Origin of the sequence: Dokdonella sp., assembly GCF_017744955.1 — a bacterium.
Lineage (GTDB): Bacteria > Pseudomonadota > Gammaproteobacteria > Xanthomonadales > Rhodanobacteraceae > Dokdonella_A.
In genome coordinates, this window is the sequence record NZ_JAGIAG010000001.1 from 976,932 (window position 1) to 1,092,274 (window position 115,343).

Consider the following 115,343-nt stretch of genomic DNA (forward strand, 5'->3'; position numbering starts at 1 on the left):
TTCGGGTCGTCTTCGGTCTGGTACAGGCTGAGTAGGCCGTCGAGGTCGATCGTGGCGCCCGGATAGGAAACGCGCACGGCGTCGGCGTCGTCCTCGTGCAGGAACGGCGGGCGGAATTCCTTCGGCGCGTAGTTCATCACCGAATCCCACCACACGTTCTCCGTTTCCCACGGATGCGCCAGCCCCCAGGCGTGTCCGAGTTCGTGCAGCGTGCTCTGGTCGATGCCCCAGCAGGTGTCGCTGCCGTTCGCGCTGCGCGACTCGTCCAGCGTCCAGCAGTAGGCCGGGTTGAGCGCGATGTCCGATTCCAGGATCACGCCGGAGCCGTTCCAGCGCGACCAGGTGATCGCCAGAGTGGTCGCGCCCCAGCCCGCGCCGAACTGCGCGACCATGTCGGCGTTGCTCGGGAAGCCGACCATCTCGAAGCGGTCGTTGCCCCAGGCCCAGGTGGTCAGGTCGGTGCCGCTGACCCGGTTCAGGTTGTCGGCGACGTGGTTCCAGTCGGACATCCGGTACTGGTCGTGCGGCGACACCCACCAGTCGTGCGGCCATTCGTCCCAGACGATCGGGCGGTTGGCGATGGCGAAGCGGTGCCAGTTCGGCGTCGTCGGTGCGTGCGCGGCCTGCGGCTCGGGCTGCGGGTCGACCACCGGCTCGGCCAGCGCGTCGCCCGGCTCCGGATCGGCGGACGCCTGCTGCTGCAGCGGAGCGAGACTGCTGCTCGCAGCAGGGGGCGCGAACGGCGCGCGGAACGGAACGGCGGTCTTGGACGGATACGTCACGCCGGCCGCGGGACCCGCGTGGCGGAAATGCGGCGGCGCGTTGCCGCGCTTCTGCACGCGCGTGTCGATCTGCGCGATCAGCGAATCGAGCGGAAGGCTTTGCCGGCCCGACAGCGCGCTGGCGAGGTTGTCGTCGGTGACGCGATAGACGCCCTGGTCGCCGCCCATGAACGGGCAGAACACGTGGTTCGCCTCCGGGTCGAGGAACGCCACGTAGCGCTCGCCGACGAACAGTTCGGGATTGGAACTCAGCTTGTGCGTCTCGCCGTCGAGCGTACCGCCGGCCTGGGTGACGACGAATTCGGTGTGGCCGACGCCGCCGTCGATCAGCACGCGCCCGATGCGGAAGCGGTAGTCGGTGAGGATCAGGTTGTGCTGGTTGTTCCAGCGCGGCTGCGCGGAGACCAGCGTGCCTTCCACGATCGACGCCGAGCCGTCGACGAGTTCGTCCAGCGTGACCGGTACGTGGTGCTGCGCGAAGGACAGGCTGCTGCCCGCGGCGGCGCACAGGGCCACGACCAAGCCGAGCGCTCGGCGCGCGAGGCGGTCGAGACGTCCGGGCCAGTGCGTGGGCGGATGGTTGCGCCGGGAGGCGTCGGTGCGTCGAAGCGAGGAAAGCGGAATCGGATCGCGTGCGTTCATGTGGAATCTCCCCGTTGGATACCGGCCGAGCGACCGGTTCACCAGGGAATACGCCGAATTCCCTCGCGCGCTGACGAGGGTGGAGGCAGGCCCGCTCCGATCGGCGTGCACGGACAGGCATTCCGGCTCGACTGCGTCACCCCGCGCGTGGCCCGCGTTTGCTACGCTTGCGCGTCTTTCGTCGCAGGGGGCGCAGCGCATGGCGCGGCGCGGGTTCGCCATCGATCGTGGTCGCTATGCCGAAGCGGCGGCATGGGCCAGCTGCGCCGTGCTCGGCGCGCTGGCGCTGTGGCTGCTCGCGCGCCTGGTGTGGCAGCTGCTGCCGCACGGCGATGCGACGTCGAGCGGCGATCGCGCGCAGCTTGCCGGCGCGGTGGCGGTCAGCGCGCCGGCGCGTTCGATCGCCAGCTGGCATCTGTTCGGCGAGACGCCGCAGCGTCCCGGCAGCGGCGGCGCGGCGTCGACGCTGTCGCTGATCCTGCGCGGCACCGTCGCCGACGGCGATCCGAAGGCCGGATTGGCGGTCCTCGCCGGCGCCGACGGCGTCGAGCGCGCGTTCCGCGTCGGCGAGGAAGTCGTCTCCGGCGCACGTCTCGCCGCGGTCTATCCGGATCGCATTGTGCTGTCGCGCGCAGGTGCCGAGGAAACCCTGCGTCTGCCGCGCGAACGCACGCTCGCCCCGGCCGACGTCGTGCGTTCCCCGCCCGCCGGCGCGAGTGCCCGCGCGCCGCGCAATGCGGCCGGTGCGACGCCGGCGGCGCCGGCCGCCGCCACCACAGCGGTGATCAAGCCGTCGGCCGAAGCGCAGCAGACGCTCACGCAGCTTCGCCAGAACCCGGACGAGTTGATGAAGCGGGTGCCGATGGTGCCGGTGCTCGACGGCGGCCGCCTGACCGGCGTGCGCGTCGCCGCCGGCGCCGACGCGGCCCTGCTCGGCCAGTTCGGCCTGCGCGCGGGCGACGTCGTCACCGCCGTCGACGGGCAGGCGGTCGATTCGTTCGCGCGCGGCCAGCAGATCCTGTCCAACCTCGCCGGCGCGAATTCCGCGCGCGTGACCGTGCTGCGCGACGGCAAGCCGGTCGAGCTGCGCGTCGGGCTGCAATGATGATTTCCAGAGGATTTCCCGCAATGCGTGTTCTGCCGCTCGCTTTCGCTCTTTTCGCCGCGCTACAGGGAGCGGCGTTCGCGCAAGGAGCGCCGGAGCCGCAACCGGGCCATGCGCGCACGGCCGACGGTCGCCACACGCTGAACCTGAAGGACGCCGACATCCAGGCGCTGATCGCGACGGTCAGCGAGATCACCGGCAAGAACTTCATCGTCGGGCCGACCGTGCAGGGCAAGGTCACCGTGGTCTCGGCGCAGCCGATGCGGCCGGACGAGATCTACGACGTGTTCCTGTCGGTGCTGCGCGTGCACGGCCTCGCCGCGGTGCCGTCCGGCAGCATGATCAAGATCGTGCCGGAATCCGCCGCGCAGGCCGACGGCGGCGCGGGCGTGAGCGCCGCGCGCGCGGAGTCTTCCGACGAGGTCGTCACCCAGATCGTGCCGGTCAAGCACGTCTCGGCGGCCGAGCTGGTGGCGATCCTGCGCCCGTTGATGCCGCAGGGCAGCCAGCTGCTGGCGCATTCCACGTCCAATTCGCTGGTCGTATCGGATCGCGCCGGCAACGTGAAGCGGCTGATCGACATCGTTCAGCGCATCGACACGGTGTCGGACGCGCAGGTGGAAGTCGTGCCGCTGCGCCACGCGAACGCGGCCGAGCTCGCGCGCACGCTGACCTCGCTCGCCGACGACAAGACCGCACAGGCGAACGGCGAGGCATCGCGCGTGTTCGCCGACACGCGCACGAACTCGATCCTGCTCGCCGGTTCGAAGAACGGCCGCCTGAAGCTGCGCGCGTTGATCGCGCATCTGGACACGCCGGTCATCGACGGCGGCGACACGCAGGTCGTCTACCTGCGCTACGCCAGCGCCAAGGACCTGGTGCCGATCCTGCAGGGCGTCGCCGCGACGCTCAGCGGCAGCGCGCCGCCGACTGCGGCGAAGGCGACCGACACGGCGAGCGGCGCGGCCTCGGTGGCGACGATCCAGGCGCACGAGGAAACCAACGCGCTGATCATCAGCGCGCCGCCGGCGATCTTCCGCTCGCTGTCGGCGGTGGTGCGCCAGCTCGACATCCGCCGCAGCCAGGTGCTGATCGAGGCGGTGATCGCCGAGGTCGCCGACCAGACCGCGAGCGAACTCGGCGTGCAATGGCAGGTGGCCGGCAACAAGCACATCGTCGGCGGCACCAATTTCACCGGCGCCACGCCGGGCAACAACATTCTTTCGGCGTCGATCAATCCGTTCGGCATCGGCAACGGCTTCAACCTCGGCTACGTCGCCGGCACGATTCCGGGGCCGGACGGCAAACCGATCGCCCAGCTCGGCGCGCTGATCAGCGCGCTGCGCGGCGACGGCAAGTCCAACATCCTGTCGACGCCGTCGGTGCTGACGCTGGACAACCAGGAAGCGCAGATCAAGGTCGCGCAAGAGGTGCCGTTCCTCACCGGCCAGTACACCACCAACGCCTCGAGCACGGTCGGCGGCACCACGCCGACCAACGGCATCACCAATCCGTTCCAGACGATCGAGCGCAAGGACGTCGGCCTGGTGCTGAAGGTCAAGCCGCAGATCAACGAGGGCGAGTCGGTGCGGCTGGACATCCACCAGGAAGTCTCGAACCTGCTGCCGCCGGTGCAGGGCGCGGTCGACCTGGTCACCAACAAGCGCGAGCTCACCACCAGCGTGCTGGTCAAGGACGACGCGCTGCTCGTGCTCGGCGGCCTGATCGACAACCAGCTCAAGGACAACGCGCAGAAGGTGCCGGTGCTCGGCGACGTGCCGCTGCTCGGCAACCTGTTCCGCTACCGCACCAACGATCATCAGAAGCGCGATCTGATGGTGTTCCTGCATCCGAAGATCCTGCGCGACGAGGCGACCGAGGCGTCGGTGTCGAGCGAAAAGTACAACTACATGCGCACCGAGCAGCTGCAGATGCGCCAGCAGGACTGGCCGATCACGCCGCGCTCGCAGCGCCCGCTGCTGCCGGACGTGCACGACTTCCTCGCCAGCCCGTCGCTCGACGGCCAGCCGAATCTCGCGCAGCCGCCGGCGCGCACGCCGACCGGCGCGTCGCCGCGCCGATGAGCGAGGCAAGGTCTCCCGTCGACTCGTCCGCCGCGCAGCGGCCGTCGCGGCCGAGCTTCGGCTTCGCGCGCCGTCACGGCGTCGCGCTGACCGGCTGGCGCGGCGAGATCGCCGAGATCGCCTGCCGCGCCGACGCGCGCGCCGAGGTACTGGCCGAGCTGCGCCGCCATCTCGGCGCGCCGCTCGCGTTCACGACGCTGGCGCCGCCGGAGTTCGAGCGCCTGCTGCGCGAGCTGTACGAGCAGGGCGACGACGCACGCACGATGGTCTCCGACCTCGACGAGCGCATGGACCTCAAGGCCGTCGCCGACGAACTGCCCGAGCCGGAAGACCTGCTCGAGAGCGAGGACGACGCGCCGATCATCCGCCTGATCAACGCGCTGCTGACCGAGGCGGTGAAGGAAGGCGCCTCGGACATCCACATCGAGCCGTACGAGAACCGCCTCGTCGTGCGCTTCCGCATCGACGGCGTGCTGCGCGAGGTGCTGGCGCCGCAGAAGGCGATCGCCAGCGCCGTGGTCAGCCGCATCAAGGTCATGGCCAAGCTCGACATCGCCGAGCGGCGCCTGCCGCAGGACGGCCGCATCGGCCTGCGCGTCGCCGGTCGCCCGGTCGACGTGCGCGTGTCGACCATCCCCGCCGGTCGCGGCGAGCGCGTCGTGCTGCGTCTGCTCGACAAGCAGGCCGGCAAGCTCGACCTCGCCCAGCTCGGCATGGACGAGGCGATGCGCGCGCGGTTGGAGGACCTGATCGCGCGCCCGCACGGCATCCTCTTGGTGACCGGTCCGACCGGATCGGGCAAGTCGACCACGTTGTACGGCTCGCTGCTCAAGCTCAACGACTCCTCGCGCAACATCATGACGGTCGAGGATCCGATCGAGTATTACCTCGACGGCGTCGGCCAGACCCAGGTCAACCCGCGTGTCGACATGACCTTCGCGCGCGGGCTGCGCGCGATCCTGCGCCAGGATCCGGACGTGGTCATGGTCGGCGAGATCCGCGACCTCGAAACCGCCGAGATCGCCGTGCAGGCCTCGCTGACCGGTCACCTGGTGCTGTCGACGCTGCACACCAACTCCGCGGTCGGCGCCGTCACGCGCCTGCGCGACATGGGCGTCGAGCCGTTCCTGCTGTCCTCGAGCCTGATCGGCGTGCTGGCGCAGCGCCTGGTGCGCGTGCTCGATCCCGCGGTGCGCGAGGCGTACGCCGCGAGCCCGGCCGAACTCGCCGCGTTCGGCCAGCCGGCCGACGCGAAGGTCACGCTGTATCGCCCGCGCGGCGATCTCGCCGCGAACGCGCGCCATGCGGGCTACCGCGGCCGCACCGGCCTGTACGAGCTCGTGGCCGTAGACGACGCGATGCGCCGGCTGATCCACGAAGGCGCATCCGAGGCCGAACTCGAACGCCACGCGCGCGCGCGCTCCGCGTCGATCCTCGAGGACGGTTGGCGCAAGTGCGTGGCCGGCATCACCTCGACTGAAGAAGTGTTGCGGGTGACACGCGAGGAGTGAGCGACGTATCGGGCGAAGGCTGCATGCCGCGGAAGCGCGCGAATCGCCTTCCGTGGCTTCTGCTGCCGGGGCTGGACGGCAGTGCGGAACTATTCGACGAATTCGTGCAGTGCCGGCCGCGAGCGGAGGTGCATCTCGTACGGTATCCGCTCGACTCGACTTGGCAACTCGACGACTACGTCGCGCATGCGGAGACGGCCGCTCGCGCGATCGGGCCTTGCATGGTCCTCGCTGAATCGTTTTCCGGGCCGATTGCGCTGAGATTGGCACGCCGCTGCGAGAGCGTTGCCGCTATCGTGTGGGTGGCGAGCTTTCTCCGATGCCCGAACCCGCTGCTGAGATCCGTCCCGCTCGACGTCGTCGGAGCACGTGTGCAGCGCTGGATCACTTCGACGCCACTCGTCCGGCTGATGTGTCTGGATTTCGATGTCACGCCCACCTGTGTCCGCACAGTCCAGCAGGTCGTCCGGGCGCTGCCGATCGAGGTCCTGCGCTCGCGTTTGCGGTTGCTGCGCGATCTCGATCCGAATGGAGCGTTGGACGGGTTGGACAAGCCATGGTTCGCCTTGACGGCAAGTCGTGATCGCCTGGTCGTCACGAGCTCCTTTCCTTCGGAATCGGCAGGAGCAAGCAACCGTCAGCGTCGATGGGCCGCACTTTCTGCTGCAAGCTCGTCCGGAGGCATGTTGGCGACGAATCGGGACCTGGCTGGCGTCTCGATGCATCTGATGGAGTTGCAATTTCAAGGCCGGCGTCATACGTTTATGACGTTGCTGGAGGCAATGTCATGACCTCTTCCGAACTCCGCATCAACGCCCGCCTGACCGGCGAGGACGCGCGCCGTTTCCGCGAACTGCAGAAGCGCGAAGGTCTGTCCGCGTCGGATCTGCTGCGCGACGCTTTGCGCGCCTATCACGCGGAGCGCACGCGACCGCGCGCCTCTCCCGCCAAGCTGCTCGCGGGCAGCGGTTTCGTCGGCGGCGGCGAAGGCCCGGCCGACTTGTCCGAGCGCTACAAGGACTACCTGACCGAAGCGTTCGAAAGCAAGCTTCCGATGCGCGTGCACGACCGATGATCCTGGCCGATTCGGGCTTCTGGATCGCGCTCGGCAACCGCCGCGACCGACACCACGCATCGGCGTGCGACGCGTTGGAACGTTTCGGCGAAGAAGGCTTCGTCAGCACCTGGCCGGTGCTGACCGAGGTGGCGCATCTGCTGGCGGCGCGGGTCAGCGCGAACCAGGCCGTCGCTTTCGTCGACGGCATCGCGCGCGGCGCGTGCGAGATTCCCGAACTGCCGGCGGATGCGCTGATGCGCGCGCACGTGCTGATGCGCCGCTATCGGGATCTGCCGATGGATCTCGCCGACGCCTCGCTGGTGATTCTCGCCGAGGATCTCGACGAAGGTCGCATTCTGTCGACCGATCAGCGCGACTTCGAAGGGTATCGCTGGAAGAATACGCGTCCGTTCCAGAACCTCCTCTTGTACTGATGCCCGCATTCGCCTACCAGGCACTGGACACCAGCGGCAGAACCCAGCGGGGTGTGCTGCAGGGCGACACCGCGCGCGCGGTGCGCGGATCGTTGCGCGAGCGCGGACTGAATCCGCTCAGTGTCGAAGAGGTGCGCGAAGGCGCCCGGCGCACGCGCGGCGCATTCGCGCGCGGCGGCTTGAGCGCCGTCCAGCTGGCCTTGCTGACACGCCAGCTGGCGACCCTGATCGGCGCCGGCCTGCCGATCGACGAGGCGCTGGCGGCCTTGTCCGAACAAGCCGAGAGCGAACGGCAGCGCGGTCTGACTATGAGTCTGCGCGCGCGCGTGATGGAAGGCGCGAGCCTGGCGCAGGCGCTCGGCGACTTCCCGGAGAGCTTCCCCGAGATCTTCCGCGCGACGGTGGCGGCCGGCGAGCAGTCCGGCCGGCTCGAATCCGTGCTCGACAAGCTCGCCGACTACGCCGAAGCGCGCGATGCGTTGAAGCAGAAGATGCTCGCCGCCCTGGCGTATCCGTTGCTGCTGACGCTGGTCGCCGTCGCGGTGGTCGCCGGGCTTCTCACCTGGGTCGTGCCACAGATCGTCGGCGTGTTCCAGAACCTGCATCAGACGCTGCCGCTGGCGACGCGCGCGTTGATCGCGCTGTCGGCGTTCCTGCGCGGCTGGGGCTGGTTGATCCTGCTCGCGGCGATCGCGGCGCTGGTCGCCGCGCGCTTCGCCTTGCGCAGCGAAGCGGTGCGTCATCGCTGGCACGAACTGCTGCTGCGCCTGCCGCTGGTCGGTCGTCTGATCCGCGCCGCGAACACCGCGCGCGCGACGCGCACGCTGGCCCTGCTCGCCGGCAGCGCGGTGCCATTGCTCGACGCGCTCGGCATTGCCGCCCAGGTGGTGCCGAATCTGCCGATGCGCGAAGCGCTCAAGCGCGCCGCGTTCAAGGTGCGCGAGGGCGCTGCGTTCTCGCGAGCCTTGGGTGAAAGCGGTCAGTTTCCGCCGGTCGCATTGCGTCTGATCGCGAGCGGTGAGCGCTCGGGCGAGCTGCCGCGAATGCTCGAGGAAGCGGCGCAGCAGCAACAGCGCGAACTCGATCGCTGGCTGACCGCGCTGACCGCGGTGCTCGGCCCGGCCGTGATTCTCGCCGTCGGCGCGATGGTGCTGTTCATCGTGCTGGCGATCCTGCTGCCGATCTTCAATCTGAACCAGATGGTGAAGTAGGTGTGCGGTCTCGCCGGCTGCTGGGAGCCGCACGCAGGTCACGATGCGGCCACGCTCGCATCGCGCGCGCGACGCATGGGCGAATCGCTGCGGCATCGCGGACCGGACGACGACGGCGTCTTCGTCGACGCGGCCGCCGGTCTGGCCCTGGCGCACCGGCGACTGGCTATCCTCGACTTGAGTCCGCTCGGGCATCAGCCGATGCAATCGGCCGACGCGCGCTGGGTGATCGTCTACAACGGGGAAATCTACAACTTCGCGGCGGTGCGCGAGATCCTGGTCGGGCGCGGGCACACTTTCCGCGGTCACTCCGATACCGAAGTCCTGCTCGCCTCGATCGTCGAATGGGGCCTGGAAGGCGCGCTCGCGCGCTGCGACGGCATGTTCGCGTTCGCGCTGTGGGACCGGAGCGAACGCCGGCTCTGGCTGGCGCGCGACCGGGTCGGCAAGAAGCCGCTCTACTACGGTCGATCGTCGCGCGGCCTGCTGTTCGGTTCCGAGCTGAAGGCGCTGCTCAGCCATCCCGATTTCGAACCGGAGATCGACGCCGACGCGCTCACGTCGCTGCTGCGCTACGACTACATCCCCGCGCCGCGCTCGATCTACCGCGAGGTGCGCAAGCTTTCCGCCGGCCACTGCGTGTGCTTCGACGAGGCGGCGCTGCGCGCGTCGGACTGGCCGGTTCCGCACGCGTTCTGGGATGCGCAGGCGCACATCCGCACGGCATCCGCGCAGCGGTTCCGCGGTGGCGAAAGCGAGGCGCTGGAGCAACTGGACGCGCATCTGCGCGACGCCGTGCGCCTGCGCCTGCACGCGGACGTGCCGGTCGGCCTGTTCCTGTCCGGAGGAACCGATTCCTCCCTCGTCGCCGCGCTCGCGCAGCGCGAAAGCGCGCAGGCGGTGCGCAGCTTCACCATCGTGTTCACCGATCGCTACGACGTCGACGGCGTCTATGCACGCAAGATCGCGGCTCATCTCGGCACGGCGCACACCGAGTTTCCGGTCGGCGGCGCCGACGCGCTCGCCGTGGTACCGCGGCTGCCGGAGATCTATGACGAGCCGTTCGCCGACGTGTCGATGATTCCGAGCGTGCTGGTCGCCGAACTGGCGCGCACGCAGGTCACCGTTGCGCTGTCCGGCGACGGCGGCGACGAGCTGTTCTTCGGCTACGCGCGCTATCTGCGCGCGTTGCGCAACTGGCGCTGGCACGCGTGGCTGCCGGCCGCGCCGCGACGGGCGCTCGGGCGCTGGCTGATGCGCGGCGATCTGGAGACGGCGCGCACCGGCGGCTCGCGCACGATCGGCATGGAATTGGCGGCGGAAGGCATCGACGGCATCTATCTCAATCGCATCAGCCGCTGGCGCGCGCCGCTGCGCGTCGTGCGCGGCGCAAAGGAGCCGACCACCGCGTACACCGCGTATCCGCTCGCCGATACCGATCTCTCCCCGGCCGAACGCATGATGAGTCTGGATTTTCTCTGCTACCTGCCGGAAGACATCCTGGTCAAACTCGACCGCAGCGGCATGTCGGCGGGTCTCGAGGCGCGTTCGCCACTGCTCGATTCGCGCGTCGCGGAATTCGCCTGGTCGTTGCCGGATGCGCTGCGCGTGCGCGAGAGCGAACCGAAGCATCTGCTGAAGGCGTTGCTGCGCCGCTACCTGCCGGAGGAGCTGGTCGATCGCCCGAAGGCCGGCTTCGGCGCGCCGGTGGGGTCGTGGTTGAGCGGACCGTTGCGCGAATGGGCCGACGACCTGCTGTCGGAAGATCGCCTGCGCCGCGATAATCTGCTGGATGCGTCGTCGGTATCGCGGCGCTGGAACGCGTTCAAGCACGGCGAGCGCAAATGGCATACGCATCTGTGGAGCATCGTGATGTTGCAGAGCTGGCTGGGTTGGCAGCGCGATTTCCGCGCCGCACGGAGGCAGGCGTGATCTTCCCGCGTACGACGGCGGGGCTGCGCGCGTGATCCGCTTCGATCAGGTCGCCAAGCGCTACGCATCGGGCCAGGACGCGCTGGCCGATCTCAGCTTCGAGATCGGCGCCGGCGAAATGGTCTTCGTGACCGGACATTCGGGTGCCGGCAAGAGCACGTTGTTGAAGCTGATCGGCCTGGTCGAGCGGCCGACGCGCGGGCAGATCGTGGTCAACCACGCCGATCTCGCGCGCGTGCGGCGCGGCGGCATCGCGCAGGCGCGGCGCGGCATCGGCATGGTGTTCCAGGATCACCGGCTGCTGATGGACCGCACCGTGTTCGACAACGTCGCCCTGCCGCTGCTGATCGCCGGCACGGCGCGCGAGGAGATCGGCAAGCGCGTGCGCGCGGCGCTGGACAAGGTGGGCCTGCTGGCGAAGGAGAAGGCGGCGCCGGTGACGTTGTCCTCGGGCGAGCAGCAGCGCGTCGGCATCGCGCGCGCGATCGTCGCCAAGCCGCCGGTGATCATCGCCGACGAGCCGACCGGCAACCTCGATCCGCAGTTGTCGGCGGAGATCATGGGCCTGTTCGCCGAGTTCGGCCAGGTGGGCACGACGGTGCTGATCGCCAGCCACGACCTGATGCTCGTGCGCCGGCTCGGCAAGCGCGTCCTGGTGCTCGATCACGGCCGCCTGATCGACGACTTCCGGCCCGAGTCGAGCCGGACCGGCGCGAGCCGCGTCGAGTCGAGTCGCCCTGAATCGGGCCGGCCAGGGCAGGACGCATGAGCCGCCAGGCCGAACGCAACGTGCGGCGCCAGGCGCCGGCGCCGAAGGTCGCGGCGGAGCCGCGGCGTGCGCGCGTGCCTTGGCGCGCGCGCCTCGCCGCCTGGCGCGACCAGCACCTCTACAGCTTCTTCTCCAGTCTCGGCCGGCTCGCCGCGCGGCCGTGGGCGAACGCGCTGACCGTGCTCGTGCTCGGCTTCGCGCTGGCGTTGCCGCTGATGTTCTATCTGTTGTTCGACAACGCGCGCGATCTCGCCGGCGGACTGCGCGAGGCGCGTGAAGTCACGGTGTTCCTGCAGCCGGCGATCGACGGCAAGGGCGCGGTCGCGCTCGCCGCGGAATTGCGTGCGCGCGCCGACGTCGCCGACGTGCTGATCCGCACGCCCGAGGAAGGCTTGGCCGAGTTCCGGCAGCTGTCCGGGTTCGGCGAGGCGCTCGACGCGCTGCATGCCAATCCGCTGCCGACCGTGCTGGTCGTCACGCCGGGCGCGCAGTCGGATCTCGACGCGCCCCCCCTGCTGGCGGACCTGAAGGCCGATCGGCGCGTCGATCTGGTGCAGTACGATGCGACCTGGCGTCGTAAACTTTCCGACATTCTCCACTTCGGCGAACGCATCGTCGCGGTGATCGCGGCGCTGCTGGCGCTGGCGACTCTGCTGGTGATCGGCAACACGGTGCGCATGGACATCCAGGCTCGAACCGCCGAGATTTCGGTGATGCAATTGATCGGCGCCAGCGACGGCTTCGTACGGCGCCCGTTCCTGTACGCCGGCTTCTGGTACGGCCTGTTCGGCGGCATCTGCGCGCTGGCGATCGTGATCGCGATGGAGCTCGCGCTCGTCGCGCCGGCGCAGCGGGTGATCGAAAGCTACGGCGGCCGCTTCGCGCTGCACGGCGTCGGCGTGCTCGTCGCGCTGGCCGTGATCGGTGCCAGCGCGCTGCTCGGCTGGCTCGGCGCTTTCGTCGCGACGGCGCGCCATCTCGCCGCGGGGCAGCCGCAGGCATGAGCGAGCCGATCCGCCTGACGCGCCACATCAGCAGCGATGCGCCGCGCGTGCTCGTCGTCGACGGCTCACGTGTCGTGCGCCAGTTGATCGAGCGCGTGCTGAAGACCGAATTGCCGAACGCGGTCGTGCTCGGCTGCGGCAGCGGCGAGGAGGCGCGCCGCGTGCTCGAGGACGGAGTCGTCGATCTGGTCACGACGGCGCTGCGCCTGCCGGACATGGACGGCCTGGAACTCGCGCGCCGTGTGCGTGCCGGCGCGACGCAGGCCTACATTCCGATCGTGGTCGTTTCCGGCGACGTGCAGGAGCGTCTGGTCGCGCGCAAGCTGTCCGACGACGTCACCGACTACTTCGACAAGTCGCTCGGCTTCGAGGCGCTGGCCGCCTTCATCCACGGCTACGTGCGCCCGACCGCGACGGTCGACGGCGAGGTGCTGTACGTCGAGGACAGCCGAGTGGTCGCGTTGGCGACGACGCGCATGCTGGAGAAGTCCGGCTTCACGGTCGTGCACGTGCTCAGCGTCGAGGCCGCGCTCGAGCGCCTCGAAGGCGCCGCGGCGCTGCCCGATCTGGTCCTGACCGACGTCAACCTGAAGGGCGAACTCGGTGGCGGCGATCTGCTCGAGCGCATCCGCAACGGCTTCGGTCACGCCAAGGGCGAGCTGCCGGTGCTGGTGATGACCGGCGACGACAACCCGGCGAACCAGGCCGCGCTGCTGCGCGCCGGCGCGAACGACCTGGTGCACAAGCCGATCGAGGAGCGCCTGCTGGTGACCAAGCTGCAGTTCCAGCTGCGCGTGTCGCGCCGTCTGCGCGAGCGCGCGAGGGCGCCGGCATGAGCGAGGACCGGGTCAAGCTCGAGGCTTCGTGGAAGACGCGCGTCGGCGACTATTTCGAACGGCCGGAAATGCTCGCGCTGGCGGAATTCCTGCGCGCGCAGAAACGCGCCGGCAAGGTCATCTATCCACCCGGGCCGAAGATCTTCGCCGCGCTCGACACGACGCCGTTCGAGGCGGTCAAGGTCGTCATCCTCGGCCAGGATCCGTATCACGGACCCGGCCAGGCGCACGGCCTGAGCTTCTCCGTGCCGCCCGGCGTGCCGCCGCCGCCGTCGCTGCTGAACATCTTCGCCGAGCTGCAGCGCGAACCCGGCATACCGCGGCCGGACCATGGCTGCCTGATTTCCTGGGCACGCCAGGGCGTACTCCTGCTGAATGCCGTGCTCACGGTCGAACGCGGTCAGGCCGGCTCGCATGCCGGCAAGGGCTGGGAAGGCTTCACCGATGCCTGCATCGACGCGCTGAACCGCGAGCGGGAGGGCCTGGTGTTCCTGCTCTGGGGCAGCTATGCCCAGCAGAAGGGCAAGCTGATCGATTCCCATCGCCATCGCGTGCTGAAGGCACCGCACCCGTCGCCGCTGTCGGCGCACCGCGGCTTCATCGGCTGCGGTCATTTCGCCCGCGCCAACGAGTACCTGCGCGCACAGGGGAAGGCGCCGATCGACTGGGCGCTGCCGCCGCGGAGCGAGCTGGAATTCGGCTGAGACGCCGCCCCTTTCTTGCGGAAAATCCTTTTCCTGCAAAGGGTTGGACTTTGGATTCGAACCGTGAACGCTGCGTCGCCGCGGCTCACCGAAAAAACACGTGCAATTAACGAACTTTCGGGTACTATAACTGTCAGTACAGTTATCCCCGAGCGCCGCAGCGCGCCGGAACTCTGTAGGCGTTTAGCACTCCAAGGACCCGAGTGCTAGCATGCCCAACCAGTCGGGAGTTCACTATGAGTAATGCCCTGGTCGCCAACAATTTCCCGGTTCCGAGCGCTTTGGGTAGCCTCGAAGCCTATGTAAGTGCGGTTCACCAGATTCCAATGCTGACCCAAGAGGAAGAGCAGAATCTCGCACGCCGCTACACCGACGACTCCGACCTCGACGCCGCCAAGCAGATGGTGCTGGCGCACCTGCGTTTCGTGGTGCACGTCGCGCGTGGTTATTCCGGCTACGGGCTGCAGGTCGGCGATCTGATCCAGGAAGGCAACATCGGCCTGATGAAGGCGGTCAAGCGCTTCGATCCGAACCAGGGCGTGCGCCTGGTCTCGTTCGCCGTGCACTGGATTCGCGCTGAAATGCACGAGTTCATCCTGCGCAACTGGCGCATCGTCAAGGTCGCCACGACCAAGGCGCAGCGCAAGCTGTTCTTCAATCTGCGCAAGTCGAAGAAGCGCCTCGGTTGGATGAACGCGGAAGAGGTCAACACCGTCGCGCGCGAGCTCGGCGTTCCGGCCGCCACCGTGCTCGAGATGGAGGCCCGCTTGAACGGCCGCGACGTCGCCTTCGACTCGCCGGTCGACGCCGAGGAAGACGAGCGGCCGGCACCGTCGGCGTTCCTGATCGACCATGGCGCCGATCCGTACTACGCAGCGGAGACCGAGTCGGAGGAGGAATCCAGCCTCGACACGCTGCAGCGCGGTCTGGTCAGGCTGGACGAACGCTCGCGCGACATCATCCAGCGCCGCTGGCTGCGCGACGGTGAGAAGGCCACGTTGCAGGAACTCGCCGACGAGTACGGCGTCTCCGCCGAGCGCATCCGCCAGATCGAGGCGAATGCGATGAAGAAGATGCGCGCGCTCTTCGTCGCCTGAGGCCCACGGGGTTCGCAAGGGCCGCTGGCCTGCCGAACTCCTGGATCTTTGTACTTTTGGACACGGAAACGGCCCCGATCGGGGCCGTTTCCGTGTCCGGTTGTCTGCTTCCAGGCAACCCGACCGCGCCCTCGCGGGACTCATGATCAACGGCCGTTCACCCAAATGGCCGTTTATACCGCCGCGCTGCGTCTATGAGTCTCGACCGCTGCGGCGGTTTGCGGGAGGGGTTGCCTGGCGTTCTCTCGATCGTTCGACTCCCCACGGGCGGGCGAGAGCTCCGAAGCATCAGGCGTCCCGAGAAAGGCCGCCTCCGGCACGAGCGAGCCGGAGGCGGCCCGACTCGCCAGTGCGCGAGGCGCGCGCTAACCTCGCCGGATGACCGGTGAGGTTTACGAATTCGCAGCGTTCCGCTTCAACCCGTCCACGCGCGAGCTGTGGCGCGGCGACCAGCGCGTCGAGCTGCCCCGACGCACGTTCGAATGCATCGAGCATCTGATCGCGCACCGCGATCGCGCGGTCGGTCGCGACGAACTGGTCGAGGCGATCTTCGGCCGCTCGAACGTATCGGATGCGCAGCTCGGCCAGGTCGTCCTGCGCGCGCGCCGCGCACTCGACGACGACGGCAATGCGCAACGCACGATCCGCACCGTCGCCGGCTACGGCTATCGCTGGGTGGCCGACGTGCGCGTCGCCGCGGCGGCACCGGAATCCGCTGCCGAGACGATGCCGGCGGTCGAGCCGCCGGAACCGACGCCGGCGGCAGTCACGATCGCGGAAGCGCCGGCGCACTTGCCGCCGCCGTCGTCATCGCGGCCCCGACCGCGTCGCCGGCGGGTGCTCGCCGTCGCATCCGCCGTCGTGCTGCTGGCGACCGTCGCGGTGTCGCTGACGTGGCTGGCACGCCGCGCGCCGCCCGCCGATTCTCCGTCGCCGACCGCGCAACCCTTGCAGGCCGACAGCGTGGTCGTGCTGCCGCTGCAGGTCGACGGCCTGCGCGACGACGCCTGGGTACGGCTCGGCGCGATGGACCTGGTCGCCGAACGCCTGCGCCAGGCGGGTTTTCGCGCGCCGACCAGCGAAAGCGTGCTGGCGCTGCTGAAATCGGAGCCGGAATCGAGCGCCGAGCCGCCGAACCTGCGCGCGACGACCGGAGCGCACCTGATCGTGCGCGGCAGCGCGAAGCGCGGCGCATCCGGCTGGCAGATCGAACTCGCCGCCGCACCCGAGCACGGCATCGCCGTGCCGGTGCGCTTCACCGGACGCGATGCGATGCAGGCGACGCGGGGCGCCGCCGACCTGCTGCTCGCCGCGCTCGGCCGCAACATGCCGTCGGAGAGCGAACGCGACCGGAGCCTGGATGAAACCCTGCAGCGCGCGCGTGCGGCGATGCTGGCGAACGAACTCGACACCGCACGCGAAATCCTCACGGCATCGCCGGACCTCGCCGCTTCGTCGGCGCAGCTCGCTTATCGGCTCGCCCTGGTCGACTTCCGCGCCGGCCAACTCGATCGCGCCGAGGCCAGCCTCGATCAGATCCTGCGGCAGCCCGAAGCCGAACACGACGCCCACTTCCGTGCGCAGGTATTGACCGCACGCGGCGCGGTGCACGCGCGCCGCGGCGAGTTCGCCGACGGCGGGCGCGACTACGACGCGGCGGTCGCCTTGCTGACGCCGGAGAAAGATCCGCTCGAACTCGGCCAGGCCTTGATGGGGCGCGCCAACAGTCGCGTACCGGAACGTCGTTACGACGAGGCGCTGGCCGACTACGGCGCCGCGCGCACCGACCTGGAGCGCGCCGGCGATCCGCTCGGCATCGCGCGCGTCGACGCCAACCTCGGTCTGCTCGAACTGTTCCGCAGCCGTCCGGCCGCGGCGCTCGGCTACCTGCTGCCGGCGTCCGATCGGTTCCAGTCGTTCGGCGCCCTGCACGAACTGCTGGTCAGCCTGACCGGCATCGTGCAGGCGCAGCTCGCGATGCTGCAGCGGAACGAGGCGGCGGCCAGCGTCGAGCGCGGTTGGGCGCTGCGCGAGCGCGTCACGGATCCCGATCAGCGCGTCGATCTCTTGTTGAATCAGGTCGAGGTGCAGACCGGCAACGGCCGCCTGCGCGAGGCCGCCGCGGCCCTGGCGCAGGCGCGTGCGAGCACGACCTCGGGCAACCGCGTGCTGCAGGCCCGCTTGCGCGCGCTCGGCGCGAATCTCGCCGCGGCGCAGGGCGACTGGCACGAAGCGGCCGACGAAGCCGCCGCGGCGCTGACCGACTGGCCGCCGAGCGGCGCCGACGAGCAGCGCAGCGGGGTGGTGCTGGTTCGCCAGCGCGCCTTGCTCGCCCTCGGCGACAAGGCGAGAGCGGAAACCCTGCTCGACCGCCGCCGCGATCCGCCGGAGCAGCCGCTCGACAGCGCCGGCGTCGTCACCGAAGCCCTGGCGATGGCGGAGTGGGAGCAGCAGGCCGGCGATGCCGCCCGCGCGCGGCGCTGGTTCCGCTTCGCCGCCGTCAGCGCGGATCGTCGCGGCGTGCCGGCGGAAATCGTGCTGGTCGCCGAAGCCTGGGCGCCGGTCCTGCTCGCGGCCGGCGACCGTGAGCAGGCCGCCGTGGTGATCGGCCGCGTCGCGCCCTGGGCCACGCGCGATTTCGATTGCGCCTTGCTGCAGCTGCGCCTGTTCCACGCCTTGAACCAACGCGAACCCTGGTTCAACGCCCTGCGCCAGGCGCAGGCCCTGGCCGGCGAGAGGACGATTCCGGCCGCGCTGCTGGAGCCGCGCACGCTCGACGCGAACAGCCCCTTGCGCCTGAGCGATCGCGCGCGCTGAGCGACGGTCGGCTTCCGCCATCCGTCTGCAACGTCACAGGAGCCGCTTTCTCGTGTCGTTGTCACGCCGTTGGAATGCTCTTGGAGTGACCGGCACGGGACGCCTGCGCAGACTCGATCCCAGACGAGGCGGCCGCTCGCGCGGCTGCCGTCGCGTCATCGTCCGTCTGCAGGAGTCCCCCGATGAGAACACGTGGTCCCCGTTGGTCCCGGCTGATGAAGTTTCCCGCCGGGAGCGCCGCTGCGCTGGCGCTGATTCCTTTCCTGTTCGGCAGCGTCCCGGCGCAGGCCGGCGCCGCGGCGCCGGATTTCGCCCCGGCGGCGATGCACCTGCCGAACTGCTGTTTCGCGGTGTCGCTGACCGCCGCCGATCTCAACGGTGACGGCGCACCGGATCTGATCACCGGCAACATGATGAGCGGCGACTTCTCGGTGCTGCTCAGCGACGGCGCCGGCGGCTATGCCGAACCCGTGTCGACCCCGATCACGAACGAGCCGGCGCGCACGGTGAAGACAGCGATCGCCGATCTGAACGGCGACGGCAAGCTCGATCTGGTCGTCGCCGGCTATCACGAGACCGAAATTCGCGTCTACCCGGGCGACGGCGCCGGCGGCTTCGGCGACCCGACCCTGCTCGACGTCGGCAGCGGCATCTGGCCGACCGCGCTGGCGCTGGCCGACATCGACGGCGACGGCCGCCTCGACATCGTGACGGCGAACGGCGAGAGCGCCACCGTCGCGGTGCTGGTCGGCGACGGCGCCGGCGGTTTCGCCGCGGCGGTGAATTCGCCGAGCGGCGCCTGGGCGACCGGGATCGCGATCGCCGACTTCGACGGCGACGGTCATCTCGACGTCGCCACTGCCAACGCCGGCACCCGCGACGCCTCGATCCTGTTCGGCGACGGCAGCGGCCAGTTCGCGACGCCGCAGGCGGTGTCGATCGGCCCCGAGTCGGAGCCGAACGCGATCACGGTCGCCGACGTCGACGGCGACGGCAAGCCGGATCTGCTCGTCGCCAGTTCGGCCACCGGCGGACAGGACTTCCCGCCGCCCGAGTTGCCGGGAACGGTCTCGCTGCTGATCAACGACGGCAGCGGCGGCTTCGCGCCGGCGCAGGTGCTGTCGGCCGGCTCCGGCGACGGGCGCGCGCACGACGTCGCGTTCGCCGACGTCACCGGCGACGGCAAGCCCGACATCCTCCTGGCGCGGCCGAACGCGAATGCCGTGTCGATCCTCGCCGGCGACGGCGCCGGCGGCTTCGCCCCGGCGACGAACCGGCGCGTCGCGCAGGGACCGTACGCGCTCCTCGTCGTCGACGTCACCGGCGACGGCAGCGACGACGTTCTCGCCGCGAACGCCGTGTCGCCGAGCCTTTCGATCCTGCCGACCGACGGCGCCGGCGGCATCGGCTTCTCCGCCAACTTCGATTCGGGCGAATTTCCGCACGCAGTCGCCGCCGGCGATCTGAACCACGACGGCCACCCCGACATCGTCAGCGCGAACGCGTTCGGCGACGACGTCTCGGTCCTGCTCGGCGACGGCAGCGGCGGCTTCGCGGAGGCGGTGCACTATCCGACCGGCTCCTCGCCGACCGGCGTCGCGCTCGGCGACGTCAACGGCGACGGTCACCTCGACATCGTCAGCGCCAACTTCGGCGCGAGCAGCGTTTCGGTCCTGCTCGGCAACGGCGACGGCAGCTTCGCCGCGGCGGCGACCTTCGGCGTCGGCGGCAGTTGGGAGAGCCCGTACGCAGTCGCGCTCGGCGACGCCAACGGCGACGGCAAGCTGGATATCGCGACCGCCAACACCAACATCTCCAACGAAAGCCTTTCCTTCCTCGCCGGCAACGGCGACGGCAGCTTCGCCACCGGCGTCGTGCTGCGTGCCGGCGAAGCAGGCGCGTTGCGCGATCCGCGCGGCATCGCGTTCGCCGACGTGACCGGCGACGGCAAGGCCGACATCGTGTCCGCCAACTCGTACTCCAGCGACGTGTCGATCCTCGCCGGCGACGGCGCCGGCGGCTTCGCCGATGCGGTGCACTTCGCCACCGACCTCGGGCCGGTCGGCGTCGAGGCGCGCGACGTGGACGGCGACGGCAAGATCGACCTGGTCACACTGAACACGACGGCGCAGAGCATCTCCGTGCTGCGCGGCGACGGCAGCGGCAACTACGCCAAGGCGCGCAACTATCCGATCTACCCGGAGCAGTCGATCCAGGACTACATGCCGTGGCCGTGGGCGATGACGATGGCCGACGTCAACGGCGACGGCAAGCCCGACGTGGTCACCGCCAACACGCAGAACGACACCGTCTCGGTGCTGCTCAACGACGGCAGAGGCGGCTACGACAACTACGCCTGGTTCGACACCGGCGCGTTGCCGGGCGGCGTCGCGGTCGCCGACTTCGACGGCGACGGCAAGCCGGACATCGTCAGCTCGAACCGCGAGAACAAGAACGTGTCGGTGCTGTTCAACCGCGGCGAGTTCAGCGACAGCCTCTTCGCCGACGGCTTCGACGCGGCGCTCTGAGGCGGGGGGATTCGCAAAAGCGTTTCTCGCAGAGACGCAGAGACGCAGAGGGAAAAAAGAAAGAGTGTGCTTCCGCTCTTTCCCTCCGCGTCTCTGCGCCTCTGCGAGAGTTCGCTTCCTCGAACACCTTCGATCAGTCGATCAGTACAGATCGACCGGATCGACGTCGATCGACCAGCGCAGCGCGCGCGCGCCCGGTATCGCGCGCAGCGCGTCGAGCCAGCGCGGCAGGAAGGCTTGCAGTTCGCCGCGCGTCGAGGCTTCGAGCAGGATCTGGCCGCGGTACGCGCCGGCGCGGCGCGGCATCGGCGCCGCCAGCGGGCCGTGCGCAATCAGATCGCGGGCGTCGATCCGCGCCATCGCCTCGCGCAGGAACGCATCCAGCGCGGCTTGCTCCTTCGCCTCCGCGCGCAGCAGCGCGAAATGGGCGAACGGCGGCAGGCTGGCGGCGCGGCGATCCTTCAGCAGTTGCGCGGCGAGCGCGCGATAGCCGCCGTCGAGCAGCACCGCGAGCAGCGGATGCGACGGATCGTGGGTCTGCAGGATCACCGCGCCGGGACGTTCGGCGCGTCCGGCGCGTCCGGCGACCTGCACGACCAGTTGCCCGAGCCGCTCGCTGGCGCGGAAGTCGACGCTGAACAGGCCTTCGTCGACGCCGACCACGACGACCAGGGTCAGGTGCGGCAGATCGTGGCCCTTGGCCAGCATCTGCGTGCCGATCAGGATCCGCGCGCCGGCCTCCGGCAGGCGATCGAACAGCGCGTCGCGCGCGCGTCGGCCGCGTGTGGTGTCGCGATCGACGCGCACGATCGGCGTATCGGGAAAACGTTCCGACAACGCTTCTTCCAGGCGTTCGGTGCCCTGGCCGAGCGGATTCAGACCCAGCCCGCCGCAGTCCGGGCACGCCGCCGGCAGCGCGCGTTCGTAGCCGCAGTGATGGCAGCGCAGACGACTTTCGCGCCGGTGCAGGGTCAGCGCGCGCTCGCAATGCGGGCACTGCGCGCTCCAGCCGCAGTCGTGACAGAGCAGCACCGGCGCGTAGCCGCGGCGGTTCTTGAACACCAGCACCTGTTCGCCGCGCGCGAGGCAGTCGGCGATCGCGTCCAGCGTCGGTGACGCGAGACCGTGCTGCAGCCGCTGCCGGCGCAGGTCGATCACGCGCAGCGACGGCGGTTGCGCCAGTCCGGCGCGATGGCGCAGGTGCGCCACGGCATAGCGGCCGGCTTCGACGTTGGCGAGGCTTTCCAGGGACGGCGTCGCCGAGCCGAGCACGACCGGTACGCCGAGCGCCTGCGCGCGCAGCACGGCGAGATCGCGCGCGTGATAGCGGAAGCCCTCCTGCTGCTTGTAGGAGGCGTCGTGCTCCTCGTCGACGACGATCACGCCCGGCCGCGGCAGCGGTACGAACAGCGCCGAGCGCGTGCCGAGGATCACCTGCGCTTCGCCGCGCGCCGCCGCGAGCCAGGCGCGCGCGCGTTCGCCTTCGGCGAGGCCGGAGTGCAGCGCCGCGATCTCGACGCCGAGACGCTCGCGGAAGCGCTTCAGCGCCTGCGGCGTCAGCGCGATCTCCGGCACCAGCACCAGCGCCTGGCGGCCGCGCGCCAGACAGGCGCGGATGACCTCGAGATAGACCTCGGTCTTGCCGCTGCCGGTGACGCCGTCGAGCAGGAACGAAGCAAAGCCGTCGGCGGCGACGATCGTGTCGGCGGCCGCGCGCTGCTCCTCGTTCAATGGCGGGCCCGGCGTCGCCGCTGCCGCCGGGATCGCCGCGGTCGCCAGGCGCAGGCGCTCGACCCAGCCGCGCGCGAGCGCCGCACGGGCAGCGGCGGCGACGCCGGCGAGGGAGGCCTCGAGCGTCGCCACCGTGCGCGTGCCCTCGGTCAACGCCTGCAGCAGCGCATCCAGACGCGTGCCGCGACGGCGCGTCGGGTCGAGCAGCGCCTCCCGGCCGGCCGCGGTCAGCTGCAGCGCGGGCGTTCCGGTTTCCGGCAGCTCGCGCGCCGAGCGCAGTGCCACCGGCAGGGCAGCCTGCAGCACCTCGCCGAGCGGATGCTGGTAGTAGCGCGCGGCGCGGCGCAGGGTCGCCATCAGCTCGCCGGTCAGCAGGGGACGGTCGTCGAGCACGCGTTCGACCGGTTTCAGCTGCGCCTCGTCCAGTTCGGACGTCGCCACCGACTCGATCACCACGCCGACGACGCGGCGGCGCCCGAACGGCACCAGCACGCGGCAGCCCGGCGCCGGCGCCACGCCGCCGCTCCAGCGGTAGTCGAACCACTGGTGCAGCGGGACTGGCAGGGCGATGCGCAGGATCGAATTCATGGCGGAAGGCGGGGGCGAAACCGCGTCGTGGCGAGTGTAGCTTCGGCTCGGAAAGTCGCCGGGACAGCTTGCAGGCGGTTTCTCATGAAACCTTCAGAAAGAGGACTTAACTGGATGCCCTGTCGAAGGTTTTTCGCTTATCCACAGCGAATGTGGATAAGTCTGTGGACGAGTGCCCCGCGGCGGGGTCGAGAGGCCCACTGTGGAGCCGCGGGAGTCGGGTTGGCGAATCTTTAATCAATCTGTAATGCACGAGCAAATTCAATGGCTTGCATTGTTACAGCGGCTGTCATACGCGCTCGCGGAGCCCCTTGGCGGGTGTCGGCGTCGACGCGGGCGTCCCTGTGCACAACCGCTTGACACGGGGGTGGTCGCTCGTTCCGCCAGCGTTGGTGCGGTGTTGCGGTCGGAGCGGGCCGGATTCAGGCCAGGGTCAGCGTCGCGACGAGGGCGCCGGCGAGGCCGAAGCAGAGCAGGATCAGGTACGCGACGCCGATCAGGCTGTACTTGAACGTGGTCATGAACCAGCCTTGCTTGTAGACCTTCTTCTGCATCAGGAACAGGTAGATCGGCAGCCAGATCCAGACCGCCGCCTCGATCAGCGAGACCAGGGCGCGCAGGCCGCCGTCGCCGGCCGCGCTCTTCAGCATGCTGAGCAGGGCGATCAGCAGCAGGGACAGGAAAATGAAGGCGTGGCTATGGAGGGCCACCATCAGGTGCTCCATGTACAGGCGCCGCTTGAAGATGTAGACGATCTTCAGCAGCACCGCGAACAGCGGCATCAGCACGAACAGGGTCTGCGGCAGCACCGAGAAGATGCCGGCGATCAGGTGGCGCGGATCCTGCCGCGCGGCCTTGATGTTGTCGCGGGCGCGCACCGCCATCTCGTTCAGCTTGGCATTGGCGAAGGCCGGCAGCCAGGTGATGCGGATGGGGTTGGCGACCGGGTCCCAAGGGGAGCCGTCGAAGTTGAGGTCGTCGCCGTCCGCGTTCGGGTCCGGCGGCGGCGGTTCGCCCTTCGCCTCGGCCTGCTGCTTGCGTTGCAGCCAGGCGCGGCGCTTGTCGGCCTGCTGGCGCAGGTTGGCCATCACCCGATCGAGTTCGGCGGCGTCGTCGGCCGGGATCTGGGGCAGCTTGCGCGCGTCCTCCAGGCGGCTCATCGCCTCCTTGAGATGCTTGTCGAGTTCGGGTTCGGTCATCGACTGCTCGATGCTGCCGCGCCCGGCGGCGACCTTGAGCAGGTCGAACTTCGCGTCGTTGAGGTTCAGCGCGAACTGGATCGCGAAGAACGAGATCACGCAGAGGAAGAAGAACAGCCGGAACGGCGTCACGTAGCGCGTGCGGCGGCCGACGAAGTACTCGTTGGTCAGGTAGCCGGGGCGGAAGTACAGCGGCAGGATGCTGCGGAAGATGCGCGAATCGACGTTGAAGATCGTGTCGGCGACGTCGGACATGACGCTGGCCAGATGGCGCACCATGCCCTTCTCGGGCTGGCCGCAGGCGTAGCAGAACGGGCCGTACATCGGCGCGCCGCAGTTGGCGCAGGGCTTGTGCTCTTCCGCCGCGACGGGGGCGATCGGTGCGGCGGCGGTTTCGCTGTTCATGCCGGTACGTTCACTCCACGCGAAAGCTCAATGCCGCGCGCGAGGCGAGGCTTCCGATACAATCCATCTCTTGCGAACGCGGCTCCCGTCCCGATCTCGCGAGCGGCGCCGCGCGCGCCACCCGCATCGGCCTGTTCCCGTGCGCGTCGCCGCCACCGCGCGTACGCCGATCGACCCGTGGTTCCAGTCATCGCCCGAACGCGCTCAGGATTTGCGCATGAGTTCCATTCTACATCGCCAGCCGTCGCGCCTCGCGCGCGAGCTGAAGGAAACCGCCGTGCTCGCCGCGCCGCTGGTGCTGAGCCAGCTGATGGCGGTCGGCATGAACGCGATCGACGCGATGCTCGCCGGCCATCACAGCGCGGTCACGCTCGGCGCGGTCGCGGTCGGTGCCGGCATCTGGTCGATCGCGGTGGTGGTCGCGATCGGCGTGACGATGGCGGTGCCGCCCTCGGTGGCGCAGCTGTTCGGCGCCGGCCGATACGCCGAGGTGGGGGCGGTGTTCCGCCAGGCGCTGTGGCTGGCGCTGGCGCTCGGCCTGCTGTGCTGGATCGGCGTGCGTTCGAGCGGCCCGCTGGTGAGCCTGATCGGCGTCGATCCGCACCTGCTCGGCGAAGTCGACCGCTTCCTGCGCGGCGTCTCCTGGGGCGCGCCGGCGATCGCGGCGTTCTTCACCTTGCGCGGCATGAGCGCGGGCGTGGGCATCACGCGGCCGACGATGTACTTCAGCCTGATGTCGCTGCTCCTGCTCGGGCCGATCGCCTACGTGCTGCTGCACGGCAAGTTCGGCTTTCCGGAAATGGGCGCGGGCGGCATCGGCCTGGCCACCGCGATCGTGCTGTGGCTGGAGACGCTCGCGTTCGGCGCGTACATGGTCCTGCATCGCGACTATGCGCCGTACGAATTGTTCGCGCGCTTCGAGCGCCCGAACCTGCGCGCGATCGGCGAGCTCCTGCACATCGGCGTGCCGATGGGCGTGACCGTCTTCATGGAGGCGAGCCTGTTCATCGCGACCACGCTGGCGATGGGCACGCTCGGCACCGACACGGTGGCCAGCCATCAGGTGGCGCTGAACGTTTCCGCGCTGTTCTTCATGATCCCGCTCGGCATCGCGATGGCGACCACGGTGCGCATCGGCCACGCGGTCGGTCGCGGCGATCCGGCCGGCCTGCGCGCGGCCGGCGGTGCCGGCTTCGCGCTGGCGCTGGCGACGCAGATGCTGTCCGGCAGCATCATGGCCCTGCTGCCGGCGACGATCGCCGGCTGGTACTCCAACGATGCGGCGGTGATCGCGCTGGCCGCGCAGCTCCTGCTGCTGGCGGCCGTGTTCCAGTTCTCCGACGGCATCCAGGTGGTCGCCAACGGCGCGCTGCGCGGCCTCAAGGACACGCGCCTGCCGATGCTGATCACCACCTTCGCGTACTGGGGCGTCGGCATGCCGGTCGGCTGGTGGCTGGCGTTCCCGCACGGTCTGGGTGCGCGCGGCATGTGGGTGGGACTGATCGCTGGACTCAGCGTGGCGGCGATCCTGCTCAGCTGGCGCTTCTGGAAGCTCGCGCGACGGCCGCTGGCGGCGTCGCCCGTCGAGGCCGCCGCATGACTTGCGCGGCATGCTGCGCGGCACGATATCGGTTAGGCTGATTCCATCGGCATAGGCGCAAGGACGTGCCGGCGCAGCGGACACGCCAGTGACCGAGGCGAGAGAAAAAGGTGGGCGCGGCTCGGCCGCGGCCGTTTTTTTTGCGAACCGCGGCAGGACGCCCGGTTTCCCAAAGCACAGAGAGCGATGCGATGTCGAAAGAGAATCCCGGCGTGATCCGCCGCCTGTTCCGCGGACTGTGGAACGCGCTGAATTTCACGCGCCGACTAGTCTTCAACCTGATCTTCCTGCTGTTGCTGATCGGCTTCCTGGTCGCGGTATTCGGCGGCCGCGCCACGCTGGCGCCGCGCACCGCGCTGATCCTCGATCCGAAAGGCGCCATCGTCGACCAGTACTCGAACAATCCCGGCGATCGCGCGCTCGCCAACCTGACCGGTTCGGAATCGAAGGAAGTGCAGCTGCGCGACGTGCTGCGCGTGATCGACGCGGCCGCGAAGGACGCGCGCATCGAACGCCTGGTGCTGATTCCGGACGAAATCGACCGCGCCGGCCTGTCCACGCTGCGCGAGATCGGCGCCGCGCTGGATCGATTCAAGGCGGCCGGCAAGGACATCGTCGCGGTGTCCGGCGGCATGGGCCAGAGCCAGTACTACCTGGCCGCGCATGCGAACCGCATCCTGCTCGATCCGGAAGGCGCGGTCCTGCTCGAAGGCTTCGCCAACTACCGCAGCTATTTCAAGGACGCGCTCGACAAGCTCGGCGTGCAGGTGCACCTGATCAAGGTCGGCACGTTCAAGTCGGCGGCCGAGCCGTACATCCTCAACCAGGCCTCCGACGCGGCGAAGGAAGCCGACAGCTACTGGATGGGCGGCATCTGGCAGGAGTTCCTGACCGAGGTCTCGGCCCTGCGCAAGATCGACGCGGCGAAGATCAGCGACGACATCGCGCACTACGACGAGCGCGTCGCCGCGCACAACGGCGACCTCGCCGGGCTCGCGCTGGAGCAGAAGCTGGTCGACCAACTGGCGACGCGCTCCGAAGTACGCGCGCTGCTGCGCTCGCAGGGTGTGGCCGAAGGCAACGACAGCTTCCGTCAGATCGACTTCAAGAAATACCTCGGCACGCTCGTGCCCGAAGCGCTGCCGGCCGTCGCCGCGAACCAGGTCGCGGTGATCGTCGCGCAGGGCGAGATCGTGCCGGGCGAACAGCCGCCGGGCATGATCGGCGGCCGTTCGACGGCGCAGCTCGTGCGCGCGGCGCGCGAGGACGACAAGGTCAAGGCGATCGTGCTGCGCGTGAACTCGCCCGGCGGCGATGCGACCTCGTCCGAGCTGATCCGGCGCGAAATCGTGCAGACGCGCGAAGCCGGCAAGCCGGTGATCGTCTCGATGGGCGACGTCGCCGCCAGCGGCGGCTACTGGATCGCGATGGACGGTGACGAGATCTGGGCGCAGCCGACCACCATCACCGGTTCGATCGGCATCTTCGGCCTGTTCGCGACGCTGCCGGAAACGCTGGCGAAGATCGGCGTGCACACCGACGGCATCGGCACCACGCCGCTGGCCGGCGCGCTGGACATCCGCCGGCCGCTGTCGCCGCAGCTGGAAGCGATCCTCAACAGCGTGATCAAGCGCGGCTACAACGAATTCATCGGCAAGGTCGCGAAGGCGCGCGGCAAGACGCCCGAGCAGATCGACACGATCGCGCAAGGCCGCGTGTGGAGCGGCGTGCAGGCGAAGGAGCGCGGTCTGGTCGACAAGCTCGGCGGCCTGCAGGACGCGATCGCCGCCGCCGCCGCGCGCGCCAAGCTCGGCACGGACTACCACGTGCGCTACGTCGAACGCGAACTCAGCGCCTGGGAACGCCTGGCGCTGAGCTTCAGCAACAGCGAGGCGCTGGTGCGCGTGGCGCGCCAGGCCGGTTTCTCGCTGCCGCCGGGCTTCGTCAATGCGAGCGACCTGCGCCAGTTCAGCGGCGTGGTCGAGTCGCTGCGCGGCAAGCGCTACGGCGCGTTCGCGCATTGCTTCTGCGAGCTGCCGTAGCGTACAGACGTTTTCCCCTCTCCCGCTTGCGGGAGAGGGCGGCCCGAAGGGCAGGGTGAGGGAATGCGGGTAGATCGCCGCGAGCGTTCCCTCACCCGGCACGCTGCGCGCGCCGACCTCTCCCGCAAGCGGGAGAGGGGAAGCCGCAGGCCGATTCGACCGGTGAACGTCGAACGCGCTGCTAGCGCAACCCGGCGTTGATCTTCTCCAACGCCGCGATGCCGGGGCTGAGTTCCTTCACGCCGAGCCGGTTGATCGGCACCTCGGTCGTGTTGAAATGCTCGTGCAGGTCGTGCGCGTCCGGATCGACGTAGAGCAGGCCGGTGACGACTTCGCCCTTGGCCTGGCGCGCATGCACGTAGTTCATCGCCCCGACGCGGTCGTGCGCGTTGAAGTCGGCGCTGAGCTTGCGTAGGCGCACGATGCTGCCGTCGTGCTGGGTCACGTCGACGATCTCGCCCTCGGCGTAGTCCACCGTGATCTCGGCGCGCACGTCGATGAAGTCGAGCCGGTTGACCGCCTCGTTGTGCTCGCGCACGTATTCGTAGCTCTTGGTGCTGCCGGCGTGGTTGTTGAACGCGACGCAGGGGCTGATCACGTCGATGAAGGCCGCGCCCTTGTGCGCGATCGCGCCCTTGATCAGCGGCACCAGCTGCGTCTTGTCGCCGGAGAAGCCGCGCGCGACGTAGGTCGCGCCGAGCTGCATGGCGAGGCCGACGAGGTCGAGCGGGCTGTCGGTGTTGACCACGCCCTTCTTCGATTTCGAGCCCTGGTCCGCGGTCGCCGAGAACTGGCCCTTGGTCAGGCCGTAGACGCCGTTGTTCTCGACGACGTAGACCATGTTGACGCCGCGTCGGATCGCATGCACGAACTGGCCGATGCCGATCGAGGCCGAGTCGCCGTCGCCCGAGACGCCGAGATAGAGCAGGTCGCGGTTGGCGAGGTTCGCGCCGGTCAGCACCGAGGGCATGCGCCCGTGCACGGTGTTGAAGCCGTGCGACTGGCCTAGGAAGTAGTCCGGCGTCTTCGAGCTGCAGCCGATGCCGCTGAGCTTGGCCACTCGATGCGGCTCGATGTCCAGCTCCCAGCAGGCCTGGATGATCGCAGCCGAGATCGAATCGTGGCCGCAGCCGGCGCAGAGCGTGGAGATCTTGCCCTCGTAGTCGCGGCGCGTGAAGCCGATCGCGTTGCAGGCGAGAGTGGGATGGTGCAGCTTCGGCTTGGTGATGTAGGTCATGTGTATTCTCGCTCGTGAGCGGTGAATCGTGAGCGGTCAGCGGTGAGCGGTGAGCGGGAAAAGCAGAAACGCGACACGCGCCTCTCCCGCTCACCGCAGACCGCTCGGCCGCTCACCTGCTTCATGAAGCCACTCTCCCCGTCGGTGCCGCCCGCCGCACCCGCTCCCCAATCGCCCCCGCGATGAACCGCGCCGTGACCGGCGTGCCGTCGTAGTGCAGGATCGCCACCAGCCGCGCCGGGTCGATGCCGAATTCGTTGATCAGCAGCGTGCGCAGCTGGCCGTCGCGGTTCTGCTCGACGACGAAGACGCGCTCGTGCCGGCGGATGAACTCGCCGACGACGTCCGGAAACGGAAACGCGCGCACGCGCAGCGTGTCGAGCACGAGACTGTCCTTGCCGAGCAGCTCGATCGCCTCGCTCATCGCGGGGCTGGTCGAGCCGTAGTAGATCACGCCGTCGCGCGCCTCGCCCGAGGTGCCGCGCAGGTGCGGCTGCGGAACCAGCGATTTGGCGGTATCCCACTTCTTCAGCAGGCGCTCCATGTTGTAGACGTAGTCCGGTCCGCGTTCGGAATAGCGTGCGTACGGATCGCGCGAGGTGCCGCGCGTGAAGTAGGCGCCGCGTTCGGCGTGGGTGCCGGGATAGGTGCGGTACGGAATGCCGTCGCCGTCGACGTCCTTGTAGCGGCCGAAGTCCTTGCCGGCTTCGAGCTCCTCCGCCGTCATCACCTTGCCGCGATCGTAGTCGCGTGCGTCGTCCCAGACGAACGGTGCGGTCAGGCGCTGGTTCATGCCGATGTCGAGGTCGGTCAGCACGAACACCGGCGTCTGCAGGCGATCGGCGAGATCGAGCGCCTGCGCCGCGAACTCGAAGCATTCGTGCGGATCTTCGGGAAACAGCAGCACGTGCTTGGTGTCGCCGTGCGAGGCGTAGGCGCAGGCGAGCACGTCGGACTGCTGGGTGCGCGTCGGCATGCCGGTCGATGGGCCGCCGCGCTGCACGTCGATCAGGGTCACCGGGATCTCGGCGAAGTAGGCGAGGCCGATGAACTCGCTCATCAACGAAATGCCCGGTCCCGCCGTCGTCGTGAACGCGCGCGCACCGTTCCAGCCGGCGCCGACGACCATGCCGATCGAGGCGATCTCGTCCTCGGCCTGCACGATCGCGAAGCGGTTGCGTCCGGTCTCCGGATCGACGCGGTACTTCATGCAGTATTTCTGGAACGCCTCGGCCAGCGAGGATGACGGCGTGATCGGATACCAGGCGCAGACCGTCGCGCCGCCGTAGACGCAACCGAGCGCGGCGGCGACGTTGCCGTCGACGAAGATCTTGTCGCCGACGTTGTCGGCGCGGCGCACGTGCAGGCCGATCGGCGGCAGATGCTGCTGCGCGTGTTCGCGGCCGAGCTCCAGCGCCCGCACGTTCGAGTCGAGCAGCTTCTCCTTGCCTTTGTACTGCTCGGCGAACAGGCGCTGGATCTCATCCGCGTCGATGCCGAGCAGCACTGACAGCGCACCGAGGTACATGATGTTCTTGAACAGCTGGCGCTGCCGCGCGTCGGCGTAGGTGCGGTTGCAGATCGCCGTCAGCGGCATGCCGAGGACGTGGACGTCGTCGCGGAACTTCGACGCCGGCAGCGGCCGCGTCGAGTCGTAGAACAGATAGCCGCCCGGCTCGATCTCCGTCAGGTCCGCATCCCAGGTCTGCGGATTCATCGCGACCATCAGGTCGACGCCGCCGCGGCGCCCGAGCCAGCCGCGCTCGCTGACCCGCACCTCGTACCACGTCGGCAGGCCCTGGATGTTGGAGGGAAAGATGTTGCGCGGACTGACCGGCACGCCCATGCGCAGGATCGAGCGAGCGAACAGCTCGTTCGCCGACGCCGAGCCCGAGCCGTTGACGTTGGCGAACTTCACGACGAAGTCGTTGGTGGCTTCGATACGTGCCCTGAGGTCGGATTCGTGAGCGGTCAGCGGTGAGCGGTGAGCGGTCATCGTGCCCCCTTGGCGCGCGAACGATTGGCATTGATCAGCGCATTCAGTCGAGCGGTCAAGAGTTGCAGCGCGGATTGAAGTGGCTGCACGTCGCCGAGAAAGTTCAGGTCGCGTGCGATCCACAACTGGGTGTCGAGTTCCGCGAGAGACCCGCGCGCAATGGTCAGGAAGCGGACAAGCTCAGTTCTGCCTCCTCGAGCTGCGCCCTCCGCAATATTCGAGGGAACGCTGACTGCCGCACGCCGCATTTGGCTTATGAGCCCGAAACGCTCGTATTCGGGAAATTCTGCCGTCGTGCGATAAATCTCTCGAACCATCCGCATCGCGTCTTTCCAGACTTCCAAATCGTAATGCCGTGGCTGCTGTTGCGGCTTTTTCCGCTCACCGCTCACCGCTCGGCCGCTCACCGCCACGGTCACGCCACCGCCTTCGCCGCTGCGCGCTTGTGACACCCTGGCCCCGCCTGCGTGGTCTCGAGCAGGAACTTGCGCATGTCCCAGGCGCCGGTCGGGCAGCGCTCGGCGCACAGTCCGCAGTGCAGGCAGACGTCCTCGTCCTTGACCATCACGCGCCCGGTCTTCAGCGTGTCGGACACGTACAACGACTGCGTCAGGTTCAGCGCCGGCGCGGTCAGATGCGTGCGTAGCGCCGCCTCCTCGTCGTTGTGGGTGAAGCTGATGCAATCCATCGGGCAGATGTCGACGCAGGCGTCGCACTCGATGCAGACGTCCTTGGTGAACACCGTCTGCACGTCGCAGTTCAGGCAGCGCTGCGCTTCGTGGAACGCCGTCTGCGCGTCGAAGCCGAGCTCCACTTCGATCTTGATGCTCTTCAGCGTCTCCGCCTTCTCGCGCCACGGCACGGCGTAGCGCTGGTCGTTGGAGACGTCGTTGTCGTAGCTCCACTCGTGGATGCCCATCTTCTGCGAGATCAGGCTGACCGCGGGCTCCGGGCGCTCGCGGAGGTCCTCGCCGCCGAGGAGCTTGTCGATCGACACCGCCGCCTCGTGCCCGTGCGCGACGGCCCAGATGATGTTCTTCGGGCCGAACGCCGCGTCGCCGCCGAAGAACACGTTCGGCAGTGTCGACTGCATCGTCGCCGGATCGACCTTCGGCAGGCCCCACTCGTCGAAGGCGAGCCCGAGGTCGCGCTCGATCCACGGGAACGCGTTTTCCTGGCCGACGGCGATCAGCACGTCGTCGCATTCGACGTAGTGGTCCGGCTCGCCGGTCGGCACCAGCTGCCGACGGCCTTTCGCGTCGCGCTCGGCGCGCACCTTCTCGAACGTCATGCCGACCAGCTTGCCGTCGCGGTGTTCGAAGGTCTTCGGCACCAGGAAATTGAGAATCGGGATGCCCTCGTGCATCGCGTCCTCCTTCTCCCACGGCGAGGCCTTCATCTCCTCGAAGCCCGAACGCACGATGACTTTCACGTCCTCGCCGCCGAGCCGGCGCGAGGAGCGGCAGCAGTCCATCGCCGTATTGCCGCCGCCGAGCACGATCACGCGCCTGCCGATGCTCTTGACGTGCTCGAAGTAGACCGACGCCAGCCAGTCGAGCCCGATGTGGATGTTCGCCGCGGCCTCCCGGCGGCCGGGCAGGTCGAGATCGCGGCCGCGCGGCGCGCCGCTGCCGACGAAGATCGCGTCGTAGCCCTGCGCGAGCAGGTCGCGCATCGAATCGACGCGCGTGCCGCCGCGGTAGTCGACGCCGAGGTCGAGCACGTAGCCGACCTCCTCGTCGATCACCGATTCCGGCAGGCGGAAGCGCGGGACTTGCGTGCGCATGAAGCCGCCGCCTTTCCGTTCGGCTTCGAACACGGTGACCTCGTAGCCGAGCGGCGCCAGGTCGCGCGCGACGGTGAGCGAGGACGGCCCCGCGCCGACGCAGGCGATGCGCTTGCCGTTCTTCTTCGCCGCCGGCCGCGGCATGCGCTCGCGGACCGCGGCGCTGTCCTTGCCGTCCGCCGCGACGCGCTTCAGTCGGCAGATCGCCACCGGTTCGGCCTTGCCCGCGCCGTTCTCCTCGACGCGCCCGCGCCGGCAGGCCGGCTCGCAGGGGCGGTCGCAGGTGCGGCCGAGGATGCCGGGGAAGACGTTCGACCTCCAGTTGACGAGGTAGGCGTCGTCGTACCGGCCGGCGGCGATCAGGCGGATGTATTCGGGGACCGGGGTGTGGGCCGGGCAGGCCCATTGGCAATCGACGACTTTGTGGAAATAGTTCGCGTCGCGGATATCGGTTCGCTCCACCACAGGCCTCTCGCATGAGCACTCTGGTGAGCGGCGAGCCTAGTCCTTGACGCGCCGCGAAGCAAAGCGCAGTGCACCATCGCCGACGGCGGCAGGCGGGAACGGGAACGAAGGGCCTAGAGCAAGCCGCTCCGACGCAGGCGTTCCTGGTAGTCGTCGATCGCTTCCTTCGCCGTCTTCAGGTCGACGCCGGTCGCCTCGCGATAGCGCTTGATCGCCTGGATCGGATTGCCGTGCACGATCATCTCGCGGATTTCGGTATCGAGGTCGGTCGGCAGTTCGAGCGGTCGCGGTGGCGTGGTGGGGCGCGGTGTCCGTGCGCGCTCGTTTCGATCGCCGGCGCCGATACCGGGGCGCGCGCCGCCACGATCGGCGGTCACTCGGCCGAGCACGAAGAACACCGCGGCGACCAGCAGGTAGCTCCAGAGATTCTCCGGCATCCGACTCAACCCCCGGCGTCGTCGATCGCTTTCTGCTGTGCTTTCGCGGCGTCGTCGACGGTCTGCTGCACGGCCTTGGCCTTCTCGAGCGCCTTCAACTGCTCGTCGAGCGCGGTCTTCGGCTTCGCCGGCGCGGCAGGCTGCGCCGCTTGCTGGTCGGCCTGGCGGCCGGAGCATCCCGCCAAGGCACAGACGCAGACGGCGAAGGCGATCGAACGCAGCATGGCATGCTCGATGTGGCAGGATTGGCCGGAGTCTGCGCCGCACATCGGGTGCGCACAAGTCGGAGGATCGCGCGATGACGAACCCATCACGCTGGCGGCTCGACGGCCAGGTCGCGCTCGTCACCGGTGCCAGCAAGGGCATCGGTTTCGCCTGCGCGCGCGAGCTGGCGACGCTCGGCGCCGACGTGTTGATGATCGCGCGCGACGAGGCCGCGCTGGAACTCGCGCGCGCGGAACTCGCCGATGCGGTGGACGGGCGCGAGTTCCACGCGTTCGCCGCCGACCTGGCCGACCGCGAACAGCGTCTGGAGGTGTTCGACTGGGTCGCCGACCTCGACGTCGAGCTGTCCCTGCTGGTCAACAACGTCGGCGGCAATGCCACCCGGCCGGCGCTCGACTACGCGCTCGAGGAGGTACGCGCGCTGATCGAGACGAACGTGCTCGCCGCGTTCGAGATGAGCCGCCTCGCGCATCCGCATCTCGCCGCGCACGGCAACGCCGCGATCGTCAACGTCGGCTCGGTCTCCGGCCTCACCCACGTGCGCACCGGCGCGCCCTACGGCATGACCAAGGCTGCGCTGCACCAGCTCACGCGCAACCTCGCCTGCGAATGGGCCGAGGACGGCATCCGCGTCAACGCGGTCGCACCGTGGTACATCCGCACGCAGCGCACCGAAGGCCCGCTCGCCGATCCCGACTATCTCGACGAAGTGCTCGAACGCACGCCGATCGGCCGCATCGGCGAGCCGGAGGAAGTTGCCGCGGCAGTCGCCTTCCTGTGCCTGCCGGCGTCGAGCTACGTGACCGGCGAATGCATCGCGGTCGACGGCGGCTTTCTGCGCTACGGATTCTGAGCGGCGCGTTCAGTCCCCGCGGGCGAGCGCGCGATGCGCGGCGCGTCCGAGTAGGCTCATGAAGATCGACGTGGCGATGACGGTCGGCACGACGACGAGCGCCGCGATGGGCCAGAACGGATCGCTTCGCGCCGCGAAATACCACCACGCTCCGAGCGAACAGCCGCGGACAGGAAGAACGCCGCCACCGTGTTGCGCAGGAGCGCGTCGCAAAGCGCCCCGGCGGCGGCAGCCGCCACGATCAGGATCGTGAGTGCCCAGGCAAGTTCGCTCATGCCGAAGAGATCGCGTGATGGGCTCGATCGGCCCACCATGCCGGACGGTGGCGTGCTCCGCAACAGGAGGTGTCGAGCCGGATCCGGCACTTGGCGTCGGTGGTCGAGGCGGAAGGACGGTCGTGGCGCCAGGCGGCACGAGGACGGATTCCACCGCGCGCTTGACTCGAAGTCCGACGACTGATAATTAATTAAGTAATTTCCTAATTAAGGAACTCCTGTGGAGCGTGTATTCGAGGCATTGGCATCCACCGCGCGCCGCAAGATCCTCGCCTACCTGAACCAGGGCGAGCTGACCGCAGGCGAGATCGCGGCGCGCTTCGACTTCAGCAAGCCCGCGTTGTCCGGCCATCTGCGCATCCTCGAGGACGCCGGGCTGATCGAGCGCGAAAAGCGCGGCCAGTTCGTCTACTTCCGCCAGGTTCCCGACCGTCTCGCGAACACGCTGTTCGCCTGGGCTGCGGAAGTCTGCCCGGTCGCCGGTCCGCTCAAGCGCGAAAGCCGGTCGCGCGCGAAGACGCGAGCGAAGCAGAGCTGAGCCGGAGTACGCCATGCGAGACACGACGAATGACGCGTCGACGTTCCCGGCTGCGCGTCTCCATCCGCGCGGAGGCGGTCTGCCGGTCGAAGTGACCTTGATCGCACAATTGGGTCCAGGTGGAGGCGACCGGCTGATCGAAGATGCCTCGGCGCGGCAGCGCGCGCACGAGAACTTCGTCGACGCACTGGACGAACCGTCGACGCGCATCGGCGGCATCGATCTCGCCAAGGGCGACGCGACCTCGCTGTACACGTTCGCGGTCGGCGCGAACGGGCATCCGTTCCATCGTCACGCCGGCCATCGCGTGTTCACCGCGATCTCCGGCGGCGCCGGCGCCCGGCTGCGCTTCTCGACCGCCTCGGCCGGGCAGATCGCTCACGACCCGCATGCGTTCGTCGCCGAGCTGAACCACGTCGACGTGCCGCCGGACAGCGTGTTCGTCGTGCGCTTCGGCGGAGGCGTCTGGCATCAGTTCCTGCCGCTGCGATCGGGATCGACGCATCCGGCGTTGTTCGCACTCTCGTGCCACACGAACGAACTCGGCGGCGATCTCGCCCCGGAGCTGCATCGGCGCGTACTCGACGGCGCGGCGAGCATTCCGGCATTGACCGAGTTGCTGCCGGCCGCGGTGTGCGCTCTGCTCGACGATCCTTCGTTCGACGCGACGCGCGTGCCGACGACGGTGCTTGCGTTGAACGCCCCGGCCGATCAGCGTGCCGCTTGGCGTCGCGGGCTCGGTTGGCTCGGCGGAGCGCTCGCACGCGTCCGGCGACCGCGCGGCCCCGGTGCCGTTGTCGGCACGCCGCGCGTGCGCGAGCTGGACGTCGTACCGGAAGCTTCTTTGCTGCGCACGCAGTTCGCCGGCCTGCCGGTGCACGAGGATCTGTTCGAGCGGGTCGTTCCGTCCGGCGCGTTCGCGACCGCGTCGGCCAGCACGGCGCTCGCCGCGCTGTTGACCGGCTTCCTCGAAAGCCGGCCGCACGGCGTATCGCGCCTGATGGCGTTCCGCAACGTGCTGGTGAAGCCGCTCGGCCTGCGCACCTCGCCGCTCGGCTGTCCGGTGTCGTCGCTGTTGTCCGCGACCGCGCAGGTCACGTTCGCGGGCCGCTTCCCGGTACTGGCGCAGCGCGTCGACACGGCGGACGCGCGCGCCGAGGTGATTCTCGGCGCGGACGACAAGCATCTCGCGTTTCGTTCCTGCGTCGGCGTCGAACGCCTGCCCGATGGAAGCATGCGCTGCACGCTCGGCACGCGCGTACGCACGCGCAACGGGTTCGGCCGCTTCTACATGGCGGTGGTCGATCCGATCCACCGCGGCTACATCGTCCCGGCGATGCTGCGACAGGCGGTCGATCACGCCGTCGGGGCGCTGGGCGGTGGATCATTGACGGCCGAAAACGGCGAGTTGGCCGCTTCGGCCGGCGTTAGCATAGCGGCATGCACAATGCCGAACCCGGCCATCGCCTCGACCCGCGCATCTGCGAACGCGCACGCCTGACGCGCGACGCGCGCTTCGACGGCCTGTTCTTCATCGCCGTCACTTCGACCGGCATCTACTGCCGCCCGGTCTGCCCGGCGCCGTCGCCGAAGACGCACAACGTGCGCTATTACGAAAGCGCGGCGGCGGCGTCCGCGGCCGGGTTCCGGCCGTGCTTGCGCTGTCGCCCGGAGGCGGCGCCGGGTTCGCCGCTGCATCGTGCGAAGAGCGAACTCGTCGCCGGTGCGCTGCGCCTGATCGAACAGGGTGCGCTGGACGAGGGTTCCTTGCCGGAGCTGGCCGCGCGCATCGGCGTCGGCGAACGTCATCTGCGCCGGCTGTTCGCCGACGAGCTCGGCGCGAGTCCGCTGGACGTCGCGGCGACGCGGCGCCTGCTGTTCGCCAAGAAGCTGCTCGGCGAGACCGCGCTGCCGATGACGACGATCGCGCAGGCCTCCGGCTACGCCAGCCTGCGCCGCTTCAACGCCGCCTTCGTCGCGACCTACGGCAAGCCGCCGCGCGCGTTGCGTCGCGAGCGCGGTTCGGCGGCGCGCTCGGCCGCTTCGCCGGGTTCCGAATCCGGGCTCTCCGGTCCCGGCTGCATCGACCTGCGTCTGCCGTATCGCGCACCGTACGATTTCGCGCAACTGCTCGAGTTCTACGCGCGCCGTTCGATTCCCGGCGTCGAGATCGTCGATGCGGACGGCTACCGGCGCAGCTTCGTGCAGGACGGCGTGCCGGGCTGGTTTGGCGTGGCGCCGATCGCGGGCGATTCGGCGCTGCGTCTGCGCGTGCACCATCCGCGCAGCAGCGCGCTCGGCGGCCTGGTCGCGCGCGTCAGGCGCATGTTCGACGTGGATGCGGATCCGCGTGCCCTCGGCGCCGCGTTCCGCCGCAGCGAGGTGCTCGGCCCCTTGATCAAGCGTTGGCCGGGACAGCGCCTGCCGGGCGCCTGGGACGGCTTCGAGCTCGCCGTGCGCGCGGTGCTCGGCCAGCAGGTCAGCGTCGCCGCGGCTCGCACGCTGGCGGCGCGCGTCGCCGCGACGTATGGAACGCCGTACGCGGAAGGCGTTGCCGCGGGGCTGACCGCGCTGTTCCCGACACCGCAGGCGCTGGTCGAGGCGCCGCTCGAGCAGCAGGGCATCATCCGCGCGCGAGCGGCGACGATCCGCGGACTCGCGCAGGCGATCGTCGACGGCCGTATCGCGTTTCGCACCGAGCAGCCGCTGGCGGAATTCGAACGCGATCTGGTCGCCTTGCCCGGCATCGGCCCGTGGACCGCGCACTACATCGCGATGCGCGCGCTGGCGCAGCCCGACGCGTTTCCGGCCGCCGACCTGATCCTGCGCCGCAGTGCCGGGCAGGGACGCACGCTGTCGACGCGCGAACTGGAGGCGATGAGCGGAGCCTGGCGGCCGTGGCGCGCGTACGCGGTGATGCTGTTGTGGCGCGCGAGTTGAGCGATGCCGTCGAGGGCGGCCTCTCCCGGATCGTGTGGCGCGCTACGCTTCTCCCATCGACCCCAGCAACGGACCCACAGGATGGACTACGACTATCTCGAGACACCCATCGGACGGCTGCTGCTGGTCGCCGATGAAGACGGCCTGCGCTGCGTCGACTTCCCGAACAAGGATCAGGACGCGCGCATCGAACAGGGCTGGCAACGCAGTCGTCGCTTCCTGGGACGTGTGATCGAGCAGCTCGACGCCTACTTCGCCGGCGACCTGCACGTGTTCGACGTCGCGCTGGCGCCGCGCGGCACGGCGTTCCGCAAGAGCGTCTGGGACGAGCTCCTGCGCATTCCCTACGGCGAGACGATCAGCTACGGCGAACTCGCGCGGCGCATCCGCCAGCCACAGGCGAGCCGCGCCGTCGGCGCGGCGAACGGCGCGAATCCACTGCCGATCATCGTGCCCTGCCATCGGGTGATCGGCAGCTCCGGCAAGCTGACCGGTTTCGGCGGCGGTCTGCCGACCAAGCAATGGCTGCTCGAACACGAGCGGCGCCATGCGCCGCGGCCGTCGCTCGTGCTGCAATGACGGCACGGTCGCGGCAGGACGACGCGACACGAAGAACGAGGAAGGAACACCAGAGGCAGAGCGCGCTCCGGCTCCCTCCGTCTTCTTCACGGTCCGATCGCTTCCTCTTTCAGCAACCCCGCTGGCGCGCGCGCAACTCGCGTTGCTGCTGCTTCAACTGCGCTTCGGTGTCGCTGAACGCGCGCCTCATCTTGCCTTGCAGGCGATCGAGCTCGTCGCGTAGATAGGCACAGGCTTCCTGCGGCGCGGCGTGATGGCATTCGTCCTCGACCTGTACGTAGTTCGTCGCGAACGGCGCTTCGTCGGCCGGAATCGTCGGCGGCGTGCGCAAGCCCGGCGCCGACACGCCGATGCCGTCGCGGCCGCCATAGGCCTGCGCGAGGCTGCGACCCGAACCGGACAGCATGCCGTAAGGCACCGCATAGCGATCGCCGATGCCGCTGTCGCTGAGATAGCGGCTGCCGTCGTAGCGCGTGCACAGGAAGAAGCTCGGCGGCGGTTCGCGCGGTACGGAAGGCTCCGGCGGCTGCGGATTCCCGGCGGGCGTCGCCTCGACGACGGCATCGTCCGCCGGCGGCGGTGGCGGCGCGTACTGCGGCAGCTGGAATCGCTCCTGCCGCGACGAGTCGCGACACGGCCGGTCCTGGAAACTCACCGAGCCATCCGCCGCCGTGCATTTGAATGCGTCGGCCGCGAACGCGACGGGCGTCGCGAGCAGCACAATCAGCGCGAGGATCGAAGGGCGGCAGCGCATGCCGCCAGTGTACGCCGCCGCTTCGATCGCGCCGAGAACCTACCAGGGCAAGGTCTGGCCGAGGTGCGAGAAGCTGCCGTTCGGGCCGTCCGCGCCGATCAGGGCGAGCTCGACGCTGGACCGGGCGCCGTCGGGAATGTCGAGCTCGCCATTGCCGCCGTTCATGTCGGTCTTCACGTAGCCCGGGTGGACTGCGTTGACCTTGATCGGCGTCTCGCGCAGCTCGTGGGCGAGATGCACGGTCCATGCGTTCAACGCCGACTTCGACGCGTCATAGGCCGGAATCTTGAAGTCGTAGATGCCCGAACCCGGGTCGGTGTGCAGCGCCAACGAGCCGAGGATGCTCGACACGTTGACGATGCGCGCGGCCGGCGATTTCTTCAGCAGCGGCAGGAACGCCTGCGTCACCGCGACGACGCCGAACAAGTTGGTGTCGAAGGTCTTGCGCCAGGCGTCGAGCGGCTGCTGTGACGGCTTCTTCGTCGGATCCTCGGCGAGGATGCCGGCATTGTTGACGAGGATGTCGAGACGGCCGTGCGCGGCTTCGACTTCCTTCGCCGCGGCGGCGATGCCGTTCGCGTCGTTCACGTCGAGCGCGATCGCGTCGACGGTGAGGCCTTCCTGCCGCAGCTTCGCCGCGGCGTCGTTCGCCGCGGCGCGGTCGCGCCCGGCGAGCAGGACGTGGACGTCGTTCCGTGCGAGCTGGCGTGCGGTTTCAAGGCCTATGCCGCGCGTGGCGCCGGTGACGAGGGCGATTTTCCGAGTCATGGAGTTTCTCCTTGGTTGGCGGACGCGCATCGCGCATCCTTGGGATGGGTCGTGGATCGAGTAATCAGGGATTGCAGGACGCGGCGTTCGGGCATTCGGCGCCGTCCGCGGCGAGCCTCGCCACGGCGGTGGTCGCCGGTGCGGAGCGCGGTGTCGCGCCGAAGACGAAATAGCTCAGCGCCGCCAAGGCCAGCACGCCGAGGCCGCCGTACGTCAGCACCCAGGCGAAGCCCTGCGCCAGCGCGCTGCGCGCGGCGGCGTCGGAGGCGGCGAGATTTCCGGCCGCGATGCTTTCCGCCATCGTGCGCACCTGCGTCCCGTCGATCGCACCGCCGAGTGCATGCACCAACTGCGCGGCCACGCCGTTCTGCAACAAGAGGCCCATGACGGCGATGTTGATCGCGAGCGCGATCAGGCGCGCACTGACGTCGATGCCCGAGGCCATGCCGGCACGGTCGCTCGACACCGAGGCGGTGGTCGTGTTGGTGACCGGCGTGTTGGTCAAGCCGATGCCGACGCCGGCGAGCAGCGTGCCGGGCAGGATCGTCCATCCGTTCGCCTGCTCGACCGAGCTGCCCCACAGCATCAGCAGGAAGCCGGCGCCGATGGCGGCGAGGCCGAACGGCACCGCGAAGCGCGCGCCGCGACGCTGCAGCAGACGCTCGGCCAGCGGCGTCATGACCAGGAACGGCAAGGTGTAGGCGAGCAGGAACAGGCCCGAGGTCGTGCTGTCGTAGCCGAGCACGCCCTGGAAATAGATCGGCAGGTAGATCATCAGCGGCCAGTAGCTGAAGTTCATGCCGACGCAGCCGACGATCGCGCCGGAGAACGCGCGGATCTTGAACACCGAGAAATCGAACATCGGATGCGCGTGCCGGCGCTCGACGCGAACGAAGGCGACGAATGCGGCCAGGCTGACGGCGAGGATCGCCAGCGTCGCCGGGGCGGTGAAGCCGCCGAGGTCCGGTCCCTGCGTGATCGCGTAGGTCAGCGCGAACACCGCCACCGACAAGGTCAGGATGCCGGCGAGGTCGAGCTTTTCCGCATTCGGATCGCGCGATTCGCGTACGTGTGCGACGGCGAGCAGCAGCGCCACGACGGCCAGCGGAACCTGGATCAGGAACACCCATTGCCAGTTCGACGCCGCCACGATCACGCCGCCGATCAGCGGTCCGAAGCCGAGACCGATGCCGCTGATCACGCCCCAGGCGACGAAGGCGCGGCTGCGCTCGGCGCCTTCGCGGAACTGGTGCGAGAGCACGGCGACCGTGCAGATGAACATCGCGCCGCCGGCCATACCCTGCAGGAAGCGGCCGACGACTAGCACGCCCACGTTCTGCGCCACGCCGCACCACAGCGAGGTCAGCGCGAACGCGGCGATGCAGAGCAGGAACACGCGCTTGCGCCCGAAGCGGTCGGCCAGCGTGCCGGTCGCCATCAGCACCGTCGTGCAGGCGATCGTGTACGCGTTCATGATCCACTGCAGGTCCTTGAAGTCGGCGTGCAGGACCTTCTCCAGCGTCGGCAGGATCACCGGCACGCTGGAGATCTCCAGACCGAACATCAGCGAAGCGAGACAGACCGCGACCAACGCGATCGAGTTGCGGCGGGCGTCGGCGGAAGTCGTCGTGACAGCCATCGGTGGATCCTCGAAGGGGTATCGAAACGCCATGCTGTCCGAAGCGGTGCGCGCCGGCTGGCCGTTTTCGGCCTTCAACGTGCGTGCGGCACGTTCGCTGCGCTGCGGACGGAATTGCCGCGCGTCACGTCATTTGCGGCCGCGCGACGCATCGCATCGTCGACGCGGCGTCGAGGTTCGGTGCGGAGGCCTGCGGCGCAAGGTCACGAGTGCGCCGCCGCGTTCGCGACGCCCGAGTGCAGGGGAATCCGGCTCGCGTAGGCGAGCACCAGCAAGGCGCCGAGGAACGCCGCGCCTGCGCTCAGCATCAGGACCGGGTCGATGCCGCGGTGATCGACCAGCCAGCCGCCGAGCAGGGCGCTGCCGCCGATCATCACCTGGAACGCCACCACCAGGGCCGAGATGCCGCGCTCGGCCTTGTCTGGCGCGGTCACGAACATCCAGGTATTGGCGAGCATCGGGAAGCAGCCCCAGGCGATGCCCCACAGGCTCACGAGTACGACGATCGCGATCGTCGACTTCGCGAAGATCGTCAGCAGGCCGATGCTGAGCATGAGCACGACCGCCGTGGCCAGGAAGCCGTAACGCACGTCGCGGCTGCCGAGATGTCCGCCGATCCAGGTGCCGACGACGCCACCGACGCCGAAGATCAGCAACGTGGTGGCGATCAGGTCGACGTCGAAATGCGCCGCATGCTGCAGGAACGGCGCGAGATAGGCGTAGGAGAGGAAATGCGCGGTGCCGACCAGCATGATCGCGACGAAGCCGACCCGCGGCGGCATCGACGACAGCAGCAGTCCCATGTCGCGCAGGCGGAACTGGTCGATCGCGGGGACGCGCGGCATGAAGCGCAGCAGGGCGAGCATCGCCAGCACGCAGACCAGGCTGATGATCGCGAACGCGGCGCGCCAGCCGATCGCGCCGGTCAGCCAGGTCGCGAGCGGTACGCCGAGCACGGTCGCCGCGGTGACGCCGAGCATGTAGACCGACATCACCTTGGCGATGTGGATTCCCTTCGGTGCCACGCGCGGCACGACGGTCAGGGCGATCGACCAGAACCCGCCGACGGCGACGCCCTGGAACAGGCGTCCGATCAGCAGGAGGGCGTATGTGGACGCCGCCGCTGAAATCAGATTGCCGAGCACGCTGGCCAGCACGGTCAGCAGGATCAGATCGCGACGGTCGGCCCTGCGTCCCAGGTACGGCGCGAGCACGGCCGCCAGCGCGGCGGAGATGCCGGGCAGCACGATGGTCGCGCCGGCATCGCCGGCGCTGATGCCGAGGTCGGTCGACAGGATGTTGAGAATGCCGACCGGCAGGAATTCGCTGGTGACCAGGATGAAGGCGGTGACGCTCATCGCGATCACCGGCGCCCAGCGCGCCGTCGGCCGGCAGTCGTCGTTGCACGGAATGGCAAGGGATTCGGACATGTGCGGATCTCGTTGACGAAATAACGGCCGGCGGTCAGTGGCCGGGCGCCGGTTCCAGCGCCGTCGTCGGCGCCGCCGCCGCGCGCTGCGCGCGACGGCGCCGCACCAGCAGGTAGAACACCGGCGTCAGCAGCAGGCCGAAGAAGGTCACGCCGAGCATGCCGGAGAACACCGCCACGCCCATCGCGCGGCGCATCTCGGCGCCGGCGCCGGTCGCCAGCGCCAACGGCACCACGCCCATCACGAATGCGAGCGAGGTCATCAGGATCGGACGCAGGCGCAGGCGGCACGCGTCGAGCACGGCCTGCCACACGCCGACGCCCTGCGCCTCGCGGTCCTTGGCGAACTCGACGATCAGGATCGCGTTCTTGCAGGCGAGGCCGATCAGCACGATCAGGCCGATCTGGGTGAAGATGTTGTTGTCGCCGCCGGCCGCGAGCACGCCGGCGATCGCGCAGAGCAGGGTCATCGGCACGATCAGGATCACCACCAGCGGCAGCGACAGGCTCTCGTACTGCGCGGCCAGCACCAGGAACACCAGCAGCACGACCAGCGGGAAGATGATCACCATCGTGTTGCCGGCGAGGATCTGCTGGTAGGTCAGGTCGGTCCACTCGTAGGCGAACCCGTTCGGCAGTTCCGTGCGCAGCACTTCCTCGATCGCCGTCTGCGCCTGGCCGGAGGAATAGCCCGGGGCGGCGCCGCCGTTGAGTTCCGCGGCGAGGAAGCCGTTGTAGTGCGGCACGCGATCGGGACCGGAGGTTTCCTTGGCGGTGACGAAGCTGGCCAGCGGAATCATGTCGCCGTGCGCGTTGCGCGTCTTCAGGCGGCCGATGTCCTCCGCGTTGAGGCGGAAACCCGGTTCGGCCTGCGCGTTGACCTGGTAGGTGCGACCGAAGCGGTTGAAGTCGTTGACGTAGAGCGAGCCCAGGTACATCTGCATCGTGTCGTACACGTCGCGCAGCGCGACGCCGGCGGCTTTCGCCTTCTCGCGATCGACTTCGACCTCGATCTGCGGCACGTTGACCTGGAAGCCGGAGAACAGCCCGGCGAGTTCCGGACGCTTGCCGGCCTTCTCGATCACGTTCTGCACGACCTGGTACAGCTCGTCCGCGCCGCGGCTGCCGCGATCTTCGATCTGCAGCTTGAAGCCGCCGATCACGCCCAGGCCCTGCACCGGCGGCGGCGGGAAGATCGCGATGTAGGCGTCCTGGATCTTCGAGAACTGCGCGTTCAGCGCGGTTGCGATCGCGCCGGCGGACATCGACGCGTCGGTGCGCTCCTCGAACGGCTTCAGCGGCGTGAACGCGATGCCCATGTTCGGCGCATTGGTGAAGCCGTTGATCGACAGGCCGGGGAATGCCGGCACCGATTCGATGCCGGGCGTCTTCAGCGCGATGTCGCCCATGCGCCGGATCACCGCGCTGGTGCGATCGAGCGTGGCGGCCTCGGGCAGCTGCGCGAAGCCGACCAGGTACTGCTTGTCCTGCGCCGGTACGAATCCGGTCGGCGTGCGCGCGAAGGCGAACGCGGTGAGCACGATCAGGCCGAGGTAGAGCACCACGGCGACCGAGCTGCGGCCGAGGATGCGGCTGATCATGCCGACGTAGCCGTTCGAGGCGCGCGTGAAGAAGCGGTTGAACGGGCGGAAGAACCAGCCGAGCGCGCCGTTGAGAAAGCGCGTGGCGCGATCCGGCGGCGCATCGTGCGACTTCAGCAGCAGCGCCGACAGCGCCGGCGACAAGGTCAGCGAATTGAACGCCGAGATCACCGTCGAGATCGCGATGGTGATCGCGAACTGCTTGTAGAACTCGCCCGACAGGCCGCTGATGAACGCGGTCGGCAGGAACACCGCGCACAGCACCAGCGCGGTGGCGATGATCGGGCCGGTGACTTCCTTCATCGCCTGTACCGTCGCGTCGAACGGCGCGAGACCTTCGCCGATGTTGCGCTCGACGTTCTCGACCACCACGATCGCGTCGTCGACGACGATGCCGATCGCCAACACCAGGCCGAACAGCGACAGCGTGTTGAGACCGAAGCCGAGCAGGTGCATGACGCCGAGCGTGCCGATCAGCGACACCGGCACCGCCAGCAGCGGGATGATCGAGGCGCGCCAGGTCTGCAGGAACACGATCACCACGATCACCACCAGCAGGATCGCTTCGAGCAGCGTGTGCAGCACGGCGTTGATCGAGCCGCGCACGAAGATGGTCGGGTCGTAGGCCGGGTCGTACTCGATGCCTTCGGGGAAGGACTTCGACAGCTCCTTCATCTTCGCGCGCACCGCGTCGGAGATCGCGATCGCGTTGCTGCCGGGGCGCTGGTAGATGCCGACGCCGACCGCGGTCTGGTTGTTGAGCATCGCGCGCAGCGCGTAGTTGTCCGAGCCCAGTTCCACGCGCGCGACGTCGCGCAGGCGCGTGATTTGGCCGCTGCTGCCGGTCTTGATGATGATGTCGGCGAAGTCCTCTTCGTCGACGAGGCGGCCCTTGGTGCTGACCGCGACCTGGAAGTTCGGCCGGCTCGACCCGTCGGACACCGAGGGCTGGGCGGGCGAGCCGAGCTGGCCGGCCGCGACCTGCACGTTCTGCTCGCGGATCGCGTTGGCGATGTCGCCGGCGGTCAGGCCGCGCGCGGCGACCTTCTCGGGGTCCAGCCACACGCGCATCGAGTAGCTGCCGCCGCCGAACTGCTGCACGTCGCCGACGCCGTCGATCTTGGCCAGCTCGTCCTTGATGTTGAGGATCAGATAGTTGGCGAGGTAGTTGAGGTCGTAGCGGCCGTCCGGCGAAATCAGGAACACGCCCATCGTGATGTCGGGCGTGGACTTGTTCACCGTCACGCCGATGCGCTGCACGTCCTGCGGCAGCTTCGGCGTCGCCTGCGCGACGCGGTTCTGCACCAGCTGCTGCGCCTTGTCGACGTCGGTGCCGAGCTTGAAGGTGACCGTCAGCGTCATCACTCCGTCGGCGGTCGCCTGCGAGAACTGGTACAGCATGTCCTCGACGCCGGTGATCGCCTGCTCGAGCGGCCCGGCGACGGTGTCGGCGATCACCTTGGGATTCGCGCCGGGATACGTGGTGCGCACGACCACGGTCGGCGGCACGACTTCCGGATATTCGGAAATCGGCAGCTGCCGGATCGAGACTAGGCCAGCAATCAGGATCAGCGCCGACAGCACGCCGGCGAAGACCGGGCGCGTGATGAAGAATTGGGAGAGGTTCACGGGAGCGAGTCCTTTGTTTTTCTTTCCCTTCTCCCGCTCACGGGAGAAGGTGCCCGGAGGGCGGATGAGGTCGAAGCCGCCCTCCGGCGGCTGAGGGTGAGGTAGGAATGCCGATCGGAAAGCGCACCAGGGATGGTGGCTTGCGTCACACCTCCTCACCCATCCCTCTCCCGCAAGCGGGAGAGGAGGCAGGATTCAATTCATCAGTTCAGGCCGCCGCGCGCATTGCCGCCCGCGGTCGACGCCGTACGGTTCGATGCCGGCGCCAGCTGCCCGATCACGGCCGTGTTCGTCGTCATCTCGACCCGCGTCGGTTTCACCGCGCTGCCGGGACGTGCGTGCTGCAATCCGTTGACGACGATGACGTCGCCGGCGGCGAGTCCCTGCTTGACCACGCGCAGGCCGTCGAGCGAGGCGCCGAGTTCGACGAAGCGGCGTTCGAGCGTGTCGTCGGACTTCAACGCGAGCACGTACTTCTTGCCGAGGTCGGTGCCGACCGCGCGGTCGTCGATCAGCACGGTCTCGCGGCTGTCGCCGCCGACCATCTTGATGCGCGCGAACAGGCCCGGCGTGAAGCGGCCGTCCGGGTTGTCGAACACGGCGCGGCCACGGATCGTGCCGCTCTGCGCGTCGACGACGTTGTCGAGGAAGTTCAGCCGTCCCTCGTGCGGATAGCCCTGCTCGTCGATCAGGCCCATGAACACCGGGCTGTCGGCGCGGCGGCCGTCGCCGCCGAGGCCGGCCTGGCGCGCGAACTTCAGGTAGGTGTGCTCGTCGGCGTCGAAGTAGGCGTAGACCGGATCGTCGGAGACCACCGTGGTCAGCACGCTGGCGTTGGAGACGAGGTTGCCGGCGGTGATCAGCGCGCGCGAGACGCGGCCGTCGATCGGGGCGCGCACCTCGGTGAACTCGAGGTTGAGCTTGGCCGCGTCGAGCGCCGCCTGCGCCGCGCCGACGGCGTCGACGCCGGTCGCTTCGGCGGTGGCGAGCTGGTCGAAGTCCTGCTGCGAGATCCAGTGCTGGCCGAGCAGACGCTTGCCGCGTTCGTGGTTCGACGCTGCCAGCTGCTGCTGCGAACGCGCGCGCTTCAGTTCGGCGGTGAGGCGGTTGACCTCGGCGCGGAACGGGCGCGGATCGATGCGGAACAGCAGCTCGCCCTTCTTCACGCGGGCGCCCTCGGTGAAGTTCACCGAATCGACGAAGCCGCTGACGCGCGGGCGGATCTCGACGCTGTCGACCGCCTCGAGGCGGCCGCTGAATTCTTCCCAGTCGCGCAGCGGCTGGCTGATGACGGCGGCGACGCTGACTTCGGGCGCCGGCGGCGCGGCCGGCGCGTCGGTCGCCTGCGAGCGGGCGCAGCCGGCCAGCACGAGGGCGGCGAGCAGCGGAAGTACGGCAAAGGAGGCGGTTCTCATGAGTCTGTCCTTGGGCTGAGGCGGGCCGGGGTGCGAAAATCCTTCTGCGGCCACGGCGCGCGGGTTCTCTCCTGCTGCGTCGCGGCTTGACCGGCGGACGGAACGCCGCAATGCTGTTGCAACGTTAGTTACCGGTCAGTAACATTGTGGTACGTTACTGACTGGTAACTCACGTGTCAAGAGGAGGAGTCGTGTCATGAACGCAAAACCCGTCGCCACCGAGAACGCCGCCCCGGCCGACAAGCCGCGCGTGCGCGATCGCATCCTCGACGCGGCTTGCGATCTGTTCTATCGCCACGGCATTCGCGCGGTCGGCGTCGACGCGATCGCCAACGAAGCCGGCACGAACAAGATGAGCTTCTATCGGAGCTTTCCGTCGAAGGACGACCTGGTCGCCGAATACCTGACCGACCAGGAGCGCGAGTACTGGGCGCGCTGGGACGAGACGATCGCGCCGTACGCGGGCGATGCGCGGCGCCAGGTCGAGGCCCTGGTCGCCTCCGACATCGATCTCGCCTGGCTGCGCGCGAAGGCGATCGAAGGCTGCAAGTGCAAGACCAGCCGCGGATGCGCGCTCGGCAACGCCGCGGTCGAGATTCCCGAGGACAACGACCGGCTCGGCGACATCGTGCACCGGTACAAGACGGAAATCCGCCGCCGCCTGCGCAAGCTCGCGCGCGAGATGGGCGCGAGCGACCCGGACGCGCTCGGCGACGCGCTGATGCTGTTGCGTGAAGGCGGCTACTACACGCGCCTGACCTTCCCGAACAACACCGGCCCGATCAGCGCGATCGTCAAGGCCGCGCGCGCCCTGATCGACGCGCACCTGGAGTGAGCCGCCGGGCGGCGCCGGCTTGTCGAGTGCGTCGCCCGTGAAATCTGTGAAGAAGCGTTTCGTCCGGGTAGCCGTGCGCTGAGCGCGTTCGTCGCGATGGCATCATCGGCTCGCTGCGACCGTTCGTTCGTCGACCGCGGCAGGAGGCCGGGTTCGGCAGGTCATTCTCGAATAGGCGCGCCGTGGATCGTGGGTGTTTTCGCATCGTCGTCTGGCTCAGGGCATTCGCGCTTGCCCTGATGCTGGCGAGTGCGGCCGCGCAGGCGCAATCGGTTGCGCTGGTGGTCGAACGCTTCGATCCGGGCACCGCCGCGGTCGATCCGGCCGCCCTGATCAACGGCGCCAACGATCGCGATTTCGTCGCGCAGGCCTACGCCGCCGTCACGCCCGCGCGCGACCACGCCGTCTGGTACCGCATCCGGCTCGCCGCCGATTGGGCCAGCGAGGGGCCGCCGGTGCTCGCGATCTTCGACCCGCAGGGCCTGGACGCGACCGTCTACCTCCCGCCCGACCACGTCGAGGTCAGGCATTCGATCTACGCGGCCGACGCGAACGCCGGCTTCACGCGACACGCGCTCATGTTCGATCTGCCCGCGGGTCTGAAGGCCAGCGCGCCGATCTACCTGAAGATCAAGCCCGACAAGGCGGTGCCGCGGCGGGTCGAGATCACGCCGATGCTCGATGCGCTGGTGCGCGACCTCGGCCGCGCGCGGCTCGACGTGCTGTTCCCGTCGGTGCAGGTCGCCACCTTGCTGGTGATGCTGTGCTTCTTCCTCGCCCTGCGCGAGCGCATGTATCTGTATTTCGTCGGCCACGTCGTCTTCGTCGTGCTGTACGAGCTGTACCAGTTCGGCGTCGGCTACGAATACGCGCCGTTCGACCTGCTCGCGCCGCTCGGCGGCCGCGCGGTGCTGCTGACGGCGGCGATCTCGATCGTGCTGATGATCGAATTCTCGCGCCAGTTCCTCGAACTGGTGCGCTACGCGCCGCGCCTGGACCGGCTGCTCGGATTCGGACGCTGGCCGTTCGCCGCGCTGGCGGTGCTCGCGGCGCTGCCGGCGTTGCTGCCGGACTGGATGGTCGAGTACGCATTGGCGGCGCTGCTGCTGGCATTGGCCCCGCTGCTGCTCGGCGCCGGCCTGCTCACCTGGCAGCAGGGCAGCCGCCGCGGCGGCTTCTTCCTCGGCGCCTGGATTCCGGGCCTGCTGCTGGTGATCCTGCGCGCGCTGCAGCTGATCCTGCACTGGCCGCTGCCGGTCTGGCTCGAGTTCGCGCTGCCGGCCGGATTCGCCTATGCCAGTCTCGTGCTCGCCTACGGGCTGGCCGACCACACGCTGTCGATCCGCCACGAGCGCGACGTCGCGCACCGGCTCGCCGAGCACGACGCGCTGACCGGCGTGCTGAACCGCCGCGCGATCCTGGCGCGGCTGCGCGCCGGCTTCCTGCAGGCGCGCGAGACGGAGGAGCCGCTGTCGCTGCTGTTCCTTGATCTCGACCACTTCAAGCAGGTCAACGACACCTACGGCCATCACGTCGGCGACCAGTGCCTGCGCGCGCTGGTCGGGCCGATCCTCAGCGAGATGCGTCAGGGCGACGCGCTCGGCCGCTACGGCGGCGAGGAATTCCTCGTCGTGCTGCCGGGCGCCGCCGCGGCGAACGCCGAGGTCGTCGCCGAGCGCATCCGCAAGCGCGTCGAAGACATGGCGCTGCTGGTCTCCGGCCGCCGCATCGGCGTGACCCTCAGCATCGGCATCGCCGCACTCGACGCCGACGTGCTGACGCCGAACGACCTGATCGAGCGCGCCGACGCGGCGCTGTACCGCTCCAAGTCGGGCGGGCGCAACCGGATCAGCACGCATCCCGAAGCGGAAGGATTGGGCGGCGAAACGGCGTTCGAATCGTCGAACTGACGGCCGCGACGTAGCGCGTATCGCATCCGGCGGAACGGCAACGCCGCTCGCGTGATCGCGGCGACGCTCGAGGCGCCGCGCTCGAATCGTGTGCCGTCGGATCGTCAGCGCACGCGCTGCACGCCGGGCAGCGCGGCGATGCGTGCGTACTCGCCGGTCGAGAACCGTGTCGGATCGGCCAGCCAGTCGGCGATCATCGGCGTCGCGTCCTCGCCCCAGAACCGCTCGCCACCGATGTCGAGCGTCGGCACGCCGAACACGCCGCGCGCGAGCGCCGTTTCGGTGTTCGCGCGCAAGGTGGCCTTCACTGCTTCGTCGGCGATCGCCGCACCGACGTCGTCGATGCCGAGATGGCGGCCCACCTCGGCCAACTCCGCCGCATTCTCCCCGCTGCGGCCATCGCGCCAGAGGTGATCGAAGATCGCTTCGATCGCGCGCCAATCGGCGCCGGCGGCGACGCACAGCCGCAGCGCGGCGAGCGGATTGAACGGATGCGCGGGCGGGAAGCGCAACGTCGTGCCGATCCGGCCGGCGCGCCACTGGACGAAGCGGTAGGTGAATTCGCGCTTGCCCGGGATCTCGGCCGGACCGAGCTGGCCGTGGTGCTTGAGCACGGCGCCGAACACGATCGGTTTCGGTACGACGTCGATGCGCTCGCCGAGCGCGCGGATCTGCGGCAGCTGCAGATACGCGAACGGAGAGATGAAGTCGAAATACCACTGCGCTTGCATGGGATGCTCCGTTGGTTCGCGGTCAGGTGAAATGCTTTGCGAAGCGGGTTCGGGGAACGTCGATCGAAGCGCGTTCGCGGGCGTGACATCGGCGCGGCCGGCCGGCCCTTTCCGGGTGCAGCGTCTCGTCGCCATGGGCGTCTCGTCCCGGCGCGGAGCCTCGGTGCCGCGCGTAGCCTTCAGTGCAGCGTCTTGTAGACGTCGGGTTCGAACGCGTCCACCGCGATGACCTCGTCGCGCGCGTCGCGCGCCTCGTTGAGCAGGTCGTACTCGGCGCCGGTGATGACGCCGGCGGCGGCGCCGAGGTCGTCGAGCAGATAGCCGGGCGCGCGGTCGAGCACGCCGGCGCGCACCGCGTCGCGCAGTTTGGTCTCGATCGGGATCGCGCGCACGGCCTTGTCCAGCGCGGCCTCGAGCGCGCCGAGGCCGGGTTCGTCCGGCGGCGGCACGAACACGTCGGCGGTCAGCGTGCGGCGCGCCTCGCGGTCTTCGAGGATGTCGCGCGCGACTTCGCTGCCGAGCCGGTCCGACGGCGGCCGGAAGCGTGCGCCGAGCGGGAAGATCGCGATCTTCATCGGCACCGCGATCCAGCGCACGGGCAGGTTGTCGAGCACGCCGAGCAGCGCTTCCTGGATACGGTACAGGCACAGCTCGACCGACCAGCGCACCAGCGCGTAGTTCGGCCGCGTCTTCGGCTCGTCGTGGTAGCGCTTCAGCGCGCAGCTGGCGAGGTAGAGATAGGCGAGCGCGTCGGCGAGCCGGCCCGACAGCTTCTCGCGCCGCTTCAGCGAACCGCCGAGCGTGCCCATCGCGGTGTCGGAGAGGATCGTGAAGGCCGCCGAGAAGCGCGACAGGTGCTGGTAGTAGCGGCGCGTGTCGGGCGTGTCCGGCGCCTCCGCCAGACGCGCGCCGGTCCAGGCCAGCAGCTTGGTGCGCGTGGCGCGCGTGACGAACAGGTTCAGATGCCCGAACAGGGCGCGGTCGAACGCGGCGAGGTCGTCGGCGGCGACCGCCTCGATCTCCTTCTGCACGAACGGATGGCAGCGGATCGCGCCCTGGCCGTAGACGATCATCGTGCGCGTGAGGATGTTCGCACCCTCGACGGTGATGCCGATCGGCACCGCGTCCCAGGCGCGCGCGAGTACGTTGCGCGGGCCGCGCTGGATCGCGCTGCCGGCGCGGATGTCCATCGCGTCGGCGATCACCTGGCGCATGCTGTCGGTCAGATACGCCTTGCAGATGTTGCCGATCACGGCCGGCTTCTCGCCGGCGTCGAGCGCGCCGCAGGTCAGGCTGCGCGCCGAGGTCATCAGGTAGGTCAGTCCGGCGATGCGCGCGAGCGGCTCTTCGATGCCTTCGAAGCGGCCGATCGGCGTGTCGAACTGTTCGCGCACGGTGGCGTAGGCGCCGCAGATGCGCGTGGCGAGCTGCGCCGCGCCGATCGACAGCGCCGGCAGCGAGATCGAGCGTCCGGCGGCGAGCGACTCCATCAGCATGCGCCAGCCGCGGCCGATCTGCTCGCGGCCGCCGATGACGGCTTCGTCGAGCGGCACGAACACGTCCTTGCCGACGATCGGTCCGTTCATGAACGGCACGCCCATCGGATCGTGGCGCAGGCCGATCTCGATGCCCGGCGTCGCGCGCGGAATCAGCGCGCAGGTGATGCCGCGATCGACGCGGTCGCCGATCAGCTTCTGCGGATCCTTCAGGCGGAACGCGAGGCCGATCAGGCTCGCCACCGGCGCCAATGTGATGTAGCGCTTCTTCCAGTTCAGGCGCAGGCCGAGCACCTCGACGCCGTCGATCATGCGCTTCTCGACGATGCCCTCGGACTGCGTCGCCGCGGCGTCGGAGCCGGCTTCGGGGCCGGTCAGCGCGAAACACGGGATCTCCTCGCCGCGTGCGAGCCGGCCGAGGTATTTCTTCTTCTGTTCGTCGGTGCCGTAGTGCAGCAGCAGCTCGCCGGGGCCGAGCGAGTTAGGCACCATCACGGTGACCGCCGCGGTGACCGAGCGGCTGGCGATGCGCGTGACCACGCGCGAATGCGCCAGCGCCGAGAAGCCCAGGCCTCCGTGCTCGGCCGGGATGATCATGCCGAGGAAGCGCTCGCGCTTGATGAAGTCCCAGATCTCCGGCGGCAGGTCGCGCTGCTGGTAGACCTCCCAGTCGCTCAGGCGCCGGCAGAGTTCTTCCACCGGTCCGTCGAGAAAGGCCTGTTCCTCCGCGTTGAGCGCGCGCGGGCGGAACGCGAGCAGCTTGTCCCAATCCGGCATGCCGCCGAACAGATCGCCGTCCCACCACACCGTGCCGGCTTCCAATGCGATGCGTTCGGTGTCGCCGAGCCGCGGCAGCACCTTGGCGAACTTCGGCATCACGAAGCGCGAGACCAGCGCGCGCCGCAGCGGCGGCAGCCCGAACACCGCGGCGAGCGCGACCAGCACGATCGTCGTGCCGGCGAACAGGTTCGGCGACGCGACGCCGGCGATGCGCCAGCCGAGCAGCCAGACGCCGGCCGCGGCGACCCAGGCGAGGAAGCCGAGCCCGCGAAAGGCGAGGATCGAGAAGACCAGCAGGGCGAGTAGGAAGGTGATCAGCATCTGCGACTCCGGCCTCGTGCGTCGTCCCGGCGCGACCCGTGCGAACCGGATGGGGCAGGATGCCGAGGCGAACGTTCGCGCCGCGAACCCGACGGGCAGTCTGCCGATCCGGAGGATGGTCGCTCGGATTGTGGTCCAGTTGTCGCGCGATCTTCAATCCGTCGCCGCCGACGGAGCAACGGTTCGTTCCCGTCGGAACAGCTCGGCTTCACCCGTCGCGGGTGCGGAAAGGCAGAATGGCGACACCGGGCAATGGTTGTCCCGATGACGATGAACTTCCAATGAGCAGTACGGCTTCGTTCTTCCCGCGCGTTCTGCTCGGCGGCCTCGTGGCGGTGCTGTCGCCGTTCGTTTCGGCGCAGCGCGACGCGCGCCAGGCGTTCGATCTCGCCGTTCCGCTGGCGCCGACGTCGTATGTCGTCGACGGTCGCGCGCGGCTCGGCTATGAATTGCATCTGACCAACTTCGCCGCCGTACCGCTGCGCCTGACGCGCGTCGACGTGTTCGCCGAGGACGGATCGACGCCGCTGGTCACGTTGAGCGGCGGCGCACTCGCCGCCTCGCTCGGTCGCATCGGTCCGGAAGCGGGCGAGGATGCTTCGACGCTCGCCCCCGGCGTGCGTGCGATCGTCTATCTCGATCTCGCGGTCGATGCGCAGACGCCGCCGGCGCTGCGCCATCGCGTCGAATTCCAGTCGACGACGGACGGCACGTCCGCGCGAGTCGAAGGCGGCCGCGTCGCGCCGAGGCCGGCAGCGACACGAGCGCTGGGCGCGCCGCTGCGCGGCGGTCCGTGGGTCGCGGTCTACAGCGCCGAGTGGACGCGCGGCCACCGGCGCGTGCTGTACGCGGTCGACGGACGCGCGCGGATTCCCGGTCGCCACGCGATCGACTGGATCAAGCTCGATGCGCAGGGCGGACAATTCGCCCGCGAGGGGAAGGACAAGCGCGACTGGTACGGCTATGGCGCCGACGTGCTCGCAGTCGCCGACGCCACCGTCGCCGCCGTGCGCGACGACGTGGCGGAACCGGTCGCCGTGTCCGACGGCAATCCCGCCGTCTCGATTGGCGATGCGAGCGGAAACTACGTCGCGCTGGCGCTCGCCGACGGCCGCTACGCGTTCTACGAGCATCTGAAGCCGGGCAGCATCAAGGTCCGACGCGGCGAGCGCGTACGCCGCGGCGACGTGCTCGCCGCGCTCGGCTACACCGGCCAGTCGACCGGGCCGCACCTGCATTTCCATCTCGCCGACGCGCCCCTGCCGCTGGCGGCGGAAGGCCTGCCCTACGCGTTCGAGGGCTGGCGACCGCTCGGCGCCTACGTCTCCGCCGAGGCGTTCGGCAAGGGCGGACGCTGGTCGCCGCCGGAGAACGACGAACCGGCGACGCGCGCGTTTCCGGCGCCGTTCGCGGTGGTGGAGTTCACGTCCCCCGCCCGCTGAGCCGGAGGCGCTTTCGCCGCGGCGCGTTGTGGCGCCGTCGGAGTTCGATGAAGGTTTCCCATCGACGCCTGTCCTCTCCCGCCGCCGTCTTGCGCTTCGCATCCGGCAACAAACGACGGGAGTGGGTCATGGGTATCCGCGTAGGTGTGTGGGTCGCCGGATTGCTCGCGCTGCCGCTGGCTCATGCCGGCGTGGTGCGGGACTGGCCGGGGGCCAGCTGCGCCGGCACTTTGCAGGCGTGCGTCGACGCGTCGTCGTCCGGCGACCAGGTGCGCATCGCGACGAACACGCCGGTGGACGAGGACGTCGACCTCGGCGACCGCGGCATCGCGCTGATCCCGGCGACGACGCTGATCGCGACCTATCGCCCGAGCTTCGCACCGGGCCGCTCGATCCGCGCCGTCGCCTCGGCCGCCGCCGGTGACGTGGAGGTGACCTTGCGCGGTCTGCACCTGGTCGACGGTTCCGTGACGGTCCACTACGGCGGCACGGGTTCGGCCGCCTACGATCTCAGCGACCTCGATCTGTCGCAGACCAGTCCGGCCGCACCGGTGTCCATCCGTGTGCAGGCGGCAGGCGGCACGGTGACGGCGAACCTGAGCGGCAATCGCATCGCCGGCAATCCATCGGCGTACGGCGGGTCGATCGAGCTGATGAGCGTCGACGCACGGCTCGACGCCTACGCCGCCTTCAACCGGATCGAGCACGCGCAAGGCGACCTGAAGAAAACCGGCATCCTGGTCGACGCGCAGGGCGATTCCGCCGGCGGCTACGTGCGCCTGTTCGGCAACGACGTGCGGCTCGCCGCCACATCCACCGATGGCATCGCGTTCACGCAGCGCGCCGGCGATCCGGCCGGCGCGCTGTACGCGCGCGCCTACTCGAACGCGGTCCACTGTGTCGCCGGTGGGCAGATGCGCGGGATGTCCTTCTCGGGTTCCGCCGGCACGCTCGATCTGCAAGCGGTGAACAATACGGTGGACCGCTGCCGGACCGGCATTCGCGTCGTGCCAGCAACGTCGTCCTCGTCGCCGGGCTTCGCCGGCCTGGTCTGGAACAACCTGGTCGTCGCCGACGAGATGGGTCTGCAGATCGATGCCGCTGCGGCCGCCGTGACCAACGACTACAACCTGATCAATGCGGCGTCGAATGCGGCGGCGCTCGGGTCGCATTCGATCACGGCACCGGCCGGGCTCGGCGTCGCGACCTGGCCGCGTCCCGCCGCGGGCTCGCCGGCGATCGACGCGGCGGACGCCTCGACGCTCGCCTACGGCATCGTCGACAACGGCCTGCCGCTGCTCGACGTCGACGGCCTGCGCCGAACCAAGGGTGCGCGCGCCGACATCGGCGCGTACGAATACGGCGACGTCGCCTACGCGCACGTCGCGAGCGCCGGCAACACCGGCAACCCGGGCGACCACGTCACGACCCTGGCCGACGAGACCGATCCCGGCGCGATCCTGTTCGCGACGCGCGCGCACATCAATCCCGACGGCATCCCCAACAGCTACGAACGGTTCGGCGTGTGGTTCAGTCTGTTCGCCGGCCACTGGACGATCTATCACGAGAACACCGCCGCGCCGATCCAGCCCGGAAAGCGCTGGCACGTATTCGCGCCGGCGCCCGGCGGAACCGTGTTCACGCACGTGGCCGCCGCGGCGAACACGGGGGCGGCGCGCACGCGCATCGATTCCGCGGCGACGAACGGCCTGCCCGGGCAGATCCTGCTGGTGCGCCACGACTTCAATCTCGACGGCGCTTATCACGACCATCCGGTCGCGGTGATCTGGACAGGCAGCGGCACGTCGGGGCGATGGAACATCGGCAACGTCGACGGCGCCGACATGGACGTCGGCGCCGGATTCAACGTCTACGCGCAGCCGCCGAGCCCGAACGCGTTCCGCCTGCCGCCGGCCATGCTCGGTGCTTCCGTGCAGGTGATCGACCATCCGCTGCTCGACGGAACGCCGTGCGCGCGGCCGCAGGTGACGATGGTGCGTGACCAGTACGAAGACGGGGCGATCGACGCGGACTTCATGGTCGAATACGAGACGCTGTCCAGCATCGCCGGCCACTGGCTGGTGCGCTCGCCGGCGCCGTTCGGGCGCGGCGTGTCGTTCAACGTGGTGGTCGATCCGGCGCAGGTGGCGGAATGCACCGACCGGTTGTTCGCTGACGGTTTCGACGGCTGAGCCGGAAGTCCGCGGCGGGCCGCGCCGAGCGCGGACCGGGGAGAGGAGGGCTTGCGCCGACGGCGATTCCGGCATTGAATCGACGGATGAAGAACAAGAGCGACATCGTTGAGAACTGGCTGCCGCGCTACACCGGCTCGCCGCTGGACGCATTCGGCGAACACATCCTGCTGACCAACTTCGGCCACTACGTCGAGCTGTTCGCTCAGTGGCACGGCGTCGAGGTACGCGGACGCGACCGGCCGATGCCGAACGCCACCGCCGACGGCATCACCATGATCAACTTCGGCATGGGCAGCCCGAACGCGGCGACGGTGATGGACCTGCTCTCGGGCGTCACGCCGAAGGCGGCGTTGTTCCTCGGCAAGTGCGGTGGGCTGAAGAAGAAGAACCAGCTCGGCGACCTGGTGCTGCCGATCGCGGCGATCCGCGGCGAGGGCACCTCGAACGACTACCTGCTGCCCGAAGTGCCGGCGCTGCCGGCGTTCCAGCTGCAGCGCGCGGTGTCGACGATGATCCGCGACCTCGGTCACGACTACTGGACCGGCACCGTCTACACCACCAACCGGCGCGTGTGGGAGCACGACGTCGCGTTCAAGGACTACCTGCGCAAGACGCGCTGCATGGCGATTGACATGGAGACCGCGACGGTGTTCGCCGCCGGCTTCGCCAATCACATCCCGACCGGCGCGCTGCTGCTGGTGTCCGACCAGCCGATGATTCCCGAAGGCGTCAAGACCGAGGCCAGCGACAAGGCGATCACCGCGAACTTCGTCGACGCGCACATCAAGATTGGCATCGAGGCGCTTAAGCTCGTGCGCCGCAACGGGCGCAGCGTGAAGCACCTGCGCTTCGAGGAAGAAATCGACCGGGAAGACGGCGATCGCTGAAGAGCGAAAGCGTTTGACGCGGATCAAAGCAAATAGACGCGGATAAAGACCTTTCGTAGTTTGGCTCTATCCGCGGAAATGCGCTTTGATCCGCGTCCGAGCTTCTTCAGTAGCGCAACAGCGCATGCAGCGGCAAGTCGCCACCCCAGTGCGTGCGGCCCGGCAGCGTGGTCAGTTCGATCAGGACGCCGGCGCCGACCACGTGCATGCCGGTTTTCTCGACCAGCGAGCGCGCGGCGGCCAGCGTGCCGCCGGTGGCGAGCACGTCGTCGACGATCAGTGCGCGCCGGCCGTCGTGCGGAGCGTCGGCGCGCACCTCGAGCGCATCGCTGCCGTATTCGAGCCGATACGCCGCCGCGACCACCGGCGGCGGCAGCTTGCCCGGCTTGCGCAGCGGCACGAAACCGCAGCGCAGCCGATCGGCCAGCGCGGCGCCGAAGATGAAGCCGCGCGATTCGATCGCGCAGACCACCTGCACGTTCGCCGCACGCCACGGTTCGGCGAGCAGGTCGATGCAGTGCGCGAAGCCGTCGGCATCGGCGAGGAGCGGCGTGATGTCGCGGAACGTGATGCCGGGCTGCGGGAAGTCCGGCACCGCGCGAATCAGATCGAACAGACGCTGCACGACTTCCGTCGCGTCGTCGTTGTCGGCGGAGGCCATCTCAGTAGCGTGCGACGGACGGATCGACCTCGAGCGCCCAGGCGTCGATGCCGCCTTCGACGTTCCACAGGTTGGTGAAGCCGTGTTCGCGGAAGTGCTCGGCCGCGTTGCGGCTGGAGATGCCGTGATGGCAGATGAAGGCGAGCGGCGTGTCCTTCGGCAGCGCGGTCAGGCGCGCGTGCGTGTCCGGCGTCAGCACGTCGGCGCCGGCGATCTTCGCGATCGCGCGCTCGTGCTCGGGGCGCACGTCGATCAGCGTGACGTCGCCGGCGTCGAGACGCTGCTTCAGCGTCTGCACGCTCATCGGCTTCAGCGCTTGCGGTGCCTGCGGCAGGAAGATCGCCAGGCCCTCGCCGTGCGGCGTGCGCGTCCAGTCGATCGTCGCGCCGCGCGCGCGCTGCGCACTGGCGACGTCGAAGCGGATCTCCAGGCCGTTGGCGTCGACGACGATGTCGTTGTCGCCGGCCTCGCGCAGCTGGAACTGCGGATTGAAGCGGCCGTCGACGATCAGGAATAGTTTTGCCTCGCCGGCGTCGGCGAGCGCGCCGCGGATGCGCTCGACCGCCGCGTCGGAAATCGACACCGTCGGCGGCGTGCGATCCGGCTCCGGCACGCCGAGCACGCGATGCAGTTCGCCCGAATCGAACATCGACTGCACGATGTCGGCGCCGCCGACCAGTTCGCCGCCGACGTAGAGCTGCGGGATCGTCGGCCAGTTGCCGAATTCCTTGATGCCGGCGCGGATCTCCTCGTCGGCGAGCACGTCCACCGTCGCGTAGTCGTCGAGCAGCGCGTTCAGGCGGTCCGCGGCGGCGGCGGAGAAGCCGCATTGCGGCGCGTGGCGCGAGCCCTTCATGAACAGGACGACGGGATGGCTGGCGAGCAGCGCTTCGATGCGCGCGCGCGTGGCGGGGGTGAGCGACATGACGGAGTCCGAACGGGAAAACGCGCATGATACGCCGCGTGCGCAACCCGTGCCGCGCCCTGGCGCCGCTGCGGCCCTTGCCGACGACGCGCCCGCGAAAGCGGCGTCCACGGCAAGCCTCTCCGGACGACCGGTCCGCGTTCCGCGAACCATGTTGCCACGGGTCATCCGCATGGATGTCCGCTCCCGCCTCGCGCGTGCCGCTCCGCTTCCGCGGAGGAAGACGACTTCCGGATGCGCCCTAGGCGGCCGCGGGCAACGCTTCCGGCACCGGCATTTCCGCGCGGCACAGCGCGATCGAACGGCGCTGCTCGGTCCAGTGCAGGAGTTCGAGCGCGCCGTCGTGGTGCTCGACCAGCGCGGTGCAATGCTCGACCCAGTCGCCGTCGTTGACGTAGAGCACGCCGCCGCGGTCGACGATGCGGCCGTAGTGGATGTGGCCGCAGATTTGGCCGTCGAAGCCGTCGTGGCGGGCCTGTTCGGCGACACGCCTTTCGAAGTCCTCGATGAAGCGCCGCGCGCGGCCGATCGTCTGCTTGATGCGGATCGACAGCGGCAGGTAATCCAGGCCGAGGCGTCGGCGCAGCGCGTTGAAGCGCCGGCTGGCCGAGCAGATGAAGCCTTGCAGCGCGTCGCCGAGCTTGAGCAGCCAGGCCGGCGCGTCGTGCCCGCCGTCGAATTCGTCGCCGTGGCTGACGCGGTAGCGGCGGCCGTCGGCAGCCACGTGCACGGCGTTCAGCGCGATCTCGACGCCGCCGAAGCGCTGTCCGGCGAAGCGGCGCAGCGCGGCGTCGTGGTTGCCGGGGATGTAGGTCACCTTGGTGCCGCGCGCGGCGATGGCGAAGATCTCGGCCAGCACGGCGCCGTGTTCGTCGCGCCAGTACGGCTGCTTCTCGAGGTTCTCCAGGTCGACGATGTCGCCGACGAGGTAGAGACGCTCGCACTGCGCCGAGCGCAGGAAGTCGAGCAGATAGCCGGCCTGGCAGTCGGCCAGACCGAGATGGACGTCCGAGATGAAAACGCTGCGAAACATCGTTCGCGTCATCACGTGTCTCCGCAGGAAACCGGCGCAAGTGTGCGATTCGCCGATCGCGATAGCGTTGCTGCGGCGTTGCAGGGTCGTGACATCGCGTGCCCGCGCGTCGCGCCGCCCATGCAATACGCGCGTCATTTCGGAGCGCTAGCGTCGACTGGGGCACGACCGTGCGCGATCGCCTCTGAGCGGTGCGATCGCGAGTGCCGCCGATCCGTCTCGCGGCCGTCTCGACCGCACGTCTCCATTGAAGCCAACCAGCGAAGCCAGCCCGATGTCGACACCGAACCTGCGCGACAAGCTCGACCAGAAGATCTTCGACGCGATCTACTCGCGCAGCCTCGTCTACAACACCTGCTGGGAAGACCCGGCGGTGGACCGCAAGGCGCTCGCGCTGGGTGCCGACGACAGCGTGCTGGTCATCACCAGTGCCGGCTGCAACGCGCTCGACTACGCCTTGCAGGCGCCGCGCGTGATCCACGCGGTCGACGCCAATCCGCGCCAGAACGCGCTGCTCGAGCTGAAGATCGCCGGCATCCGCACGCTCGGCTTCGACGACTACTTCGCGATCTTCGGCGAGGGATTCCACGCGCGCTTCGCCGATCTGTATCGCGATCATCTGCGCGCCGAGCTGTCGCCGTTCGCGCAGGAATGGTGGGACAAGCACGCGAGCTGGTTCACCAGCCGGCGCGGCAGCTTCTATTTCCATGGCCTGTCCGGCCTGGTCGCGCGCGGCGTGCGTGCCTACTTCGCGACGCGCCCGCGCCTGCGCGTGGCGATGAACGACCTGCTCGGCGCGCGCAACGTCGCCGAGCAGCAGGCGATCTACGACGCGCGCATCGCGCCGCAGTTGTGGAGCAAGTCGGTCAACTGGGTCATCTCGCGCCAGTTCGTGATGAGCCTGCTCGGCGTGCCGTATCCGCAACGCAAGCTGGTCGAGGCGCAGCACGACGGCGGCGTGTCCGGCTTCATCCGCCACGCGGTGCAGTACGTGTTCCGCCAGCTGCCGCTGGCCGACAATTATTTCTGGCACGTCTACATGACCGGCCGCTATCGCCGCGACTGTTGCCCGGAGTACCTGAAGGAAGCGAACTTCGAGCGGCTGAAGAGCGGTCTGGTCGACCGCATCGTGCCGCACACCACGACGGTGACCGAGTTCCTGCACGCGCACGAGGAACCGATCTCGCGCTTCGTGCTGCTCGACCATATGGACTGGATGAGTTCCTACCATCCCGAGGCGCTGGTCGAGGAATGGGAAGCGATCCGCCTCCGCGCGGCGCCCGGCGCGCGCATCCTGCTGCGCAGCGCGCACGCGCGGCCGGCCTATCTCGACGCGATCCGCATCGGCCCCGACCAGCGACGGCTGCGCGAGGCGTTCCGCTTCATGGACGAGGTCGCCGACGCGCTGCAGCCGCAGGATCGCGTGCACACCTATGCCGGTTTCGTGATCGCCGATGTCCCGGCTTGAGGCGCTGCGCAACGACGCCGCGGTGCTCGCGCGCCTGCTGCGCGGCATGCCGCGCGCGGCCTCGCACGCGGATGCGCTCGGCGCGTTCTACGGGCCGCAGTCGCAGCATTACGACCGTTTCCGCGAGCGCCTGCTCGCCGGCCGCGCCGAGCTGATCGGCAGTCTGCCGCTGCCCGAGCGCGCGCACGTGGTCGAACTCGGCGGCGGCACCGGCCGCAACGCCGAGTTCTTCGGCGATCGCCTGGCGCGCATCGAGCGCTTCGAGGTCGTCGATCTGTGCCGCCCGTTGCTGGCGCAGGCGCGCGAGCGCGCGCAGCGCGTTCCGCAACTGCACGCGGTCGAGGCCGATGCGACGACGTATCGCCCGGCGCAGCCGGTGGACTGCGTGTTCTTCTCCTACGCGCTGACGATGATTCCGGACTGGCGCGGCGCGATCGCCAACGCGATCGCGATGCTGAAGCCGGGCGGCGTGCTCGGCGTGGTGGACTTCTACGTCTCGCCGGCGCGCTCCGAGTTCGCCGACGCAACCCGCCACTCGGCGTTGACGCGTGCGTTCTGGCCGGCCTGGTTCCGCCACGACGGCGTGCGTCTCGACGCGGAGCATCTGACGACTCTGCGCCGCGCCTTGCCGCCGCACGAGGTCGTCGAGGCGCGCGCGCCGGTGCCGTACCTGCCGTTGGGCCGCGTGCCGTACTACCGCTTCATCGGACGCAAAGCCGGCTAGGTTTCACGCGCTGGCGAGATCGAGCTGCTCGACGTCGTCGTCGGACAGTTTCAGCTTCACCGCGCCGGCCAGTTCCTGCATCTGCGCGACGCTGGTCGCACTGGCGATCGGCGCGCTGACGCCGGGGCGCGCGATCAGCCAGGCCAGCGCGACCTGCGCCGGCGTCGCCGAGTGTCGCGCGGCGACGTCGTCGAGCGCGGCGAGCACGCGCAGGCCATGGCCGTTGAGGTACTTGCCGACCGCGGCGGCACGCGCGGCGCTCTTGCCGAGGTCGGCTTCGCTGCGGTATTTGCCGGTCAGGAATCCGCTGGCCAGCGAGTAGTAGCCGATCACGCCGACGTGTTCCTTGCGCACCAGCGGTTCGAGTTCGCTCTCGTAGCCCTTGCGCGCGACCAGGCTGTATTCGGGTTGCAGCGTTTCGTAGCGCGGCAGGTCGTGCTCGGCGCTGACCGCGAGCGCTTCGGCGAAGCGCGCGGCGTCGTAGTTGGAGGCGCCGATCGCGCGCACCTTGCCCTGCTCGATCAGGCGCGCGAACGCGCCGAGCGTGTCGGCCAGCGGCACCGAGGGGTCGTCGGCGTGCGCCTGGTACAGATCGATGCAGTCGGTCTGCAGGCGTCGCAGCGATTCCTCGACCGCGGCGGCGATGGTGTCCGGCGCCAATCCCTTGCGCGGCAGCCACTTGCCGACCTTGGTCGCAAGCACGACGCGATCGCGCTTGCCGCTCCGCTTCAGCCAGCGGCCGATGATCGTTTCCGATTCGCCGCCGCGATTGCCGGGCACCCAGGCGGAGTAGGCGTCGGCGGTGTCGATCAGGCGGAATCCCGCGTCGACGAACGCGTCGAGCACGGTGAACGACGCCGTTTCGTCGATGCTCCAGCCGAACACGTTGCCGCCGAGCGCGAGCGGCGGGACATGGAGGCCGGAACGGCCGAGTTCGCGCAGGTGCATCGCGGTTTGCCTCGTTGCGGCGTGGGGCGGTGAAGGATTCTACTCGCGGGACATTCCGTGCGAGCGCTTGCCGGCGCTCGCCGCCGCGTATCGCTGCAGCGACAACGCACCGATCAGCACCGCGAGCACGGCATACGCGGCGGCGAACTGCCAGGCGACCTCGGCCGCGCGTCCGCCGAGCGTCCACGGCAGGTAGATGCTGCCGCTCGGCTCGACCGAGTGGATGACGCCGAACGCGGTCAGCGCGGCACCGAGCACCAGGATCAGTGCCGCATCGCGCAGGCGCGCGTCGATCAGTGCGACGACGAAGCTGGCCCAGATCATCGAGGTGATGATGAAGCCGTTGCCGAGCGCGACCAGCACGGCCAGTTCCGGCAGGCCGTGGCCGGCTTGCGTCATCAGCGTACCGAAATGATCGGGCGCGACCACGTTCGGGTCGCCGAGCTTGATCGCCAGCAGGCGCGCGATCGGCGGGAAGAAACTGAACACGACCGCGGCCGCGTAGCGCTGCGGCGTGGCCTCGAACGCCTGCGTGGTGATGCTGATCGCGACGAACACCAGGATCGGCGCGAGCACCGCGAGCGGCAGCAGTTCGACCAGGCCGGAGACGTAGCCGAGCACGCCGCCGATGCCGATGAACAGTCCCGTGGCCAAGGTGTAGGCGCTGCGCGCCCCCATCGCCTTGTACGCCGGTTGGCCGATGTACGGCGTGGTCTGCGCGACGCCGCCGCAGACGCCGGCGACCAGGGTCGAGAACGCTTCGGTGAGCAGGATGTCGCGGGTCGGGTAGTCGTCGCCGGCGGCGCGCGCGCTCTCGTTGACGTTGATGCCGCCGACCACCATCAGCAGGCCGAACGGCAGCAGCAGCGGCAGGTACGGCACCGTCAGCGGCAAGCCGTCGAGGAAGCCGAGATTCGGCCACGGCAGTGCGAAGCGCCATTGCCAGGCATGCGGCGGCTGGTAGCCCGAGCCGAGCGCGCCGGTCGGGCCGAGGCCGAAGTAGAGCAGGGCGCCGACCAGCACCGCGACGAGCACGCCGGGCAGGCCGAACGGCAGCCGGCCGTGCGCGACCAGCGCGTAGAGCACGATGCCGAGGCCGGCGAAGCCGACGATCGGCACGCGCAGGATCTCCACCAGCGGCAGGAAGCCCATCAGCACCAGGGCGATGCCGGCAATCGAGCCGAGCAGGCCGGCGCGCGGCACGTGCCGCTGCACGGCGGCGCCGAAGAACGACAGCACGAACTTCAGTACGCCCATCACGACCAGCGCGGCCATGCCGAGCTGCCAGGTGGCGATCGCCGCGGCGTGCTCGTCGAGTCCGGCCTGCTTGTAGGAGACGAAGGCGGGGCCGAGCACGAGCAGGGCCATGCCGATGCTGGTCGGCGCGTCGAGGCCGAGCGGCATCGCGGTGACGTCCTCGCGCCCTTCGCGCCGCGCCAGCCGGCGCGCCATCCAGGTGTAGATCACGTTGCCGATCAGCACGCCGAACGCGGTGCCGGGGAACATGCGCTGGAACACGATCTCGGCCGGGAACTGGAAGATGCCGATCAGCGCGCCGGCGATGAAGGCGAGGATCGAGAGGTTGTCGACGACCAGGCCGAGGAAGCCGTTGACGTCGCCGGAGTTGAACTTGCGCGTCGCCGCTGTCGAAGTCATGCGCGTTTGCTCACAGGCTGTTATGAGAAGTGCGGCCATGGATGGCCGCGGGTAGACGAGCCGCAGTCATCGCCCGTGTCGGCAAGGCGGCGATTCGCCAGATCGCAGCGATCAAGGACGATCGCTCGAGTTCATCAGAAGTGCGGCCATGAATGGCCGCGAGTAGACGAACCTCAGCCATCGCCCTTGTCGGCAAGGCGGCGATTCGCAAGACCGTGGCGATCAAGGACGATCGCACTAGAACGACACGTCGGCCGGTTGCGTCACGCGCAACACGGACGCATCGCCGCTCGCGCGCTTCCACGCCGCGCGGATCGCTTCGACGTCGGCGCGATGCTGCGGCGTGTCCGGGTACAGCAGCAGAAGCACTTTCGAGCGCAGCCGTTCCGGCTCGGCGGCGCCGCGATCGCGCCATTGGCCATAGACGTCGTAGACGCTGAGGCCGTCGGGGAACCGCGTGGAGACTTCGTGGTCGAGGAATTCGCGCCAGCGCGATTCGCCGGCGCCGGCGTTCGCGGCATCGGCCGGGCCGAGGCCGAAATACAGTTCGGTGCGCACCCAGTTCGTGGTCGCCTCCGGATGCGCCGGATCGCCGTGCAAGGTCGAAGCGGACCTCGGCGCCGTCGCCGTGCAGGCGGTAAGACAGAGCAGGGCGGCGGACAGGAAGGCGATGCGCGGCGTCATCCGCCGATTCTAGGCGCCCGCGCGAAGCCGTGGAACGGACGTCCGGCCGTCCGTGCGGCCATGACGATATGCGCTTTCGGTGCGGTGGCGTCCGTCAGCGGACGCCGATCGGGAGCTGGTGCCGAGAAAAGGCGCCGATCAGGAAAGGACGTTCGGACGCTTCGCGCCGACGAAGCGCTTGGCCCAGTAGCCTTCGTTCAGTTCGCTGACGCTGATGCGCTTGCCGGTCGACGGGGCGTGGATGAAGCGGCCTTCGCCGAGGTAGATGCCGACGTGCGAGATGCGCTTGCCCTTGATGCGGAAGAACACCAGGTCGCCGGTCTTCATCTCGTTGCGCGCGATTTGCGTGCCGGTCTGGTACTGGCTGGCGGAGTTCTGCGGCAGCTCCTTGCCGAGCGCGTGCTTGTACACGTAGCGCACGAAGCCGCTGCAGTCGAAGCCGGTCGACGGCTCGCTGCCGCCGCGGCGGTAGCGGATGTCGCGCAGGGTCATGGCGAAGTCGGCGAGCAGGCTGCGCAGGCCGCCGGCCTTCGGCGCCTTCGGCTCGACGGCCGCATGCGTCGACGTGGCCGGCGTGGCGACGGACGTGCCAGCCAGCGGCGCCGGTGTGGCGGAAATCGCCGGAGCAGGCACGGCCAGCGTGTCCAGACGGTTCATCTCCCAGTTGTCGAGGGTGATGTCGACCATCGGACTGGCGAGGGCGGAACTGCAGGGGGCAGCCAAAACAGCGAGCAAAAACAAGGACTTCATCCGCTGGATTGGCATGAGGCAGGCTTCCCGCTACGGCTGTTTCGGTACGTCGCCAGCCGTGGCGGCGAGCGTGTGAGGGGCGGACCTTAGCAAAGGATTTTTTCGAAGTTGTTTGGCTCCCGTTAAGAAAAATCTACCCATGGGCGGAAAACGTGACCCAGTGCGGAATCTATCGATGCTGCACTGCGGCGACGTGCGATGATCCCGATTCGCGCCGGCGCCGGCGTGCCGTCCTCCCGATCAGGAGTCCCCGCGATGTCGTCGTTGCAGAGCTTCCAGCCGCCTTCCCGCCTGCTGCTCGGTCCCGGTCCCTCGCCGGTGCCGCAGCGCATCCTCGACGCGCTGGCGCGGCCGACGATCGGGCATCTCGATCCGGCCTTCATCGGCATGATGGACGAGTGCAAGGAGCTGCTGCGCTACGCGTTCCGCACCGCCAATGCCGTGACCTTGCCGGTCTCCGCACCGGGCTCGGCCGGCATGGAAGCCGCGTTCGTCAACCTGATCGAGCCGGGCGACACCGTGATCGTCTGCCAGAACGGCGTGTTCGGCGGGCGCATGCGCGAGAACGTGATACGCATCGGCGCGCAGGCGGTGATGGTCGCCGACCCGTTCGGGCGGCCGATCGATCCGGACAAGGTCGAGGCGGCGCTGAAGGCCAATCCCGGCGCGAAGGCGCTCGCCTTCGTGCACGCGGAGACCTCGACCGGCGCGGTCTCGGACGCGGCCGCGCTGTGCAAGCTCGCGCGCGAGCACGGCGCGCTCAGCATCGTCGACGCGGTGACCAGCCTCGGCGGCATCGACGTCGACGTCGACGGCTGGGGCGCGGACGCGATCTATTCCGGCTCGCAGAAGTGCCTGGCCGCGCCGCCGGGACTGTCGCCGCTGTCGTTCGGCGAGGCCGCGGTCGCCGCGCTGAAGGCACGCAAGACACCGGTGCAGAGCTGGTTTCTCGATCTCGGCCTGGTCATCAACTACTGGCAGGGCAGCGGCGCGCGCGCCTATCACCACACCGCGCCGATCAACATGCTGTACGCGCTGCACGAGGCGCTGCTGATGCTGCGCGAGGAAGGTCTCGAAGCAGCCTGGGCGCGTCATCGCGCCAATCATCTGCGCCTGCGCGACGGACTGGCGGCGCTGGATCTGCGGCTGTTCGTCGAGGAGCGCGCGCGCCTGCCGCAGCTGAACGCGGTCGAGGTGCCGGACGGCGTCGACGAGGCCGCCGTGCGCCGCCGCCTGCTCGACGAGCACGGCATCGAGATCGGCGCCGGTCTCGGCGAGCTGGCCGGCAAGATCTGGCGCATCGGCCTGATGGGCGCCGGCAGCGCGCCGCACAACGTCGATCGCGTGCTGGCCGCACTCGGCGTCGTGCTCGGACGCAAGGCGGCGTGAGCGCGTCGCGCCCGCCGCCGAAGACTCAGGTGGCGACGGCGGAAAGCATCTTCGCGATCACCGCGCGATAGTCCTTCTCGTTGAAGATCGCCGAGCCGGCGACGAAGGTGTCGGCGCCGGCGCGCGCGATCTCGGCGATGTTGTCCGGCTTCACGCCGCCGTCGATCTGCAGGCGGATCGCGCGGCCGCTGCGGTCGATGCGCTCGCGCACCTCGCGCAGCTTGCCGAGCGCGGACGGAATGAAGCTTTGCCCGCCGAAGCCGGGATTCACGCTCATCAGCAGGACCAGGTCGATCTTGTCCATCACGTAGTCGAGATAGGCGAGCGGCGTGGCCGGATTGAAGACCAGGCCGGCCGTGCAGCCGCAATCCTTGATCAGCTGGATCGTGCGGTCGACGTGCTCGGTCGCCTCGGGATGGAAGCTGATGTGCGTCGCGCCGGCCTTGGCGAAGTCCGGCACGATGCGGTCGACCGGCTTGACCATCAGGTGTACGTCGATCGGCGCGCTCACGCCGTGCTTGCGCAGCGCCTCGCAGACCAGCGGGCCGATGGTCAGGTTCGGCACGTAGTGGTTGTCCATCACGTCGAAGTGCACCCACTGCGCGCCGGCCGCCAGCACGGCGTCGACTTCCGCGCCGAGCGCGGCGAAATTCGCCGACAGGATCGAAGGGGCGATGACGGGAGATTGCTTGGCCATGGTCGATTCTGCTTCTGGAAAGAGGAGGATGCCGGACGGCCGGCGTGCCGCCGCGCCGGCTACTTCAGCCCGCGCTCGTTCTTGATGCGCTCGTAGGCCGCGTTGATCTCGCGCGCACGCGCTTCGGCGCGGCGCTTCAATTCCTCCGGCACGTCGCCGAGCTTGTCCGGATGGTGCTGGCTCATCAGGCGCCGGTAGGCCTGCTTGATTTCGCGATCGTTCGCCGCGCGCTCGATGCCGAGCACGGCGTAGGGGTCGACGTCGGACGGCCGTTGCGCCGACGGCCCGCGCGGACCGTAGCCGCGCCCGCCCGGCGCCGCGTGCGCGTAGCCCTTCATCGCCGACAGCGCGGCGAGTTCGTGCTCGCCGACGCCGAGTGCCGCGCACAGCTTGCGCACCAGCACCAGCTTGGCGTCGACCGGCGAGCCTTCCGCGTAGACCAGATCGAGCAGCAGGTCGAGCACGATGAAGGCGAGGTCGCGGCGTCCGCTGCACCAGGTTCTGAGGCCGCCGATCGCCGGATCGACGTCGAAACCGGCCTGCTTGCCGGCGTTGAAGCGCTCGATCGCGACACGGCGCTGCTCGGCGTCGAGCCGCAGGCGTGCGATCAGCGCCTCGGCGGCGGCGATCTCCGATTCGGAGACGCGGCCGTCGGACTTGGACAGCGCGCCGGCGAAGGCGAACAGCGGTTCGAGGAAGCCGCGCCCCATCGACGGCGGACGCAGGCGCGCCACGGCGGTGTCGTAGAAGTGGCCGAGCGTGACGCCGATCAGCACGCCGATCCAGTTGCGGAACAGCAGCAGGCCGAGGATCCCGCCGACGAGCTTGCCCGCGACGTTCATCGGATCGGCTCGCGACCGCGAGCGGCGATGTGGGCGGATCGGACGAACGGCATGAGGAGTTCCGCGGCAAAGGCGGCGGATTCTAGCAAGAGCGCTCCGCGGCGCCGCTCGGACCCGCAAGCGAGGCAAAAACTTTCGCGCGCACCGCTACACGCGCGCCGTTACAATCGCGGGCCGCTTTTTCGATCCGGAATCCTTCGTGCCGACCGTCCTTTCGCATTCGAACCTGCCCGGCCTGCCTTTGCTCCACCGCGGCAAGGTGCGCGACGTCTACGCGCTCGGCGCGGACGAACTGCTGATCGTCGCCAGCGACCGGTTGTCGGCGTTCGACGTCGTGCTGCCCGATCCGATTCCGGGCAAGGGCGAGATGCTGACGCAGATCTCGAACTTCTGGTTCGGGCGCACCGCCGGGCTGATGCCCAACCACCTGACCGGCAAGCCGATCGCGGACGCGCTGCCGGCCGGCGTCGACGAGGCGCTGTACGAACGGCGCAGCGTGATCACCAAGCGCCTGAAGCCGGTGCCGGTCGAAGCGATCGCGCGCGGCTATCTGATCGGTTCCGGCTGGAAGGACTACCAGGCCAACGGCACGCTGTGCGGCATCCGGCTGCCGGCCGGATTGCGCCAGGCGGAGAAGCTGCCCGAGCCGATCTTCACGCCGTCGACCAAGGCGGCCGTCGGCACCCACGACGAGAACATCTCCTTCGACGCGGTGGTCGAGGCGATCGGCGCCGACCTCGCCGAGCAGGTGCGCGCGGCGACGTTGGCGATCTACCGCCACGCCGCCGACTACGCGGCCGGACGCGGCATCCTGGTCGCCGACACCAAGCTCGAGTTCGGTACCGACGCGGACGGCCGCCTGTACGTGATGGACGAGATGCTGACGCCCGATTCCTCGCGCTTCTGGCCGGCCGAGGACTACCAGGTCGGCACCAGCCCGCCGAGCTACGACAAGCAGTTCGTGCGCGACTACCTGGAAACGCTGGACTGGAACAAGCAGGCGCCGGGCCCGATCCTGCCGCGCGCGGTCATCGACGGCACCGCGGCGAAGTACGCCGAGGCGTTGCGGCGGCTGGCCGGCATCGTGCTCGACTGACGCCGAGCGCGCGATGGGCTATCTGTACCTCGCCGTCGCGATTCTCGCCGAGGTCGTCGCCACCACGGCGCTGAAGCTCACCGAGGGCTTCACGCGCCCGCTGCCCTCGCTGCTGGTGATCGTCGGCTACGGCACCGCGTTCTACTTCCTCTCGCTGGTGCTGCGCACGCTGCCGATCGGCGTCGCCTACGCGATCTGGTCCGGCGTCGGCGTGGCGCTGATCGCCGTGCTCGGCTGGGCGTTCCATCGGCAGGCGCTCGACGCGGGCGCGATCGTCGGCATCGCGCTGATCGTCGCCGGCGTGGTGGTGATCCAGGTGTTCTCGCGCAGCGCGGCGCACTGAGCGCCGGCGCGCGGCCCGGCGTGCTGCGGCGCTCCTTTCGCGGCGCGCGCAGTCGTTCTAGATTCGGCGACACGGGCGCGTGCCGTGCCCGCCGGGTTGAAAAGTGCACGAAGGCACTTTCTCCACATCCTGTGAGTTCCGTTCGAGGACCGCCTCATGCGCAGCGTCAACGACTGGTTCGACAGCTACAGCGCCGATCACCAGAACCCGACCAACCGGCTGATCCACTGGATCTGCGTGCCGGCGATCCTGTGGGCGGCGATCGCGTTCCTGTGGTTGATCCCGGTGCCGGCCTCGATCGGCCGCGCGGGCCTGTGGTGCGGCCTGGTGATGGTCGCCGTGCTGGCGTTCTACTGGCGGCTGTCGCGCCCGCTCGGCGCGGCGATGATCGTGCTGTTCGTGCTGCTGGCGCTGCTGACCGAGGCGGCGTACCGCTCGCTCGGCCCGAGCGGCTTGATGTGGCTGGCGATCGCGGTGTTCGTCGCCGCCTGGATCGGCCAGTTCATCGGCCATCTGATCGAGGGGCGGCGGCCGTCGTTCTTCACCGACCTGCAGTATCTGCTGATCGGCCCGGCGTGGTTGATGGGCAAGTTCATGCGGCGCGTCGGCGTCGCCTATTGAGCGGGTATTTGGGCGATCGGTTCTGGATCGCCGCTGTCGTGCACGCTCGACGCGGTGACGGGGCGTGTTCCTTCGGTTGGTCTACCGCGACCATCCCTGGCCGCACTGAGTGACTTGTGCGATCCGTCCTGGATCGCCGCCGTCGTGCGAGGGGGATGCGGTAACGGGGCGCGTTCCTTCGGCTGGTCTACCCGCGGCCATCCCTGGCCGCACTTTTCAATAGCGCTTCATTACTTCGCGGGCTTCACTTGCATCGTCATCGCGTGGAAGTCGAGCGTGACGACACTGTGCGCGAACAGCGCGTTGCCGGCGGTCGCGTCGAAGAGGCCGTCCGGTTGGCGCAGCGGGCCGTCGTCGACCGGGAAGTACAGCGACTTGGACGCCAATGCGCGACCGTCGAACGCGATCTTCGGCGCCGGCGCGGTGAGCAGGTTCACGCCGGCATCGGTGTAGGCGAAGAACTCCGGCTTGCCGCTCTTGGCGAGGCCGAGCCGCCCGAGCGCGCCGTCGTAGACGAGCAGGGTGCCGGTGAAAACGGTGTCGATGCGCGCGCGCAGCGGCTTGCCGTCGAGCGTGAAGCCGGAGGCGACCAGCGTCGCCGGACCGCGTTCGCCGAAGCCGATCATCTTCAGCGAACCGGTCCCTTCGTCGCGTTCCGGCGCCGCGATCGTCAGCACGTTGGAAATGCGCAGGCGATGACGCGGATAGTCGATCTCGAGTCGGCGGTCCTTGAAGAAGTCGTAGGCGATCGAGCCGTCGACCGGCGGCCGGTGCTCGCCGAGCAGGGCGCGGTCGAACACGAAGAAATCCGCCTTCGACTGCAGCGCACCGAGCGCGACACGGTGTTCGCCGCCGCGGAAGATGCCGGGCACCTCCTCGCTGCCGCGCATCGCCGGGTCGAGCTTCCAGTTCAGTTCGCGCGCGACTTCGCTGAGCAGGGTCGAGTTCGCGTTGCCGGTGTCGAGCATCAAGGTGCGCGGCTTGCCGCCGTCGAGTGCGACGTCGATGCAGATCAGGCCGTCGCAATCGCGGAACGGCAGCTCGGCGGCGAACGGGGGAGCGGCGTCCTTGGCCGCCACGGACGTCGAAAGAACGCCGCCGGCGAGCAGCGCGAACAGGAAACGCATCGGGGTTCTCCGCGGGAATTCGCGGCGAGGATGCCGGACCGGCGCTGAACCCCGGCGCGCCGTGCGGCGCGCCGGGGGAATGCGTTACGGCTGCGGGCCGAGGATGACGGCCGGGTTGCGCACCAGCACCGCCTGGCCGCCGGTCGCCAGGAAGCTGGCCATTTCGCCCTGCATCTCTTGCGTGGCGGCCGGGAAGTCGGTCGGATCGAGCAGCGAACCGTGTTCGCCCTGCACGAAGCGCACCGCACCTTGCAGGCTGCCGCCCGTCGACTGCACCGATTCGGTGATCGGGGGGAGCTGCAGGGCCGCGATCAGCGGCTCGGTACCCGACAGCGGCGCGCCGGCGACGCGGTTCGGAATCACCTGGTCCGGCAGCACGTCGCCGCCGCCGACGACTTCGTGCACGAGCAGGTTCTTGCCGTACTGAGCCACGCTGCCGTCTTCGTTGTAGCGGGCCAGCAGCAGCGTGCCGTTGCCGGCGAAGTTGATCGGATCGCCCGAGTCGACCACCGTCTGCGTCGCCGCCATGAAGGTGTCGTACAGCGGCGTGCCCTGCTCGATGCCGGCCGCGGCGAGGCCGGCGTGGATGCGCGGGCCGAAGGTCGGCGAAGCGTCGAGCAGGCGCGCGATGCCGCCGCCCGGCACGCTGAGCATGCCGGTCTGCACGTTCGGGTCGATCGCCAGGAACGTCGCGCCGACGATGCTGCCGAGCGACTGGCCGAGGAAGCTGACCTTGGCCGTGTCGAAGTCCGTGCCCGTCGAATAGTGCATGCCCTGCACCGCGTGCGAAAGCTCGAGCAGGTCGACCACGCCCTCGCGCAGGTTGTCGCGCGAGGTCAGCAGGCTGGTCAGGTTGATGTAGTGGCTGCCGGAGCCGTCGATGACGCCGTCGGGACCGGGCGCGCCGGTCGCGTTGTCGACCAGGTCGAGGTCGAACGTGCGCTCGCGCGCGCCGAGCGCGGCCAGCGGCGTGTTGCCGATGTAGAACGGATTGGTCTTGTCGGTGATGCCGTGCAGCGGCAGGTCGATCGCGACGACGGCGAAACCCTGCGCGGCGAGCGTGCCGGCGACGGCGAACATGTCGGTGCGGTTGCGCGTGATGCCGTGCTGGAAGATCACCAGCGGCCAGCCCGCGGCCGGCTTGGTCTTGCCGGAAGACGCGTTCGGCACCGTCATCAGCAGCGGCGCGACCTGCGTCGTCTTGGCCACCGCGAGCGGGTTGGCGTAGGTCACGTTCGTCGAGGTCGGGTCGAGCCCGGCCTTGTCGAACGGCGGCAGGTACGCGCCCGGCGCCGCTTCCCAGTTTCCGACGAGCGGATTGGTCGGGCAGTTCGGACCCTCCGGAACGCAGGCGATGTCCGGCGAGTTGAGGTAGTAGGGCAGGTCGACCGTGCCGATGTAGATGTCGGCGACCGGCGGCAGGCCGAGGCCGAGGTCGCCGAGCGTCTTGCCGGTCGGCGCGATGCGCGTCGCCGCCGGCGGCGACTGCTCGATCACGCTCTGGCGTGCGAGCAGCGGCGCGGTGACGTTCTGCGTGGTCATGACCCACGACATCGCGATGCCGGCCGGATTGACGCCGGCGGTCGCGGCGGCGGCTTCCTGCGTGTTGACCAGCAGCCGCAGCGGCTCCAGCGCGCAGGCGGTGGCGGCCGGCAGCGGCGTCACCAGCGAGGCGTTGTTCGCGCACAGCGGGCTGGTGCGCTTGGCCAGCTGATACACCAGCGAGCCGCGCACGTTGTGGCCGGCGGCGTCCTTGATGCCGTCGGTGAGCACGGCCATGTACGAGGTCATCTGCTGCAGCGGCTTGGTCGGCACGATCGCGATCGTGCGGCCGCTCGCGTCCGACGGCGCCGGCGCGACGACGAACTCGGCCGGCGAGGCCAGTTCGCGCTCGATGCCGACGACGCCGCCGCCCGGCCCGCTGAGCCTGACCTGGAACACGCGCACGCTCGAACCGCCGGTGAGCGAAGCCGGATCGATCGGCGCCGAGAAGCTGGTCGACCACGGCGCCGTCGTGCTGAAGCCGTCGAGCGCGTTCATCGCCAGGGTCGGTCCCGCGCTCGGCGCGTTCGGATCGGCGACCGGGATGTTCAGCGTGAGATCCTTGGTGCCGCTCAGCAGCAGGTTGTTCGGGAACGGGATCACGCCCTGGCTCGGATCGAAGCTGGCGACGGTGTGGAACTGCACCGGCGCGTAGTAGTCGTAGGCCTGGGCCTCGCGCGGGGCGAACGAAGCGAGCGACAGCGCAGCAACGACCGCAGTCGTGATCAATCGGGCTTGCATGGGGTGCCCCTTTGGATGGCGACCTGGAAAGTCGCAGCATCTTAGGTCGGTCAAACGAGCGTTGGCAACGCTGCACTGCGGCGAAACGCGCCGTCGTCCAGGCCGACGAACGCTCCTTCAGCGCGCGCCGTCGAGTTCGAGCAGATCGAGCGTGCGGCCGTTCGCGCCGCGCACGCCCTGCTGCAGTTCGTACAGGTGCCGGATCGACGGACACAGCGCCGCGATGCGCGGCTTCAGCGCCTGCAGGCGTCGCTCCAGGCGCGGGCGCAAGTCGCCGGCGAGGTCGGCGGCGCGATCGCGCAGCGAGGCGGCGGTCTGCAGGTCGCCGCTGCTCGCCGCGTCGAGGGCCTGCGCGCCGAGATCGGCGGCGATCAGCGGCAGCAGTTCGGCGGCGATCTGGTCGGCCCAGCGCTCGAACGCTTCGTCCTGCCAGTCGTGGGTGCTGGTGCTGGCGTCGACGCGCCGCTTCAGTTCGGCGCTGCGCGCATCGAGCGTCGCGTCGAGCCGGGCTTGCGTGTCGGCGCCGAGCTGCAGGCCCTTGGCTTCGGCGCGCAAGGCCTGCGCGGCGAGGTCGACGCCGTCGCGCGCGACGGCCTTCGCCTTCGGTGCCAGCGCGCGCAGGTCGTGCTCGAACAGCGCGAGGCGGTCGACCTGCTCGGCGTTCAGGCGCAGCGGCTTGCCGTCGAGATCGAGCTTGCCGTCGCGCAGCTCCACCCGCCGCGGCGCCGGCGCGGCGCGATCGAACAGCAGGTGGTCGGGGGCCAGGGTCAGGTCGTAGCTGCTGCTGGCGCCGCAGGTATCGGCGAGGTCCTGCGCCTGCGCGGCGCTCGCGGCGAGGAGGATCAGGCAGCACAGGGATCGCATTGGAATTCCTCGCTCGTCGACCCGACAGGAATAACCGCCGCCGCGCGAATCGGCGCTGAATTCAGGCCTCGCCGCCGGCTCGCCACGTATTCGCATCGACCACGAAGCCGCGCGGCGACCAGCCGAAGTCGGTGCGCGCGTCGTCGTCGGCGGCGACGAGGTCGCGCGTCAGCCGCTCGACCGCCGCGGCCGGCACCAGGCCGAGGCGCGCCAGCGTGCGTGCCGCCGCGATCGGCAGCGGCAGCGGCAGGCAGCGCACCGGCAGCGAGGCGCGCACACGCTCGAGCATCGCGTCGAAACCCAGGCGCTCGCCGCCGCCGAGCGCGTAGGTCTTGCCGGCGCTGACCGGCCGCTCGAGCACGGCGATGCACGCCGCGGCGAGATCGTCCGCGTGTACCGGCTGGCGCAGGCCGCGCGCGCCGGGCAGGCGCGGGAACACGCGCCAGCGCCGCGCGAAGCGCGCGATCGGGGTCAGGCTGCGGTCGATGCCGGCGCCGTAGATCAGGGTCGGCCGCAGCACCGTCCAGGCGCAGCCGCGCCGCGTCGCGGCGTCGGCGAGTTCGAGTTCGGCGGCGCGCAGGCGCTCGACCACGGCGCGTTCGGCGGCGTCGATCGAATCGCGCTTGCTGTCGATGCTCATCGAGCCGAGCGCGACCAGGTGCGGTCGTCCCTCCGGCGCCGTGCGCGCGAACCAGCGCGCGAACGCGTCGAGCGGGCCGAGGCTGAAGATCGCCTCGACCGGCTGCGGCAGCGGCACGTCGCGATCGAGGTCGCCGACAATCCAGCGCAAGCGCGCGTGCCTGCCGGCGCGTTCGCCGCGGCTCAGCGCGACGACGTCGTGGCCGGCGTCGAGCAGGCGCGGCAGCAGGAAACGTCCGACCGCGCCGCTGGCGCCGACGACCAGGGCGCGCATCGACTAGGCCGTCGCGGCGAGCGGCAGCTCGTCTTGCTGCGGGCCGTGCGCGAGCACGTCGAGCGCGCGCAGGTCCGTGCCGGCGGCGGCCAGCGGATCGGTGCCGCGATGGAGCGGATGGCGGTCCATCGCCGAGCGTGCCTCGAACAGGTTGCGGCGCGCGCCTTCGACGTGGCTCACCAGTTCGTCGAGGCTGGCCTTGTCGGCTCCGAAGATCAGCTCGACCGGTTGCAGGCAGTACTGCACCGCGTCGTCGAAACGGCGCACGTGCGCGCGATAGGCGGCGACGTCGGCCGCGGCGCGGTCGAGATCGCCGCGCAGCGCGTCGAGCAGGCTGCGCAGGCGCTCGTTCGCCGCCGCCGCGTCCTGCCGGGCGAACTCGGCCGCCTGCTTCTGCTCGGTCTGCGCCGCGTCGCGCTGGTTCTCCGCGTCGATCTTGGCGTACAGCAACTGCACGCCGTGTGCGCGCTCGGCGCGCAGCGCGCGATGCAACCCGAAGGCGAGGCCGAGCGCGAGCACGGCGACCATCCACCCGATCCACAACATGTCCGTCCTCTCCACACGGCTCTTGCCCGCAGGATAGAACGCCGGCCGCGCACGCGCCAACGCGCCTCGTCGCATACTGTCGATCGGCGTCGGGAAAATCGGCAGTGAAGAATCGGCGCGCTCGCGTGTAATGGCTGTCGATGGCCTCGTCCGAAGGAGCGTTGCGATGAATCGATACGGCGTGATCCTGGTCCTCGCCGCCGGCCTGCTCGGCGGCTGCGGTGGCAGCGCGGATTCCGGCACGGCGAACGCGCCGAAGCTGGAGATGCGCGTCTACGACGTGCCGCCGGAGCAGACCGAAATGCTCAGCCGCACCTTGAACAGCGTGTTCGCCGGCGACGAGAAGACCGCGCTGGGCAAGGTCTCCAGCCCGGCGCCGGGCCGTCTCGTGGTGCTCGCCCCGGCCACCCTGCACGGCAGCATCGAGGCGAGCCTGCGCGCGCTGACCAAGGAGCAGCCGGTGAAGGAAGCGCCGGCGAAGTCCGGCGGTCCGCTGCGCTTGTCGTTCTGGAGCGTCGACGCGGTGCCGGAGAACGGCGCCGACGACCCGGCCCTGGTCGGGCTGGCGCCGGCGCTGGACGAAGCGCGCAAGCAGCTCGGCATCGTGCACTTCGAGTTGCGCGACCACATCACCGGCGTGTCCAGCCTCGGCCAGAGCGTGCAGCGCAACTGGACCGGCACCGGCCCGGCCGGCACCGCCCCGCCACGGCAGCTCGGCTACACGATCCGGCCGGACGGCGGCGCCTGGAGCGTGAGCCTGGACTATCGCGACAGCATCGCCGTGGTGCGCACCCGCAACGGAATCGCCGACGCCAGCTTCGCCGAGACCGGCGCGCAGACGACCACCGCGATCGCGCCCGGCCAGACCCTGGTCGTCACGCAGAACCCGGTGCCCGACAGCGACGGCGCGGCCACGATCACGCGGCTGTATCTGGTGCGCGTCGATGCGGTGCCCGCCACGTAAGGCCGCCCATGGCGCTCGGCGAAGGAGAGCTGTACGCCTGTTACCAGCGGCTGGAGAAACCGCTCTACAACGTGTTGTATCGCTGGCTGTGGCAGACGCAGGACTGCCAGGACCTGATCCACGACGCGTTCCTGCGCGTGTGGGACCGGCGCGCGCGGATCGACGCCGCGCGCGTCGATGCGCTGGTCTGGACCACGGCGATGAACCTGGCGCGTAACCGCCTGCGCTGGCGCACGTTGTGGCGCCGCGGCGAACTCGACCCGCTGTCGCCGAGCGCGGACGATCCGCTCGCCGAGGCCGTGCGCGGTCTGGAGCTGCGCCGGCTGCGCGCGGCGCTCGAACGATTGTCGCCGCCGCTGCGCGAGGTGCTGCTGCTGGCCGAGTTCGGCGGCCTCGGCGGCAGCGAGATCGCCGCCGTGCTCGGCATTCCGGCGGGCACGGTCGCCTCGCGTCGCCATCACGCGCTGGCGCGCCTGCGCGAGGCGTTGAACGAAACGGGATTCGAAGGAGCACCACCATGACCGACGCCCCATCCTGGCAACGTGCGCTGGATCCGCCGGCGGGCGGCCTCACGCGCCTGATGCGCAGCGTCGAGGCGCGCCGCGCGCGGCCGCCGCGTGGACAGTGGCGCCTGGCGTTCGCCGGCGCCGCCGCGGCGATCGTGGTCGCGTTCGGCGTGGCGCAGCATCAGCGCGAAGCGCCGCGGCGCGCGTTCGAGCGGCACTTCCAGGCCGCGCTGCAGGCCGAGCGGGCCGAACGCGGCATCGCACGCGAGCTGCCGAGCACGCGCACGGACGTGCGCATCGTCGTGCTCGCATCCTCCGGCGTCACGGTGCCGCGGCCGTGACGAGGGAGAAGCGAAAGCCGGACGCGGATCGACGCGGAGGACGCGGATAGAGCAAGACCTCTCGTGCTTATCCGTGTCTATCCGCTTTGATCCGCGTCAAGCGCTCTCCGCCGAATCCTCGCCGGAGCCGTACAAGTCCGTGGTGACGAGCCGGCTCCGGCGCCATGGCCGTGACGAGTGAGAAGCGAAAGCCGGACGCGGATCGACGCCGAAAACGCGGATAGAGCAAGACCTTTCTCGTGCTTATCCGTGTCTATCCGCTTTGATTCGCGTCAAACGCTCTCCACCGAATCCTCACCGGAGCCGTACAAGTGCGTGGTGACGAGCCGGCTCCGGTGCCGCGGCCGTGACGAGCGAGAAGCGAAAGCCGGACGCGGATCGACGCGGAGGACGCGGATAGAGCAAGATCTTTTTCGTGCTTATCCGTGTCTATCCGCTTTGATCCGCGTCAAACGCTCTCCACCGAATCCTCACCGGAGCCGCCCGAATCCGTCGGCGTCGCGCCGGTGCGCGTACCGGCCGGGCGCCGCAGCAGCGGCATTCCGAGCAGCAGCAGAACCAGGCATTTGTGGATCTTGTGTCGCGCGCGCAGCGAACGCAGGAAATAGCCGCGCGCGAGGCGCGGATGCCCGGCGCGGTCGAGGCAGCGCGCCAGCCAGTAGTCCGCTTCGGCCTGCGCCTTGCGCAACACGGTCCGCAGCGCGCGGCGCGGGCGCGCGACGGCGTGCAGATGGCGCAGCACGCGCTGGTGCATGACGGCGCGGCGCGACTGGCTGTCGACCCGGCTCAACTGATCGGGGCGCGCGGTCTCACGGCGGAAGCCGGGCGCGTCCAGGTGGCCGCCGATGCCCTGCAGGCACATGCGCGCGGTGAAATCCCAGTCCTCGAGGTAGCGCAGGCGCGGATCGAACGGGCCGGCCGCGAGCGCGGTCTCGCGGCGCACGATCAGGCCGGACAGGTAGAACAGGTCGCCGTAGACGATCGCCGGCAGGCAGTCGCCGACGAGCAGGGACGCCGCCGCGCCCGCCACGGTCAGCGGCACGGTGACGAAGCGCCCGGGATCGAAGCCCGGTCCGGTCCAGCCGGGGCAGGCGCCGCGCACGATGCCGCGATCGACGCGGTCGCTGCCGAGCGCCTGCGATTCGCCTTCCAGCGTGAGGAAACGCAGCGCCGGCACCGCCTCGAACGCGGCCGCGGCGAAGGCGAATGCGCCGGGCGCCAGCGCGTCGTCGGAATCGAGGAACAGCACCGCGTCGCCGTCCGCCGCGGCGAGTCCGCGATTGCGCGCGACCGAGGGTCCGGCATTGGTTTCCAGCCGGATCGCGCGTACGCGCAGGTTCGCGCCGTAGCGTTCTTCGAGCACGGCCTGGGTTCGATCGGTGGAGGCGTCGTCGACGACGATCACCTCGGCGGCGCCGGCGGCGAGCGCGCTGTCGATCGCGCGCACGACCGGCTCGGCCCGATCGAAGGTCGGAACGATCACGCTGAACCGCATGGCCCGCCTCCCGGGGAAAGGGAAACCGCACCCACGAGTCGCGCACATCATCGCTCAGCGCGCGCGTGCTGTCGCCTCCCCCGGCGGCCCGGAAACCGCATGCGCGGTGGCGGTCCGCGTAACCTTCCACGAACGCGGCGTATGCGAAGATGAACTCTTGGCTCCGCGGAGGATTCCATGATCGCTCGCATCTGGCGCGGTATCACTCAGGCGGAGAAGGCGGATGCCTACATCGCCTACCTCAACGAGACCGGCCTGAAGGACTACGCGAAGACGCCCGGCAACCGCGGCGTCACCGTGCTGCGCCGATTGCAGGGCGAGCATTGCGAGATCGTGCTGATCTCGCTGTGGGAATCAATGGCCGCGGTGCGCGCGTTCGCCGGCGAGAACCCGGAGCGCTCGGTGTACTACCCCGAGGACGAGGACTACCTGCTCGAGATGGAGCCGCTGGTGCGCCACTACGAGGTCGCCGATCAGCTGATACCCGCCTGACTTCGATGGCGGAAAATCGTTTTTTGGACGCGGATCAAAGCGGATAGACACGGATAAGCACGAGAAGGTTGTGCTCGGTCCGAGTCTTCCGCGTCGACCCCCGTCCGGCTGCCTTCGTTCCGTCGAGGTGGAAAGCCTTCGACGCAGATCAAGACAGACAGGGGCTTCGCTTTATCGGCGTCGATCGGCTCTGATCCGCGTCGAAAGCTTTCCACCTCCCCAGCGCACGTCCCCTAGCGCAAGGCGTCGATTTCCTCGCTAGACTGCAGCGCCGGCGGGGGCCGGCCAATGGCTGGGGAGAGGTCGATGTCGCTGCGTCGTGCGCTGCCGTTCGTGCTGTTGCCGTTCTTCGTCGACGCGTCCGCGTCGACGCAGGAGCCCGCCCTGACCCCCGAGATGCGCGCGCTGCGCGAGGCGCGGCCGGCGCAACCCACGCCGCTGGCGCCGATGCACGCGACGCCCTGTGTCGACGGCATGGCCGGCATCTATCCGTGCTCGAACATCGACCTGCTCGCCTTCGTGCCGCTGGCGGAATTCAGCGCGCAGAGCACCAACAGCCTGTGGGGCTGGACCGATCCGCAAAGCGGCATCGAATACGCCCTGGTCGGCGCCAACAACGGCACCGCGTTCTACGACCTGTCCACGCCGGACCACCCGCACTACCTCGGCAAGCTGCCGACGCACGCCGGCACCGGCAGCTCGCTGTGGCGCGACGTGCGCGTGTACGCGAACCATGCCTACGTGATCAGCGACGCGAATCCCGGGCACGGCCTGCAGGTGTTCGACCTGACCCGCCTGCGCGGCGTGACCACGCCGCAGACGTTCACCGAAGACGGCTACTACGGTGCCTTCGGCAGCAGCCACACGATCTCGATCAACGAGCAGAGCGGCTACGCGATGATCGCCGGCGCCGACATCAACTGCGGCAGCGATCCGACCCACGGCGGCCTGCAGATCCTCGACCTCAGCACGCCGGCCGCGCCGAGCCTGGCCGGTTGCGTGCCGACCGGTGGCTACACGCACGAGTCGCAATGCTGGATCTACGCAGGTCCCGACACCGCGCACGTCGGCAAGGAAATCTGCTTCAACGCGAACGGCCCGTCGCGGCGCATCGCGATCGTCGACGTCAGCGACAAGAGCGCGCCGGTCACGCTCTCCTCGACGACCTACGCCGGCGCTTCCTATCCGCATCAGGGCTGGCTCAGCGACGACCACCGCTACCTGCTGGTCGACGACGAACTCGACGAGAGCGACAGCGGCCACACCGCCTGGACCTACGTCTGGGACGTCAGCGATCTCGAAGCGCCGGTCCTGGTCGGCCACCGCGACAGCGGCCTGTCCGTCATCGACCACAACCTCTACGTGCACGGCCAGTACGTCTACCAGTCCAACTACGAGGCTGGCGTGCGCATCCTGCGCATCGACAACCTGTCCAGCGCGCAGCTGACCGAGGTCGCCTACTTCGACACCTACCCGACGCGCGACACCGCCGAGTTCAACGGCACCTGGAACAACTACCGCTTCCCCGGCAGCGGCCGCGTCGTCGCGACCGGCATCGACGAAGGCTTCTTCGTGCTGCAGCCGCAGCTGTGCGTGCCGCCGGCAGCGCCGGACGGCCTCGCCGCGACGCCGAACGGCGACGGCCGCATCGATCTGTCCTGGACCGCGTCCGCGACGCCGGGCGCGCACTATCGCGTCGAGCGCGCCCAGGGCGGTTGCAGCGGCAGCTTCGAAACGATCGCCGACGCGCTCGCCGCGTCGACCTACTCCGACACCGGCGCGTCCGGCAGCGTGACCTACGGCTACCGCGTCGTCGCCGGCGACGACGGCGGCCAATGCGTCTCGCCCGCCTCGACCTGCGTCGAGGCGGAGACGACCGGCGCCTGCATCGCGCCGCCGCTGTTCGCCGGCATTGCCGCGGCGACGAACGCGGCGGCTTCCGAATGCCGCGTCCAGCTGGCCTGGAACGCGGCGCAGCCGGCCTGCGGCGGCCCGGCGAGCTATTCGATCCATCGCGGCGGCAGCGTCGACTTCGTGCCGAGCGAGTCGAACCGCATCGCGCAGGACGTCGACCTGCTGACCTACCTCGACATCGGCGTCGCCGGCGGCGCGCCGCAGTACTACGTCGTGCGCTCGACCGACGACGCCAACGGCGCCACCGACCGCAACCTGGTCCGGCTAGCGGTCACGCCGACCGGGCCGAACGTCGACGGCACCTTCGCCTCCGGCGCCGAACCCGGCGATCCGCTGTTCGAAGCCGAAGCGGTCGAGGTTCCCGTCCTCTCGCGCAGCGGCAACCAGATCTTCCACGCCGGCTGGCATCCGTCTACGGCGCGCGTGCACGGCGGCGCGCAGAGCTTCTGGTCGACCAACGAGAACAATCTGTGCGTGACGCTGGTCACGCCGGAGCTGCAACTGACCGCAGCGCAGGAGTCCACGCTGTCGTTCTGGAGCGTGTGGGACACGCAACAGGGCCGTGACGGTGGCGTCGTCGAGATCTCGACCGACGCCGGCGCGAACTGGACGCGCCTGACGCCGCTCGGCGGCTATCCGGGCACCATCAACAGCGGCGGCACGCTCTGCGGCGTCGCGGTCGGCAGCGGCGCGTTCACCGGCCTCGGGCATTTCACCTGGTCGCCGCAAGAGGTCGACCTTTCCGCCTACGCCGGACAGACCGTCAAGCTGCGCTGGCTCTACCGCTCCGACCAGTCCACCAACGGCGAAGGCTGGTTCGTCGACGACGTCGCGCTGACGCATGCGCAGGTGCCGGGCATGTGCGTGGCGGACAGCGAGCGCATCTTCGTCGACGGGTTCGACGCCACGCCCTGACGGTTTGCGCAGGTACGTGGCGGCACCCACAATGCCGCGATGTACCGCTTCGGCGACTTCCGACTCGATCCGGCGACGCGCGAGCTGCATCGCGGCGAGGAGCGCGTCGTGCTGCCGCCGAAGGCGTTCGACTGCCTGCTGTGGCTGATCGAGCACCGCGACCGCGCGGTCGGTCGCGACGAGCTGATCGCGGCGGTGTGGGGCAAGGTCGACGTCGCCGACAACCTGCTGGTGCAGGTGGTCACGCGCCTGCGCCGCATGATCGACGAGGACGGCCGCGACAGCGCGATCCGCACCGTGCCGCGCTTCGGCTATCGCTGGGCGGTCGAGACCGAGCTGGTCGACGCGACGGTGCCCGCATTGCCGAAACCGCATGCGACTTCGCCGCCGCGCCGACGTCGCTGGATCGCGTCGCTCGCCGCCGTCGCCGCGCTCGCGCTCGTCGCGGCGGTGACGGTGTTGGCGCTGCGCGAGCGTCCCGCGCCGGCCGGCGCCGCGCCATTGGCCCTGGTCCTGCCGGTCGCGGTCGAGGCGCCGCCGCAGCACGCCTGGATGCGCCTCGGACTGATGATCGCGCTGATCGAGCGCCTGCGCGCGGCCGGTCAGCCGGTGGTGCCGGCGACGAACGTGGTCGCGCTCGCCGGCGGGTCCGTCGACGCATTGCCGGGCGACGCGCTGCCGGCGCCGCTGGTGATCGCCGCGCGCGCGCAGCCGGACGGCGAGCGCTGGCGCGTCGCGTTGCAGACCTTGAAGGGCAGGGATCCGCCGCTGGAGGCGATCGGCGAATCGGTCGACGCGCTCGACGCCGCACGCCTGGCCGCCGATCGTCTCGCGCATCAACTCGGCCTGGGGCCGATGCCGCCGGATCGCACGCCTGCCGACCGCTCGCTGGCGCAGCGCCTGCTGCGCGCCGAGGCGGCGAGCCTGGCCGGCGAGACCGACGCCGCGATCGCCTTGCTCGACGCCGCGGACGCGGCCGAACAGCAGTCGCCCGAGTGGCGCTACCAGCGTGCCTGGGCCGATTTCGTCGGCGGACGGCTCGAGCCGGCGCAGGCGCGCCTGCAACGTCTGCTGGCCGAGCTGACCGACGACGACGCGGCGTCGATGCGCGCGCGTGCCTACAACGGGCTGGCCAACGTGCAGTACGAGCGCGGCGACCTCGACGGCCTGCGCCGCAGCGCCGATGCCGCGATCGCCCTGTTGCAGGATCGCGACGCGCCGGGCGAGTTCGGCCGCGCGCTGATGAGCCGCGGCGTCGCGCACGCGCAAGGCAAGGACACCGATGCCGCGCAGCGCGATTTCCTGCAGGCGCGCGTCGCGCTCGAAAGCGCCGGCGACCGCCTCGGCGTGGCGCGGGCCGAACTGGCGCTCGGCGTCGTCGCGAAAGGACGCGGCCGCCTGGTCGAGGCGCTGCCGGCGCTGGAAAGCGCCGCCGTGCATCTGGGCGCATTCGACGCCGCGCACGACGAGCTGATCGCGCGCACGCACCTGGCCGACGCGCAGCTGCTGCTGCTCGAGCCGGCGGCCGCGCTCGCCGGCGAGCCGCGCCTGCGCGAATTGTCCGGGCGCGAGCACGCGCCGCGCGCGCGGTTCCTGGCCGACCTGTTGCGCATCGAGATCCTCGCGGCCAACGGCCGCCTGAGCGCGGCGCGGGAGCTGCTGCGGGGACTGCGCGTCGACGACGATCGCGGTGTGGACGGCTGGCGGCTAGGACTGGCGCGCGCGCGTCACCTGCTCGAACCGGCGCAGGCCGAGGCGACCGAGCGCGAGATGCAGGCGGAATTGTCGAAGCTGCCGCCCGGCGAAGCCGGCCGCGATCCCGGCCGCAGCGCGCTGATCGTCCTGCGCGGTGCGCTGGCGCGCGGTCATGCGGAGGAGGCGCGTGCGGCGGCGCTGGCGATCCAGGCGTGGGCCGCACGCAACGGCGACGCCGACGTCCGTCTGTACACCGACCTCGCCGAAGCCGAGCAGCACGCGGCGGCGGACCGGGTCGAGCTCGCGCGGCGCGCGTTCGAGTCCGCGCAACGCCGCGCCGCCGCCGCGCAGGTTCCCGGCGACATGCTGTGGGTCGCGCAGGCGCATGCCGGCTGGCTGATTCGCAACGGCGATCTCGCCGGCGCCAGCGCGGCGGCCGGCGGCGTCGCCGGCTGGGCGCGTCGCGACTACGACGCGGCCCTGCTGCAACTGCAACTGCAGCATGCGCTCGGCGCGTACGCGCCGTGGCAGGCCGCGCTCGAACGCGCGCGCCTTCTCGCCGGCGAGCGGCGCATCCCGGCGGAGCTCGAACGTGCGCCGCCGCAGCGCGACGCCGACGTCCGGTCGCGCATCGCGGCGTCCGCCGGGACGCCGCCAAGTCCCTGACGCGCCGGCGATCACACCGAAATCTCACCACCATCTAGGCGAACCGGAACGCGCCGGCGCCGGATGCGACGCAGAATCGAAGATCACCCCAGCCCGGAGGCGCCATGCCCAGTTCCGTTTCCTCGGCCGCATTCGCCGCCGTGCGCCGCTTCGTCCTGCCTGCGCTGTTCGCCCTCGCGCCGATCGCCGCCTCGGCCGAGTTCGTCGTCACCGGCAACCTGGTGACCGCGCGCACCAGCCCGACCGCGACGACCCTGCTCGACGGCCGCGTGCTGATCACCGGCGGCAACGTGCGCACGGTCGACCGCGCGCCGGCGGCCACCGCCGAAGTATTCGATCCGGCCAGCGGCCAGTTCAGCGCCACCGGCGCGATGACGGTGCCGCGCTGGGACCACGCGGCGACGCTGCTGCACGACGGCCGCGTGCTCGTCGTCGGCGGCAGCTCCGGCGCCGACGACAACGGCATCAGCTTCACGCAGGCCAATGGCGAGCTCTACGATCCCGCGTCGGGCACCTTCAGCGCCGTGCCGAGCGCCATCGAAGTCGGCGGCGAGCGCACCACCGTGACGACGCTCGCCGACGGCCGCGCGCTGGTGGTCAGCGGCTGGATCCAGGGCCAGGGCACGGTCGCGCGCGCGCAGTTGTTCGATCCCGCCAGCGACACGTTCAGCGAGACCGGCGCGCCGCATTTCTCGCGCATCGTGCACACCGCGACCCTGCTCGCCGACGGCCGCGTGCTGGTCGTCGGCGGCACCAGTTCGACCGAAGGCCTGCTCGACAACGCGGAACTGTACGACCCGGCCACCGGTACGTTCACGCTGCTCGCCTCGACGATGTCGACCTCGCGCGAGCGCCACGCGGCAGCGCGACTGGCCGACGGCCGCGTGCTGATCACCGGCGGCTACGGGCCGGAGGAAATGCTCGACGTCAGCGAGCTGTTCGATCCCGCCACCGCCAGCTTCGTGCCGTCCCAGGCGACGATGGCCCTGGCGCGCGTGGACTTCAACCTGCTCGCGCTGCCGGACGGCAAGGTGTTCGCGCTCGGCAGCAACCAGTGGGGGATCGAGGCCGGCACCGCCGAACTGTACGATCCGGCCGCCGACGCCTTCAGCCTGATCTCGCCCGGTCCGTCGACCGAACGCGACGGCGCGCGCACGGCCCTGCTCGCCGACGGCCGCGTGCTGATCGCCGCCGGCGTCGACCTGCGCAGCGAGAACGCCGATCTGGTCACCTACGGCGAGATCTATGCACCGGGCGCGGCCGACGCGATCTTCGCCGACGGGTTCGAGGGCGCGCCGTAGGCAAGGCGCCGAGGAACTATCCCGCGGACGCGCACTCTGACCTCGGGCCGTGATCGCGGCGTCGAGGACGGGAGAGCGAGATGGTGAAGCGAATGCTGCGCGTGGTGGCGCTGGCCGTGTTCGGACTGGCCGCCGTTGGGTCCGGGCTCGCGATCGCGGCGTCGAAGTCGCCGGCCGGCGAGCCGAAGATCGTCATGTACGCGACGCAGACCTGCGGCTACTGCGCCAAGGCGCGCGAATACTTCAAGGCGCACGGCGTGACGTGGGACGAGCGCGACATCGAAACCTCGGCGCAGGCGGAGCAGGAATGGAAGGCGCTGAACGGGCAGGGCACGCCGCTGATCCTGATCGGCGAGGAGAAGGTCAGCGGCTTCCATCAGGCCCGCCTCGACACATTGCTGGCGAAGTACGGGAAGTAGCGCGCCGACGGGAATCGAGGCGCATGCGACGGCGCGGCGGCATTCGGTGAATAATCGCGCTTCCGCCGATCGGAGCTTCATCATGCGTCTCGCACTCGCCCTTTCCCTGCTGCTCGCCGTTCCCGCCTGGGCCCACGACCACGCCGCCGCCGGGCACGCGCACGGCGGCGACGATGCCCCGGCCGCCGCAGTGCCGGTGCAGAAGACCGCCGACGGAGCGGTCTACGGCGCCAAGCTCGCCGATATCCTGCCGGCCGCGGTCAGCCTGGACAGCGTGGTGGCGAAACCCGAAGCCGCGCTCGGCAAGGCCGGCGCCTTCAGCGGCCGCATCACCCAGGTGTGCCAGAAGCAGGGCTGCTGGCTGGTGCTGAGCGGCGAGAGCGGCGAGTTCGCGCGCGTGTTCATGCACGACCACGCCTTCAGCGTGCCGAAGGACGCGAGCGGCGAAGCGGTCGTCTACGGAACGCTGGGCGAGAAGAAGCTTTCGGCCGAAGAGGCGGCGCACCTGAAGAAGGATGGTGCTGCTGCGCCGGCGGAGCGCGAGTTGCAGATCGATGCGACGTCGGTGCTGATTCGCGCGGCGGGGTAGTTCTGCGAGGAAGCTTGCTCGCGGAGACGCAGAGACGCGGAGAAAGGCGAAGGCGGTTTGTTTTCTCCGCGTCTTTGCGCCCCTGCGAGAGAAGCTCTCGTTGATGCCACGCGCACGTGTCTCGCAGCTCCGCGAAGCGGCATCAGGATGTCGGCTTCAACTGTTGCAGCCGTCTCTTGGCATCTTTCAAAGTGTCCCCACTGCGCTTCGCCGTCGGTAGCGCGATGTATTCGCGGAAGGCTGTGGCGGCCGCGTCCTCGTCGCCCTTGGTCTGCAATGCGATACCGAGGCGGTATTGCGCACCACGCTGCGGATCGAGTTCGACGGCGCGGCGCAGGGACGTGATCGCCGCGTCGACCTGCCCGGTCTCCAGCTCGCTGCGGCCGTAGCCGAGGCACAGGCTCGCGTCGTTCGGGAAACGTTCGCGGCCGCGTCGGAATGTCTCCAGCGCTTTGGCGGTCTGCTTTGCTTCCAGTTGTCGGAAGCCCAGGCTGGTCAGGGCGCTGCGGTAGCCGTCGGCGAGATCGGCGGACGCGAACGCCTCCGGCGCCAGCAGCAGCGCACCGGCGCGATCGAGCTGGCCGTTCTGCAAATGGATGCCCGCGCGCAGCAGTGGGGCGGCTTCCGGTCGCACGGCTTCGAACGCCGCCGTGTTGCGCTCCGCCTTGTCGGCGCCGCCGCCGACGATACCGGGAGCCATCAGGTAGAACTGGTTGAGGTCGTCGCGTGCAGTGAAATTGCGCGGATCGAGTTCGACCGCCTTTTCGAGTTCTTCCCGGACGCGTCCGGCGTACTTCATGCCCTTGAGCATGCCGCCGGATGCGGCGATCGCGCCGTAGGTTTCGCCGAGCGCGAGATGGCACAGCGCCGACTGCGGGATGCGCTCGAGGCAGGGCTGCAGCGTATCGGCGAGACGTTCGAGATCGGCGGTTTCCTTGATGGTTTCCAGCCCGGCCCGCGCCAGCAGCCAGTACGCCTGCTCGTCGGTGGGGTCGGAGGCGAGGCGCCGCTCGGCGAGTCGGCGCGCCTCGTTGTAGCGCTTGTCGCGCAGCAACGAATCGGCGCTTCCGTCGTCCGCGATGGCGGCGAGCGTCGTCGCGGCGAGCAGCGCGGAGCAGACCGCTCCGATCGCTGCGCCGAGTTTTCGCCAGCGTGCACGCTCGTCCATGCTCGGCCTTCCTTGTGATTGGGCGCTTACGGATCGGGGATCGTATCTCGTGGATCTCAGCCGCCGTGCCGACTCCGTCTCACTTCTTTTTCGGTATGTACAGGTCGGTGATCGTGCCCTCGTACACCTCGGCCGCCATGCCGACCGACTCGCTCAAGGTCGGATGCGGATGGATGGTCAGGCCGATGTCGGCGGCTTCGGCGCCCATCTCGATTGCCAGCGCGGCTTCGGCGATCAGGTCGCCGGCGTTCGGCGCGACGATGCCGGCGCCGATGATGCGATGCGTGGCTTCGTCGAACAGCAGCTTGGTGAAGCCTTCGGTGCGGCCGATGCCCACGGCGCGGCCGGAAGCCGCGTGCGGGAACTTGCCGACGCCGTAGTGCACGCCCTGTTTCTTCGCCTCGGTCTCGGTCAGGCCGACCCAGGCGATTTCCGGATCGGTGTAGGCGACCGACGGAATCACGCGCGCGACGAACTCGCTCTTCTGGCCGGCGGCGACTTCGGCCGCGACCTTGCCTTCGTGCGTGGCTTTGTGCGCGAGCATCGGCTGGCCGACCAGGTCGCCGATCGCGAAGATGTGCGGCACGTTGGTGCGCATCTGCTTGTCGACCGGGATGACGCCGCGGTCGGTGACGGTGACGCCGGCCTTGTCGGCGCCGATCCTGCCGCCGTTCGGCGCGCGGCCGATCGCGACCAGCACGCGGTCGTACAGTTGCGGCTCGGGCGCCTTCTCTCCCTCGAACGTTGCCTTCAGGCCCTTCTTTTCGGCCTCGATCTTCGCGACCTTCACCTTCAGGTGGATGCCGGCGTAGCGCTTGGACAGGCGCTGCTGCAGCGGCCGCACCAGGTCGGGATCGGCGCCCGGCATCAGCTGGTCCATCAGTTCGACCACGGTGACCTCGCTGCCGAGCGCGTCGTACACGCAGGCCATCTCCAGGCCGATGATGCCGCCACCGACGACGAGCAGTTTCTTCGGCACTTCCTGCAGCAGCAGCGCGTCGGTGGAATCCATCATGCGCGGGTCGTCCCACGGGAAGCCGGGCAGCTTCACCGCCTGCGAGCCGGCGGCGATGATCGCCTTCTCGAAGCGCACGAGCTTCTTGCCGTCCTTGGTCTCGACCTCGATCTCGTGCGGCGACACGAACACGCCGGTGCCTTGCACGACGGTGACCTTGCGCTGCTTGGACATGCCGGCCAGGCCGCTGTTCATCTGCGCGACGACCTTATCCTTGTAGGCGCGCAGCTTGTCGAGGTCGATCTTCGGCTCGCCGAACGCGATGCCGATGTCGGCCGAATGTGCGGCTTCGTCGATGACGCGCGCGGCGTGCAGCAGCGCCTTCGACGGGATGCAGCCGACGTTGAGGCAGACGCCGCCGAGCGCGGCGTAGCGCTCGATCAGCACGGTGTTCTGGCCGAGGTCGGCGGCGCGGAACGCGGCCGTGTAGCCGCCGGGGCCGGAGCCGAGCACGACGACCTGGCATTCGATGTCGGCCTTGCGGCCGCTGGCGGCGGCGGCCTGCGGCGCCTTGCTTTCGCCGGCCTTCGCGGAGGAATCGCCGTTCGTCGCCGGACTAGCGGAAGCCGTAGTGGGAGCGGCCGGAGCCGCCTTCGCGCTGCTTCCGCCCGCCGCAGGCGACGGCGAAGACGCAGCCGCCTCCGATGCCTCGATCACCGCGACGACGACACCTTCCGCCACCGTGTCGCCGAGCTTGACGCGCAGCTCCTTGACCACGCCGGCCGCGCTCGACGGCACTTCCATCGTCGCCTTGTCCGATTCCAGCGTGACCAGGCCCTGGTCCTTGGCGACGGTGTCGCCGACCTTCACCAGCACCTCGATGACCGGCACGTCGGTGTAGTTGCCGATGTCGGGAACCTTGACTTCGATCGTGTTGGCCATGATGCGCGCCGTCGCTGGAGGGAGCCTCGGATTCTACCGGCGACGCCGCGTAAATCGCGAGGAAACGGCACGCGGCCCGATGCGGAAACGTGCGCGAGCACGAAATGATCCCTGTGCGATTCGTTCTCCGTACCTGAGAGCGGACTCCCCGCCGCAGCTCGCGCGGGCGGCCGATCTTCCGTTCCGCTCGCGCGGACGCCCCATCCGGAGACGTACTCATGACGATTCATCGCAAGTCCGCATCTCACGCCGCCGTCGCGGCGCTGCTCGGCCTCGCCGCCGGCGCGGTGGCCGCCGAACCGGCCGACGGCGTGCTCGATCCGACGTTCGCCGGCGACGGCAAGGCCGTCGTCGGCTTCGACATCAGCGCCGCCGGCCCGATCGACAACGCCCTGGACAGCGTGGTCGACGGCTTCGGCCGCATCTACCTGGTCGGCACGGTGATGACCGGCGCCGGTGCGCGCATCGGCATCACGCGCCTGCGCCAGAACGGCAGCCTGGACACCGGCTACGGCCCCGACGACGTCGGCCTGGTCGTCGCGCCCGAGCAGCTCGGCTTCAGCCTGACCGGCGTCGCCGCCGCGCTCGACACCCAAGGCAACCTGCTCGTCGGCGGCACCGTTACCGTCAACGGCAACGACGATTTCGCGCTCTGCCGGTTCAACATTGACGGCGCGTTGAGCGCGTTCCCGAACGGCTCGCAATGCGTCAACGTCGCCTTCGACCTGACCGGGCCCGGGGGCAACAAGTCCGACGTGCTGCACGACATCGCGGTGCAGCCGGACGGCAAGATCGTGATGGTCGGCAGTGCGGTATTCAGCCAGACGCATACGCACGCAGCCGTCGCGCGCATCGACACCCAGGGCAACCTCGACAGCGAGTTCGTCAACGGCGGACGCAATTCCTTCACGCCCACCAACGGCCGCTACAGCAAGCTCAAAGCGGTGGCGATCCAGACCAACGGCAAGATCGTCGCGGTGGGCAACGTCGAATTGAACAATTTCCCCTACGACGACCTCCTCGTCGTGCGCCTGAATGCGGACGGCCATCCGGACACCGCGCTCGGCGCGAACGGCGCGAAGGTGCTGAGCTACTCCGCCCAATCCCTCGACGAGTCGCTCAACGCGCTGGTCCTGCTGCCCGGCCATCCGCAGCTGGCGCTGGACCAGACGCTGATCGCGGTCGGCTCGATCCAGGACCAGATCGGCAGCGAACAGCACTACGGTCTGGTCGCCGCGATCGGCCCGGACGCGGAACCGATCAGCGGCTTCGGTACCGGCGGCAGCGGCTTCCGCATCGACAACACCGGCTACGACCTGGTCTTCAACGGCGTGGCGAGGGAAGCGAGCGGCGGTCTCCTGGTCGCCGGCACGATCCGCGCGAACGCCAATCCGGCGACGACGACGGACTACTACGTGACGCGCTTCCTCGCCGACGGCTCGACCGACCACGACGCGTTCAGCCCGCCGAACGGTTTCAGCATGATCGACGTCGACGGCGGCAACGACGTGGGCAACGCGATCGCGCTGCAGAACAACCGCATCGTCGTCGCCGGCGCCTCGCTGGTCTCGGCCGGTCCGCCGCCGAACCTGGACTTCTCGGTCGTCGGCCTGCTGCGCGACCGGATCTTCGCCGACGGCGTGGACTGACGCGCGTCGCGGCAAATTCCTGGCTTCACGGACGAACGGAAACGGGATCGGACGCACCGGCATCCGATCCCGCGCTCGCTTCCACGCGGAATGCGCTCAGTCGGCGAGCGCCCAGTCGGCCGCGTGTTCCGCGTGGATGGCGGTGGTGTCGAACAGCGGCACGACGCTGTCGCTCGCGTCGACGAGCAGGCCGATCTCGGTGCAGCCGAGGATCACCGCCTCGGCGCCGGCGGCGACCAGGTCGGCGATCACCGCGCGATATGCGGCGCGCGATTCCGGCACGCAGCGGCCCTGGCACAGTTCCTCGTAGATCACGCGGTGGACGACCGCGCGCTGCGCTTCGTCGGGTACCCGCACGTCGAGCCCGTGCCCGGCCAGACGGCCACGATAGAAATCCTGCTCCATCGTGAAGCGCGTGCCGAGCAGGCCGATCTTCGTGAAGCCGGCGGCGCGAATGCGCGCCGCGGTGGCGTCGGCGATGTGCAGGACCGGAACGCGCAGCACCGGCTCGATCTGCGGCAGCACGCGATGCATCGTGTTCGTGCAGATCACCAGGCCCTGTGCACCGGCGCGCTGCAGCGCCTGCGCCGCGTCGGCGAGCACCTGGCCGGCGGCGTCCCAGTCGCCGCGATGCTGCAGCGCCTCGATCCTGGCGAAGTCGACGCTGTACAGCAGCAGCTCGGCCGATTGCAGGCCGCCGCGCCGTTCGCGCACGCGCTCGTTGATGCGGCGGTAGTAGGGAATCGTCGACTCCCAGCTCATGCCGCCGAGCAGGCCGAGGATGCGCACTACAGCAGTACGCGCCTCATGTCGGCGAGCACCTGGCCGAGATAGGCGGTGAAGCGTGCGGCGGAAGCGCCGTCGATGACGCGATGGTCGTAGCTGAGGGACAGCGGCAGGATCAGGCGCGGCTGGAATGCCTTGCCGTCCCAGACCGGCTTGGTCGCCGACTTGGACACGCCGAGGATCGCCACTTCCGGTGCGTTGACGATCGGCGTGAACGCGGTGCCGCCGATGCCGCCGAGGCTGGAGATCGAGAAGCAGCCGCCGGACATGTCGGCCGGGCCGAGCTTGCCGTCGCGCGCCTTCTTCGCCAGCTCGCCGGTCTCCTGCGCGATCTCGATCACGCCCTTCCTGTCGGCGTCGCGCAGTACCGGCACGACCAGGCCGTTCGGCGTGTCGGCGGCGAAGCCGACGTGGAAGTACTTCTTCAGGATCAGGTTCTCGCCGCTCGCGTCGAGCGAGGCGTTGAACTCCGGATACTTCTTCAGCGCGGCGACCACGGCCTTGATCAGGAACGCGAGCATGGTCAGCTTGATGCCGCCGCTCTTGTCGGCACGCGCCTCGTTTTCCTTGTTGAGCTGCACGCGCAGCGCCTCGAGGTCGGTGACGTCGGCATCGTCGTGCTGCGTCACGTGCGGGATCATGACCCAGTTGCGCGCGAGGTTGGCGCCGGAGATCTTCTTGATCTTCGACAGCGGCTTGCTCTCGACCTCGCCGAACTTGGCGAAGTCCACGTTCGGCCACGGCAGCAGATTCAGTCCGCCGCCGATCGCACCGCCGGCCGTGGCGCGCGGCGTGGCGCCGCCGGCCAGCGCGGCCTTGACGTAGTTCTGCACGTCCTGCCTGGTGATGCGGCCCTTGCGCTCGCTGCCCTTGACCTCGGCCAGGTTCACGCCGAGCTCGCGCGCGAACAGGCGCACGACCGGGCTCGCGTACGGCACCTTGTCCGGCATCACCGTGCTGGCGTCGAACGGCACCGGCGGCGTGCGCGGGCCGGCGGCTTCCGGATCGAGGCCGGGGCGCGCGTCGGCGATCGCCGGCGCGGGCGCGGTGGCCGGCGCCGGTTTCGGCGCTTCGGCAGCGGGCTTGGGCGCTTCGGTTTTCGGCGGCTCGGCCTTCGCCGGTGCCGCTGCGGCCGGGGCGGACGCGGGCGCCGCTGCGGCACCCGCGGCTTCGATCAGCGCGACCACGGCGCCTTCCGAGATCTCGTCGCCGACCTTGACCTTGATCTCCTTGACCACGCCGTCGAACGGCGCGGGCACTTCCATCGTCGCCTTGTCCGACTCCAGGGTGACCAGGCCCTGGTCCTTGCTGACCGTATCGCCGACCTTGACCAGCACCTCGATGACCGGAACGTTCGTGTAGTTGCCGATATCCGGCACCTTGGCTTCGCTGGTGGCGCTCATGGACGTCCTCGTCGTGATGGGGCGGCGCCGGGCGCCGCGTCGAAGGTTGACGAGGATAACGCAATGCGCGCGGATTCGACCCGTCGCCAGCCGATTCGCGGCATGACTTGCGCCGCATGCCGAAGCGGGTGCGTTCGATGCTAGCGTGCGCGTCTTCCCTCGCTGCCAGGAGCCCGTCGATGCCCGCGATCCGCTTTCCCGCACTGTTGCTCGCTCTCGCCTTGCCCGCGTTCGCGCCGGCGGCGGAAACGCCGGCGCCTACGAGGGTCGCGCTGACCGCCGCGCGCCTGATCGCGCCGGAGCAGGGCAAGATCGTCGAGCATCCGCTGGTGCTGATCGAAGGCGATCGCATCCGCGAAGTGCGCAGCGGCGGCGCCGTTCCGGACGGCTACCAGAAGATCGACCTCGGCGCGGCGACCCTGCTGCCCGGCCTGATCGACAGCCATGTGCATCTCGGCGGCGATCCGACGCTGTCCTCGGGCAACTACTACGAGGACACGCTCAAGCGCAGCGTGATCGACGACGCGGTGACCGCGCACGTGTTCGCCAAGCGCACGCTCGACGCCGGCTTCACCACGGTGCGCAATCTCGGCTCCGGCGCCTACATCGACGTGGCCCTGCGCAACGCGATCGACGCCGGCCGCATCGAAGGCCCGCGCATCCTCGCCGCGACGCTGGCGCTCGGCGCCACCGGCGGCCACGCCGACGACACCACCGGCTACTCGCCCTACATCGAGTTCCACGGCGCCTCCGGCGTCGCCGACGGCGTCGAGGCGGTGCGCAAGCAGGTGCGGGAGAACGTCAAGCGCGGCGCCGACGTGACCAAGTTCATGGCCAGCGCGGGCGTGCTCAGCGCCGAGGAGTCGGTCGGCGCGCCGCAATACTCGCAGGAGGAAATGAACGCGATCGTCGACGAGTCGCATCGCTGGGGCCGCAAGGTCGCCGCGCACGCGCACGGCGCCGAGGCGATCAAGATGGCGATCAAGGCCGGCGTCGACTCGGTCGAGCATTGCAGCATGATCGACGAGGAGGGACTGAAGCTGGCCAAGCAGCACGGCACCTGGCTGGTGTTCGACGTCTACAACGACGACTACATTCTTTCCGAGTACGCCCGGCTCGGCTATCCGGCGACGATGGTCGAGAAGGAGAAGAAGGTCGGCCGCCTGCAGCGCGAAAGTTTCCGCCGCGCCGTGCAGGCCGGCGAGAAGCTCGCCTTCGGCACCGATGCCGGCGTCTATCCGCACGGCTGGAACGGCAAGCAGTTCGCCAAGATGGTCGAATGGGGCATGACGCCGATGCAGGCGATCCAGGCCGCGACGACGAACGCCGCGGAACTGCTCGGCCGTGGCGACCGCATCGGTGCGGTCAAGCCCGGCTACTACGCCGACCTCGTCGCGGTGAGCGGCGATCCGCTCGCGGACGTGGCCGTGCTGGAGCGCGTCGGCTTCGTCATGAAGGGCGGGGCGCTGGTCAAGAACGAGATCGCGCCGAAATAGCCGTCGCTTCGACCGCCAGCGCGAGAAAGCGGCGCGCGGCGCGATGGGTGAGGGCAGGCGGCGCATGTCGCTTCGATTGCCCTCGCGCGTCGCTCGCGCGGCCCGACCTCTCCCGCCGACGGGGAGGGGGAAGCGGCCCCACGTCATCCAACTGTTACCGCGCTGCCCACGAACCGTCACGCCTGGTTCGCGGCATCGTCATTGCCTGCGCCGAAGCTGCGCCCGCCCGATCCGACCCCTGCGGATCGCACGGAGCGCGCCATGCCGTCCCAGAGCCGCCGCGATTTCCTACGCCTTGCCGCCGCCTCGATCGGCAGCGCCACCGCCGCCAGCCTGCTTCCGGGCGTGATCCGCAAGGCGCTCGCGCTGCCGGCGAACAACGCCACCGGCACGATCCGCGACATCGAGCACATCGTGGTGCTGATGCAGGAGAACCGCTCCTTCGACCACTACTTCGGCAGCCTGCGCGGCGTGCGCGGCTTCGGCGATCCTCGCGCGATCCGCCTGCCCGGCGGCGCGCCGGTGTGGCAGCAGCCGAACGGCTTCGGCCACGTGCTGCCGTTCCGTCCCGAGGCCGGCGACCTCGGCCTGCAATACATGGAAGGCACGCCGCACAACTGGCCCGATTCGCACGGCGCCTGGAACCGCGGCGTGTACGACCAGTGGATCGCGCACAAGGGCACGACCACGATGGCGTACTTCACGCGCGAGGACATCCCGTTCCACTACGCGCTGGCCGACGCGTTCACGATCTGCGACGCCTACCACTGCTCGCTGATGGGCGCGACCGACCCGAACCGCTACCACCTGTGGACCGGTTGGGTCGGCAACGACGGCAACGGCGGCGGCCCGGTGGTCGACAACGCCGAGCTCGGCTACGGCTGGAGCACCTATCCCGAGCGCCTCGAAGCGGCGGGCGTCTCGTGGAAGATCTACCAGGACATCGGCGAAGGACTCGACGCGGCCGGCTCGTGGGGCTGGACCAGCGATCCGTTCATCGGCAACTACGGCGACAACTCGCTGCTGTACTTCAACCAGTATCGCAACGCGCAGCCCGGCGACGCGTTGTACGAGAAGGCGCGCACCGGCACCCACGCGCTCGGCGGCGAGGACTACTTCGACCTGCTGCGCGCCGACGTGAAGAACGGCACCTTGCCGCAGGTGTCGTGGATCGTCGCGCCGGAAGCCTATTCCGAACACTCCAACTGGCCGGCCAACTACGGCGCCTGGTACGTCGCGCAGGTGCTCGACATCCTGACGTCGAACCCGGAGTTGTGGAGCAAGACGGCGCTGTTCATCACCTACGACGAGAACGACGGCTTCTTCGACCACGTGCCGCCGCCGTACGCGCCGTGGTCGAGCAGCGTCGGCCTGTCCACGGTCGACACGCGCGACGAATTCTTCGCCGGCTCCGGCAGCTACGGCGCCAATCCGTACGGACTGGGCAACCGCGTGCCGATGATCGTCGTCTCGCCGTGGACGCGCGGCGGCTGGGTCTGCTCGGAGACGTTCGACCACACCTCGCTGATCCGCTTCATCGAGGCGCGCTTCGGCGAGGACTATCCGAACCTCGTCGAGACCAACATCACGCCGTGGCGGCGCGCGGTCTGCGGCGACCTGACTTCGGCATTCAACTTCACCGATCCGAACGCGGCCCTGCCGGCGCTGCCGCCGACCGACGGCTACCTGCCGCCCGACCAGGATCGCCACGACGATTTCAGTCCGTTGCCGCCGGCCGAACAGGTGATGCCGAAGCAGGAGCCCGGCGTGCGGCCGGCGCGTGCGCTGCCCTATCGGTTCGACGTGACCGGCCGCATCGGCGACGGCGACGGTCGCTACTGGCTCGACTTCGCCAACACCGGCACGGCGGGCGCGGTGTTCCACGTCTATGCCGGCAACCGTTCGGACGGGCCGTGGACCTACACGACCGCCGCCGCGACGCAGGTATCGGACTATTGGAGCGCCGCGGCGGTGACCGGCGGCGTCTACGCGCTGTCGGTGTTCGGCCCGAACGGGTTCCTGCGCGAATTCGCCGGCAACGTGCACGACGCCGGTGCGACGGGCCGCGCGGCGCCCGAGGTGATTTCCAGCCCTGACGCCGAGGTCCTGGTGCTGCATCTCGCCAACCACGGCAATGCCGACTGCGTGCTGACCCTGCGCGCGAACCACTACGCCGACGAGACGCAGACCGTCGCGCTCGCCGCCGGCCAGACGATCGAGGTGAACTGGCCGCTGGCCGCGCACGCGAACTGGTACGACCTCGACGTCGAATCCGACCACGACGCCGGCTGGCGTCGTCGCCTGGCCGGTCACGTCGAGAACGGCACGCCGAGCACCAGCGATCCCGCGTTCGGCGAGGACGTGCGCGACCGCGTGTTCGCGAACGGATTCGACTGACGCGTCGAGTGCGTCAGCGCCGGCCGGCGGCGCGTCGACGGTGACGCATGCCGCCGAGGCCGAGCAGGGTCGCCAGCAGCGCCGTCATCCACGTCGACAACGTGGGCACCGGAACCTGTTCCCTCGGCGGCAACGCTCCCTGGCGCTCGAACGCGCCGATGTCCGCTGCGGCGCCGTAGACGCGAGGGAAGTTCGCGCCGCGTTGGTCGGACGCAAGGCCGTTGGGATTGCTGCCGTGGTCGATGGCCGGGCTTTCCTTGCTCAAGGCGTGCGTGCGTGTGGGGCCGCCGTTGAGGTTCAGCGGTTCGAGCAGCGGATCGAGTTCGAGCGTGTCCGTCGGCAAGGTGAACAGCGGGCCGCGCGCGCCGATGAGATTGTGGTTGCCGTCGATGGTTTGCTCGACCGCGGTGGAGTAGTTGTTGCGCTGGTTGCCGACGTTTTCGCCGAGGTCGTCGTCGCCGCCCGCGTCGAGGGCATTGCCGAACACGACGCTGCTGCGGAAGTACGAGCCCGGTGCGTTCAGCCACACACCGCCGGCGTCGCGCCCGGCGCGATTGAAGGCGATGGTGCTGTTGTCCATCTGCAGCGTCGACGGCCGGCGCAGGAAGGCGCCACCGCCGATCTCGGCCTGCGCCTGGTTGCCGGAAATCGTGCTGTTGGACAGGCGCAGATCGCTGAACGCGGCGACGCCGCCGCCGCGGCCCTGGCTGAAGTTCGAGTCGATCGTCGAGTTGTAAATGCCGCCGCCGCGGATGGCCATCAGGCCGCCGCCGATGCCGTACGAATTGAAGCGCGGATCGGCCTGGTAGTCGGCGCGGTTGGAGCTGATCGCGCTGTCGAAGATCTGCATGAAGTACGCGTAGCCGCCGCCGCCGAAACCGGCCGTGGTCGCGTCGTCGAGGCGACCCGCGGCGAGGTTTCCGCTGATCAGGCTGTTCTGCATCAGCAGCGCGTAGGAAAACGTGCCGCCGCCGTAGGAGCCGACGCCGACCGCCTTGCAGTCGCTGACGGCGGCGTGATCGAGGCTGAGATAGCTGCGCGCGGCGATGCAGCCGCCGAACGCGACGTCGTGGCCGGTGGCGCGATAGTAGCCGCCGCTGACGGTGAGTTTCTGCAGCGTCAGCGTGCCGAGGCCGTAGTGGATGAAGACGCGGTCGCGTCCGCCGCCGTCGATGACGGTCCGGTCCGCTCGGATTCCGGTCAGGGTCAGGTTGTCGAGCTCGATCGGGATCGCGCCGGTTTCCAGCGTGATGCGGCCGCATTGCAGACGGGTGAGGTCGATCGTGTCGGACTCGCCCGCCGCGGCGATCGTCGCGCGCAGCGAGCCGGGGCCGTCGTCGTCGCAATTGGTGACCGTCCGGATCGCTGCCGGCGATGGGGACGGGCCGGGACGCCGATCGAGTCCGGCCAGCTTGCCGAACAGCGGCCAGCCCGATTCGTCGCGCAGGCGCGGCCATGCGGCGTCGGCGGCGGCTCGGGAGTTTTCGCCCATCGTGGCGGCGAGCATCGCCGCCGCCAGGGCCGCGGCGAGGTGACGGCGCCGCAACGGCGCGGGGTGGAACGGAGCGTCACTCATGCGGCAGCTTCCCAGAATTCGCGCGGGCGTGTGCATTCAACATACGCAGCCGCGCGGCCGGAGCGGACAGCTCCGGCGCCCGGTCAGCGCATTTCTTCGGCGCCGATCAGCACGACGTCGGCCGGGCGCTGCGCGAACAGGCCGACCGTGACCACGCCGGCGATCTGGTTCAGCTCGCCCTCCAGCTCGGCCGGACGCTCGATGCGCCAGCCGTGCACGTCGAGGATCCAGTTGCCGTTGTCGGTGACCACGCCGTCGCGCCAGACCGGATTGCCGCCGCGCTTGACGATCTCGCGCGCGACGTAGCTGCGCGCCATCGGGATCACCTCGACCGGCAGCGGAAAGCGGCCGAGCGCGTCGACGCGCTTGCCGGGGTCGATGATGCAGACGAATTTGGCCGCCGCCGCCGCGATGATCTTCTCGCGCGTCAGCGCGCCGCCGCCGCCCTTGATCAGGCAGCGCGCGGCGTCGCATTCGTCGGCGCCGTCGACGTAGAGCGGAATGTCGCCGGCCGCGTTGAGGTCGAGCACCTCGACGCCACGTTCCTTCAGCAGGCGCGTGGACTGCTCCGAACTCGACACCGCGCCCTCGATGCGATGTTTGTGCTCGGCCAGCGCGTCGATGAAATGCGCGACGGTCGAACCGGTGCCGACACCGACGATCATGCCGTCCTCGACGTAGCGCATCGCGGCGCGCCCGGCCAAACGTTTCTCTTCGTCTTTGCTGCTCATGGGCCTTGTAGTCTGAAAGTAGTCCGGCAAGCTTTTCACGAATCACGATCACGAATCACGAATCCCGGCTATTCGAGCGCGAGAATGTGATTCCACTGCCCCTTGCTGACCGGCAGCACCGACAACCGGTTGCCGCGCTGGAGCAGGGCGAAGCCTTCGAGCTTGGCCTGTTGCCGCAGCTCATCGAGGCCGATGGTGCGCCCGAGCTTGCGCTTGAAGGCGACGTCGACCAGCATCCAGCGCGGATTCTCCGGCGTGCTCTTCTCGTCGTAGTAGTCGCTCTTGCGATCGAACTGGGTCGGGTCCGGATACGCCTCCGAGGCGACCTCGGCGACGCCGACCACGCCGGGTTCGGGGCAGCTGGAGTGATAGAACAGGACGCCGTCGCCGACGTGCATGCCGTCGCGCATGTAGTTGCGCGCCTGGTAGTTGCGCACGCCGGTCCACGGTTCGGTCTTGACGCGCGCGAGGTCGTCGATCGAGAACGCGTCGGGTTCCGTCTTCATCAGCCAGTAGTGCATGAGATAAGCCGTCGCTGCTGCCCGGATGCGGACTTTAGCAGCCGTACCGCTCGCCGATCACTCGATCGGCGGAGTCAGGTCGATCAGCTCGCGCTCGGTCGCGACGTAGTCCAGGCGCACGTCCCACGGCATCGCCTCGATCGCGGCGACCTCCTGCAGCGCGTAGCCGACGCCGACCAGCACCGGCTTGCCGACGCCCTCGCGCTCGCGCAGGAAATCGAAGCTGCGGTCGTAGTAGCCGCCGCCGAAACCGAGGCGGTAGCCGCGGCGGTCGAAGCCGAGCAGCGGCAGCAGCACGAGGTCGATGTCCGACGGCGCCAGCGCCTCGGACGGCGCATGGACCGGCTCGGGAATTCCGTAGCGATTGGCGACGATCTCCTGGCCCGGCCGCCACGGCGCGAAACGCAGGCGTCGACCCTCGCCGACGACGGGCAGATGCCACGTCTGCCCACGCGCGCGCAGCCCCGGCATCACACCGAGCAGCGGCAACTCGCCGCCGACCGCCCAGTAACCGGCGATGCGGCGATCGGTGAGGAATTCCGGAATGCGTTCCAGCTGCGCGACCAGCCCATTCGCCGCCGCGATCCGCTCGCTCGCCGACAAGGCCTCGCGTCTCGATCGCAATTCCTTGCGCAACGCGGAACGCGGATCGAGAGACGCCGGAGAAGAGGAGGGAGCGGTCATGCGTTCGCCTTCGCTTTTCTGCCGTCGAACCAGTCCGCGACGGCACTCATCGAAGGCAGGCGTCTGGTTGAAAGTGCGTCCATGGATGGCCGCTGGTGGATCATACGAACAATCGCGCGACACGGACACGCGAGTTTGTCGCAGCAGCGATCAAGGACGATCGCACAAGTACATGAAAAGTGCGGCCATGGATGGCCGCTCTAGACGCCCCGAAGCCGCGGGCCTTCCAGAGCACGATCCACAACAATCGACGCAGCGTTCAAGGACGAACGCAAAAGAAAGATGTCCTCCGCTGGTGTCGGTGCGCATCGAACGACCTTGATCCCGGGGATCAGGTGGGAGGGCTGACGCAACCTTCAGGCTTTCCGCATGCGCGGACGTGCACACAGGTTTTCGTTTCGCCGTCCCGGGGTCGTCTATAGGAACAAGGCAATATGTAAGAGTGCGCTGCCGGGCACCGCAGAGGACACCCGCGGCTATTGTAGTGAGCCCGGGAACGCGCGTTCAAGCTTGGCGTGCATCGCTTGCAGTTTTTCCGCCAACTGCGCCGAATCGCTCGCTTCGCGCTGGCGCGCGCCGAGCAGCTCGTGGCTGATGTTCAGCGCGGCGAGGATCGCGATGCGGTCGAGCGTGGCGGTGCGCGCGTTGTTGCGCATCTCGCGCATCTTGCCGTCGAGATAGCGCGCCGCGGTGAGCAGCCCCTCGCGTTCCTCCGGCGTGCACGCAATCAGGAATTCGCGGTCGAGGATGTTGACCGCGACCGGTTCGCTGCCGCTCATCGCGCTTCCCCTCGATGCGAATTCATGCGTGATTGTGTTCCAGCGACTTCAACCGCAGGATCATCGCCTCGACGCGCGCGCGCGCCTGCTCGTTGCGCGAGATCAGCTGGGCGCGTTCGATGCTGAGCTGTTCCTGGCTGTGGCGCAGGCTGCGGTTTTCCTCCTGCAGGGTGCGGCACAGGTCGAGCAGCCGATCGACTCGGTCGCCCAGGGCCAGCAAGCTTTCCAGGTGCGCGGACATGGAGCCGAATATAGCATCGGGATTTGTCGTTGCGTGAGAGGGGCTTGCGGGAGCCGCGGCGGCACGCGCGAGGGCCGCGCCGGCGGACCTCCGCTCAGGCTTCGCCGAGCGCGATGCGCCGCCGTCGCGCGCGTTCGAGCAGGAAGTTCAGGCACTCCTGCGGCGGCATCGGCGGCGCCAGCCAGTGGCCCTGCACCTCGTCGCAGTCCTGCTCGCGCAGGTACTCGACCTGCTCGGCGATCTCCACGCCCTCGGCGACCACGTTGAGGCCGAGCGAATGCGCCATCGCGATCACCGTCGCGGTGATCGCCTCGTCGTCGGGATCGGTGGTGATGTCGCCGACGAACTCCTTGTCGATCTTCAGCGTGTCGATCGGCAGGCGCTTGAGATAGCTGAGCGAGGAATAGCCGGTGCCGAAGTCGTCGATGGCCAGCGTCAGGCCGATCGTCTTCAGCCGGCGCAGCGTGGTGATCGACTGCTCCGCGTTGGCCATGACCATGCTCTCGGTCAGTTCCAGCTCGAGCTGGTTCGGCGCGATGTCGTGCTCGGCCAGCACGTCGCACAGGCGCTGGATCAGGTCGCCGCGCATCAGCTGCGCGACCGAGACGTTGACCGACATCGTGATGTCGCCGATGCCGGTGTCGCGCCAGCGCGACAGCTGCGCGCAGGCCTGCGCGACGACCCAGTCGCCGATCGCGATGATCAGCCCGGTTTCCTCGGCGAGCGGGATGAACATGCCCGGCGAGATGTCGCCGAGTTCGGCGCTGCGCCAGCGCAGCAGCGCCTCGACGCCGGTGACGCGCTCGTCGAGCAGCGACAGTTTGGGCTGATAGACCAGCGACAGCTCGTTGCGCTCGAGCGCCTTGCCGAGCGCGGCGACCATCGTCGCGCGCAGCTTGGCGGCCGCGTCCATCGCCTCGGTGTAGACCATGAACGTCTTGCGGCCGCGCTCCTTGGCCTGGTACATCGCGGTGTCGGCGAACTTCAGCAGATCGCTCGGGATCTGGCCGTGGTCCGGATACAGGCTGACGCCGATCGACGGCGAGATCACCACTTCCTGGCCGCTGTCCAGTTCCAGCGGCTGCTCGAACGCGGCGATGATCTTCTCGGCGACGCGCTCGGCCTCGCTGCCGTCGGCGATGTCCTCGATCACCACGGTGAACTCGTCGCCGCCGAGGCGGGCGACCGAATCGCCCTCGCGCACGACCTGGCGCAGGCGGCTGCCGGCCGCTTTCAGCATGCGGTCGCCGGCGGCGTGGCCCATCGAATCGTTGACGTGCTTGAAGCGGTCCAGGTCGAGGAACAGCACGCCGACCTTGCGCCCGGCGCGGCGCGCGCGAACGATCGCATGGCCGATGCGCTCGCTGAGCAGGGTGCGGTTCGGCAGGCCGGTGAGGGTGTCGTAGTTGGCGAGGTAGCGCAGTTCCTGTTCCGCGCGCTTGCGGTCGGTGATGTCGGAGATCACGCTGACGAAATGCGTGCGCCGGCCTTCCGCGTCGCGCACCTCGGCGATCTCGATCCAGCTGAGGAATTCGTCGCCGTCCTTGCGCCGCTGCCACAGCTCGCCGCGCCAGTGGCCGTTGCGGACCAGATTGTCGCGCATTGCGGCGTAGTACTCCGCCGCGTGCTGGCTGCAGTTGAGCAGCGTCGAGGACTGCCCGACCACTTCGTCCTCGCGCCAGCCGGCCATGCGCGTGAACGCGGGATTCACGCTGACGAAGCGGAACTGCGGATCGGTCACCGCCACCGCCTCGCCCATGCTGCGGATGACCTCGTCGGCGATGCGCCGCTCGCGCTCGGCCGCGCGCGTCGCGGAGACGTCGCGCGCGGTGCCGCTCATGCGCAGCGGCTGGCCGTCCTCGTCGCGCTCGACGATCTTGCCGCGCACGATCACCCACACCCAGTCGCCGCGGTGGTTGCGCTGGCGGTGTTCGGACACCAGCGTCTCGGTCTTGCGGTTGATGTGGTCTTCCAGGCGCAGCTCGACCGCGGGCAGGTCGTCCGGATGGATGTTGGCGCGGAACCAGTCGTAGGCGTAGACGCGCGAATCCTTCGGTCCGCGCTCGAGCGGATTGGCGGCGCCGGTCACCGTGAACAGGCCGCGCGGAACGTCCCAGTCCCAGAACGCGTCGCCCGAGCCCCACAGCGCCAGGCGCAGGCGGTCCTCGCGTTCGCGCAGGCCCTGGTGGTAGCGCTCCATCTGCAACCGACGCCGCCGGTGCGTGCTCCAGGCATAGGCGGCGAGCAGCAGGCCCGCGGCCAGGTAGCCGGCCTGCGCGGGCCGGCTCTGCCACCACGGCGGCGTCACGCGCAGGTCGAGCGCGGCGGGCTGGTCGTTCCAGTAGCCGTCGTGGTTGCTCGCGCGCACCTTGAAGCGGTAGTTGCCGGGGCCGAGGTTGGTGTAGGTCGCCTCGTGGCGCGTGCCGGCGTCGATCCAGCGCTCGTCGAAACCTTCGAGCTGGTAGGCGAAGCGGTTGCGCTCGGGCGCGGTGAAATCGAGCGCGGCGAACTCGAAGCGCACGATGCGATCGGCCACCGCCATGCGCACCGGCGTGTTCTCCGGAGGCGGCAGCGCGGTGCCGCTGCCGATGCGCACGCGCGTGAACACGACCGGCGCGGCGTAGCGGCTGCCGGCGATCGTCTGCGGCGGGAACAGGTTGAAGCCGTTGACGCCGCCGAAGGCGAGGCGGCCGTCGTGCAGCGCGGCGAAGGCACCGCCGTTGAATTCCATGTCCTGCTGGCCGTCGGCCAGGGTGAACGAGCGGAACGTCGCGCTGGTGCGGTCGAACGAGGCGATGCCGCGATTGGTGCTGAGCCAGAGCCGGCCCATCGCGTCGCTGCCGATCGCGTAGACCGAGCGGTTCGGCAAGCCGTCGCGCGTGAGCCAGCGGGTGAAGCGCGCGCCGTCCGCGTCGAGCCGGTCGAGGCGGTTCAATCCCGCCTGCGTGCCGACCCACAGCACGCCGTCGTCGCTCTCGTGGATCGAGCGCACCAGGTTGCCGGCGAGCGAATGCGCGTCGTGGGGATCGTTGCGGAACAGCCGCACGCTGCGCGAGACCGGATCGATCAGCGCGAGGCCGGCGGTGGTGCCGGCCCAGATGCGGCCGTCGGCGTTCTCGTGCAGCGACGTGACCAGATCGCTGCCCAGTCCGCCGATCGCCGGCGCGGAAGCGCTCTGCCGGTAGAGCTGCCAGCGGTCCTGCGCCGGATCGTGCTCGAGCAGGCCGGCGTCGGTGCCGATCCAGAGCGAGCCGCGGCGCGTGCGCAGCAGGCTGCGCACCGACGCCTTCGGCACGCCGGCGACGTCGGTGGGCAGGAACGACAGCGTGCGTTGCGCCGGATCGAACAACGCGACGCCGACGTTGCTGCCGACCCAGAAGCGCCCGCCGCCGGCATCGGTGAACGCGCGAACGATCGGCTGGCGCACGCCGTTCGCCGCGGCGCGAGCCGCGAACAGCTCGCCGTAGTACTCGAAGCGGTTCTCGGCGAGGTCGTAGCGCTTGAGGCCGTCGCCGTCGGTGCCGAGCCACAGCCCGCCGCGGTTGTCCTCGAAGATCGCGCGCACGAAGTTCGACGCGGTCTGCTTGCGCCCGGGCGTGCGGTCGAGGATGTGCTGGAACGGCGCGCCGGTCGGATCGACGCGGACGAGGCCGCGTTCGACCGTGCCGATCCAGATCAGGCCGGACCGATCGACGGTCAGGTCGGTGATGGCGGCGTCGGGCAGGCTGCCGGAAAGGTCGTCGCTCGATTGCAGCCATTGCGTGTGGTGCGCCTGCGGATCGAAGACGGCGACTCCTTCGTGCGCCACCGCCAGCCACAGGCGGCCGCGCGCGTCCTCGGCGAGGGAGGTGACCGCGCGCTCGCCCTGTTCGGGCCAGATGCGTTCGGCCGTGCCGGCATCGCCGGCGACGCGATAGACGCCGCGCGGTGTCGCCGCGAGCAGGTTGCGGGCGCGGTCGATCAGCAGGTCGCCGGCGGCGTCGATCGGTGGAGCGACCACTTCCGGCACCAGGTCCTGCGGCGCCAGACGCAGCAGGCCGGCCGAGCTGGCGATCCACAGCGTGCCGTCGTCGCCGCGGCGCAGCTTGCGCGGCGTCGCCGGCTTGCCGTCCCCTCCGCGCAGCGGCAGCGCGCGCAGCAGCCGCGCGCTGTCCGGTTCGATCAGCAGCAGCGAGGCGTCGCCGGCGACCCACAGTCCGCGCGCGTCGGCCAGCAGCGCGCGCACGTTCGACCAGCCGGGCGGCGGCGGGGCGTCGGCGGCGCTGAGCGCCATGCGGCGGAAGCGGCCGCTCTGCGCCGTGCGGCGGATCAGTTCGCCGTGCGTGCCGACCCACAGGTTGCCGCCGGCATCCTCGGCCAGCGCGGTGATGGTGTCCTCGGGCGGGCTGTCGGGGTCGTCGCCGGAATGCTCGAAGGTTTCCAGGTCGTAGCCGTCGTAGCGCTGCAGGCCGCCCATCGTGCCGATCCAGAGGAAGCCGGCGCGGTCCTGCAGCACGGCGGTGACCGTGTTCTGGATCAGGCCGTCGCCGGTGGCGACGGTCTGGAAATAGAAATCACGCCGCAAGGCCTCGCCGGCGGCCAGCGCAGGCAGGGCGGACAAGGCGAATACCAGCCAGCCCCGAAGCAGACGACCGGGTGGTGACGACGGGCCCCTCATGGCGGATTTTTCAGGGTGCGAATCGCCGCAGTGTAGGCAAACCCCGGTCGTGACGCCACGCATGCGGTTACACTGAGGACGATGACTTCGCTCGAATCCGTCGACCCGTCCGCCCTGACGCACGCCGAACTCGAACAGGCGCTGCGCGCGCTGCGCCTCGGCGTCAACGCCAGCGATCTGCACGGCTCGCTCAGCGGCTATCTGTGCGCCGGCGGCGAAGCCGGTCCCGACGACTGGATGGACGCGCTGCAGCTCGGTTTCGACGAGCCGCAGCCGGTGCGCAACGCGGTGCTGGAGCGCCTGTATCGCGAATGCCGTGCGCAGTTCGCCGAAGCGCCGGCCAGCGTCGATCCGCTGCTGCCGGCGCCGTCGGCCGGACTGCGGCCGCGCGCCGACGCGCTGATCGAATGGTGCCGCGGCTTCCTCGGCGGGATCGGACTTTCCGCCGCCACGGTGGGTGCGGATCTGTCGGGCGATGCGCGCGAGATCCTCGACGATCTCGGCATGATCGCGGCGTCGAATCTCGAATACGCCGACAGCCGCGACGACGAGCGCGCCCTGGACGAAGTGCTCGGCTTCGTGCGCGCCGGCGCGGCGATGCTGCATCGCGAGCTGACGCGACGCGCGCGCCCGCGCGCCCTGCACTGACCGAGATGATCGAGCGCAAGGAATACGCCCGCCGCCGCCGCCAGCTGATGCGCATGGCCGGCGCGGACGCGATCGTCATCGTCGCCGCTGCGCCGGAGCGCGTGCGCAACAACGACGCGCACTACCCGTACCGGCAGGACAGCGACTTCCATTACCTCAGCGGTTTCGGCGAGCCGGATGCCGTGCTCGCCCTGGTGCCCGGACGGGAGCATGGCGAGGCGATCCTGTTCTGCCGCGAACGCGACCCCGAGCGCGAGCGCTGGGACGGTCCGCGCGTCGGCACCGAGGGCGCCGTGTCGCAATGCGGTTTCGACGACGCGTTCCCGATCGACGACATCGACGACATCCTGCCCGGCCTGATCGAAGGCCGCCGCCGCGTCTACTACCACTTCGGCCGCGACACCGAGTTCGACCTCAAGCTGATCGGCTGGGTCAACCGCGTGCGCGCGCTGGTGCGCCAGGGCGCCAAGCCGCCGCACGAATTCGTCGCGCTGTCGCATCTGCTGCACGACCTGCGCCTGTACAAGTCGCGCGGCGAACTGCGCCTGATGAAGAAATCCGCGCGCATCGCTGCGGCCGCGCACGTGCGCGCGATGCAGGCGACGCGGCCGGGCCTTTCCGAACACGAGGTCGAAGCCGAACTCCTGCACGAGTTCCGCAAGCACGGCGCGGTGCCGAGCTACGAGCCGATCGTCGGCGGCGGCGCCAACGCCTGCGTGTTGCACTACCGCGCCAACAACGCGCCGCTGCAGGATGGCGACCTGCTGCTGATAGATGCCGGCGCCGAAGTGGAGTGCTACGCCTCCGACATCACGCGCACGTTCCCGGTCAACGGCCGCTTCACGGCGGAGCAGCGCGCGCTGTACGAGATCGTGCTCGCCGCCCAGCTCGCCGCGATCGACGAAGTCCGCGCCGGTCGCTCGTTCGACGCCTATCACCAAGCGGCCGTGCGCACGATCACCAAGGGCCTGCTCAAGCTCGGCCTGCTCGGCGGCACGCTGGAGAAGAACCTGCGCGAGCACGCCTACCGCAAGTTCTACATGCACAAGACCGGGCACTGGCTCGGCCTCGACGTGCACGACGTCGGCGACTACCGCATCGACGGCGAATTCCGCGTGCTCGAACCGGGCATGGTGGTCACCGTCGAACCGGGGCTCTACGTCGCGCCGGACGCGAAGGGCGTGCCGGCGAAGTTCCGCGGCATCGGCATCCGCATCGAGGACGACGTGGTCGTCACCGGCGGCGCGCCGGAAGTGCTCTCGGCCGACGTGCCGAAGGACGTCGAGGCGATCGAAGCGCTGATGGCGGAGAGGCGATGAACTGGCGCGTCGGCGTCGCGCGGCTGGCCCTGGCTCTCGCGCCGATGGCGGCGCTCGCCGCGGACGTGCCCGGCGCGGACGTGCCCGCCGCTTCGGCGCCCGCCGACGCGGCGCCGATCGTCGACTACGGCCTGTTCGGCCATCTGCACCTCAGCCGCCCGGGCGGCGCGATCGCGCACACGGTGCTGCTGGTGTCCGACCGCGACGGCTGGAGCGCACGGCAGGACGCGCTCGCCGCCGCGCTCGCGCAGCGCGGCGCGTTCGTCGTCGGCATCGATCTGCCGGCGTATCTGAAGCGCATGCAGGCGATCGCCTCGGACAAGTGCTCCTATCCGGCCGCGCACTTCGAGGAAGTCGCGCACTGGATCGAGCGCCACGAGGGACTGGCGGACTACAGCGTGCCGCTGGTCGTCGGCGACGGCGCCGGCGCGACGTTCGCCTACGCGATGACGGCGCAGGCGCCGGCCGGCACCTTCGAAGGGCTGATCACGCTCGGCTGGGACGACTCGCTGCGGTTCGCCAAGACGTTCTGTCCCGGTGACGCCGGTGCGATGACGGTCGCCGACAGGAACGTCTTCCGCGTCGCGCCGCTGGCCAGGTTTCCGTTGCCGTGGCGGCCGCAACCGTTCGCACGCGACGCGCGCCTGGTCGGTCTCGGCGCGGTGCTCGCGCCGGCGTGGCGTTTCGTCGGTACGCTCTGGCCGCCGCTGGCCGAACCGGACGCGGCCGCCGGGCTCGCGCGCACCTATGCGCGCTGGCGCGCACGCACGGACGCGGCGGCGAGCGCGCTACCGGACGACGTCGCCGATCTGCCGCTGATCGAGGTCGAGCCGACCGCCGCCGCGACGACCCCGCCGCGCATCGCGATCGTCCTCACCGGCGACGGCGGCTGGGCCGGGCTCGATCGCGGCGTCGCCGACGCGCTGGCGGGGCAGGGCGTGCGCGTGATCGGTTTCTCGACGCTGAAGTTCTTCTGGCAGAAGCAGACGCCGGAGGCGACCGCGCAGGCGATCGCGCGCGTGGTCGCGCACTACGCCAAGGGCGACGCGAACGCGCGCTTCGTGGTGATCGGCTATTCCTTCGGCGCCAGCCTGGTGCCGGTCGTCGTCAACCGCCTGCCGGAGGAATTGCGCCGGCACGTGCAGGAAGGCGTGATGATCTCGCCCGACGACGAAGCGGTGTTCGAGATCCACGTCGGCGACTGGTTCGGCTCGACCCATCACGACGAGGCGGTGCCGATCGCGCCGGAGATCGCGGCGTCGAAAGTGCCGCTGCTGTGCGTGCACGGCGTCGACGAGGACGACAGTCCCTGCCGCAAGGCGCAGCCGCCGATGCGCGCGGCCAGTCTGCCGGGCGGGCACCACTACGACGGCGACTACGCGGCGCTCGGCGCGCTGATCGTGCGCGACCTGTCCGCACCGCAGCCGTAGCGGAATCGACGCGTGCGCACGCGCGAAGCGGTCCATTCGACACGTGCGCACGTCTACACGAAGTGAAAATCTCCACGCGGAGACCTGTAAGAACATGCAGGTCATCGCGCCGTGGCCCGCCACCTAAGCTGATCGAATCGTCGGCGACGAAGGGGGCGTCCGTACGAGGCAAGACGCGAAGCGGCGCAGGCGGCGCCGCGCCCTTCGAGCCCTGTTGCGGATGCCGACCGAGCGCGCTCCGCGGCATTCCCTCGCGGCGTTTTCGGTTTTCTCTCCTCGCCGGCGTTGCATCCGCAACCAGAGGCGAGTCATGAAAACCGATCTGTTCCCGTCGACCCTGCGACGCCCGCATCGGCGCCGCGTCCTTCCTTTCACCCTCGCCGCGCTCGCCGGCGCCTGCCTGTTCGCCGGCGCCGCGCAGGCGGCGAACGTGCCGATTCCGAACGGCGATTTCTCCTCGGCCACCAACGTCGGCACGATCGGCGGCGGCCTGCTCGGCGCATCCGGCACCGACGTGGCGATCGGCAGCACGGGGCCTTGGACCGGCAGCTACTACGGCGTGCTCGGCCTGCTGGCGCCGCCGCAGCTGTCGATCGCGTCCGGCGGCGCGACGGTCGGCGGGCTGCTCGGCATCAACGTACTCGGCCTGGTCAACAACGGCGGCTACTTCAGCCAGTCGCTGCCGGTCGGCTACGAGGTCGGCAAGCGCTACACGATCACCGCGCGCATCAGCGCCGCCGGCGTGCTCGACCTCGGCGTGCTCGGCAGCGGCAACGTCGGCCTCGCGCTGCGTGCCGGCGGCGTGACCCTGGCCTCGACCGCCACCGCGCCGCCGCAGCTGATCTCGCTGAGCACCATCGGCACCAACGAATACCAGGTGCAGCTGCGCCACGACGTGACCGCGCCGATCGCCGGCAACGTCGACGTCCAGCTGCTCGGCACGCCGAGCGGCCTGCTCACCGCGAACCTGCTCGGCTCGATCACCTACACCCAGGTCACGCTGGACGCGAGCGCCATCGACCCGGTCGCCGGTTCCGTGATCGCGGTCGACGGCACGACGCAGAGCGCGACGGTCGGCCAGCCGTTCCCACAGCCGTTGAAGGTGAAAGTCGCCGACGCCAACGGCGATCCGGTGCCCGGCGTCGCCGTGACGTTCGCCGCGCCCACCAGCGGCGCCGGCGCGATCCTGTCGGCGACCAGCGTCAACACCGGAGCGGACGGCGTCGCCTCCGCCACGGCCACGGCGAACACCGTCGCCGGCAGCTACACGGTCAGCGTCAGCGTGATCGGCGTCGACACGCCGGCCACCTTCTCGCTGGTCAACACCGCCGGCGCGCCGGCCGCGATCGACGCGCTCGGCGCCGGCGCGGAACAGAGCACCGACGTCGCGACGGCTTTCCCCGATCCGCTGGTCGCCAAGGTCGCCGACGCGTTCGGCAATCCGGTACCCGGCGTCGCGGTGACGTTCGCCGTACCGACCTCGGGCGCTTCGGCGATGTTGTCGGCGGACAGCGCGACGACCGACGACAATGGCCTCGCCTCGGTCGACGCGACGGCGAACGCGCTGCCGGGTTCGTACGCGGCCACGGCCGGCGTCGCCGGCGTCGAGACGCCGACGACCTTCGATCTCAGCAACACCTTGCCGGACGGCACCACCGTCGACCAGGGCGGCGGCGGCACGCAGTCGGGCGAGATCAACACCGCGTTCCGCTGCGCGCTGGAAGTCGCTGTCGCGAAGCCGGACGGTTCGCCCTACGCGGGCCTGCAGGTGCGCTTCGACGCGCCGGCGAGCGGTGCGTCGGCGACGCTGTCGGACGGCGTCGCCAGCGGCGCCTCGCTGACCGTCGCCACCG

93 protein-coding genes and 1 other RNA gene (2 of these 94 cut by a window edge) are annotated in these 115,343 nt (G+C 69.6%); 49 read left to right on the forward strand and 45 right to left on the reverse strand.

The genetic code is table 11. From position 1 onward, the window contains the following. Positions 1-1,424, reverse strand: the 5' portion of a protein-coding gene (locus J7520_RS03980; RefSeq protein ID WP_291184297.1) for a hypothetical protein. Its footprint begins 727 nt before the window's first position; 1,424 of the gene's 2,151 nt are visible here — the first part of the coding sequence; its start codon is at positions 1,422-1,424; the stop codon falls past the left edge of the window. A gap of 199 nt (positions 1,425-1,623) precedes the next feature. On the opposite strand from J7520_RS03980, the gene J7520_RS03985 reads away from it, so the two are divergent. The 15 genes from J7520_RS03985 to J7520_RS04055 all read left to right on the forward strand — a co-directional run bounded on the left by J7520_RS03985 (position 1,624) and on the right by J7520_RS04055 (position 20,513). Further along, on the forward strand, positions 1,624-2,529 hold the full coding sequence (locus tag J7520_RS03985; RefSeq protein WP_291184300.1) for a type II secretion system protein N: 906 nt from the start codon (positions 1,624-1,626) through the stop codon (positions 2,527-2,529). A 23-nt stretch (positions 2,530-2,552) separates the two neighbouring features. Further along, entirely contained in the window at positions 2,553-4,613 is a 2,061-nt protein-coding gene (gene gspD / locus J7520_RS03990; RefSeq protein WP_291184302.1) for a type II secretion system secretin GspD, read from the forward strand. Next, positions 4,610-6,124, forward strand: coding sequence for a type II secretion system ATPase GspE (gspE, locus tag J7520_RS03995; RefSeq protein ID WP_291184305.1), 1,515 nt, complete (start codon positions 4,610-4,612; stop codon positions 6,122-6,124). Before gspD ends, gspE begins: the two co-directional genes overlap by 4 nt. After that, positions 6,121-6,915: a hypothetical protein gene (locus tag J7520_RS04000; RefSeq protein ID WP_291184308.1), complete on the forward strand. Its 795-nt coding sequence runs from the start codon at positions 6,121-6,123 to the stop codon at positions 6,913-6,915. The genes gspE and J7520_RS04000 overlap by 4 nt, the downstream gene beginning before the upstream one ends. After that, on the forward strand, positions 6,912-7,199 hold the full coding sequence (locus tag J7520_RS04005) for a ribbon-helix-helix protein, CopG family (protein WP_291184311.1): 288 nt from the start codon (positions 6,912-6,914) through the stop codon (positions 7,197-7,199). The genes J7520_RS04000 and J7520_RS04005 overlap by 4 nt, the downstream gene beginning before the upstream one ends. Further along, positions 7,196-7,615 (forward strand): PIN domain-containing protein, encoded by a 420-nt coding sequence (locus J7520_RS04010; RefSeq protein ID WP_291184314.1) that lies wholly within the window; start codon positions 7,196-7,198, stop codon positions 7,613-7,615. The genes J7520_RS04005 and J7520_RS04010 overlap by 4 nt, the downstream gene beginning before the upstream one ends. After that, a complete protein-coding gene (gene gspF, locus J7520_RS04015; RefSeq protein WP_291184316.1) occupies positions 7,615-8,826 on the forward strand; it encodes a type II secretion system inner membrane protein GspF in 1,212 nt (403 codons plus the stop codon). The genes J7520_RS04010 and gspF overlap by 1 nt, the downstream gene beginning before the upstream one ends. Beyond that, positions 8,827-10,758 (forward strand): asparagine synthase (glutamine-hydrolyzing), encoded by a 1,932-nt coding sequence (gene asnB / locus J7520_RS04020; protein ID WP_291184319.1) that lies wholly within the window; start codon positions 8,827-8,829, stop codon positions 10,756-10,758. A 31-nt stretch (positions 10,759-10,789) separates the two neighbouring features. Continuing rightward, positions 10,790-11,527 carry a cell division ATP-binding protein FtsE gene (gene ftsE / locus J7520_RS04025; protein ID WP_291184322.1) on the forward strand — a complete coding sequence of 246 codons (738 nt, stop codon included), beginning with the start codon at positions 10,790-10,792 and terminating at the stop codon, positions 11,525-11,527. Further along, the gene (ftsX, locus tag J7520_RS04030; RefSeq protein ID WP_291184324.1) at positions 11,524-12,531 is read left to right on the forward strand and encodes a permease-like cell division protein FtsX; all 1,008 of its coding nucleotides are present in this window, start codon (positions 11,524-11,526) and stop codon (positions 12,529-12,531) included. Before ftsE ends, ftsX begins: the two co-directional genes overlap by 4 nt. Further along, positions 12,528-13,367 (forward strand): response regulator, encoded by an 840-nt coding sequence (locus J7520_RS04035; protein ID WP_291184327.1) that lies wholly within the window; start codon positions 12,528-12,530, stop codon positions 13,365-13,367. Before ftsX ends, J7520_RS04035 begins: the two co-directional genes overlap by 4 nt. Next, a complete protein-coding gene (gene ung / locus J7520_RS04040) occupies positions 13,364-14,071 on the forward strand; it encodes a uracil-DNA glycosylase (RefSeq protein WP_291184330.1) in 708 nt (235 codons plus the stop codon). The genes J7520_RS04035 and ung overlap by 4 nt, the downstream gene beginning before the upstream one ends. 236 nt (positions 14,072-14,307) lie before the next feature. Next, entirely contained in the window at positions 14,308-15,168 is an 861-nt protein-coding gene (gene rpoH / locus J7520_RS04045) for an RNA polymerase sigma factor RpoH (protein ID WP_291184333.1), read from the forward strand. A 378-nt stretch (positions 15,169-15,546) separates the two neighbouring features. Beyond that, a complete protein-coding gene (locus J7520_RS04050; RefSeq protein ID WP_291184336.1) occupies positions 15,547-17,985 on the forward strand; it encodes a winged helix-turn-helix domain-containing protein in 2,439 nt (812 codons plus the stop codon). Between the two features lie 215 nt (positions 17,986-18,200). Beyond that, positions 18,201-20,513 (forward strand): VCBS repeat-containing protein, encoded by a 2,313-nt coding sequence (locus tag J7520_RS04055; RefSeq protein ID WP_291184339.1) that lies wholly within the window; start codon positions 18,201-18,203, stop codon positions 20,511-20,513. A gap of 141 nt (positions 20,514-20,654) precedes the next feature. On the opposite strand, the gene J7520_RS04060 is transcribed toward J7520_RS04055, so the two are convergent. Continuing rightward, entirely contained in the window at positions 20,655-22,832 is a 2,178-nt protein-coding gene (locus J7520_RS04060; RefSeq protein WP_291184342.1) for a primosomal protein N', read from the reverse strand. Positions 22,833-23,254: 422 nt separating this feature from the next. Then, positions 23,255-24,436: a DUF3667 domain-containing protein gene (locus J7520_RS04065; protein ID WP_291184344.1), complete on the reverse strand. Its 1,182-nt coding sequence runs from the start codon at positions 24,434-24,436 to the stop codon at positions 23,255-23,257. 217 nt (positions 24,437-24,653) lie between these two features. On the opposite strand from J7520_RS04065, the gene J7520_RS04070 reads away from it, so the two are divergent. Both J7520_RS04070 and sppA read left to right on the forward strand, forming a co-directional pair. After that, entirely contained in the window at positions 24,654-26,036 is a 1,383-nt protein-coding gene (locus J7520_RS04070) for an MATE family efflux transporter (protein ID WP_291184346.1), read from the forward strand. 191 nt (positions 26,037-26,227) lie between these two features. Then, positions 26,228-28,078 carry a signal peptide peptidase SppA gene (gene sppA / locus J7520_RS04075; RefSeq protein ID WP_291184349.1) on the forward strand — a complete coding sequence of 617 codons (1,851 nt, stop codon included), beginning with the start codon at positions 26,228-26,230 and terminating at the stop codon, positions 28,076-28,078. 181 nt (positions 28,079-28,259) lie between these two features. On the opposite strand, the gene J7520_RS04080 is transcribed toward sppA, so the two are convergent. From J7520_RS04080 to J7520_RS04105, 6 genes are all read right to left on the reverse strand, one after another. Then, complete coding sequence (locus J7520_RS04080; protein WP_291184352.1) at positions 28,260-29,315, reverse strand: 2-oxoacid:ferredoxin oxidoreductase subunit beta; 1,056 nt, start codon at positions 29,313-29,315, stop codon at positions 28,260-28,262. Positions 29,316-29,436: 121 nt separating this feature from the next. Beyond that, complete coding sequence (locus J7520_RS04085; protein WP_291184356.1) at positions 29,437-31,311, reverse strand: 2-oxoacid:acceptor oxidoreductase subunit alpha; 1,875 nt, start codon at positions 31,309-31,311, stop codon at positions 29,437-29,439. After that, entirely contained in the window at positions 31,308-31,703 is a 396-nt protein-coding gene (locus J7520_RS04090; RefSeq protein WP_291184897.1) for a four helix bundle protein, read from the reverse strand. The genes J7520_RS04085 and J7520_RS04090 overlap by 4 nt, the downstream gene beginning before the upstream one ends. 23 nt (positions 31,704-31,726) lie before the next feature. After that, the gene (locus tag J7520_RS04095; RefSeq protein ID WP_291184359.1) at positions 31,727-33,559 is read right to left on the reverse strand and encodes an FAD-dependent oxidoreductase; all 1,833 of its coding nucleotides are present in this window, start codon (positions 33,557-33,559) and stop codon (positions 31,727-31,729) included. 116 nt (positions 33,560-33,675) lie between these two features. After that, a complete protein-coding gene (locus J7520_RS04100; RefSeq protein WP_291184361.1) occupies positions 33,676-33,999 on the reverse strand; it encodes a hypothetical protein in 324 nt (107 codons plus the stop codon). A 5-nt stretch (positions 34,000-34,004) separates the two neighbouring features. Then, a complete protein-coding gene (locus tag J7520_RS04105; RefSeq protein ID WP_291184363.1) occupies positions 34,005-34,223 on the reverse strand; it encodes a hypothetical protein in 219 nt (72 codons plus the stop codon). A gap of 74 nt (positions 34,224-34,297) precedes the next feature. Here J7520_RS04105 and J7520_RS04110 point away from each other — a divergent pair, with 74 nt between their 5' ends. Then, positions 34,298-35,077 carry an SDR family oxidoreductase gene (locus tag J7520_RS04110; protein WP_291184366.1) on the forward strand — a complete coding sequence of 260 codons (780 nt, stop codon included), beginning with the start codon at positions 34,298-34,300 and terminating at the stop codon, positions 35,075-35,077. A 56-nt stretch (positions 35,078-35,133) separates the two neighbouring features. Here J7520_RS04110 and J7520_RS04115 read toward each other — a convergent pair whose 3' ends face one another. Next, positions 35,134-35,352 carry a hypothetical protein gene (locus J7520_RS04115; protein WP_291184368.1) on the reverse strand — a complete coding sequence of 73 codons (219 nt, stop codon included), beginning with the start codon at positions 35,350-35,352 and terminating at the stop codon, positions 35,134-35,136. A 220-nt stretch (positions 35,353-35,572) separates the two neighbouring features. Between J7520_RS04115 and J7520_RS04120 the strand changes: the two genes are divergently transcribed. The 4 genes from J7520_RS04120 (at position 35,573) to J7520_RS04135 (ending at position 39,409) form a co-directional block, all read left to right on the forward strand. Continuing rightward, positions 35,573-35,890 (forward strand): metalloregulator ArsR/SmtB family transcription factor, encoded by a 318-nt coding sequence (locus J7520_RS04120; RefSeq protein ID WP_291184372.1) that lies wholly within the window; start codon positions 35,573-35,575, stop codon positions 35,888-35,890. Between the two features lie 13 nt (positions 35,891-35,903). Next, a complete protein-coding gene (locus J7520_RS04125) occupies positions 35,904-37,391 on the forward strand; it encodes a DUF2867 domain-containing protein (protein WP_291184376.1) in 1,488 nt (495 codons plus the stop codon). Continuing rightward, positions 37,331-38,830, forward strand: a complete 1,500-nt coding sequence (locus J7520_RS04130; protein WP_291184378.1) for a DNA-3-methyladenine glycosylase 2 — start codon at positions 37,331-37,333, stop codon at positions 38,828-38,830. Before J7520_RS04125 ends, J7520_RS04130 begins: the two co-directional genes overlap by 61 nt. 81 nt (positions 38,831-38,911) lie before the next feature. Next, positions 38,912-39,409 (forward strand): methylated-DNA--[protein]-cysteine S-methyltransferase, encoded by a 498-nt coding sequence (locus J7520_RS04135; protein WP_291184381.1) that lies wholly within the window; start codon positions 38,912-38,914, stop codon positions 39,407-39,409. Between the two features lie 109 nt (positions 39,410-39,518). Here J7520_RS04135 and J7520_RS04140 read toward each other — a convergent pair whose 3' ends face one another. The 6 genes from J7520_RS04140 to J7520_RS04165 form a co-directional block, all read right to left on the reverse strand. After that, positions 39,519-40,163, reverse strand: coding sequence for a DUF4124 domain-containing protein (locus tag J7520_RS04140; RefSeq protein ID WP_291184384.1), 645 nt, complete (start codon positions 40,161-40,163; stop codon positions 39,519-39,521). A 39-nt stretch (positions 40,164-40,202) separates the two neighbouring features. Then, the gene (locus J7520_RS04145; RefSeq protein ID WP_291184387.1) at positions 40,203-40,931 is read right to left on the reverse strand and encodes an SDR family oxidoreductase; all 729 of its coding nucleotides are present in this window, start codon (positions 40,929-40,931) and stop codon (positions 40,203-40,205) included. Between the two features lie 64 nt (positions 40,932-40,995). Then, on the reverse strand, positions 40,996-42,570 hold the full coding sequence (locus J7520_RS04150; RefSeq protein ID WP_291184390.1) for an MFS transporter: 1,575 nt from the start codon (positions 42,568-42,570) through the stop codon (positions 40,996-40,998). 203 nt (positions 42,571-42,773) lie between these two features. Next, complete coding sequence (locus J7520_RS04155; RefSeq protein ID WP_291184393.1) at positions 42,774-44,000, reverse strand: MFS transporter; 1,227 nt, start codon at positions 43,998-44,000, stop codon at positions 42,774-42,776. 34 nt (positions 44,001-44,034) lie between these two features. Then, entirely contained in the window at positions 44,035-47,229 is a 3,195-nt protein-coding gene (locus tag J7520_RS04160) for a multidrug efflux RND transporter permease subunit (protein ID WP_291184396.1), read from the reverse strand. A gap of 203 nt (positions 47,230-47,432) precedes the next feature. Further along, positions 47,433-48,644, reverse strand: a complete 1,212-nt coding sequence (locus J7520_RS04165; RefSeq protein WP_291184399.1) for an efflux RND transporter periplasmic adaptor subunit — start codon at positions 48,642-48,644, stop codon at positions 47,433-47,435. A 196-nt stretch (positions 48,645-48,840) separates the two neighbouring features. On the opposite strand from J7520_RS04165, the gene J7520_RS04170 reads away from it, so the two are divergent. Together J7520_RS04170 and J7520_RS04175 are read left to right on the forward strand one after the other, a co-directional pair. Beyond that, positions 48,841-49,479: a TetR/AcrR family transcriptional regulator gene (locus J7520_RS04170; RefSeq protein WP_291184402.1), complete on the forward strand. Its 639-nt coding sequence runs from the start codon at positions 48,841-48,843 to the stop codon at positions 49,477-49,479. A 239-nt stretch (positions 49,480-49,718) separates the two neighbouring features. Continuing rightward, complete coding sequence (locus J7520_RS04175; RefSeq protein ID WP_291184404.1) at positions 49,719-51,389, forward strand: diguanylate cyclase; 1,671 nt, start codon at positions 49,719-49,721, stop codon at positions 51,387-51,389. Positions 51,390-51,493: 104 nt separating this feature from the next. On the opposite strand, the gene J7520_RS04180 is transcribed toward J7520_RS04175, so the two are convergent. Then, the gene (locus tag J7520_RS04180; protein WP_291184407.1) at positions 51,494-52,120 is read right to left on the reverse strand and encodes a 2-hydroxychromene-2-carboxylate isomerase; all 627 of its coding nucleotides are present in this window, start codon (positions 52,118-52,120) and stop codon (positions 51,494-51,496) included. A 179-nt stretch (positions 52,121-52,299) separates the two neighbouring features. Next, a complete protein-coding gene (locus tag J7520_RS04185; protein WP_291184410.1) occupies positions 52,300-54,717 on the reverse strand; it encodes an acyl-CoA dehydrogenase in 2,418 nt (805 codons plus the stop codon). A gap of 281 nt (positions 54,718-54,998) precedes the next feature. Here J7520_RS04185 and J7520_RS04190 point away from each other — a divergent pair, with 281 nt between their 5' ends. The 3 genes from J7520_RS04190 (at position 54,999) to J7520_RS04200 (ending at position 59,241) form a co-directional block, all read left to right on the forward strand. Next, on the forward strand, positions 54,999-56,159 hold the full coding sequence (locus tag J7520_RS04190) for a M23 family metallopeptidase (protein ID WP_291184413.1): 1,161 nt from the start codon (positions 54,999-55,001) through the stop codon (positions 56,157-56,159). A gap of 128 nt (positions 56,160-56,287) precedes the next feature. After that, complete coding sequence (locus J7520_RS04195) at positions 56,288-58,351, forward strand: choice-of-anchor Q domain-containing protein (RefSeq protein WP_291184416.1); 2,064 nt, start codon at positions 56,288-56,290, stop codon at positions 58,349-58,351. A gap of 86 nt (positions 58,352-58,437) precedes the next feature. Further along, positions 58,438-59,241, forward strand: a complete 804-nt coding sequence (locus J7520_RS04200) for an AMP nucleosidase (protein ID WP_291184419.1) — start codon at positions 58,438-58,440, stop codon at positions 59,239-59,241. Between the two features lie 106 nt (positions 59,242-59,347). Here the strand turns inward: J7520_RS04200 and J7520_RS04205 are convergent, their stop codons facing one another. The 3 genes from J7520_RS04205 to J7520_RS04215 all read right to left on the reverse strand — a co-directional run bounded on the left by J7520_RS04205 (position 59,348) and on the right by J7520_RS04215 (position 61,860). Beyond that, a complete protein-coding gene (locus J7520_RS04205) occupies positions 59,348-59,902 on the reverse strand; it encodes an adenine phosphoribosyltransferase (protein ID WP_291184422.1) in 555 nt (184 codons plus the stop codon). A 1-nt stretch (position 59,903) separates the two neighbouring features. Continuing rightward, positions 59,904-60,827: a Grx4 family monothiol glutaredoxin gene (gene grxD / locus J7520_RS04210; protein ID WP_291184424.1), complete on the reverse strand. Its 924-nt coding sequence runs from the start codon at positions 60,825-60,827 to the stop codon at positions 59,904-59,906. 241 nt (positions 60,828-61,068) lie between these two features. Next, entirely contained in the window at positions 61,069-61,860 is a 792-nt protein-coding gene (locus J7520_RS04215; RefSeq protein ID WP_291184428.1) for a UDP-2,3-diacylglucosamine diphosphatase, read from the reverse strand. A gap of 274 nt (positions 61,861-62,134) precedes the next feature. Between J7520_RS04215 and J7520_RS04220 the strand changes: the two genes are divergently transcribed. Both J7520_RS04220 and J7520_RS04225 read left to right on the forward strand, forming a co-directional pair. Beyond that, entirely contained in the window at positions 62,135-63,328 is a 1,194-nt protein-coding gene (locus J7520_RS04220) for a BtaA family protein (protein ID WP_291184430.1), read from the forward strand. Further along, positions 63,315-64,052: a class I SAM-dependent methyltransferase gene (locus J7520_RS04225; RefSeq protein ID WP_291184432.1), complete on the forward strand. Its 738-nt coding sequence runs from the start codon at positions 63,315-63,317 to the stop codon at positions 64,050-64,052. Before J7520_RS04220 ends, J7520_RS04225 begins: the two co-directional genes overlap by 14 nt. Positions 64,053-64,055: 3 nt before the next feature. On the opposite strand, the gene J7520_RS04230 is transcribed toward J7520_RS04225, so the two are convergent. The 4 genes from J7520_RS04230 to J7520_RS04245 form a co-directional block, all read right to left on the reverse strand. Further along, positions 64,056-65,000 (reverse strand): aldo/keto reductase, encoded by a 945-nt coding sequence (locus J7520_RS04230; protein ID WP_291184435.1) that lies wholly within the window; start codon positions 64,998-65,000, stop codon positions 64,056-64,058. Between the two features lie 39 nt (positions 65,001-65,039). Beyond that, positions 65,040-66,656, reverse strand: a complete 1,617-nt coding sequence (locus J7520_RS04235) for a hypothetical protein (protein ID WP_291184438.1) — start codon at positions 66,654-66,656, stop codon at positions 65,040-65,042. Positions 66,657-66,893: 237 nt separating this feature from the next. Continuing rightward, positions 66,894-67,340 (reverse strand): DUF3574 domain-containing protein, encoded by a 447-nt coding sequence (locus J7520_RS04240; RefSeq protein WP_291184441.1) that lies wholly within the window; start codon positions 67,338-67,340, stop codon positions 66,894-66,896. 138 nt (positions 67,341-67,478) lie between these two features. After that, positions 67,479-68,027, reverse strand: a complete 549-nt coding sequence (locus tag J7520_RS04245; protein WP_291184443.1) for a C40 family peptidase — start codon at positions 68,025-68,027, stop codon at positions 67,479-67,481. Positions 68,028-68,345: 318 nt separating this feature from the next. Here J7520_RS04245 and J7520_RS04250 point away from each other — a divergent pair, with 318 nt between their 5' ends. Beyond that, complete coding sequence (locus J7520_RS04250) at positions 68,346-69,479, forward strand: alanine--glyoxylate aminotransferase family protein (RefSeq protein WP_291184446.1); 1,134 nt, start codon at positions 68,346-68,348, stop codon at positions 69,477-69,479. A 25-nt stretch (positions 69,480-69,504) separates the two neighbouring features. On the opposite strand, the gene rpe is transcribed toward J7520_RS04250, so the two are convergent. Continuing rightward, entirely contained in the window at positions 69,505-70,176 is a 672-nt protein-coding gene (rpe, locus tag J7520_RS04255) for a ribulose-phosphate 3-epimerase (RefSeq protein WP_291184449.1), read from the reverse strand. A gap of 59 nt (positions 70,177-70,235) precedes the next feature. Further along, positions 70,236-71,018, reverse strand: a complete 783-nt coding sequence (gene djlA, locus J7520_RS04260) for a co-chaperone DjlA (RefSeq protein ID WP_291184452.1) — start codon at positions 71,016-71,018, stop codon at positions 70,236-70,238. 199 nt (positions 71,019-71,217) lie between these two features. Between djlA and J7520_RS04265 the strand changes: the two genes are divergently transcribed. From J7520_RS04265 to J7520_RS04275, 3 genes are all read left to right on the forward strand, one after another. Next, positions 71,218-72,114, forward strand: coding sequence for a phosphoribosylaminoimidazolesuccinocarboxamide synthase (locus J7520_RS04265; RefSeq protein ID WP_291184454.1), 897 nt, complete (start codon positions 71,218-71,220; stop codon positions 72,112-72,114). Between the two features lie 13 nt (positions 72,115-72,127). Beyond that, positions 72,128-72,457, forward strand: coding sequence for a multidrug efflux SMR transporter (locus tag J7520_RS04270; RefSeq protein WP_291184456.1), 330 nt, complete (start codon positions 72,128-72,130; stop codon positions 72,455-72,457). A 156-nt stretch (positions 72,458-72,613) separates the two neighbouring features. Next, positions 72,614-73,078, forward strand: coding sequence for an Mpo1-like protein (locus J7520_RS04275; protein WP_291184459.1), 465 nt, complete (start codon positions 72,614-72,616; stop codon positions 73,076-73,078). 230 nt (positions 73,079-73,308) lie between these two features. Here the strand turns inward: J7520_RS04275 and J7520_RS04280 are convergent, their stop codons facing one another. From J7520_RS04280 to J7520_RS04300, 5 genes are all read right to left on the reverse strand, one after another. Further along, a complete protein-coding gene (locus J7520_RS04280; protein ID WP_291184462.1) occupies positions 73,309-74,205 on the reverse strand; it encodes a hypothetical protein in 897 nt (298 codons plus the stop codon). Between the two features lie 84 nt (positions 74,206-74,289). Beyond that, a complete protein-coding gene (locus J7520_RS04285; RefSeq protein ID WP_291184466.1) occupies positions 74,290-76,488 on the reverse strand; it encodes an Ig-like domain-containing protein in 2,199 nt (732 codons plus the stop codon). Positions 76,489-76,605: 117 nt separating this feature from the next. Continuing rightward, positions 76,606-77,352, reverse strand: coding sequence for a DUF2884 family protein (locus J7520_RS04290; protein WP_291184469.1), 747 nt, complete (start codon positions 77,350-77,352; stop codon positions 76,606-76,608). 61 nt (positions 77,353-77,413) lie between these two features. After that, positions 77,414-78,265, reverse strand: coding sequence for an NAD-dependent epimerase/dehydratase family protein (locus J7520_RS04295; RefSeq protein ID WP_291184473.1), 852 nt, complete (start codon positions 78,263-78,265; stop codon positions 77,414-77,416). Positions 78,266-78,268: 3 nt separating this feature from the next. Further along, positions 78,269-78,811: a hypothetical protein gene (locus tag J7520_RS04300; protein ID WP_291184476.1), complete on the reverse strand. Its 543-nt coding sequence runs from the start codon at positions 78,809-78,811 to the stop codon at positions 78,269-78,271. Between the two features lie 166 nt (positions 78,812-78,977). On the opposite strand from J7520_RS04300, the gene J7520_RS04305 reads away from it, so the two are divergent. From J7520_RS04305 to J7520_RS04315, 3 genes are read left to right on the forward strand one after another with little or no spacing between them, the layout of a single operon-like run. Further along, positions 78,978-79,775 carry a hypothetical protein gene (locus tag J7520_RS04305; protein WP_291184479.1) on the forward strand — a complete coding sequence of 266 codons (798 nt, stop codon included), beginning with the start codon at positions 78,978-78,980 and terminating at the stop codon, positions 79,773-79,775. Between the two features lie 8 nt (positions 79,776-79,783). Beyond that, the gene (locus J7520_RS04310; protein WP_291184482.1) at positions 79,784-80,296 is read left to right on the forward strand and encodes a sigma-70 family RNA polymerase sigma factor; all 513 of its coding nucleotides are present in this window, start codon (positions 79,784-79,786) and stop codon (positions 80,294-80,296) included. After that, on the forward strand, positions 80,293-80,622 hold the full coding sequence (locus J7520_RS04315) for a hypothetical protein (protein ID WP_291184485.1): 330 nt from the start codon (positions 80,293-80,295) through the stop codon (positions 80,620-80,622). Before J7520_RS04310 ends, J7520_RS04315 begins: the two co-directional genes overlap by 4 nt. 448 nt (positions 80,623-81,070) lie before the next feature. Here J7520_RS04315 and J7520_RS04320 read toward each other — a convergent pair whose 3' ends face one another. Then, entirely contained in the window at positions 81,071-82,117 is a 1,047-nt protein-coding gene (locus J7520_RS04320; RefSeq protein WP_291184488.1) for a glycosyltransferase, read from the reverse strand. Positions 82,118-82,294: 177 nt separating this feature from the next. On the opposite strand from J7520_RS04320, the gene J7520_RS04325 reads away from it, so the two are divergent. From J7520_RS04325 to J7520_RS04350, 6 genes are all read left to right on the forward strand, one after another. Further along, a complete protein-coding gene (locus J7520_RS04325; protein ID WP_291184491.1) occupies positions 82,295-82,609 on the forward strand; it encodes a hypothetical protein in 315 nt (104 codons plus the stop codon). A 306-nt stretch (positions 82,610-82,915) separates the two neighbouring features. After that, on the forward strand, positions 82,916-85,438 hold the full coding sequence (locus J7520_RS04330; RefSeq protein WP_291184494.1) for a choice-of-anchor B family protein: 2,523 nt from the start codon (positions 82,916-82,918) through the stop codon (positions 85,436-85,438). A 39-nt stretch (positions 85,439-85,477) separates the two neighbouring features. Further along, positions 85,478-87,799, forward strand: coding sequence for a winged helix-turn-helix domain-containing protein (locus tag J7520_RS04335; RefSeq protein ID WP_291184497.1), 2,322 nt, complete (start codon positions 85,478-85,480; stop codon positions 87,797-87,799). A gap of 104 nt (positions 87,800-87,903) precedes the next feature. Continuing rightward, complete coding sequence (locus J7520_RS04340; RefSeq protein WP_291184500.1) at positions 87,904-89,100, forward strand: kelch repeat-containing protein; 1,197 nt, start codon at positions 87,904-87,906, stop codon at positions 89,098-89,100. Between the two features lie 80 nt (positions 89,101-89,180). Beyond that, positions 89,181-89,519, forward strand: a complete 339-nt coding sequence (locus J7520_RS04345) for a glutaredoxin family protein (protein WP_291184503.1) — start codon at positions 89,181-89,183, stop codon at positions 89,517-89,519. An 82-nt stretch (positions 89,520-89,601) separates the two neighbouring features. After that, complete coding sequence (locus J7520_RS04350; RefSeq protein WP_291184506.1) at positions 89,602-90,108, forward strand: DUF4920 domain-containing protein; 507 nt, start codon at positions 89,602-89,604, stop codon at positions 90,106-90,108. Between the two features lie 142 nt (positions 90,109-90,250). On the opposite strand, the gene J7520_RS04355 is transcribed toward J7520_RS04350, so the two are convergent. Continuing rightward, the gene (locus J7520_RS04355) at positions 90,251-91,276 is read right to left on the reverse strand and encodes a tetratricopeptide repeat protein (RefSeq protein WP_291184509.1); all 1,026 of its coding nucleotides are present in this window, start codon (positions 91,274-91,276) and stop codon (positions 90,251-90,253) included. A gap of 79 nt (positions 91,277-91,355) precedes the next feature. Next, positions 91,356-93,173: a dihydrolipoyl dehydrogenase gene (gene lpdA, locus J7520_RS04360; RefSeq protein ID WP_291184512.1), complete on the reverse strand. Its 1,818-nt coding sequence runs from the start codon at positions 93,171-93,173 to the stop codon at positions 91,356-91,358. Between the two features lie 218 nt (positions 93,174-93,391). On the opposite strand from lpdA, the gene J7520_RS04365 reads away from it, so the two are divergent. Next, on the forward strand, positions 93,392-94,822 hold the full coding sequence (locus tag J7520_RS04365; RefSeq protein ID WP_291184515.1) for a hypothetical protein: 1,431 nt from the start codon (positions 93,392-93,394) through the stop codon (positions 94,820-94,822). 96 nt (positions 94,823-94,918) lie between these two features. Here J7520_RS04365 and J7520_RS04370 read toward each other — a convergent pair whose 3' ends face one another. Both J7520_RS04370 and J7520_RS04375 read right to left on the reverse strand, forming a co-directional pair. Then, positions 94,919-95,611: an aspartate/glutamate racemase family protein gene (locus J7520_RS04370; protein WP_291184518.1), complete on the reverse strand. Its 693-nt coding sequence runs from the start codon at positions 95,609-95,611 to the stop codon at positions 94,919-94,921. Further along, complete coding sequence (locus tag J7520_RS04375; RefSeq protein WP_291184521.1) at positions 95,611-97,011, reverse strand: dihydrolipoyllysine-residue acetyltransferase; 1,401 nt, start codon at positions 97,009-97,011, stop codon at positions 95,611-95,613. The genes J7520_RS04370 and J7520_RS04375 overlap by 1 nt, the downstream gene beginning before the upstream one ends. 179 nt (positions 97,012-97,190) lie before the next feature. Between J7520_RS04375 and J7520_RS04380 the strand changes: the two genes are divergently transcribed. Together J7520_RS04380 and J7520_RS04385 are read left to right on the forward strand one after the other, a co-directional pair. Next, complete coding sequence (locus J7520_RS04380; RefSeq protein WP_291184524.1) at positions 97,191-98,507, forward strand: amidohydrolase family protein; 1,317 nt, start codon at positions 97,191-97,193, stop codon at positions 98,505-98,507. Between the two features lie 261 nt (positions 98,508-98,768). Next, positions 98,769-100,904: a phospholipase C, phosphocholine-specific gene (locus J7520_RS04385; RefSeq protein ID WP_291184527.1), complete on the forward strand. Its 2,136-nt coding sequence runs from the start codon at positions 98,769-98,771 to the stop codon at positions 100,902-100,904. 13 nt (positions 100,905-100,917) lie between these two features. On the opposite strand, the gene J7520_RS04390 is transcribed toward J7520_RS04385, so the two are convergent. The 8 genes from J7520_RS04390 to J7520_RS04425 all read right to left on the reverse strand — a co-directional run bounded on the left by J7520_RS04390 (position 100,918) and on the right by J7520_RS04425 (position 110,036). Further along, positions 100,918-102,480 carry an IPTL-CTERM sorting domain-containing protein gene (locus tag J7520_RS04390; RefSeq protein WP_291184529.1) on the reverse strand — a complete coding sequence of 521 codons (1,563 nt, stop codon included), beginning with the start codon at positions 102,478-102,480 and terminating at the stop codon, positions 100,918-100,920. Between the two features lie 83 nt (positions 102,481-102,563). After that, positions 102,564-103,211: a ribose-5-phosphate isomerase RpiA gene (gene rpiA / locus J7520_RS04395; protein ID WP_291184532.1), complete on the reverse strand. Its 648-nt coding sequence runs from the start codon at positions 103,209-103,211 to the stop codon at positions 102,564-102,566. 68 nt (positions 103,212-103,279) lie between these two features. Further along, a complete protein-coding gene (locus tag J7520_RS04400) occupies positions 103,280-103,732 on the reverse strand; it encodes an EVE domain-containing protein (RefSeq protein ID WP_291184534.1) in 453 nt (150 codons plus the stop codon). 57 nt (positions 103,733-103,789) lie between these two features. Beyond that, positions 103,790-104,416 carry a 5-formyltetrahydrofolate cyclo-ligase gene (locus tag J7520_RS04405; RefSeq protein WP_291184537.1) on the reverse strand — a complete coding sequence of 209 codons (627 nt, stop codon included), beginning with the start codon at positions 104,414-104,416 and terminating at the stop codon, positions 103,790-103,792. 282 nt (positions 104,417-104,698) lie between these two features. Beyond that, positions 104,699-104,885, reverse strand: a non-coding RNA gene (gene ssrS / locus J7520_RS04410) — 6S RNA. A gap of 7 nt (positions 104,886-104,892) precedes the next feature. Further along, complete coding sequence (locus J7520_RS04415) at positions 104,893-105,195, reverse strand: cell division protein ZapA (RefSeq protein WP_291184540.1); 303 nt, start codon at positions 105,193-105,195, stop codon at positions 104,893-104,895. Between the two features lie 22 nt (positions 105,196-105,217). After that, complete coding sequence (locus J7520_RS04420) at positions 105,218-105,436, reverse strand: TIGR02449 family protein (RefSeq protein WP_291184542.1); 219 nt, start codon at positions 105,434-105,436, stop codon at positions 105,218-105,220. Between the two features lie 94 nt (positions 105,437-105,530). Next, positions 105,531-110,036, reverse strand: a complete 4,506-nt coding sequence (locus tag J7520_RS04425; RefSeq protein WP_291184545.1) for an EAL domain-containing protein — start codon at positions 110,034-110,036, stop codon at positions 105,531-105,533. Positions 110,037-110,174: 138 nt separating this feature from the next. Between J7520_RS04425 and J7520_RS04430 the strand changes: the two genes are divergently transcribed. The 4 genes from J7520_RS04430 to J7520_RS04445 all read left to right on the forward strand — a co-directional run. Beyond that, positions 110,175-110,741, forward strand: a complete 567-nt coding sequence (locus J7520_RS04430) for a UPF0149 family protein (RefSeq protein ID WP_291184547.1) — start codon at positions 110,175-110,177, stop codon at positions 110,739-110,741. A gap of 5 nt (positions 110,742-110,746) precedes the next feature. Further along, complete coding sequence (gene pepP / locus J7520_RS04435; protein ID WP_291184550.1) at positions 110,747-112,060, forward strand: Xaa-Pro aminopeptidase; 1,314 nt, start codon at positions 110,747-110,749, stop codon at positions 112,058-112,060. Then, positions 112,057-113,490 (forward strand): AcvB/VirJ family lysyl-phosphatidylglycerol hydrolase, encoded by a 1,434-nt coding sequence (locus J7520_RS04440; protein ID WP_291184554.1) that lies wholly within the window; start codon positions 112,057-112,059, stop codon positions 113,488-113,490. The genes pepP and J7520_RS04440 overlap by 4 nt, the downstream gene beginning before the upstream one ends. Positions 113,491-113,800: 310 nt before the next feature. Beyond that, positions 113,801-115,343: the 5' portion of an Ig-like domain-containing protein gene (locus tag J7520_RS04445; protein ID WP_291184557.1), read on the forward strand. 176 nt of this gene lie beyond the right edge of the window; 1,543 of the gene's 1,719 nt are visible here — the first part of the coding sequence; the start codon lies at positions 113,801-113,803; the stop codon falls past the right edge of the window.

Coding starts and splice junctions, on each gene's coding strand:
- J7520_RS03985 (WP_291184300.1), top strand. CDS start 1,624: ATGGCGCGGCGCGGGTTCGCCATCGATCGTGGTCGCTATGCCGAAGCG.
- gspD (WP_291184302.1), top strand. CDS start 2,553: ATGCGTGTTCTGCCGCTCGCTTTCGCTCTTTTCGCCGCGCTACAGGGA.
- gspE (WP_291184305.1), top strand. CDS start 4,610: ATGAGCGAGGCAAGGTCTCCCGTCGACTCGTCCGCCGCGCAGCGGCCG.
- J7520_RS04005 (WP_291184311.1), top strand. CDS start 6,912: ATGACCTCTTCCGAACTCCGCATCAACGCCCGCCTGACCGGCGAGGAC.
- J7520_RS04010 (WP_291184314.1), top strand. CDS start 7,196: ATGATCCTGGCCGATTCGGGCTTCTGGATCGCGCTCGGCAACCGCCGC.
- gspF (WP_291184316.1), top strand. CDS start 7,615: ATGCCCGCATTCGCCTACCAGGCACTGGACACCAGCGGCAGAACCCAG.
- ftsX (WP_291184324.1), top strand. CDS start 11,524: ATGAGCCGCCAGGCCGAACGCAACGTGCGGCGCCAGGCGCCGGCGCCG.
- J7520_RS04035 (WP_291184327.1), top strand. CDS start 12,528: ATGAGCGAGCCGATCCGCCTGACGCGCCACATCAGCAGCGATGCGCCG.
- ung (WP_291184330.1), top strand. CDS start 13,364: ATGAGCGAGGACCGGGTCAAGCTCGAGGCTTCGTGGAAGACGCGCGTC.
- rpoH (WP_291184333.1), top strand. CDS start 14,308: ATGAGTAATGCCCTGGTCGCCAACAATTTCCCGGTTCCGAGCGCTTTG.
- J7520_RS04050 (WP_291184336.1), top strand. CDS start 15,547: ATGACCGGTGAGGTTTACGAATTCGCAGCGTTCCGCTTCAACCCGTCC.
- J7520_RS04055 (WP_291184339.1), top strand. CDS start 18,201: ATGAAGTTTCCCGCCGGGAGCGCCGCTGCGCTGGCGCTGATTCCTTTC.
- J7520_RS04060 (WP_291184342.1), bottom strand. CDS start 22,832: ATGAATTCGATCCTGCGCATCGCCCTGCCAGTCCCGCTGCACCAGTGG.
- J7520_RS04065 (WP_291184344.1), bottom strand. CDS start 24,436: ATGAACAGCGAAACCGCCGCCGCACCGATCGCCCCCGTCGCGGCGGAA.
- J7520_RS04070 (WP_291184346.1), top strand. CDS start 24,654: ATGAGTTCCATTCTACATCGCCAGCCGTCGCGCCTCGCGCGCGAGCTG.
- sppA (WP_291184349.1), top strand. CDS start 26,228: ATGTCGAAAGAGAATCCCGGCGTGATCCGCCGCCTGTTCCGCGGACTG.
- J7520_RS04080 (WP_291184352.1), bottom strand. CDS start 29,315: ATGACCTACATCACCAAGCCGAAGCTGCACCATCCCACTCTCGCCTGC.
- J7520_RS04085 (WP_291184356.1), bottom strand. CDS start 31,311: ATGACCGCTCACCGCTCACCGCTGACCGCTCACGAATCCGACCTCAGG.
- J7520_RS04100 (WP_291184361.1), bottom strand. CDS start 33,999: ATGCCGGAGAATCTCTGGAGCTACCTGCTGGTCGCCGCGGTGTTCTTC.
- J7520_RS04105 (WP_291184363.1), bottom strand. CDS start 34,223: ATGCTGCGTTCGATCGCCTTCGCCGTCTGCGTCTGTGCCTTGGCGGGA.
- J7520_RS04110 (WP_291184366.1), top strand. CDS start 34,298: ATGACGAACCCATCACGCTGGCGGCTCGACGGCCAGGTCGCGCTCGTC.
- J7520_RS04115 (WP_291184368.1), bottom strand. CDS start 35,352: ATGAGCGAACTTGCCTGGGCACTCACGATCCTGATCGTGGCGGCTGCC.
- J7520_RS04125 (WP_291184376.1), top strand. CDS start 35,904: ATGCGAGACACGACGAATGACGCGTCGACGTTCCCGGCTGCGCGTCTC.
- J7520_RS04130 (WP_291184378.1), top strand. CDS start 37,331: ATGCACAATGCCGAACCCGGCCATCGCCTCGACCCGCGCATCTGCGAA.
- J7520_RS04135 (WP_291184381.1), top strand. CDS start 38,912: ATGGACTACGACTATCTCGAGACACCCATCGGACGGCTGCTGCTGGTC.
- J7520_RS04140 (WP_291184384.1), bottom strand. CDS start 40,163: ATGCGCTGCCGCCCTTCGATCCTCGCGCTGATTGTGCTGCTCGCGACG.
- J7520_RS04145 (WP_291184387.1), bottom strand. CDS start 40,931: ATGACTCGGAAAATCGCCCTCGTCACCGGCGCCACGCGCGGCATAGGC.
- J7520_RS04150 (WP_291184390.1), bottom strand. CDS start 42,570: ATGGCTGTCACGACGACTTCCGCCGACGCCCGCCGCAACTCGATCGCG.
- J7520_RS04155 (WP_291184393.1), bottom strand. CDS start 44,000: ATGTCCGAATCCCTTGCCATTCCGTGCAACGACGACTGCCGGCCGACG.
- J7520_RS04165 (WP_291184399.1), bottom strand. CDS start 48,644: ATGAGAACCGCCTCCTTTGCCGTACTTCCGCTGCTCGCCGCCCTCGTG.
- J7520_RS04170 (WP_291184402.1), top strand. CDS start 48,841: ATGAACGCAAAACCCGTCGCCACCGAGAACGCCGCCCCGGCCGACAAG.
- J7520_RS04175 (WP_291184404.1), top strand. CDS start 49,719: ATGCTGGCGAGTGCGGCCGCGCAGGCGCAATCGGTTGCGCTGGTGGTC.
- J7520_RS04180 (WP_291184407.1), bottom strand. CDS start 52,120: ATGCAAGCGCAGTGGTATTTCGACTTCATCTCTCCGTTCGCGTATCTG.
- J7520_RS04185 (WP_291184410.1), bottom strand. CDS start 54,717: ATGCTGATCACCTTCCTACTCGCCCTGCTGGTCTTCTCGATCCTCGCC.
- J7520_RS04190 (WP_291184413.1), top strand. CDS start 54,999: ATGAGCAGTACGGCTTCGTTCTTCCCGCGCGTTCTGCTCGGCGGCCTC.
- J7520_RS04195 (WP_291184416.1), top strand. CDS start 56,288: ATGGGTATCCGCGTAGGTGTGTGGGTCGCCGGATTGCTCGCGCTGCCG.
- J7520_RS04200 (WP_291184419.1), top strand. CDS start 58,438: ATGAAGAACAAGAGCGACATCGTTGAGAACTGGCTGCCGCGCTACACC.
- J7520_RS04205 (WP_291184422.1), bottom strand. CDS start 59,902: ATGGCCTCCGCCGACAACGACGACGCGACGGAAGTCGTGCAGCGTCTG.
- grxD (WP_291184424.1), bottom strand. CDS start 60,827: ATGTCGCTCACCCCCGCCACGCGCGCGCGCATCGAAGCGCTGCTCGCC.
- J7520_RS04215 (WP_291184428.1), bottom strand. CDS start 61,860: ATGTTTCGCAGCGTTTTCATCTCGGACGTCCATCTCGGTCTGGCCGAC.
- J7520_RS04220 (WP_291184430.1), top strand. CDS start 62,135: ATGTCGACACCGAACCTGCGCGACAAGCTCGACCAGAAGATCTTCGAC.
- J7520_RS04225 (WP_291184432.1), top strand. CDS start 63,315: ATGTCCCGGCTTGAGGCGCTGCGCAACGACGCCGCGGTGCTCGCGCGC.
- J7520_RS04230 (WP_291184435.1), bottom strand. CDS start 65,000: ATGCACCTGCGCGAACTCGGCCGTTCCGGCCTCCATGTCCCGCCGCTC.
- J7520_RS04235 (WP_291184438.1), bottom strand. CDS start 66,656: ATGACTTCGACAGCGGCGACGCGCAAGTTCAACTCCGGCGACGTCAAC.
- J7520_RS04240 (WP_291184441.1), bottom strand. CDS start 67,340: ATGACGCCGCGCATCGCCTTCCTGTCCGCCGCCCTGCTCTGTCTTACC.
- J7520_RS04245 (WP_291184443.1), bottom strand. CDS start 68,027: ATGGTCGACATCACCCTCGACAACTGGGAGATGAACCGTCTGGACACG.
- J7520_RS04250 (WP_291184446.1), top strand. CDS start 68,346: ATGTCGTCGTTGCAGAGCTTCCAGCCGCCTTCCCGCCTGCTGCTCGGT.
- rpe (WP_291184449.1), bottom strand. CDS start 70,176: ATGGCCAAGCAATCTCCCGTCATCGCCCCTTCGATCCTGTCGGCGAAT.
- djlA (WP_291184452.1), bottom strand. CDS start 71,018: ATGAACGTCGCGGGCAAGCTCGTCGGCGGGATCCTCGGCCTGCTGCTG.
- J7520_RS04270 (WP_291184456.1), top strand. CDS start 72,128: ATGGGCTATCTGTACCTCGCCGTCGCGATTCTCGCCGAGGTCGTCGCC.
- J7520_RS04275 (WP_291184459.1), top strand. CDS start 72,614: ATGCGCAGCGTCAACGACTGGTTCGACAGCTACAGCGCCGATCACCAG.
- J7520_RS04280 (WP_291184462.1), bottom strand. CDS start 74,205: ATGCGTTTCCTGTTCGCGCTGCTCGCCGGCGGCGTTCTTTCGACGTCC.
- J7520_RS04285 (WP_291184466.1), bottom strand. CDS start 76,488: ATGCAAGCCCGATTGATCACGACTGCGGTCGTTGCTGCGCTGTCGCTC.
- J7520_RS04290 (WP_291184469.1), bottom strand. CDS start 77,352: ATGCGATCCCTGTGCTGCCTGATCCTCCTCGCCGCGAGCGCCGCGCAG.
- J7520_RS04295 (WP_291184473.1), bottom strand. CDS start 78,265: ATGCGCGCCCTGGTCGTCGGCGCCAGCGGCGCGGTCGGACGTTTCCTG.
- J7520_RS04300 (WP_291184476.1), bottom strand. CDS start 78,811: ATGTTGTGGATCGGGTGGATGGTCGCCGTGCTCGCGCTCGGCCTCGCC.
- J7520_RS04305 (WP_291184479.1), top strand. CDS start 78,978: ATGAATCGATACGGCGTGATCCTGGTCCTCGCCGCCGGCCTGCTCGGC.
- J7520_RS04310 (WP_291184482.1), top strand. CDS start 79,784: ATGGCGCTCGGCGAAGGAGAGCTGTACGCCTGTTACCAGCGGCTGGAG.
- J7520_RS04315 (WP_291184485.1), top strand. CDS start 80,293: ATGACCGACGCCCCATCCTGGCAACGTGCGCTGGATCCGCCGGCGGGC.
- J7520_RS04320 (WP_291184488.1), bottom strand. CDS start 82,117: ATGCGGTTCAGCGTGATCGTTCCGACCTTCGATCGGGCCGAGCCGGTC.
- J7520_RS04325 (WP_291184491.1), top strand. CDS start 82,295: ATGATCGCTCGCATCTGGCGCGGTATCACTCAGGCGGAGAAGGCGGAT.
- J7520_RS04330 (WP_291184494.1), top strand. CDS start 82,916: ATGTCGCTGCGTCGTGCGCTGCCGTTCGTGCTGTTGCCGTTCTTCGTC.
- J7520_RS04335 (WP_291184497.1), top strand. CDS start 85,478: ATGTACCGCTTCGGCGACTTCCGACTCGATCCGGCGACGCGCGAGCTG.
- J7520_RS04340 (WP_291184500.1), top strand. CDS start 87,904: ATGCCCAGTTCCGTTTCCTCGGCCGCATTCGCCGCCGTGCGCCGCTTC.
- J7520_RS04345 (WP_291184503.1), top strand. CDS start 89,181: ATGGTGAAGCGAATGCTGCGCGTGGTGGCGCTGGCCGTGTTCGGACTG.
- J7520_RS04350 (WP_291184506.1), top strand. CDS start 89,602: ATGCGTCTCGCACTCGCCCTTTCCCTGCTGCTCGCCGTTCCCGCCTGG.
- J7520_RS04355 (WP_291184509.1), bottom strand. CDS start 91,276: ATGGACGAGCGTGCACGCTGGCGAAAACTCGGCGCAGCGATCGGAGCG.
- lpdA (WP_291184512.1), bottom strand. CDS start 93,173: ATGGCCAACACGATCGAAGTCAAGGTTCCCGACATCGGCAACTACACC.
- J7520_RS04365 (WP_291184515.1), top strand. CDS start 93,392: ATGACGATTCATCGCAAGTCCGCATCTCACGCCGCCGTCGCGGCGCTG.
- J7520_RS04375 (WP_291184521.1), bottom strand. CDS start 97,011: ATGAGCGCCACCAGCGAAGCCAAGGTGCCGGATATCGGCAACTACACG.
- J7520_RS04380 (WP_291184524.1), top strand. CDS start 97,191: ATGCCCGCGATCCGCTTTCCCGCACTGTTGCTCGCTCTCGCCTTGCCC.
- J7520_RS04385 (WP_291184527.1), top strand. CDS start 98,769: ATGCCGTCCCAGAGCCGCCGCGATTTCCTACGCCTTGCCGCCGCCTCG.
- J7520_RS04390 (WP_291184529.1), bottom strand. CDS start 102,480: ATGAGTGACGCTCCGTTCCACCCCGCGCCGTTGCGGCGCCGTCACCTC.
- rpiA (WP_291184532.1), bottom strand. CDS start 103,211: ATGAGCAGCAAAGACGAAGAGAAACGTTTGGCCGGGCGCGCCGCGATG.
- J7520_RS04400 (WP_291184534.1), bottom strand. CDS start 103,732: ATGCACTACTGGCTGATGAAGACGGAACCCGACGCGTTCTCGATCGAC.
- J7520_RS04405 (WP_291184537.1), bottom strand. CDS start 104,416: ATGACCGCTCCCTCCTCTTCTCCGGCGTCTCTCGATCCGCGTTCCGCG.
- J7520_RS04415 (WP_291184540.1), bottom strand. CDS start 105,195: ATGAGCGGCAGCGAACCGGTCGCGGTCAACATCCTCGACCGCGAATTC.
- J7520_RS04420 (WP_291184542.1), bottom strand. CDS start 105,436: ATGTCCGCGCACCTGGAAAGCTTGCTGGCCCTGGGCGACCGAGTCGAT.
- J7520_RS04430 (WP_291184547.1), top strand. CDS start 110,175: ATGACTTCGCTCGAATCCGTCGACCCGTCCGCCCTGACGCACGCCGAA.
- pepP (WP_291184550.1), top strand. CDS start 110,747: ATGATCGAGCGCAAGGAATACGCCCGCCGCCGCCGCCAGCTGATGCGC.
- J7520_RS04440 (WP_291184554.1), top strand. CDS start 112,057: ATGAACTGGCGCGTCGGCGTCGCGCGGCTGGCCCTGGCTCTCGCGCCG.